Source organism: Streptomyces sp. NPDC008092 (assembly GCF_042957285.1).
Lineage (GTDB): Bacteria > Actinomycetota > Actinomycetes > Streptomycetales > Streptomycetaceae > Streptomyces.
Window position 1 is genome coordinate 114,379 of the sequence record NZ_JBIBHY010000014.1, and the last position, 112,779, is coordinate 227,157.

At 71.2% G+C, this 112,779-nt stretch carries 99 protein-coding genes and 3 pseudogenes (2 of these 102 cut by a window edge); 48 read left to right on the plus strand and 54 right to left on the minus strand.

Annotation, left to right across the window (positions count from 1 at the left end; all coding sequences use genetic code 11):
* Both ACFZB3_RS37315 and ACFZB3_RS37320 read right to left on the minus strand, forming a co-directional pair.
* Positions 1-193, minus strand: partial view of a CBS domain-containing protein gene (locus ACFZB3_RS37315; protein ID WP_391384116.1) — the 5' portion only. 509 nt of this gene lie to the left of the window's left edge; the window shows 193 of its 702 coding nt (coding positions 1-193); its start codon is at positions 191-193; its stop codon lies beyond the left edge, outside the window.
* 400 nt (positions 194-593) lie between these two features.
* Positions 594-1,661, minus strand: coding sequence for a zinc-binding dehydrogenase (locus ACFZB3_RS37320; protein ID WP_391384605.1), 1,068 nt, complete (start codon positions 1,659-1,661; stop codon positions 594-596).
* Positions 1,662-1,936: 275 nt separating this feature from the next.
* On the opposite strand from ACFZB3_RS37320, the gene ACFZB3_RS37325 reads away from it, so the two are divergent.
* Together ACFZB3_RS37325 and ACFZB3_RS37330 are read left to right on the plus strand one after the other, a co-directional pair.
* Entirely contained in the window at positions 1,937-2,350 is a 414-nt protein-coding gene (locus ACFZB3_RS37325; protein WP_391384118.1) for an anti-sigma factor antagonist, read from the plus strand.
* 127 nt (positions 2,351-2,477) lie between these two features.
* Complete coding sequence (locus ACFZB3_RS37330; protein WP_391384121.1) at positions 2,478-3,059, plus strand: hypothetical protein; 582 nt, start codon at positions 2,478-2,480, stop codon at positions 3,057-3,059.
* Positions 3,060-3,271: 212 nt separating this feature from the next.
* Here ACFZB3_RS37330 and ACFZB3_RS37335 read toward each other — a convergent pair whose 3' ends face one another.
* The 4 genes from ACFZB3_RS37335 to ACFZB3_RS37350 all read right to left on the minus strand — a co-directional run bounded on the left by ACFZB3_RS37335 (position 3,272) and on the right by ACFZB3_RS37350 (position 8,362).
* Positions 3,272-4,177, minus strand: coding sequence for a universal stress protein (locus ACFZB3_RS37335; protein ID WP_391384126.1), 906 nt, complete (start codon positions 4,175-4,177; stop codon positions 3,272-3,274).
* Between the two features lie 232 nt (positions 4,178-4,409).
* Positions 4,410-4,904, minus strand: a complete 495-nt coding sequence (locus tag ACFZB3_RS37340) for a flavodoxin domain-containing protein (RefSeq protein WP_391384129.1) — start codon at positions 4,902-4,904, stop codon at positions 4,410-4,412.
* Between the two features lie 16 nt (positions 4,905-4,920).
* Entirely contained in the window at positions 4,921-5,649 is a 729-nt protein-coding gene (locus tag ACFZB3_RS37345) for a CBS domain-containing protein (protein WP_391384132.1), read from the minus strand.
* A 19-nt stretch (positions 5,650-5,668) separates the two neighbouring features.
* A complete protein-coding gene (locus ACFZB3_RS37350; RefSeq protein WP_391384134.1) occupies positions 5,669-8,362 on the minus strand; it encodes a GNAT family N-acetyltransferase in 2,694 nt (897 codons plus the stop codon).
* Between the two features lie 299 nt (positions 8,363-8,661).
* On the opposite strand from ACFZB3_RS37350, the gene ACFZB3_RS37355 reads away from it, so the two are divergent.
* Positions 8,662-10,233 carry an oleate hydratase gene (locus ACFZB3_RS37355; protein WP_391384136.1) on the plus strand — a complete coding sequence of 524 codons (1,572 nt, stop codon included), beginning with the start codon at positions 8,662-8,664 and terminating at the stop codon, positions 10,231-10,233.
* Positions 10,234-10,302: 69 nt separating this feature from the next.
* Here the strand turns inward: ACFZB3_RS37355 and ACFZB3_RS37360 are convergent, their stop codons facing one another.
* On the minus strand, positions 10,303-10,953 hold the full coding sequence (locus ACFZB3_RS37360) for a CBS domain-containing protein (protein ID WP_391384138.1): 651 nt from the start codon (positions 10,951-10,953) through the stop codon (positions 10,303-10,305).
* A gap of 215 nt (positions 10,954-11,168) precedes the next feature.
* Between ACFZB3_RS37360 and ACFZB3_RS37365 the strand changes: the two genes are divergently transcribed.
* Both ACFZB3_RS37365 and ACFZB3_RS37370 read left to right on the plus strand, forming a co-directional pair.
* Entirely contained in the window at positions 11,169-12,071 is a 903-nt protein-coding gene (locus ACFZB3_RS37365) for a universal stress protein (protein WP_391384140.1), read from the plus strand.
* A 306-nt stretch (positions 12,072-12,377) separates the two neighbouring features.
* Positions 12,378-13,067: a CBS domain-containing protein gene (locus ACFZB3_RS37370; RefSeq protein WP_391384143.1), complete on the plus strand. Its 690-nt coding sequence runs from the start codon at positions 12,378-12,380 to the stop codon at positions 13,065-13,067.
* A 36-nt stretch (positions 13,068-13,103) separates the two neighbouring features.
* On the opposite strand, the gene ACFZB3_RS37375 is transcribed toward ACFZB3_RS37370, so the two are convergent.
* The 4 genes from ACFZB3_RS37375 to ACFZB3_RS37390 all read right to left on the minus strand — a co-directional run bounded on the left by ACFZB3_RS37375 (position 13,104) and on the right by ACFZB3_RS37390 (position 16,034).
* The gene (locus tag ACFZB3_RS37375; protein WP_391384608.1) at positions 13,104-13,757 is read right to left on the minus strand and encodes a CBS domain-containing protein; all 654 of its coding nucleotides are present in this window, start codon (positions 13,755-13,757) and stop codon (positions 13,104-13,106) included.
* Between the two features lie 375 nt (positions 13,758-14,132).
* Positions 14,133-14,555, minus strand: a complete 423-nt coding sequence (locus ACFZB3_RS37380) for an Hsp20 family protein (protein WP_391384146.1) — start codon at positions 14,553-14,555, stop codon at positions 14,133-14,135.
* Positions 14,556-14,684: 129 nt separating this feature from the next.
* Positions 14,685-15,599: a universal stress protein gene (locus tag ACFZB3_RS37385; protein ID WP_391384150.1), complete on the minus strand. Its 915-nt coding sequence runs from the start codon at positions 15,597-15,599 to the stop codon at positions 14,685-14,687.
* 228 nt (positions 15,600-15,827) lie between these two features.
* A complete protein-coding gene (locus ACFZB3_RS37390) occupies positions 15,828-16,034 on the minus strand; it encodes a hypothetical protein (RefSeq protein ID WP_391384153.1) in 207 nt (68 codons plus the stop codon).
* A 351-nt stretch (positions 16,035-16,385) separates the two neighbouring features.
* Between ACFZB3_RS37390 and ppdK the strand changes: the two genes are divergently transcribed.
* From ppdK to ACFZB3_RS37415, 5 genes are all read left to right on the plus strand, one after another.
* A complete protein-coding gene (ppdK, locus tag ACFZB3_RS37395) occupies positions 16,386-19,070 on the plus strand; it encodes a pyruvate, phosphate dikinase (protein ID WP_391384156.1) in 2,685 nt (894 codons plus the stop codon).
* A 253-nt stretch (positions 19,071-19,323) separates the two neighbouring features.
* Entirely contained in the window at positions 19,324-20,043 is a 720-nt protein-coding gene (locus ACFZB3_RS37400; protein ID WP_391384161.1) for a CBS domain-containing protein, read from the plus strand.
* 120 nt (positions 20,044-20,163) lie between these two features.
* Complete coding sequence (adhE, locus tag ACFZB3_RS37405) at positions 20,164-22,872, plus strand: bifunctional acetaldehyde-CoA/alcohol dehydrogenase (protein ID WP_391384163.1); 2,709 nt, start codon at positions 20,164-20,166, stop codon at positions 22,870-22,872.
* A gap of 270 nt (positions 22,873-23,142) precedes the next feature.
* On the plus strand, positions 23,143-24,357 hold the full coding sequence (locus ACFZB3_RS37410; protein ID WP_391384167.1) for a globin domain-containing protein: 1,215 nt from the start codon (positions 23,143-23,145) through the stop codon (positions 24,355-24,357).
* A 55-nt stretch (positions 24,358-24,412) separates the two neighbouring features.
* Entirely contained in the window at positions 24,413-24,835 is a 423-nt protein-coding gene (locus ACFZB3_RS37415; protein WP_391384170.1) for a hypothetical protein, read from the plus strand.
* Between the two features lie 480 nt (positions 24,836-25,315).
* Here the strand turns inward: ACFZB3_RS37415 and ACFZB3_RS37420 are convergent, their stop codons facing one another.
* Together ACFZB3_RS37420 and ACFZB3_RS37425 are read right to left on the minus strand one after the other, a co-directional pair.
* On the minus strand, positions 25,316-25,990 hold the full coding sequence (locus tag ACFZB3_RS37420; RefSeq protein WP_391384173.1) for a pyridoxamine 5'-phosphate oxidase family protein: 675 nt from the start codon (positions 25,988-25,990) through the stop codon (positions 25,316-25,318).
* Positions 25,991-26,008: 18 nt separating this feature from the next.
* The gene (locus tag ACFZB3_RS37425; protein ID WP_391384177.1) at positions 26,009-26,326 is read right to left on the minus strand and encodes a hypothetical protein; all 318 of its coding nucleotides are present in this window, start codon (positions 26,324-26,326) and stop codon (positions 26,009-26,011) included.
* A 563-nt stretch (positions 26,327-26,889) separates the two neighbouring features.
* Between ACFZB3_RS37425 and ACFZB3_RS37430 the strand changes: the two genes are divergently transcribed.
* The gene (locus ACFZB3_RS37430) at positions 26,890-27,468 is read left to right on the plus strand and encodes a hypothetical protein (RefSeq protein ID WP_391384180.1); all 579 of its coding nucleotides are present in this window, start codon (positions 26,890-26,892) and stop codon (positions 27,466-27,468) included.
* A gap of 219 nt (positions 27,469-27,687) precedes the next feature.
* Here ACFZB3_RS37430 and ACFZB3_RS37435 read toward each other — a convergent pair whose 3' ends face one another.
* The 15 genes from ACFZB3_RS37435 to ACFZB3_RS37505 all read right to left on the minus strand — a co-directional run bounded on the left by ACFZB3_RS37435 (position 27,688) and on the right by ACFZB3_RS37505 (position 44,868).
* The gene (locus ACFZB3_RS37435) at positions 27,688-27,960 is read right to left on the minus strand and encodes a PadR family transcriptional regulator (protein ID WP_391384184.1); all 273 of its coding nucleotides are present in this window, start codon (positions 27,958-27,960) and stop codon (positions 27,688-27,690) included.
* Complete coding sequence (locus tag ACFZB3_RS37440) at positions 27,929-28,189, minus strand: hypothetical protein (protein WP_391384186.1); 261 nt, start codon at positions 28,187-28,189, stop codon at positions 27,929-27,931. The genes ACFZB3_RS37435 and ACFZB3_RS37440 overlap by 32 nt, the downstream gene beginning before the upstream one ends.
* Positions 28,186-29,319 (minus strand): PIN domain-containing protein, encoded by a 1,134-nt coding sequence (locus tag ACFZB3_RS37445; RefSeq protein WP_391384189.1) that lies wholly within the window; start codon positions 29,317-29,319, stop codon positions 28,186-28,188. Before ACFZB3_RS37445 ends, ACFZB3_RS37440 begins: the two co-directional genes overlap by 4 nt.
* 301 nt (positions 29,320-29,620) lie before the next feature.
* Positions 29,621-30,634: a type I glyceraldehyde-3-phosphate dehydrogenase gene (gene gap / locus ACFZB3_RS37450; protein WP_391384192.1), complete on the minus strand. Its 1,014-nt coding sequence runs from the start codon at positions 30,632-30,634 to the stop codon at positions 29,621-29,623.
* Positions 30,635-30,665: 31 nt separating this feature from the next.
* A complete protein-coding gene (locus ACFZB3_RS37455) occupies positions 30,666-33,050 on the minus strand; it encodes a phosphoketolase (protein WP_391384195.1) in 2,385 nt (794 codons plus the stop codon).
* A gap of 129 nt (positions 33,051-33,179) precedes the next feature.
* Positions 33,180-34,052, minus strand: a complete 873-nt coding sequence (locus ACFZB3_RS37460; protein WP_391384198.1) for a universal stress protein — start codon at positions 34,050-34,052, stop codon at positions 33,180-33,182.
* Positions 34,053-34,057: 5 nt separating this feature from the next.
* The gene (adhP, locus tag ACFZB3_RS37465) at positions 34,058-35,080 is read right to left on the minus strand and encodes an alcohol dehydrogenase AdhP (protein ID WP_391384201.1); all 1,023 of its coding nucleotides are present in this window, start codon (positions 35,078-35,080) and stop codon (positions 34,058-34,060) included.
* A 29-nt stretch (positions 35,081-35,109) separates the two neighbouring features.
* Positions 35,110-36,015: a universal stress protein gene (locus tag ACFZB3_RS37470; protein ID WP_391384204.1), complete on the minus strand. Its 906-nt coding sequence runs from the start codon at positions 36,013-36,015 to the stop codon at positions 35,110-35,112.
* A gap of 148 nt (positions 36,016-36,163) precedes the next feature.
* A complete protein-coding gene (locus ACFZB3_RS37475; RefSeq protein ID WP_391384206.1) occupies positions 36,164-36,793 on the minus strand; it encodes a hypothetical protein in 630 nt (209 codons plus the stop codon).
* A 142-nt stretch (positions 36,794-36,935) separates the two neighbouring features.
* Positions 36,936-37,673 carry a pyruvate formate-lyase-activating protein gene (pflA, locus tag ACFZB3_RS37480; RefSeq protein WP_391384208.1) on the minus strand — a complete coding sequence of 246 codons (738 nt, stop codon included), beginning with the start codon at positions 37,671-37,673 and terminating at the stop codon, positions 36,936-36,938.
* Positions 37,670-39,928 (minus strand): formate C-acetyltransferase, encoded by a 2,259-nt coding sequence (gene pflB / locus ACFZB3_RS37485; RefSeq protein WP_391384210.1) that lies wholly within the window; start codon positions 39,926-39,928, stop codon positions 37,670-37,672. The genes pflA and pflB overlap by 4 nt, the downstream gene beginning before the upstream one ends.
* A gap of 149 nt (positions 39,929-40,077) precedes the next feature.
* Complete coding sequence (locus ACFZB3_RS37490) at positions 40,078-41,001, minus strand: carbamate kinase (protein WP_391384213.1); 924 nt, start codon at positions 40,999-41,001, stop codon at positions 40,078-40,080.
* Between the two features lie 3 nt (positions 41,002-41,004).
* Positions 41,005-42,006: an ornithine carbamoyltransferase gene (argF, locus tag ACFZB3_RS37495; RefSeq protein WP_391384216.1), complete on the minus strand. Its 1,002-nt coding sequence runs from the start codon at positions 42,004-42,006 to the stop codon at positions 41,005-41,007.
* A 20-nt stretch (positions 42,007-42,026) separates the two neighbouring features.
* Positions 42,027-43,241: an arginine deiminase gene (locus tag ACFZB3_RS37500; RefSeq protein WP_391384219.1), complete on the minus strand. Its 1,215-nt coding sequence runs from the start codon at positions 43,239-43,241 to the stop codon at positions 42,027-42,029.
* A 130-nt stretch (positions 43,242-43,371) separates the two neighbouring features.
* Positions 43,372-44,868: an amino acid permease gene (locus tag ACFZB3_RS37505; RefSeq protein ID WP_391384222.1), complete on the minus strand. Its 1,497-nt coding sequence runs from the start codon at positions 44,866-44,868 to the stop codon at positions 43,372-43,374.
* Positions 44,869-45,310: 442 nt separating this feature from the next.
* Here ACFZB3_RS37505 and ACFZB3_RS37510 point away from each other — a divergent pair, with 442 nt between their 5' ends.
* The 9 genes from ACFZB3_RS37510 to ACFZB3_RS37550 all read left to right on the plus strand — a co-directional run bounded on the left by ACFZB3_RS37510 (position 45,311) and on the right by ACFZB3_RS37550 (position 54,072).
* A complete protein-coding gene (locus ACFZB3_RS37510; protein WP_391384224.1) occupies positions 45,311-45,775 on the plus strand; it encodes a cyclic nucleotide-binding domain-containing protein in 465 nt (154 codons plus the stop codon).
* 31 nt (positions 45,776-45,806) lie between these two features.
* Positions 45,807-46,511: a CBS domain-containing protein gene (locus ACFZB3_RS37515; protein WP_391384225.1), complete on the plus strand. Its 705-nt coding sequence runs from the start codon at positions 45,807-45,809 to the stop codon at positions 46,509-46,511.
* 122 nt (positions 46,512-46,633) lie between these two features.
* Complete coding sequence (locus ACFZB3_RS37520; protein ID WP_391384228.1) at positions 46,634-47,335, plus strand: response regulator; 702 nt, start codon at positions 46,634-46,636, stop codon at positions 47,333-47,335.
* A gap of 253 nt (positions 47,336-47,588) precedes the next feature.
* Positions 47,589-50,417: an HAD-IC family P-type ATPase gene (locus ACFZB3_RS37525; RefSeq protein WP_391384231.1), complete on the plus strand. Its 2,829-nt coding sequence runs from the start codon at positions 47,589-47,591 to the stop codon at positions 50,415-50,417.
* Positions 50,414-51,073, plus strand: a complete 660-nt coding sequence (locus tag ACFZB3_RS37530) for a TrkA family potassium uptake protein (protein WP_351497432.1) — start codon at positions 50,414-50,416, stop codon at positions 51,071-51,073. The genes ACFZB3_RS37525 and ACFZB3_RS37530 overlap by 4 nt, the downstream gene beginning before the upstream one ends.
* Entirely contained in the window at positions 51,070-51,726 is a 657-nt protein-coding gene (locus ACFZB3_RS37535; RefSeq protein ID WP_391384235.1) for an NAD-binding protein, read from the plus strand. The genes ACFZB3_RS37530 and ACFZB3_RS37535 overlap by 4 nt, the downstream gene beginning before the upstream one ends.
* 208 nt (positions 51,727-51,934) lie before the next feature.
* A complete protein-coding gene (locus tag ACFZB3_RS37540) occupies positions 51,935-52,387 on the plus strand; it encodes an OsmC family protein (RefSeq protein WP_391384238.1) in 453 nt (150 codons plus the stop codon).
* 260 nt (positions 52,388-52,647) lie between these two features.
* On the plus strand, positions 52,648-52,929 hold the full coding sequence (locus tag ACFZB3_RS37545) for an SHOCT domain-containing protein (protein WP_391384611.1): 282 nt from the start codon (positions 52,648-52,650) through the stop codon (positions 52,927-52,929).
* A 231-nt stretch (positions 52,930-53,160) separates the two neighbouring features.
* The gene (locus ACFZB3_RS37550) at positions 53,161-54,072 is read left to right on the plus strand and encodes an Acg family FMN-binding oxidoreductase (RefSeq protein WP_391384242.1); all 912 of its coding nucleotides are present in this window, start codon (positions 53,161-53,163) and stop codon (positions 54,070-54,072) included.
* Positions 54,073-54,319: 247 nt separating this feature from the next.
* Here the strand turns inward: ACFZB3_RS37550 and ACFZB3_RS37555 are convergent, their stop codons facing one another.
* Both ACFZB3_RS37555 and ACFZB3_RS37560 read right to left on the minus strand, forming a co-directional pair.
* A complete protein-coding gene (locus ACFZB3_RS37555; protein ID WP_391384245.1) occupies positions 54,320-55,873 on the minus strand; it encodes an acetolactate synthase large subunit in 1,554 nt (517 codons plus the stop codon).
* Between the two features lie 16 nt (positions 55,874-55,889).
* Positions 55,890-57,269 (minus strand): annotated as a pseudogene (locus ACFZB3_RS37560) (FAD-binding oxidoreductase).
* Between the two features lie 321 nt (positions 57,270-57,590).
* Here ACFZB3_RS37560 and ACFZB3_RS37565 point away from each other — a divergent pair.
* Positions 57,591-57,776, plus strand: coding sequence for a hypothetical protein (locus ACFZB3_RS37565; RefSeq protein WP_391384248.1), 186 nt, complete (start codon positions 57,591-57,593; stop codon positions 57,774-57,776).
* Positions 57,777-57,830: 54 nt separating this feature from the next.
* On the opposite strand, the gene ACFZB3_RS37570 is transcribed toward ACFZB3_RS37565, so the two are convergent.
* Positions 57,831-58,985, minus strand: coding sequence for a tyrosine-type recombinase/integrase (locus ACFZB3_RS37570; protein WP_391384251.1), 1,155 nt, complete (start codon positions 58,983-58,985; stop codon positions 57,831-57,833).
* Positions 58,986-59,080: 95 nt separating this feature from the next.
* On the opposite strand from ACFZB3_RS37570, the pseudogene ACFZB3_RS37575 reads away from it, so the two are divergent.
* Positions 59,081-59,245, plus strand: a pseudogene (locus tag ACFZB3_RS37575) (pirin family protein); the annotation flags it as partial.
* 280 nt (positions 59,246-59,525) lie between these two features.
* On the opposite strand, the gene ACFZB3_RS37580 reads toward ACFZB3_RS37575, so the two are convergent.
* Both ACFZB3_RS37580 and ACFZB3_RS37585 read right to left on the minus strand, forming a co-directional pair.
* A complete protein-coding gene (locus tag ACFZB3_RS37580) occupies positions 59,526-60,440 on the minus strand; it encodes a hypothetical protein (protein ID WP_391384254.1) in 915 nt (304 codons plus the stop codon).
* 179 nt (positions 60,441-60,619) lie between these two features.
* Positions 60,620-60,772: a hypothetical protein gene (locus ACFZB3_RS37585; protein WP_391384257.1), complete on the minus strand. Its 153-nt coding sequence runs from the start codon at positions 60,770-60,772 to the stop codon at positions 60,620-60,622.
* A 168-nt stretch (positions 60,773-60,940) separates the two neighbouring features.
* Here ACFZB3_RS37585 and ACFZB3_RS37590 point away from each other — a divergent pair, with 168 nt between their 5' ends.
* Positions 60,941-61,351 carry a hypothetical protein gene (locus ACFZB3_RS37590; RefSeq protein WP_391384259.1) on the plus strand — a complete coding sequence of 137 codons (411 nt, stop codon included), beginning with the start codon at positions 60,941-60,943 and terminating at the stop codon, positions 61,349-61,351.
* Between the two features lie 832 nt (positions 61,352-62,183).
* On the opposite strand, the gene ACFZB3_RS37595 is transcribed toward ACFZB3_RS37590, so the two are convergent.
* Complete coding sequence (locus ACFZB3_RS37595; protein WP_391384262.1) at positions 62,184-62,570, minus strand: winged helix-turn-helix transcriptional regulator; 387 nt, start codon at positions 62,568-62,570, stop codon at positions 62,184-62,186.
* Positions 62,571-62,664: 94 nt separating this feature from the next.
* Between ACFZB3_RS37595 and ACFZB3_RS37600 the strand changes: the two genes are divergently transcribed.
* The 9 genes from ACFZB3_RS37600 (at position 62,665) to ACFZB3_RS37640 (ending at position 73,826) form a co-directional block, all read left to right on the plus strand.
* On the plus strand, positions 62,665-63,594 hold the full coding sequence (locus tag ACFZB3_RS37600; protein ID WP_391384265.1) for a zinc-binding dehydrogenase: 930 nt from the start codon (positions 62,665-62,667) through the stop codon (positions 63,592-63,594).
* A gap of 637 nt (positions 63,595-64,231) precedes the next feature.
* Entirely contained in the window at positions 64,232-65,440 is a 1,209-nt protein-coding gene (locus tag ACFZB3_RS37605; RefSeq protein WP_391384268.1) for an ROK family protein, read from the plus strand.
* Between the two features lie 126 nt (positions 65,441-65,566).
* Positions 65,567-66,928: an extracellular solute-binding protein gene (locus ACFZB3_RS37610; protein WP_391384270.1), complete on the plus strand. Its 1,362-nt coding sequence runs from the start codon at positions 65,567-65,569 to the stop codon at positions 66,926-66,928.
* A gap of 2 nt (positions 66,929-66,930) precedes the next feature.
* Positions 66,931-67,929, plus strand: a complete 999-nt coding sequence (locus tag ACFZB3_RS37615) for an ABC transporter permease subunit (RefSeq protein ID WP_391384273.1) — start codon at positions 66,931-66,933, stop codon at positions 67,927-67,929.
* Positions 67,926-68,783, plus strand: coding sequence for an ABC transporter permease subunit (locus tag ACFZB3_RS37620; RefSeq protein ID WP_391384278.1), 858 nt, complete (start codon positions 67,926-67,928; stop codon positions 68,781-68,783). The genes ACFZB3_RS37615 and ACFZB3_RS37620 overlap by 4 nt, the downstream gene beginning before the upstream one ends.
* Positions 68,784-68,842: 59 nt before the next feature.
* Positions 68,843-70,126 carry a 6-phospho-beta-glucosidase gene (locus tag ACFZB3_RS37625; protein ID WP_391384281.1) on the plus strand — a complete coding sequence of 428 codons (1,284 nt, stop codon included), beginning with the start codon at positions 68,843-68,845 and terminating at the stop codon, positions 70,124-70,126.
* Entirely contained in the window at positions 70,119-71,120 is a 1,002-nt protein-coding gene (locus ACFZB3_RS37630; protein ID WP_391384284.1) for a BadF/BadG/BcrA/BcrD ATPase family protein, read from the plus strand. The genes ACFZB3_RS37625 and ACFZB3_RS37630 overlap by 8 nt, the downstream gene beginning before the upstream one ends.
* 419 nt (positions 71,121-71,539) lie before the next feature.
* Positions 71,540-72,268, plus strand: a complete 729-nt coding sequence (locus ACFZB3_RS37635; protein ID WP_391384287.1) for a TetR family transcriptional regulator — start codon at positions 71,540-71,542, stop codon at positions 72,266-72,268.
* Between the two features lie 190 nt (positions 72,269-72,458).
* Positions 72,459-73,826: an MFS transporter gene (locus ACFZB3_RS37640; protein WP_391384290.1), complete on the plus strand. Its 1,368-nt coding sequence runs from the start codon at positions 72,459-72,461 to the stop codon at positions 73,824-73,826.
* Between the two features lie 119 nt (positions 73,827-73,945).
* Here the strand turns inward: ACFZB3_RS37640 and ACFZB3_RS37645 are convergent, their stop codons facing one another.
* Both ACFZB3_RS37645 and ACFZB3_RS37650 read right to left on the minus strand, forming a co-directional pair.
* Entirely contained in the window at positions 73,946-74,563 is a 618-nt protein-coding gene (locus tag ACFZB3_RS37645) for a hypothetical protein (RefSeq protein WP_391384292.1), read from the minus strand.
* Positions 74,560-75,135, minus strand: a complete 576-nt coding sequence (locus ACFZB3_RS37650; protein WP_391384613.1) for a sigma-70 family RNA polymerase sigma factor — start codon at positions 75,133-75,135, stop codon at positions 74,560-74,562. Before ACFZB3_RS37650 ends, ACFZB3_RS37645 begins: the two co-directional genes overlap by 4 nt.
* Before the next feature lie 399 nt (positions 75,136-75,534).
* Here ACFZB3_RS37650 and ACFZB3_RS37655 point away from each other — a divergent pair.
* Positions 75,535-76,095 (plus strand): annotated as a pseudogene (locus ACFZB3_RS37655) (ABC transporter substrate-binding protein); the annotation flags it as partial.
* Positions 76,096-76,171: 76 nt separating this feature from the next.
* Positions 76,172-77,152 carry a pyridoxal-phosphate dependent enzyme gene (locus tag ACFZB3_RS37660; RefSeq protein WP_391384616.1) on the plus strand — a complete coding sequence of 327 codons (981 nt, stop codon included), beginning with the start codon at positions 76,172-76,174 and terminating at the stop codon, positions 77,150-77,152.
* Between the two features lie 69 nt (positions 77,153-77,221).
* Here ACFZB3_RS37660 and ACFZB3_RS37665 read toward each other — a convergent pair whose 3' ends face one another.
* Entirely contained in the window at positions 77,222-78,895 is a 1,674-nt protein-coding gene (locus ACFZB3_RS37665) for an esterase-like activity of phytase family protein (RefSeq protein ID WP_391384295.1), read from the minus strand.
* A 235-nt stretch (positions 78,896-79,130) separates the two neighbouring features.
* Here ACFZB3_RS37665 and ACFZB3_RS37670 point away from each other — a divergent pair, with 235 nt between their 5' ends.
* Positions 79,131-79,952: a lectin gene (locus ACFZB3_RS37670; RefSeq protein WP_391384299.1), complete on the plus strand. Its 822-nt coding sequence runs from the start codon at positions 79,131-79,133 to the stop codon at positions 79,950-79,952.
* 86 nt (positions 79,953-80,038) lie between these two features.
* Positions 80,039-81,166 carry a glycoside hydrolase family 19 protein gene (locus ACFZB3_RS37675; protein WP_391384619.1) on the plus strand — a complete coding sequence of 376 codons (1,128 nt, stop codon included), beginning with the start codon at positions 80,039-80,041 and terminating at the stop codon, positions 81,164-81,166.
* A 91-nt stretch (positions 81,167-81,257) separates the two neighbouring features.
* On the opposite strand, the gene ACFZB3_RS37680 is transcribed toward ACFZB3_RS37675, so the two are convergent.
* Positions 81,258-84,014, minus strand: a complete 2,757-nt coding sequence (locus ACFZB3_RS37680) for a lectin (RefSeq protein WP_391384304.1) — start codon at positions 84,012-84,014, stop codon at positions 81,258-81,260.
* 377 nt (positions 84,015-84,391) lie between these two features.
* Here ACFZB3_RS37680 and ACFZB3_RS37685 point away from each other — a divergent pair, with 377 nt between their 5' ends.
* Complete coding sequence (locus tag ACFZB3_RS37685; RefSeq protein WP_391384308.1) at positions 84,392-85,879, plus strand: FGGY family carbohydrate kinase; 1,488 nt, start codon at positions 84,392-84,394, stop codon at positions 85,877-85,879.
* A gap of 46 nt (positions 85,880-85,925) precedes the next feature.
* A complete protein-coding gene (locus ACFZB3_RS37690) occupies positions 85,926-86,354 on the plus strand; it encodes a VOC family protein (protein WP_391384311.1) in 429 nt (142 codons plus the stop codon).
* Positions 86,355-86,486: 132 nt separating this feature from the next.
* On the opposite strand, the gene ACFZB3_RS37695 is transcribed toward ACFZB3_RS37690, so the two are convergent.
* The gene (locus ACFZB3_RS37695; RefSeq protein WP_391384622.1) at positions 86,487-87,497 is read right to left on the minus strand and encodes a zinc-binding alcohol dehydrogenase family protein; all 1,011 of its coding nucleotides are present in this window, start codon (positions 87,495-87,497) and stop codon (positions 86,487-86,489) included.
* Positions 87,498-87,726: 229 nt separating this feature from the next.
* Here ACFZB3_RS37695 and ACFZB3_RS37700 point away from each other — a divergent pair, with 229 nt between their 5' ends.
* Positions 87,727-88,089, plus strand: a complete 363-nt coding sequence (locus tag ACFZB3_RS37700) for a winged helix-turn-helix transcriptional regulator (RefSeq protein WP_391384314.1) — start codon at positions 87,727-87,729, stop codon at positions 88,087-88,089.
* A gap of 75 nt (positions 88,090-88,164) precedes the next feature.
* Here ACFZB3_RS37700 and ACFZB3_RS37705 read toward each other — a convergent pair whose 3' ends face one another.
* On the minus strand, positions 88,165-89,154 hold the full coding sequence (locus ACFZB3_RS37705; RefSeq protein WP_391384319.1) for a WYL domain-containing protein: 990 nt from the start codon (positions 89,152-89,154) through the stop codon (positions 88,165-88,167).
* A 92-nt stretch (positions 89,155-89,246) separates the two neighbouring features.
* Between ACFZB3_RS37705 and ACFZB3_RS37710 the strand changes: the two genes are divergently transcribed.
* The 3 genes from ACFZB3_RS37710 (at position 89,247) to ACFZB3_RS37720 (ending at position 92,130) form a co-directional block, all read left to right on the plus strand.
* On the plus strand, positions 89,247-89,645 hold the full coding sequence (locus ACFZB3_RS37710; protein WP_391384322.1) for a VOC family protein: 399 nt from the start codon (positions 89,247-89,249) through the stop codon (positions 89,643-89,645).
* Between the two features lie 473 nt (positions 89,646-90,118).
* A complete protein-coding gene (locus ACFZB3_RS37715) occupies positions 90,119-90,886 on the plus strand; it encodes a hypothetical protein (RefSeq protein ID WP_391384324.1) in 768 nt (255 codons plus the stop codon).
* Positions 90,887-90,924: 38 nt separating this feature from the next.
* Positions 90,925-92,130, plus strand: coding sequence for a cytochrome P450 (locus ACFZB3_RS37720; RefSeq protein WP_391384327.1), 1,206 nt, complete (start codon positions 90,925-90,927; stop codon positions 92,128-92,130).
* Between the two features lie 82 nt (positions 92,131-92,212).
* On the opposite strand, the gene sbnA is transcribed toward ACFZB3_RS37720, so the two are convergent.
* The 7 genes from sbnA to ACFZB3_RS37755 all read right to left on the minus strand — a co-directional run bounded on the left by sbnA (position 92,213) and on the right by ACFZB3_RS37755 (position 102,478).
* On the minus strand, positions 92,213-93,331 hold the full coding sequence (sbnA, locus tag ACFZB3_RS37725) for a 2,3-diaminopropionate biosynthesis protein SbnA (protein WP_391384332.1): 1,119 nt from the start codon (positions 93,329-93,331) through the stop codon (positions 92,213-92,215).
* Between the two features lie 36 nt (positions 93,332-93,367).
* Positions 93,368-94,438, minus strand: coding sequence for a 2,3-diaminopropionate biosynthesis protein SbnB (gene sbnB, locus ACFZB3_RS37730; protein WP_391384335.1), 1,071 nt, complete (start codon positions 94,436-94,438; stop codon positions 93,368-93,370).
* The gene (locus ACFZB3_RS37735) at positions 94,435-95,439 is read right to left on the minus strand and encodes a TauD/TfdA family dioxygenase (RefSeq protein ID WP_391384339.1); all 1,005 of its coding nucleotides are present in this window, start codon (positions 95,437-95,439) and stop codon (positions 94,435-94,437) included. Before ACFZB3_RS37735 ends, sbnB begins: the two co-directional genes overlap by 4 nt.
* 39 nt (positions 95,440-95,478) lie before the next feature.
* Positions 95,479-98,751: an amino acid adenylation domain-containing protein gene (locus tag ACFZB3_RS37740; protein WP_391384343.1), complete on the minus strand. Its 3,273-nt coding sequence runs from the start codon at positions 98,749-98,751 to the stop codon at positions 95,479-95,481.
* 13 nt (positions 98,752-98,764) lie between these two features.
* Positions 98,765-101,344: a Pls/PosA family non-ribosomal peptide synthetase gene (locus ACFZB3_RS37745; RefSeq protein WP_391384348.1), complete on the minus strand. Its 2,580-nt coding sequence runs from the start codon at positions 101,342-101,344 to the stop codon at positions 98,765-98,767.
* 322 nt (positions 101,345-101,666) lie between these two features.
* A complete protein-coding gene (locus ACFZB3_RS37750; RefSeq protein WP_391384351.1) occupies positions 101,667-101,960 on the minus strand; it encodes a hypothetical protein in 294 nt (97 codons plus the stop codon).
* A 77-nt stretch (positions 101,961-102,037) separates the two neighbouring features.
* On the minus strand, positions 102,038-102,478 hold the full coding sequence (locus tag ACFZB3_RS37755) for an ATP-binding protein (RefSeq protein WP_391384354.1): 441 nt from the start codon (positions 102,476-102,478) through the stop codon (positions 102,038-102,040).
* Between the two features lie 277 nt (positions 102,479-102,755).
* On the opposite strand from ACFZB3_RS37755, the gene ACFZB3_RS37760 reads away from it, so the two are divergent.
* The 3 genes from ACFZB3_RS37760 to ACFZB3_RS37770 are packed head-to-tail and all read left to right on the plus strand — an operon-like array spanning position 102,756 to position 104,731.
* Positions 102,756-103,631 (plus strand): Scr1 family TA system antitoxin-like transcriptional regulator, encoded by an 876-nt coding sequence (locus tag ACFZB3_RS37760; protein WP_391384357.1) that lies wholly within the window; start codon positions 102,756-102,758, stop codon positions 103,629-103,631.
* Positions 103,628-103,888 (plus strand): DUF397 domain-containing protein, encoded by a 261-nt coding sequence (locus ACFZB3_RS37765; protein WP_391384360.1) that lies wholly within the window; start codon positions 103,628-103,630, stop codon positions 103,886-103,888. Before ACFZB3_RS37760 ends, ACFZB3_RS37765 begins: the two co-directional genes overlap by 4 nt.
* A gap of 36 nt (positions 103,889-103,924) precedes the next feature.
* The gene (locus tag ACFZB3_RS37770) at positions 103,925-104,731 is read left to right on the plus strand and encodes an SAM-dependent methyltransferase (RefSeq protein WP_391384363.1); all 807 of its coding nucleotides are present in this window, start codon (positions 103,925-103,927) and stop codon (positions 104,729-104,731) included.
* A 73-nt stretch (positions 104,732-104,804) separates the two neighbouring features.
* On the opposite strand, the gene ACFZB3_RS37775 is transcribed toward ACFZB3_RS37770, so the two are convergent.
* From ACFZB3_RS37775 to ACFZB3_RS37785, 3 genes are all read right to left on the minus strand, one after another.
* On the minus strand, positions 104,805-105,662 hold the full coding sequence (locus ACFZB3_RS37775; RefSeq protein ID WP_391384368.1) for a chitosanase: 858 nt from the start codon (positions 105,660-105,662) through the stop codon (positions 104,805-104,807).
* A 140-nt stretch (positions 105,663-105,802) separates the two neighbouring features.
* A complete protein-coding gene (locus tag ACFZB3_RS37780; RefSeq protein ID WP_293995971.1) occupies positions 105,803-106,018 on the minus strand; it encodes a hypothetical protein in 216 nt (71 codons plus the stop codon).
* Between the two features lie 135 nt (positions 106,019-106,153).
* Positions 106,154-106,726, minus strand: a complete 573-nt coding sequence (locus ACFZB3_RS37785; RefSeq protein ID WP_391384373.1) for a dihydrofolate reductase family protein — start codon at positions 106,724-106,726, stop codon at positions 106,154-106,156.
* A gap of 167 nt (positions 106,727-106,893) precedes the next feature.
* On the opposite strand from ACFZB3_RS37785, the gene ACFZB3_RS37790 reads away from it, so the two are divergent.
* Entirely contained in the window at positions 106,894-107,253 is a 360-nt protein-coding gene (locus tag ACFZB3_RS37790) for a tetratricopeptide repeat protein (RefSeq protein WP_391384376.1), read from the plus strand.
* Between the two features lie 67 nt (positions 107,254-107,320).
* Here ACFZB3_RS37790 and ACFZB3_RS37795 read toward each other — a convergent pair whose 3' ends face one another.
* The 3 genes from ACFZB3_RS37795 to ACFZB3_RS37805 form a co-directional block, all read right to left on the minus strand.
* Positions 107,321-108,241, minus strand: a complete 921-nt coding sequence (locus tag ACFZB3_RS37795) for a M48 family metalloprotease (RefSeq protein ID WP_391384379.1) — start codon at positions 108,239-108,241, stop codon at positions 107,321-107,323.
* A 6-nt stretch (positions 108,242-108,247) separates the two neighbouring features.
* Positions 108,248-108,664, minus strand: coding sequence for a BlaI/MecI/CopY family transcriptional regulator (locus ACFZB3_RS37800; protein ID WP_391384625.1), 417 nt, complete (start codon positions 108,662-108,664; stop codon positions 108,248-108,250).
* A gap of 130 nt (positions 108,665-108,794) precedes the next feature.
* The gene (locus ACFZB3_RS37805; RefSeq protein ID WP_391384382.1) at positions 108,795-110,210 is read right to left on the minus strand and encodes a PepSY domain-containing protein; all 1,416 of its coding nucleotides are present in this window, start codon (positions 110,208-110,210) and stop codon (positions 108,795-108,797) included.
* A gap of 123 nt (positions 110,211-110,333) precedes the next feature.
* Here ACFZB3_RS37805 and ACFZB3_RS37810 point away from each other — a divergent pair, with 123 nt between their 5' ends.
* On the plus strand, positions 110,334-110,978 hold the full coding sequence (locus tag ACFZB3_RS37810) for a peptide deformylase (RefSeq protein ID WP_391384385.1): 645 nt from the start codon (positions 110,334-110,336) through the stop codon (positions 110,976-110,978).
* A gap of 71 nt (positions 110,979-111,049) precedes the next feature.
* Here the strand turns inward: ACFZB3_RS37810 and ACFZB3_RS37815 are convergent, their stop codons facing one another.
* A complete protein-coding gene (locus ACFZB3_RS37815) occupies positions 111,050-112,477 on the minus strand; it encodes an FAD-dependent oxidoreductase (RefSeq protein WP_391384388.1) in 1,428 nt (475 codons plus the stop codon).
* 135 nt (positions 112,478-112,612) lie between these two features.
* Here ACFZB3_RS37815 and trxA point away from each other — a divergent pair, with 135 nt between their 5' ends.
* Positions 112,613-112,779: the beginning of a thioredoxin gene (trxA, locus tag ACFZB3_RS37820; RefSeq protein WP_217545252.1), read on the plus strand. Its footprint extends 214 nt past the window's final position; the window shows 167 of its 381 coding nt (coding positions 1-167); its start codon is at positions 112,613-112,615; the stop codon falls past the right edge of the window.

The following is a 112,779-nucleotide window of genomic DNA, read 5'->3' on the forward strand; positions in this document are numbered from 1 at the left end:
AGGTCTCCTCCTTGCGCAGCAGGTCCGCTTCGGAGACGACGCCGACCACACGTCCGTCGTCGTCCAGGACGGGCGCCGCGCTCACCTGCCACTGCTGCAGGGCCGTCACGATCTCCTTGAAGGCGGCGCCGTGGTGCAGGGCGAGGACGGTGTGGGTCATCACGTCGCTCACGACGAGCGGAGTGCCGGTCATGGCGACCTCCAGGGCTCGGCTGTCAGGGTCCGACACCCTCAGACTCCGCCACGCGTCCGCGCGGGGCTTGGGCCGAACGGTCCTGTTCCGGGCCCCGGTCTTCCCCGATCCCGTCGGCTTGTACACGGGCAGCTGACATCGGCGCCATCGTGCTCGCGCGCGGGGAGTGCGCAACGGCACGTGGACTCGCGGACCGGCTGTAGGACCGGTTGCGCCCCCGGGAGCGTAAGGGCCGGTCGGCCCCGCGCACGTGACCATCGGCACCTGTACGGGTCCGTAGCCCGCGAGAGACTGGCCTCAGGAGCGGCACCGATCCCCCGCGGTGCCGCTCCGTCCGTACCCACGGCGCCTTTCCGGGCGGCCTCGAACAGGCCCGTGATACGACGCCCGGATCCCGTCGTCAGCCCGCGCGGACCGCGACCTCGTGCTGCTCCCCGCCGAGCACGACCTTGAGGGCACCGGTGTCGGCGGCCCGGGCGAAGACGTCGTACGCCTCCTCCATGTGGTCCAGCGGGAAGGTGTGGGTCACCAGTTGGGCGGTTGGCAGCCGGCCGGCCGCCGTCATCCGCAGCAGGGTGGGCGTGGAGTGGGTGTCCACCAGACCCGTGGTGATGGTGACGTTCTTGATCCACAGGTCTTCGAGGTGCAGCGTGGCCGGCTTTCCGTGGACGCCGATGTTGGCGACGTGACCACCGGGCCGTACCAGACGGGTGCACAGCTCGAAGGTCTCGGGCACGCCCACGGCCTCCATGACGACGTCCGCGCCGAGCCCGTCGGTAAGGTCCGCGACCAGTTGTTCCGGCGCCTCCCGGGCGTCGACGACGGCGTCGGCCCCGAGCCGCTTGGCCGCCTCCAGCCGGGCGGGGGCCAGATCCACCACGACGATCCGCTCAGGACCGAACAGCCGCGCGGTGGTGATCGCCGCGAGACCGATGGGGCCCGCGCCGACAATGGCGACGGTGTCGCCGGGGCGCACCCGGCCGTTGAGGACGCCCACCTCGTAGGAGGTCGGGAAAATGTCCGCGAGGAGCACCGCGTCCTTGCTGGCGACCGTGCCCGGCAGCGCGTGGACGGACAGGTCCGCGAAGGGGACGCGCACGTACTCGGCCTGGGTGCCGTCGATCAGGTGGCCGAGGATCCAGCCCCCGCCGCCCCGGCACTGGCCGTACATCCGCTCCCTGCAGTAGGAGCAGCGCCCGCAGGACGTGATGCACGAGACCAGCACGCGGTCTCCGGGCCGTACGGTCCGCACGTCACCGCCGACCTCGACGATCTCGCCCACGGCCTCATGGCCCAGCACCGTGCCGGGCTGCACCTCGGGCACATCGCCCTTGAGGATGTGCAGGTCCGTCCCGCAGATCGTCACGGCGTCCACGCGCACGATCGCGTCGGTGGGTTCCTTGATGCCGGGGTCCGGGACCTCTTCCCAGGCGGACTGCCCGGGGCCGTGGAAGACGAAGGCCTTCATGATGTCGCTCACCCTCCTTGGTCCGGCGCGGGGCCGAAGACCCGGCGGGCGCCGACGGCGGGTGCCGGGACGCCTGACAACACCGGTTCCACCCCGCAGATCCAGCCTGCCCCTTCCTGACGGGGTCCGCTTGGGCCGTCCGGCCCCCAGCCGCCTGCCGCACGGGCACCGTGGGCGGGGGCGCCGGAACCCGGGCCGTCCGGGCCCGACCGCCGAGATCCGAGGGGACCGAACGGCCCTTCCGGACACCTCGCCGACTCGACTTGTCTGAGTCCATGACCGACAACCACACCAGGTCCGCGACGTACCACACGGCGCTCACCGACGACGGCACCACCGTCGTCACCCTGCACGGAGAACTCGACCTCCTGGCGGTTCCGGTCCTCTCCGCGGCGCTTGACGCACTGACGGCCGGTGCGGAGCCCGATCTGGTGCTCGACCTGAGTCCCGTCTCCTTCATCGACTGCTCCGGCCTCGGCGTCCTGTGCCGGGCACGCAACCGGGTCCGCTCACGGATCGGCAGACTGCGGCTCGTACCGCCCGGCGGCGATTTCCCACGACTGCTGCGCGGTACGGGCCTCAGCGGCGTCTTCGAGCTGTATCCGGGAGTTCCCGAGGCCATTGCCGGCAAGGCCGCACCGGGACCGGCCTCCGCCGCGTTCGCGCGGCCCGTCCCCGACAGGGGCTGAACGTCCCTTGCCGACGGCGGAGTTGGCCTGAACGGCCCCGCGCCTGCCCCTGGTCGGCCCATGCCCTGGCCCACGGTCGGCTGCCACTTTCGGAAGTGTCATCACGACCAGGAGGAGGTGCGCACCGATGCGCAGGACCAGGCACATGAAGAAGCTGCTGTGGCGGTGGCGGAGCAACCCGTTGCGGCGACGCGACGACATCATCGAGGCCTGGATCGTCCTGGCCGTATGGACGCTCGTCGCGGTGGGCGGGACCGTCACCGGACTGGTGACCGCCCGGGCCGCGGACGACGTCTTCGCGCAACAGCGGACGGAGCGGGAGTCCGTACGGGCCGTGCTCCTCTTCGACGTCCCGAAGAGCGTCAGCGGGATCGGCACGACGGGCGAGCGGACTACCACCACGGTGGTCTGGACCGCACCCGACGGCACCACGCACACCGGCCGGACCCTCGTGGACACCGGCAGCCGGGCCGGCTCCACGGTCACGGTCTGGGAGGACCGCGAAGGCCGGCTGACCAGCCGGCCGCCCAGCCCCACGGCGGCCGCGGTCGAGGCCGGCGTCCTGGGGACGGCGGCCGGCACCGCACTGGCCGGAGTGGTCGTGGGGGCGGGTGCGATCGCCCGCTGGCGACTGGAGCAGCGGCGGCTGGCCATGTGGAGCCGCGAGTGGACGTCCGTCGGACCGCGCTGGGGTCACAAGACCGGCTGACCCATGGCGAAACGCGTGAAGGGCGCGCCCGTTGCGGAGGCTCGGGAGGGTGTCGGTGACCGTGCGCGGCGTGAGCCGGCTGTACGGCACCGCGCCCTTTCCGGGCCGCTCCCAGCTCGGCGCGCTCGTCCGCGTCGCGTCCGACGGCGTCACCCGGGGCGTCTGCGCCGGCGAAACCCGGGCCGCCCCGCCAGTCCACTGCCGACACGAGGTCAGCTGTGGGCCACGACAGCGACGGGCGCGGCGACATGATGCAGAGCCGCATGGGCGACATGACCGATGTGGGCGCCGATCGAACCGGTGCGGATACGACGGCCGACCACGGCCAGCGAGGCATCGCGGGCGGCACCGACGAGGACCTGTGGGGCGCTCCCGCACCGGCTCGCCTCGATCACTTCAACGCCCGGGAACTTCTGCCGCCAAGGACGCAGTGCCTCGGTCAGAGCGGCGGCATTCTGGCGTTCCAGCTCGTCGTGGAGTTCGGCGTCGCCGGGGAAGCGGTAGTAGGAGATGGACGTCTCGGGCCAGGCGTGGACGGCCCGCAAAGGTGCCTCGCGGCGCGCCGCGGCGTCGAAGGCGAACTCCAGCAGCGTGTCGTCCGGGTGCCTGGTGTCCAGGCCGAGCACGACGGGCCGGAACGGCGTGGCGGCGGACGGGACGCCCGCCGGATCCATCCCATGCTCGTCGGCGGCCTGCTCCCCCGCGCGTACGAGGACCACGGGGCGTCTCGTGCGGGCTACGACGGCAAGGCTCACCGAGCCGACCATGAACCCGCCGATGCCTCCGAAGCCCCGCGAGCCCAGCGCCAGCAGGTCGGCGCGGGCGGCCGCCTCGCACAGTGCGTCGGCGACCGTCCCTGTCAGCTGTTCCGTGAGCACGTCGACACCGGGGTGCCGCAGCCGGATGCCCTCCGCGAACTCGTGCGGCATCTGCTCGGTCCACCGCTGGTGTGTCTCGGGCCCCACCAGCGGAGCCTGTGCCAGGGGCTCGGGAGCCGGCTCCCTGACGTGCACGATGTTCAGAGGCAGTCCGCGCAGCTGTGCCTCGCGTGCCGCCCACTCGGCGGCGGCCCGGCTCTCGGGCGATCCGTCGAGTCCTACGGTGACGGTTCGAACCATGATCTTCACCTCGACCTGCCCGCTCTCCACGGGGCGAGCGACTGGCACAACGGAGACGTCGTGCCCGGTCGGGAGCCCGCCGGGAATCCGGAGTCGGGTACAGCACCATTCTGGGGAACGGGCGGCGATCGTGCGAACTCACCTCGCGTCACCCCGTAAAATGAGCGGGCCTCACCGGCACGTCCTGGTGAGGCCCGCTGCTGCTGTCGTGCGCCCGACCTGTCGAGCACCGTCAGTGTTTCAGCTCCCCGGCGATCCCGGCCGCCCACGCCTCGACGGCCTCGAAGTCCCGGAAGTCGCCGCCCTTTCCGGAGTGCAGGATCCTCCGGGCCAGCCAGCCGTCCGCGTCCTCTTCGAGGCAGCCGCCGAAGGTGGCGTGGCCCCGGGCGTGCAGGTCCTGCATCGCGCGGCGCACCGCGCGCACGGGCGGGATGACCCGCTCGGAGGCGGAGGCGTCGAGCGGACCGCTGCTGAAGAACCACACGGGCCGCTCGGCGAGATCCTTGCGGTGACGGCGGACGAACGTCCGGGCGTCCTTGTGCCAGCGGCCGGCGTACAGCCCGCCGCCGACCACGACCGCGTCGTACCGGTCCACGAAGGGCACGGACGCGGCCCGCATCGTCTCGACGGTCAGCCCTTTGTCACGCAAGGTGTCGGCGATCGACTCGGCGATGTGCGCCGTGGATCCGTTCCTGGTGCCATAGGTGACCAACACGGTGCCAGTCATGGGGATGATCCTCCTCTCACAGTCCGCGCAGCCAGTCGTCGGCCGCGCCGTGCAATGCCTGCTCCTCGCGGATTCGGGAGTCGTCCAGGCGGTAGGTGAGCTTGTCGATGACGTCGACCACGCCGTCGATCCGGCGGGTCATGGAGACGGCGATCTCTGTCTCGGTCCGGTGTTCCATGTGGCCGGTAAGCGTGACCAGGCCCTCCGCCACGGCCACGTCGACGCTGCGGGGTGGCAGCCACAGGGCGCGGATCAGGACCTCCTTGATCACTTCGTCGCGGATCTCGTCGTCGGGGCGCAGGAACACCTGGAGCAGGTCGCTCCGGGTGACGATGCCGACCAGCCGGTCCTCCTCGTCGAGGACGGGGAGCCGCTGCACACGGTGTGCGGCCATGGTCCGGGCGGCCTCGACGATCGTGTCGTCGGCGTGCACGGTGACCGGCGGGTCCGACATCAGTTCTCCGGCCGTGTGGGCCTGCGCCTTGGCCGCCTGCTTCCTGGCGCTGCGCGTCAGTTGCCCGAGTGGTGCGCGACGCTTCACCCCATAGGGTCCGGGGGTGGCGGTCTGGTGCACCATCAGGTCCGTCTCGGAGACGACCCCGATGACCTTGTCGTCGCCGTCGATCACCGGGAGTCCGCTGATGCGATGGTCGGCGAGGAGCCGTGCCACCTCCTTGAACGGTGTGTCGTACCCGGCATGGACGACGTCCGTGGTCATCACGGAGCCGACCTTGTTGTGCCTCATATCGGTTCCCTCCCCGGGTTCAGCGGAGCCGGCGCAGGTAGGGGTCCTGGGGGCGGCGCGGCAGCAGTCGTACCCGTGCGTCGAGCACGGTGGTGCCGCCCGGCGCGGCCAGGACCGGGTTGAAGTCGGCCTCGGCGAGCTGCGGCAGGTCCGCGGCCATCCGGGACAGCCGCAGCAGCAGTTGTTCCAGGGCTTCGAGGTCGACAGGCCCGTTGCCGCGCGTGCCGAGGAGCAGGGGCGCGCAGCGCGGGGACGTGATCAGGTCGTGCACGTCGTGGTCGGTGAGCGGGGCGAGCCGGGCCGCGTGGTCGGCGAGCACCTCGGTGGCCGTGCCGCCGAGCCCGAACAGCACCAGCGGGCCGAAGACCTCGTCCTGGACCACGCCGGCGAAGAGCTCGGTGCCGCGCTCGGCGAGCGGCTGGACGACCACGCCGGTCATCAGGCCGCTGAAGCGGGTCGCCAAGTCCCGGTACGCGTCACGCACTTGAGCCTCGCCGCGCAGGTCGAGACGGACCGCGTGCTCCTCGCTCTTGTGGACGAGTCCCGGCCAGTGGGCCTTGAGGACGACCCGGCCGTCGGCGCCGCGCAGCCACTCGGCGGCGTGAACGGCCTCGTCCTCGGTCTCGGCCCAGGCCCACGGGATCTGCGGGATGCCGTAGCAGGCGAGCAGGTCGGCGCAGGCGCGCGGGTCGAGCCAGCCGCCGTCCGGGTGCGCGGCCAGGTAGGTGTCGGCGATGGCGTGGGCCCGGTCGGTGTCGATGCCGTCGAGTTCCGGCACGGTTCCGGCAGGCCGGGCCAGCCAGGCCGCACGGTCGGCCGCGTGGGCCAACGCCCTTGCCGCCGCCTGCGGTTCGGCGTAGGCCGGGACGGTGCCGTCGTCCGCGGCGGGCAACAGCCTGACCGGCAGATCCTGTTCCAGGCGGACAGCGAGGACCGGCTTCGCACGCCGGCCGGGCGCCGAGGTGAGGGCCCGTACCAGGTCGTCTCCGGTGGCGGTGGCGACGGCGGTCGGGACCAGAGCGACGACGATCGCGTCGACGCCGTCGTACCGCATGAGCCGGTCGACGCAGTCCGTGAGCTGTGCCTCGCTCACGGCGGCGGTGGCGTCGACGGGGTTCCCGACGGCGGCGCCCTCGGGGAGTACGGCGAGCAGGTCGTCGATCAGCTGCGGGGTCGGCGTCGGCAGGCTCAGCCCGGCCTCGGCACAGGCATCGGCGGCGAGTACTCCGGCACCGCCGGCATTGGTCACGATCACGACGCGACCGCCTGTCGGCAGTGGCTGGGAGTGCAACAGCGCCGCCGCTTCGAGGAGTTCGCTGACCGAGCGGGTCGCGGTGATGCCTGCCTGGGTGAACAGCGCACCGCGGGTCATGGTCTGGGTGGCGGCTGCCGCGGTGTGCGAGGCGGCCGCCCGTCGGCCCGCGTCGGTGCGTCCGGCGTCCACGGTGAGCACCGGCATACGGCGGCTCACCCGCCGGGCGGTACGGGAGAAGGCCCGTGGGTTCCCGAACGACTCCAGGTGCAGCAGGGCCAGTTCGGTGCGGCCGTCACTCTCCCACCACTGGAGCATGTCGTTGCCGCTGACGTCGAACTTGTCGCCGAGCGAGACGAACGAGGAGACGCCGATACCGAGCCTGGACAGCCCGTCGAGCAGGGCGATGCCCACGCCCCCGGACTGCACGGCGACGCCCGCGGTGCCTGGGCGGGGGTGGTCGGCGGCGAAGGTGGCGTCCAGGCGGAGCGCCGGGTCCGTGTGGGAGATACCGAGGCAGTTGGGGCCGACCAGACGCATGCCGTGGGTACGGCATGCGGCCAGCAGCGCCTGTGCCTGCGCGGCGTCAAGGCCCGCGGTGACGACAAGGAGGGCGCGTACGCCCGCCCTGCCGCACTTCTCGGCGGCCTCCGGGACGGCGGCGGCAGGTACGACGACGACGACCAGGTCCGGGGTGACGGGCAGGGCCGCCACCGAGGGGTACGACGGCACGCCGAGGATCGAGTCCGCGGCGGGGTTCACGGCGAACAGGCGCCGGGTGTAGCCGCCGGAGTGCAGATGATGCAGGATCGCCCGGCCCACCGAGCCCGCCTTGCGGCCGGCGCCGACAACAGCCACCGACTCCGGGCACAACAGCGGCCGGAGGCTGGCCACATCGGCCGCCCGGCCCCGCTCCTCCACGGCCGAGAGGTAGGAGTCGTCCTCGTCCAGTTGGATGGTGCAGCGCATCTCGGGGCCCTCGAAGTGACGGGCGGTCCGCAGGCCGAGGTCGGCGAAGAGCCGCAGTATCTCGCGGTTCTCGCTCAGCGCGTCGGCCGCGAAGACGGTGATGCCGTCCGCGCGGGCGGCGGAGACCAGGTGCTCGACGAGCAGGGTCCCCACACCCCGGTGGTGCACCCCGTCGGCAACCGCGACGGAGATCTCCGCGGTGTGCTGCTTCCCGACCGTCTCGTACTCGGCCAGGCCCAGCACGCGGCCCTGTGCCTCGGCCAGCAGAGCCCGGTAACCCGGGCGGGCCGGGCCACAGGCGCGGTCGGCCGCCATGACGGCGGAGCGCCGGCTCGCCCCGAAGAACCTCATCCGGAGGTTCTCCGGGGACATCGCGTCGTAGAAGTCCCTCAGCCGCCCGTGATCGCCGGACGTCACGGGCCGGATGCACACGGTGGTCCCGTCCGCGAGCAACGCGTGGGCCGGGGGTCGCACAAGCAGGTCGTCCGTCATCGCTCTCCTCCAAAACCGGTTGGCACTGCGAGCATCAGGCGTGGCGGGGCCGGGTCCCATGGGCTGTCCGGGGCGAGGTGGGGGGCCGACCGGCCCTGACTGGGACCCACGCTGCGTCCGCGCGTCGCCGTCCTCGCTCTGATCGGAGACGCTCGACCAACTGCTGGATCGACAACCGCGCTGGAGGGCCGCCCGGACCCGGCCGGTGACCAACGGCCCCATGACGGCGTCGCCCCCGCCAGGGAAGCCTGGGAGGTGCTGGTTCCCATCGACGGACGCAAGCGACGAGGAGTGGTGTCATGGCGAAGGCATATCTGGTGGGCAGCGGAATCGCGTCACTGGCCGCGGCGGCTTTCCTGATCCGCGACGGCGGGTTCGACGGTGCGGACATCCATCTCTTCGAGGAGCAGCTGGGCATCGGGGGCAGCCTGGACGCGGGCGGCACGGCGGAGGCCGGCTACACCATGCGTGGCGGCCGGATGTTCGAGGCCGAGTTCCGCTGCACGTACGACCTGCTGTCCGGCATCCCCTCGTTGGACGACCCTTCGGTGTCGGTGACCGAGGAGATCCTGGCCGGGCACGAGGAGTTCGCCTGGGACGACATCGCCCGGCTGGTCGACGGGGACGGAAAGATCGTCGACACCCGCTCGATGGGGTTCTCCGAGCGCGACCGGCTGGACCTGGTCCGGTGCCTGGCGGCCCCCGAAGGGCACCTGGACGACAAGCGGATCACGGACTGTTTCGGCGATCACTTCTTCACCACGAACTTCTGGTTCATGTGGTGCACCACGTTCGCCTTCCAGCCCTGGCACAGCGCGATCGAGTTCCGCCGCTACCTCCGGCGCTTCGTCCACCTCTTCCCCGAGTTCGCCTCCATGTCCGGCATCCACCGCACCCGCTACAACCAGTACGACTCCATCGTGCGGCCCCTGGCCGACTGGCTGCGCAGGCAGGGCGTGACCATCCACCCCGGGTGCAAGGTCACCGATCTCGACTTCGCCCCCGGAATCGGCAACGCCAGCGTGGAGGCCATCAGGATGATCCGGGCCGGCCGCGAGGACAGGATCGCCGTCGCCCCCGAGGACCTGGTCCTGGTGACCAACGGCTCCATGACCGACGCCTCCAGCAGGGGCACGCACACCTCACCCCCGCCTCCGCCCGCCTCCCGCTCGGACGCCTGGCTGCTCTGGCACCGGCTGGCCCGGGGACACGAGAACTTCGGGAACCCCGACGCCTTCGACAAGCATGTGAAGGAATCCCGCTGGGAGTCGTTCACGGTCACCGCCAAGGACCCCGCCTTCCTCGACGCGCTGGCCGCGTTCAGCGGCCGGGATACCGGCCGGGGCGGCCTGATGACATTCACCGAATCCAACTGGCTGCTCACCATCGTCGCCAACCGCCAGCCCGTCTACCGCGACCAGCCGGACGACGTCTCCGTCTGGTGGGGCTACGGCCTCTTCCCCGCCCGGGCCGGCAACCACACGCCCAAGCCGATGACCATGTGCTCCGGCCGGGAGATCCTCGAAGAGGTCCTGCACCACCTGCACTTCGACGACCGCACCAGCGCCCGCGTCCTGGAGACCTCCGTCGTCATCCCCTGTGTGATGCCCTACATCACCAGCCAGTTCCTGGCCCGCCGCCGAGACGACCGGCCGCAGGTGGTACCGGAGGGGTCGGTGAACCTCGCCTTCATCGGGCAGTTCGCCGAGGTTCCCGACGATGTCGTCTTCACCGTCGAGTACTCGGTACGAACGGCCTGGACGGCCGTGTCCCAGCTGCTGCACCTCGACACGCGGCCGCCGGCGGTCTACAAGGGCCACCACGATCCGCATGTCCTGGCCGCGGCCCTGGAGACCATGCACCACCGGTAGCCCGTGCAGCGAAGGGGAACAGGGGGCAGCCCTTGTCCTTGGACATGGACGCCGACGGAATTGCCGCCCCTACGGTGCCGTGCCCTCGCGCGGGATGTCGAACTCCACGTCCACCACCCCTTCGACGGTCCTGACCAGACGCGCTGCCACGGGGACCAGGGCCGTGTCATGGATGCGGCCCGCGAGCGTAACGACACCGTCGCTCACCTCCACCCGGACGGCCGGCGACGGGGCAAGGTACGACCCGATTTCGCGCCGCACCTCGTCGGCGATCTCCGCGTCGCCCCGCAGGAAGACCTTGAGCAGATCGCCGCGGCTGACGATCCCCGTGAGCAGACCGGCTTCGTCCACCACGGGCAGCCTCTTGACGCCTTCTCGCGCCATGGTGCCCGCGGCCTCGGAGAGGGTGGCGTCGGGCCTGACCGTGATGGCAGGGAGCGACATGAGGTCTCCCGCGGTGAGGGCGTCCGCCTTCGCCACGTCGACCGGCTGGCGCAGCTGGAGGTAGGCCGCGTCGGGGTCGTCCCGGAGTTCCTCGTTGGCCAGCAGGTCGGCCTCGGACACCACGCCGACCACCCGGCCCGCACCCTCGATCACCGGCAGGGCGCTGACCTGCCGGTCCCGCATGAGTCGCACGATCTCCTTGAAGGGGGCGCGGCGGCCGACGGCAGCGACCGTGCGGGTCATGACATCGCTGACGTGGTGTGGGGTGCCGGACATGGTGACTCCGTCGGACTCGGGGGACATATCGGGCTCTTTCCAGGGTGCGCCGGACGGACAGAACGAGCCAGGGGCTGCCTGGCTGTCCCACCGGCCGTTCGGCTTCCGTGCCGCATGGGCCGCTCGCGCCGCACTGGGGTCCTGTGGCCCTTGACCCCGGCCACCGTCTCGGCGTCACGCTGGTTGTCTCAGCCCTGCCTCGGGAGGTGGAGACCATGTCCGCTACCGTCACCGTAGGTCTCGACGGGTCGCCGGAGAGCCGGGCGGCAGCCGAGTGGGCGGCGCGGGAGGCGCTGCTTCGGGCACTGCCGCTGAAGATCGTGTGTGTCCGGGAGCCGGCACCCCGGTTTGTCGCCCAACCCCTGTTGTTCGACCCCGAGGCCTATCAGCAGTGGGTCGAGCGACTGGCGCACGAGTCCGCAGAGGGCATCCGGCTTCGTCACCCGGGCATCACGGTGATCACCGAGCAACCGACGGGGACCGTGGCCGACGTCCTGAACGAGGCGGCGGGCTTCGCCGAGCTACTGGTGCTCGGCTCCCAGGGACTCGGTGGGTTGGGCGGGTTCGTGGTCGGCTCGGTGAGTCTGGCCGTCGTGGCGCGCGCCGAACGCCCGGTGGTACTGGTTCGCGCGGCAGAGCAGGCCGCCGACGAACACCGGACGGCCCAGGCCGGCGTGCCGTCCGCCGAGGCGCCGTTCCGGCCGGTGGTACTCGGCCTCGACATCGATCACGCGGACGACACCCTGTTGGAGTTCGCCTTCGACGCGGCCGCGCGCCGGAAGGCCGCCCTACGGGTCGTCCATGCCTGGCCCGAGCCGCCGGCCTCCCGCGGCCGCCGCGGTGCGGCCGAGCTCCACGACTCGCTTGAGCGCGGACAGGCCGCTCTCCTGAGCAAGTCTCTGCGTCCCTGGCGGCAGAAGTTCCCGGACGTCGAGGTGATCGAGGCGAGCCGGTGCGGCAGCGCGTCGCAGGTCGTGGTCGACGACGCCCGTGACGCGTCGCTGGTGGTGGTCGGCCGACGTATTCGTACCGGATCGTTCGGTACGCACATCGGCCATGTCACCCATGCCGCCCTGCACCACATCGCGGTCCCCGTCGCAGTTGTCGCACACGGCTGACCTGCCACGCAGCGGAGGGCAAGCCACGGGCCCACCGGTGGTACGCCTTCGGTGAGCCCGTGAACCTCCCCATGGCCGCCGGTGTCGAGATGACGTCTGCGGCCCTTGCCGGCAGCACACAGGTCGCGCTGACGGCCGTCCCACAGGCGTCGGCCCTCGCGGGCCTGGCCTGGGCCGGTCGGGCTGCGTCGGCCAACCGTCCGGGCCGAAGGGGCTCCAATACGGGCCGCTCGGCCCATGCCCAGGGGCAGCTCGCGGCGCAGCCTGAAGGTGTCGCGGAACGGCACACAGCTCCTGGAGGACGCCATGAACGGCACTCCCATCGTCGTCGACGACGTGATGACTCACCGGGTCGTCGCCTTGCGCACCGGGGCGGCCTTCAAGGACATCGTGAAAACGATGCGCGAGTGGCGGATCAGCGCCCTCCCCGTCCTTGACGACGACGGACGTGTCGTGGGCGTGGTCTCCGAAGCGGATCTGCTCCCCAAGGAGGAGTACAGCGAAGGCGACCCGGGCCACTACGGACAGGTACGGGATCCCACCGAGGTCCGCAAGGCGGAAGCGGTGACCGCCGGCGAGCTCATGACCACGCCCGCCGTGACCGTGGGACCGCACCACACTCTCGCCCACGCGGCGCGCGTCATGGCCCGCACCAGGGTCAAACGGCTGCCGGTCGTCGGCCGCGACGGAACCCTGAAGGGCGTCGTCAGCCGATCGGACCTGCTGAAGGTCTTCCTGCGGGACGACGCGGACATCGCCGAGGAAGTCAGGCGCGAAGTCGTTGTACGGCTCTTCGGCACACACTCCGACGGGGTGCGGGTCGAGGTGCGCGACGGCGCCGTGATCTTTACCGGGCGGGTCCGGGAAACCGCTCTGGTCCCGCTCGCCGTCCTCCTCGCGCGGGCCGTGCCCGGCGTGGTGGACGTGTGCTACGAACTGTCGGGCCCGCACCGCCGTCCGGACGTGCCCGACCCACAGCGCGCGGCCCCCGCCTGACCCCGGCTCCCAGCGAGTCCGTCGCCGGATGGGGGTTCACGCGGCGTCGGGGGCGGTGAGCCGACAGTTGACGCCGATCACGCCTTCGACGCCCCGGACCAGACGTGCGGCCAGCGGAATCCGGGCGGCATCGCCGACACGTCCGGTCAGGGTCACGACGCCCTCGGTGACCACGACATGTACGGGCTCGATCGGGGCCGGGAAGAGGACGTCGACGACGTCGCGGCGGATCTCGTCGGCGAGATCGTTGTCCGGGCGCAGAAAGACCTTCAGCAGGTCGCCACGGCTGACCACGCCTTCGAGCGCGCCCTCGGCATTCACCACGGGGAGCCGTTTGACGTGCCGCAGAGCCATGATCCGTGCCGCCTCGGCCAGCGCGGCGTCGCTGTGAACGGTGACCGCCGGTGTGCTCATCAGCTCCTCGGCGCGTACCGCCCCGGCCTTGGCCAGGTCGGGCAGCCGGCGCAGCTGGGTGAACCGGTCCGGATCACTGTCCCGGAATTCCTCCTTGGGCAGCAGGTCGGCCTCGGAGACCACCCCGATCACCCGCCCGTCGCCCTCCAGTACGGGCATTGCGCTGACCTTGAACTGCTCCATGCGCTCGACGATGTCCTTGAACAGGGTCTCTCGACCCACGGCTACGACGGCGCGTGTCATCACGTCACCGACCTGGTGCGGGCTGCCGTGCATGGTCCTCGCCTCATGATGCCGGGTGGTCATGTCAGGCCTCCGCGTGTCTCGACAACGGCCGGGCAGCCGCGAAGGAGACCTCACGGGCGAGAGGCACGAGCCGTCCGCGGTGCACCGGTCACGAGCCGCGTTCATGGCCGGAGTCATCCCACCGGCTGCCCTTCCTGTGCTGATGAAACCAGCCTGCGCGCTCCCGGGCTCCGGCGCCACAGACCATCCGGTCTGGCAAGGACCCTTGCCAGACAGGGCAAGTAAATCCATGCTCCCGCCCGACGCACGTGATCCTAAGGGAGCGGCAGCACCCCGTTTCGACAGTGTGCGCGGCCGGCGAGCGACCGGCCGCGCACACCTGGTGCGACTACGGCGTGCCCTGTCTCAGCCGCGCCGCACCGGGATGGTCCTGGTTCCCGCCTTCTCCTCCGGGACCGGGACCGTGATGGTCAGCACACCGTCCTTGTACTGCGCGGTCGCCTCGTCGCCCTTCGCACCGGAGGGCAGACGGACCGAACGGGCGAAGGTGCCGTAACGGAACTCGGTGCGGTGCTTCTCCGTCTTCTCCTCGCTGCGTTCGGCGCGCAGGGTCAGCACGTTCTCCTCCACCGTGATCTCGACGTCCTTGTCGGGGTCGATGCCGGGGAGTTCGGCGCGGAGGACGTAGATCCCGTCCTTCAGGTGTTCCTCGATGCGGATGCCGTGGAGTCCCGCAGGCAAATGCGTCCCGGGGATCCCTCCCTCGACCCAGCCGAACAGCTCGGGCAGTGCCGGGAAACCGGGCAGGCGCTCCATCACGCTGTTCATGCTCTGCCTCCTCTCCTTCCTGGTCGCTTCCAGCGTCCCGCGATGCCGGCACGCAACGCGTGGGCCGCCCGGGCCCCTGCTGGACCCGGACGGCCCTCGCCTCCGCCGCCGTTCCGGCGTCGGCCCCGGTCAGTCGTGCGGCACCACCGCGACCGGCGCGGAGGCGTGTTGCAGCACCGCATGGGTCACCGGGCCGATGTGGCCGCCGACCGAGGCCTGGCGCCGCTTTCGTCCCACGACGACCAGCGCGGCGTCCCGTGACGCGTGTACGAGGTGGCGGCCGGCGCCGCCGACCACGGCCTGTGCGCTGACCTCCACGCCAGGGAACTTGTCCTGCCAGGGCCGCAGGACATCGCCCAGCCCCTGCCGTATCTCCTCCGCTAGTTCGAGGTTCAGCCCCGCGTCCAGGGCGGCGCCATAGCCGTAGGAGGCCGCCTGCGTCCAGCCGTGGACCACCCGCAGACGGGCCACTCGGCGACGGGCGGTCTCGAACGCGAACTCGATGACGGCGTCGTTCGGATTCTCGACGTCCAGGCCCAGGACGATGTCGCGGTAGGGGGTGGTGATCGACCCGGCGCCCGCGGCGTCCGGCAGATGCTCGTCCTCGGCGCGCTCACCGGCCCGTACGAGGACGACGGGCCGCTCGGCGCGCGCCACGAGGGCGAGAGCGACCGAGCCGACGATGAATCCGGGCACGATGCCGAGGCCCCGGGACCCGAGGACCAGCAGTTCCCCGTCCTCGGCGGCTGTCAACAGGGCGGGGACGGCCTGCTCCTGGACCTGCCGGCTCGTGATCCGGAGCCCGGGGTGGCGCCCGGCGAGCCGGGTCTCGGCCTCGCGCAACAGGTCGGCGGCCCATGTGCGCTGTACGTCGAGCACGTCCAGTGCCGGAAATCCCGCGTACGGGACGTACATGGGGCGCGGTGGGTCATCGGCATGTACGAGGCACAGGGGCACGTTGCGTTGTGCCGCCTCGCGAGCGGCCCAGTCTGCGGCGGCGAGGCTTTCGGGCGAGCCGTCGAGACCGACGGTGATGGCGGACATGTGCGGACCTCCTTGGGGGATGCACGCTCAGTCTCCGAGGCACGCGCACGTGGCAGGAGGGGCCCGAGGTCCCTCGCACGGGGCCCGATCGGCCCTCTGGGACGAGGGAGACGTGCGGCTCCACCGCGAGGTGACCGCCCGGCGTGATCGCCGCGCCGTCGGCGCGTCGACCGCAGTGGGCCGGGGACCATGTCCCCGGCCCACTCGGAACCTTGTCCGCCGCGCGCGTCAGGAGTGCACCGCCGTGCGGTGGTCCTTCCGGACCGCCCGGTGCCGGATCGGCTGGTGCGCCGGACGCCTCCGGTGCGCCCGACGGCTCTGCAGCCGGACCACGAGGTCGTCGAAGAACGCGGCCAGGACGCATGTGAGTCCCAACGCCAGCACGAGCAACACCGCGAACCTCTCCCAGAACTCCGGTGTGAGACTGGTACCCAATGTCCTCGCCCTCCCTGATCTGTGCCGTTCTCCCTGCTTCCAGCCAACTCCGGCTCAGGCCGGCGCGCATGAGCCGAGGGGGTCGGGCGGAGGTCCGACGGGGCCCTTGCGCGCGGGGCCGCATGGATCCTGGGGCCGTCGGTCCGGGAGGGCCTCTCGTTGCCACGGCAACCACGGCGACCACAGCGACCGTCGGCAGTAGGACACGGTGACGAACCATGCCGAGTTCTCCCGCTCCCGCCTGGGCCGGTCGGCCCAGTGGCGGGGACCGACAGCACCTGCCCCCGCGATCCCGGCGGCCCGACGCTGGAGCTGTACACCGCCCTGAGACCGACGGAGGAGACCGGCGTCATGATCCGTTACGTGTACGACTTCACAGAGGGCGGCCGTGACAAGGCCGACCTGCTCGGCGGCAAGGGGGCCAACCTGGCCGAGATGACCCGGCTGGGGCTGCCCGTCCCGCCGGGTTTCACCGTCACCACCGAGGCCTGCCGGACGTTTCTCGCCACCGGCGCCGAGCCGGACGGTCTGGCGGGCGAGATCACCGAGCACCTGACGGCCCTGGAGCGGGCGGCCGGACGGCGGCTGGGCCGGTCCGACGACCCGCTGCTGCTGTCCGTCCGCTCCGGGGCGCGGTTCTCGATGCCCGGCATGATGGAGACGATCCTCGACATCGGACTCAACGACGAGTCCGTCCTCGGCCTGGCGAAGGTGTCCGGGAACGAACGCTTCGCCTGGGACTCCTACCGTCGTCTCGTACAAATGTTCGGTAGCACCGTCATGGGGGTCAACGGCGCTCTCTTCGAGCACGCCATGGCCGACCTCAAACGGGACCGTGGCGCGGCGAACGACCTGGGCCTGGACGCGGCGGACCTGGCGGGGCTCGTCGGGACGTACAAGGACATCATCCGTCAGGAGACCGGAGAGGACTTCCCGCAGTCCCCGGACGAGCAGCTGCGCCGGGCCGTCCTCGCCGTCTTCGAGTCCTGGCAGGGCGAACGCGCCCGCGTCTACCGCCGCCGCGAGCACATCGCCGACGACCTGGGCACCGCGGTCAACGTGCAGACCATGGTCTTCGGCAACCTCGGCCCCGACTCCGGCAGCGGCGTCGCCTTCACCCGCGACCCGGCCACGGGACTGCCCGGCCTCTACGGGGACTATCTGGCGAACGCGCAGGGCGAGGACGTCGTCGCCGGCATCCGCAACACCGTCCCGCTGACCGCCCTGGAGGAACTGGACCCGGCCTCGTACACCCAACTGCTCGGCCACCTGCGGACGTTGGAGACCCACTACCGCGACCTGTGCGACATCGAGTTCACCATCGAGCGCGGCCGGCTGTGGATGCTGCAGACCCGGGTGGGCAAGCGCACCGCCGAAGCCGCGTTCGCCATCGGCGCCGAGCTGGTCGACGAGGGCCTGATCACCGCCGACGAGGGTCTGTCCCGCGTGAGCGGGGACGGCCTCGCCCGGCTGATGTTCCCCCGGTTCGACACCGCGGACGTCGGCGAGGCGCTGGCGCACGGTCTGCCGGCCTCGCCGGGTGCGGCCGTGGGCGCCGCCGTGTTCGACTCGGCCGAAGCCGTCCGCCGCGCCGCCGCGGGCGAGAAGGTCGTCCTCGTACGCCAGGAGACCACCCCCGACGACCTCCCCGGCATGATCGCCGCACAGGCAGTGCTGACCAGCCGGGGCGGCAAGACCAGCCACGCGGCCGTGGTCGCCCGCGGCATGGGCAGGGTGTGCGTGTGCGGCGCCGAGGAGCTCTCCGTGGACACCGCGGCGCGGCGCTTCACCGTGGGAGACACCGTCGTCGAGGAGGGCACCGTCGTCTCCGTCGACGGCTCCGGGGGCGCCGTGTACCTGGGTGCCGCGCCGCTGGTCGACTCCGAGGTGATGCGGTACTTCGAGACCGGTGAGCGGTCGGCGGGACTGGTCGACGCCGTGGCCCGGGCCATGGAGCGGGCCGACGGCGTGCGGCGTCTTGAGGTGCGGGCGAACGCCGATACGCCCGAGGACGCCGCCCGGGCCCGGCGGTTCGGCGCGCAGGGCGTCGGGTTGTGCCGAACCGAGCACATGTTCCTCGGCGAGCGCCGCAAGCTGGTCGAGGCGATGATCCTGGCCCGCGACGAGACCGAGCGCGCGACGGCTCTGGGCGCGCTGCTGCCACTCCAGCGCCAGGACTTCATCGGCATCCTGGAGGCGATGGACGGCCTGCCGGTCACCATCCGGCTCATCGACCCGCCCCTGCACGAGTTCCTGCCCGACCGGACCGACCTCGCCGTGCGCATCGCCACCGCCGAGGCTCGGGGCGCGGTGCCCGAGCCGCACGACACCGAGCTGCTCGACGCCGTCAACCGCATGCACGAGGAGAACCCGATGCTCGGCCTGCGCGGTGTACGCCTGGGCCTGGTCGTGCCGGGGCTGGTCGCCATGCAGGTGCGGGCGATCGCCGAGGCGGTCGTGGCGCGCACGAGGGCAGGGGGCTCCCCCGAGGCGGAGATCATGGTGCCGCTCGTCGGCGCGGTCGAGGAGCTGCGGATCGAACGCGAAGAGGTGGAACGCGTCCTTGCCGAGGTCTCCGAGGAGTCCGGCGTCCCGGTGCACTGCCCGGTCGGCACCATGATCGAGCTGCCCCGGGCCGCGCTCACGGCCGGCCGGATCGCCGAGGAGGCCGAGTTCTTCTCCTTCGGCACCAACGACCTCACCCAGACCACCTGGGGCTTCTCCCGCGACGACGTCGAGGCGGCGTTCTTCTCCGCCTACCTCGACAAGGGCATCTTCGCCGCCTCGCCGTTCGAGACGCTGGACGTCACGGGCGTGGGCCGGCTGGTGCGGATCGCCGTCGACGAGGGGCGCGCGCGGCGACCTGACCTGAAGATCGGCGTCTGCGGTGAACACGGCGGGGATCCGGACTCGGTCCACTTCTTCCATGCGGCCGGCCTCGACTACGTCTCCTGCTCGCCGTTCCGCGTCCCGGTCGCCCGCCTGGAGGCAGGACGGGCCGCGCTCCCCGGGACGGGGACGAGCGACAGCAGGTGACAAGGGTCGGGCTCCGTGGCGGAACGGCCCCGCACCGACGGCAGCGGGACCTTCTGCTCCCGGGTCCCGGAGACCCGCCCACCGAGCCGTGGGCGGGTCGGACCCTCCGCACAGGACACTCGGCCCTGCTCGGCACGAGGCGCGGGAGGGAGCCTTGAACCAGGTATCGGATCCGGCCGGCGACGGCCCGCCCCGCACGCAGATCCGGTGGACGACCCGACCTGGACACCGGATGAGGAAGGAAGTGGGTGCCATGGCCCGCATCGTCGGTGAGGTGATGACAGGCGACGTCGTCGAGGCGCACCGGGACACGTCGTTCAAGGATCTGGTGCGGTTGCTGGACCGGCATCGGATCAGCGGGCTGCCCGTCGTGGATCACGACGACAAGGTCGTGGGCGTCGTCTCCGAGACGGATCTGATCCGGCACCAGGCAACCAGGTCCGCATCCGGCCGGACGGGAAGGCTCCGCATCCCTCCGCTGAGGCGCGGGGCCCGTCGGGCGGCCGCGGTCACCCGCGCCGGGGCCGGCACCGCACAGGAACTGATGACGACGCCCGCGGTCACCGTGCATCCGGAACAGCAGATCGCGGACGCCGCGCGCGTGATGGAGCGTCACGGCGTCGAACGCCTCCCGGTCGTCGACGAGGAGGACCGGCTGATCGGCATCGCCACCCGCCGGGATCTGCTGCGTGTCTTCCTGCGCACCGACGACGAGATCCGCCAGGAGGTGTCCGACGAGGTGGTGACCCGTGCCCTGGGCCTGCCGGCCGAGACTGTGACCGTGTCGGTCCGGGACGGCATGGTCACGCTCGCCGGGGCCGTCAGCCAACGGGACGACATCCCGCTCGCGATCCGGCTGACGTATCGGGTGGACGGAGTGGTCGGCGTTGTCAACGGGCTGAACGTCCGCATCGATTCGGGACCGGTCAGCCCTCCGAAGGGACCGGCGGGACCTGGGGGCGGGCCGCGCTGAAGAGAGACGCTACTGGTGGGAGCGGTACCGATCCCCCGCGGTGCCGCTCCCACCCCGTGCTCTCACCCCGCGCCGCCGCCCCTGCGGCGGCGGTCTCTCGACGACGGAGGCTCGCCCACCATGACCCGCCACGACGACCGCAGCGAGACCACCGGACTCACCGAGGCGCCGTCCGACAGCGCCATCGCGGTGGACCGGCTTGTGGCGAACGGACTCAAGGCACTGGCCGACTACGAGGCGCTCGACCAGGAGCAGGTCGACCACATCGTGAAGAAGGCCTCGGTCGCCGCCCTGGACCAGCACACCGCGCTCGCGCGACTCGCCGTGGACGAGACCGGACGCGGAGTCTTCGAGGACAAGGCCGCCAAGAACATGTTCGCCTGTGAACACGTCACGCACAGCATGGGCCCGATGAAGACGGTCGGTGTCATCGCCCGCGACGACATCGACGACATGATCGAGGTCGCCGAGCCCGTCGGCGTCGTGTGCGCGGTCACACCGGTCACCAACCCGACCTCCACCACGATCTTCAAGGCGCTGATGGCGCTGAAGACCCGCAACCCGGTCGTGTTCGCCTTCCACCCCTCCGCCCAGCGCTGCAGCGCACAGGCGGCCCGTGTCGTGCGCGACGCGGCGGTCGCGGCGGGTGCGCCCGAGCACTGCGTGCAGTGGATCGAAACCCCCTCCGTCGAGGCGACCGGCGCCCTGATGCGGCACCCGGGTGTCTCGCTCATCCTCGCCACCGGCGGCAACGCCATGGTCAAGGCCGCCTACTCGGCCGGCAAGCCCGCCCTGGGCGTGGGCGCCGGCAACGTCCCCGCGTACGTGCACAAGAGCGCCGGGCTGCGCCGGGCCGTCAACGACCTGGTGCTGTCCAAGTCGTTCGACAACGGCATGATCTGCGCCTCCGAACAGGCCGTCATCCTGGACGAGGAGATCTACGACGCCGCCCTGGCCGAATTCCGCACGCTGCACGCCCACGTGGCGACCGCCGAGGAGAAGGCGAAGCTGGAGGCGTTCCTGTTCCCGGCCTCCCGGTCGGCCGGCGAGGCCACGGTGGCCGGCTGCGAGCCCAAGGTGAACTCCGCGGCCGTCGGCCAGAGCCCGGCGTGGATCGCCGAGCGGGCCGGGTTCACCGTACCGGCCGACACGTCCCTCATCCTGGTCGAGGCCGATCAGGTCGGCCCGCAGGAACCGCTCACCCGGGAGAAACTGTGCCCGGTCCTCGCCGTCCTGCGCGCCGACTCCGAGCAGCGGGGCTTCGACCTCGCCGCCGACATGGTCGACTTTCACGGGCAGGGCCACAGCGCCGTCATCCACACCGAGGACAGCGCCCTGGCCGAGGCGTACGGCCGACGCATGAAGACCGTACGGATCATCGTCAACTCACCCTCGTCGCAGGGCGCGATCGGCGGGATCTACAACAGCCTGCTCCCGTCACTGACACTGGGATGCGGCTCCTGGGGCAGTACCTCGGTCTCCAACAACGTCTCCGCGGCCCAGCTCCTGAACGTCAAGCGCGTCTCGGTGCGCCACAACAACCTCCAGTGGTTCAAGGTCCCACCGAAGATCTACTTCGAGCCGCAGTCCATCCGCTACCTGACCTCCATGCCGGACGTCCACCGCGTCACCGTCGTCACCGACGCGACGATGACCCGCCTCGGCCTCGTCGACCGGGTCGAGCGTGTGCTGCGACGGCGCCGGGAGCCGGTCACCATCCAGGTCATCGACAACGTCGAACCCGAGCCCAGCATCGACTCCGTGCGGCGTGGCGCCCGGCTGATGGGCGATTTCCGCCCCGACACCATCATCGCGCTGGGCGGCGGCTCCCCCATGGACGCGGCCAAGGTGATGTGGCTGCTGTACGAGCAGCAGGCCGAGGGCAAGGACGTCGACTTCGCCGACATGCGGCACAAGTTCTCCGACATCCGCAAGCGCGCCTTCCGCTTCCCGACACTGGGCGGGCTGGCCCGCCTGGTGTGCATCCCCACCACCTCCGGCACCGGTGCCGAGGTGACCCCGTTCGCCGTCATCTCGGATCCCGCCACCGGCAAGAAGTACCCGCTGGCCGACTACGCGCTCACCCCCAGCGTGGCCATCGTCGACCCGCTGCTCACGACCGGGCTGCCCCGGGCACTGGCCGCCGACAGCGGCTTCGACGCCCTCACCCACGCCATCGAGGCGTATGTGTCGGTCTACGCCAACGACTTCACCGACGGCCCGGCCCTGCACGCGATCCGACTGATCTTCGAGAACATCGAGGCCGCGGTGAACGACCGCGCGGCACAGCCCAGGGCCCGGGAGAAGATGCACAACGCCGGCACCATCGCGGGCATGGCCTTCGGCAACGCCTTCCTCGGCATCGTCCACGCGATGTCCCACACCCTCGGCGCCACCTTCCACATCGCGCACGGCCGCACCAACGCCGTGCTGCTGCCGCACGTCATCCGCTACAACGGCACCGTCCCCACGAAGCTCACCGGCTGGCCCAAGTACGAGAACTACCGTGCTCCGGAACGCTTCCAGGACATCGCCCGCACTCTCGGCCTGCCCGCCAGCACGCCCGCCGAGGGCGTCGAGTCGCTGGCGTCGGCGGTGGAGCGGCTCCGCGAGGCGGTGGGCATCGAGCCGACGTTCCAGGCCCTCGGCGTCGACGAGCGCGTGTTCCTCGACGCACTGCCCCAGCAGGCCCTCAACGCCTACGAGGACCAGTGCGCGCCCGCCAACCCGCGGATGCCAATGCTCGACGACATGCAGGAGCTCATGCGCCTCGCCTACTACGGCCGTACGCAGGACCGTCCCGCCCATGAGCAGGCGGCACGGCCGTAGCGCGCATCGGCGCCGCCGTCGCACCGGCGTCCGTTCAGGGCGCCGGTCGTGACAGGGGCCGACGGGCCGATACCGCAGAGCCGTCCGGCCCTGGTGGAAGGAACCCGGCGGGGCCGGTCCTCCCCAGGTGACGGGCCCTTCGGCCCCTCTTCGGACCACCGCCCTCGTACGGCGCCGAAACAGGGTCAGGCGCCTGCTACACAGAGATCGCCGCCCAGATCGATGCGGCTCCCTCTTCCCTTTCAAGTCGCCCTTTCCGGGAGGTCTTCCATGCTGTCCGCAGAATCCGCCGCCCTCGTCCGGGCCACCCTCCCCGCCGTGGCCGGAGCACTCGACGAGATCACCACCCGCTTCTACGCCACGATGTTCCACGACCGTCCGGAACTGCTCGACGGCATGTTCAACCGCGGCAACCAGGCCAGCGGTGCACAGCGCCAGGCCCTGGCCGGATCGATCGCCGCCTTCGCGACCGCGCTGCTCGACGAGCCGGACACCCGCCCGGACACACTCCTGGCCCGGATCGCCCACAAGCACGCCGCGGTCGGCGTCACGGACGACCAGTACACGATCGTGCACAAGTACCTGTTCGGTGCGATAGCCGAGGTTCTGGGCGAGGCGGTCACGCCGGAGGTGGCGGCCGCCTGGGACGAGGTCTACTGGCTGATGGCCGGCGCCCTGATCGCCCAGGAGGCCCGCCTCTACCAGGACGCGGGCGTCCGGCCGGGCGAGATCTGGCGTCCCTGGACGGTCGTCGAGCGTCGCACCGAGACCCCCGACGTGGTGTCCTTCCTGCTCCGCCCGGCGGACGGCGGACCGGCGCCGCGGGCCCGCGCGGGCCAGTACGTGAGCGTCCGTCTGCGCATGGCCGACGGGGTCCGCCAACTGCGCCAGTACAGCCTGTCCTCGGACCCGGGCGGAGATCTGCGGCGGATCACCGTGAAGCGGCTGGGAGGCGAGGCAGCCGGGCCGGACGGCGAGGTCTCCGCCCTGCTCCACGACCGCGTCCGCGAGGGGGACGAGCTGATGCTGTCCGCGCCGTTCGGAGACGTCTTCCTCGACGGCCCGGCCGACGCCACGACCCCGCTCGTGCTGGTCTCGGCGGGCATCGGCTGCACGCCCATGACCGGCATCCTGGCCCACCTGGCCGCCCTCGGCTCGACCCGTCCGCTGCTGGTCCTGCACGCCGACCGTTCCCCCGGCGACCACGCACTGCGCGCCGAGGCACACGACCTCGTCGGACGGCTTCCGGGTGCCCGCGCCGTCTTCTGGTACGAGCGCCCGGGAGCGGAGGAACCCGAGGCCCGCACCGGCCCGATGGACCTGGACGGCATCCAACTCCCTGACGGGGCAACGGTGTTCCTGTGCGGCCCGCTCCCCTTCATGCGCGCGGTGCGCGGACAGCTGCTCGCCGCCGGGGTGTCCGCACGGCGCATCCGCTACGAGGTCTTCGGCCCCGACCTGTGGCTCCCCGGCACCGCTGCCTGAATCACGCCGAACGTTCGAGTCCCCCAGCATTCCGATGTCCGATGGAGGAACACCCATGACCACCGACCACGCCCAGGCGACGCCCACCGTGCGGCTGCGTTCCGACGGCCCCGTGGACGAAGCGACTCTGGCGTACGCCCGTACGAAGATCGATGCCGTCGTGAGCAGGCCGGGACTGCCGGCCGTCACGGGAGTCGTGCGCATCGTGCGGGCGGGCGCTCGCCACGCCGACCACCCGTGGCTGGCAACGGCCGACCTGCACGTCGGCGGTCGCCAGGTGACCGCCCAGGCCGAGGAGGCCACGGGCACCGAGGCCGTCGACCGGCTCCAGGACAGGCTGCGCGGCCAGATCGACAGGGCCGCCCACTCCTGGGACGACGGCGACCGGAAGGCGGCCCCGCCGTGGCGCGGCGGAACCCGGCGGTCCCACCGCGAAGCCGACCCCGGCAGCGCGGGGGAGGGCTCCCGGACGGCCTGAATCCGCGGTGTGCACAGACCTGGTCGGCGACGACGCGCCGACCAGGCCGGCGACCGAGACAGACACCGACGCGACCCGCTACCAGACCGAACGGCCCCACCCCGTGACCAACAGCCCACAGACCCGGCCCCGGACCGCGGCAAGACCCAGGAAATGCGGTTCGTGATCGATCGGCGCGAACGAGGAACTGTGTGATGGCGAAGGCCTAGCTGGTGGGCAGCGGAATCGCGACGCCCCAGCCGCCTCCGTGACGATCCGTCCCCGCTCGCTGGTACATGAGCAGGCGGATGTTGCTCCCCCTCCGACAGCACACGGAGGAGCATCTCGTACAGCACAGCCTCCCGACCGGCCCGGTCGGCTGCATCCGTGCCGCTGACGACGGGACCCGACGAACTCTCCTGCACTCGTCAGTCCTGGAACGGTCCGGAGGCCTGCGGCCGGGGACCACCGGTCCCCGGCCACTCTGAGTCAGGCCCCTGATCAGACCGAGATCCGGCGTCCCGTGACCGCGAACGGATCGATACGCACCCACAGTTCGCGACGACCGCCCGCCCATGGGGTGCTGTGGGCCTGTTCCGCCAGTCGGAGCTGCTCGCCGAGGTCCGTCACCAGGTGTGCGTGTCCGCGTACCAGCACGCTCCAGCCCTGGCTGAACACGTCGTCGATACGGTCCACCTCGAAGGCGACCGGGCGGCCCGACGCCAGCGACGGGGTCGCGCCGCGGACCGTCCGGAAGGCGATCGTCCCGTCGACGACGCTGTAGTTGACCGGCACGATCACCGGCCCCAGGGCCGTGGACACGGCGAGCCGTCCCACCCCGTGAGTCGAGAGCAGGTCGCCGCACTCGGTCCTGCTGAGTTCGGTGAACTCGGGGGCGGGCGCCGCTTGTCCGGTACCCGGTGGAAGATCGACGTCGCCCCCGGTGAGCGCCGAGACCGTGGTCTCCAGCACAGCGGCCAGCTTGAGCAGCGCACCGCGGCTCGGCGCGGCACCGGGGTGCTGTTCAAGGTGCCGCAGATAGCCGGTGGCCATGTCGGCCCGGGCGGCGGCCTCTCCTCGGGACAGGCCGAGTTCGACGCGACGTGCGGCGAGTCGGCGGCCCAGGTCACCCGCGGGCGAGCCCCCCGTCAGCCTCGTCTGTGTCTGTTCGGTCATTGCCGTCACATCCTTTCGTCAGGCAGCCGCTCGGACGGGGACGTCGTCGTGCGGCTTCTCCTCGGCTACGGCCTTGAGCGCGCCGGTGTCGGCGGCCGGGTGAACACGTCGGTGAGGTTGGCGATCAGCTGCCCTGGGGGGGGTCCGGGCATCGGCCACGGTGTCGGAGGCGAGCCGCCCTGCGGCTTCCAGCCGGGACCCGGCCAGATCGACGGCGACGGTGCCGCCCGGGCACACGTGCCCGTCGGGCACTCCCACCTCGTTCGTGGTGGGGAAGGCGTCCGCCGATAGTGCGGGCGCGGACTGCCCAGGGCCATGGAAGACGTGATCCTTCATGACGCTCCTCACCTTCCGCCCGTCGAGTGCCAAGCGAGCGAGATCGCTCCACAGATCCCAGCTTGACCAGCGACAGTGCGCGCCGCTTGGGCCGGTCCGGACCCTGTCCCCCGCCAGACGGCCCCCTACCGTCGCCCGGTGCCGCAGCGGGCCCGCGAGTCCTGTCCGACCTGCCGAACGGGGACTTTTCGGGCCGTGGGCTCGGTGGGCCGCCCGGTGGCGAGCGACACGGGGTCCCAGGGGCCGTTCAGCAGGCGGGTGGCTGGTGACCATCCGAAACGGGTCAGTGCGACCTGCAGGTTGAACACCCAGGCTCCGGCGCCGGACCGCTCGCGCTCTGCCCCTGCAGTCATCGACACCCCCGCCCCGCCGCCGGCAGAAGCCGATGGATATGAGCGGGAGTCCGACGGATCTCGTCGCCTCCTGGGCTGAACGGCCCTGTCCGCTTGCGGAGTTGGTCCCGAGCGGCCTCTCTGCGGCACCTGGTCGGCCCATGTGGCGGCAGGGTCGCGGCTGTCATCTTCGGACGTGTCGCCCCGACGACGAGAAGGAGGTGCGGACCGATGCCCAGGACCGGGTACCCAAGGAAACTGCTGTGGCGGTGGCGGAACAATCCGCTGCGGCGGCGCCATGACATCGTCGAGGCGTGGATCGTGCTGGCCACGTGGACGGTCGTCGCTGTGGGCGGCACCGTCACCGGACTGGTCACGGCTTCTACCGCGGACGAGATGTTCGCGCGGCAGCGAACGGAACGGCATTCCGTCCGAGCCGAGCTCCTGAACGACGTCCCGCGCAGCACAGGCGCGCTCGGCGGAACCGATCGCCGGTCAGCGTCGGTGCGCTGGACGACACCCGACGGTTCGATCCGCACGGGCAGGACGCTTGTGAGCACGGGGCTCAAGGCCGGCGCCAAGGTCACGGTCTGGCAGGACGGCCAGGGCCAGCTCGCCCTCGCGCCGACGGGCTCCGCGGAGGCCACAATCGAGTCCGGGTTTTTGGGTACCACGGCCGCGCTCGCACTCGCCGGACTGGTGTTCGGCGCCGGTGCGGTGGCCCGGTGGCGGCTCGACTGCCGCCGCTTCGACGAATGGGACCGGGAATGGGATCTGGTGGGACCGCGATGGGGCCACAAGACCAGCTGAGTCAGTCACGGATCAGAGGCTCCGGGCCGAGGGACGGCCTGGGGCCTCGCCATGTGTCCGCAGCCCGGGTCTGTACCGAGTACCCGACCTCCGCGAGCGGTTCGACCTCTGCCGGTAGGCGACGGCACGCTCCCGGCTGAGCCGTGAAGGGACCTGTCCGCCGCACCGGAAAACGGACTGTCCGGCTGGTGGCGGGGCTGGTCGTCGGTGGGCAGGACCTCACGGGCCGGCGCCGCCTTCCCCGCCGCTCGGTGGCCCAGTAGACGCGGCGGGTACGGACGCCGACCACCCGTGCTCAGGGACCAGCAGGCCGTCCGACCAGTGCAGCGTGGGGTACAGCGCGCCGAGGCTGATCTGGCAGCCCTGGCCGGCCAGTTCCTCGACCATCCACGCACCATGGATCTTCTCCTGCACCGCGTGGTGCAGGATGTGCAGCCGCAGCGTGCCCCGCTGAAATCCCTCACCGGCGTCCACCGCCTCCCCGACTGCCACCACCGAAGATGACGAATCCGATACCGGGCCCCGATACGACGGGTGCTCGGTGACGGACCGCCCTACATGCCCGCAAGCCGACGGTCAGGCGGCCTGGCCAAGGCCCGCGGTTGATGCCCTCGGCCAGGTACGACGAGATGCTGGCCAGGCCGTCGGGACCGATCGTCCAGCGCTCTTCCAGCAGCCGCTGACCGATCTCGTCGATGGCCAGGGCGTTGCGGAAGATCACCGCTCGTCAATTTGCATCCTGACCAGCCTCAAGGGAGCGGATTCGGCATGCCGGACGAGTGCCCAGCCGATGCCCTGGTCACCTGGATCGACGAGCTGATGCGTGTCACTGACAGCCGGGGCCCCTGCAGAGACGACTTCGGCCGACCTGGCGCGAGCGTCTTGGACCTCCAGAAGAACAGTCGTTTCGAAGGCGAAGTTGACTTCCTCGGCCCAGACGGTCTCAGCGGATTGACCTTGGAGATGTTCAAAGATCTTGGCACCCTGCCAGTCCAGCTGTGCACTGACCCAGATACGGTCTTCGACTCGGTAGGTGCGGTGTTTCTTGAGACGCCTCAGTTTCAGAAGTATTCCGGACGACTTGAAGTATCCACCAGGGTCGTCGACGTCAGATGACAGAGCTGGCAGGAGGCGGAAGAACAGGGCACCGCCCATCAAGGCAATGTTGACTGCGTGGGCGACGACTGGGCCGTTGAGTAGTTCCTCAAGGTTCTCAGGAGCCTCGACGGGCTCGACCAGCTCACTGAGCAGCTGTTCGATACCTCCGGGCAGCAGCCGGAGCCTCGCGGCCTTCTCCCCGAGTTTCTGTTCGGCCTCTTCGCGGAGCAGAGGATGGAAGTCGCTCTTGCCGAAGTCACCGTCCATGCTGAGGAACCAGACGTCTTCGTCGTGCGCAGCCGCTGTTTCCAGAAGGGTGAGCCATATCGTGACATCGCGAGCCCCGGTGGCTTTGACCGGCTTGCCGTTGGCGCCCCAAACCTGGTTTGCGGGTGGCTGCCGATTCGCTTCCCGTTTGAGTGCCTCTTCCGCTGCTCCGGCAGGAGTTGGCAGGATGGTGAAGATCTCTTCCAGAGCACTGCGCCGTCGGTCTGCAGCCTCGTCAGCTGATAGGCCGCTCACGTGTGACGTCAGATCTTGGCCGTAGGTTTTGTCGAGCGTGGAGAGCGCTTTGCGTGCGTCGCGGATGGCCAACTCGACATCGTGCCGGTGATGGGCCGTGTGCTCAACGGCAACCATTTCGGGTATGACTAGAGACAGCTTGTGTATTTCTGCGATTTTGCGGAGCATTCCCAGAATCGCCCCGTGAGGGAACGCCGCTGCATCGAGCTGGTTGGTATCGAGAACGATCACAGGTGCCCCTGGCGCGGTATACAGGTGGTGCGTGCCACGACGTGTGCAACGGTCGGCATGCCGAGGTCAACAGCTTGCCCGCTGCGCGCGACTTGTGCCTCAGGTTGAGAGAGTTTCACCTCGGCGAGCAGCAGGTCGGTGTCCAACCGGGACAGCCGTAGCAGCAGTCGTTCCAGTTCTTCGAGGTCGACGGGGTGCTTCCGTTCGCGCCCGGCAACAGCGGGAGCGGACCGGGGCCGGTCGGCCCTCACGCCTGAGCCGACCGCCCCTTCCCCCGCTCCGCGGGGCCCGGCCGCACGGGTCAGTCGTCGGCCACCAGGGCCGTGAGATCCAGGAGCCGGTTGGTGTAGCCCCACTCGTTGTCGTACCAGCCGAAGACCTTGGCCAGGGTGCCGTTGGCCTGGGTGAGGGCCGGGTCGAAGACGCAGGAGGAGGGGTCGCCGATGACGTCACGGGAGACGATCGGGGCCTTGGACACTCGCAGGATGCCGTTCAGCGGTCCGTCCGCGGCCGCCTCGAACACGGCGTTGATCTCGTCCACGCTCGCATCCCGGCCGAGCACCACCGCCAGGTCGGTGAGCGAACCGTCCTCCACCGGTACTCGCACCGCGATCCCGTCCAGGGCCCCGGCGAGTTCCGGCACCACCAGGCCCACCGCGCGGGCGGCACCCGTGCTGGTCGGGATGATGCTCAGGGCGGCCGAGCGAGCCCGCCGCAGGTCCTTGTGCGGGCCGTCGAGGAGGGACTGATCGTTGGTGTAGCCGTGGATCGTGGTCATCACGCCGCGCTCGATACCGAAGGCGTCGTCGAGGACCTTCACCATCGGGGCGACACAGTTGGTGGTGCAGGACGCGGCGGAGACGATCCGGTGCTGATGCCCGTCGTAGGAGGCGTCGTTGACGCCCATCACGATGGTGGCGTCGACGTCCTTCCCCGGCGCCGACAGCAGCACGGTGTGGGCGCCCGCCTTCAGGTGCAGGGCGGCGGAGTCGCGGTCGCGGAAGCGGCCGGTGGACTCGACGACGATCCCGGCGCCGTAGTCCGACCAGTGCAGGGCGGCCGGGTCCCGCTCCGAGCTGACGGCGATGCGCCGGCCGTCCACCGTGATGGAGTTGTCGTCGTGCAGGACGTCGCGTCCGATGTGCCCGAACGTCGAGTCGTACTCCAGCAGATGGGCGAGCGTGGCGGGGGAGGTGACGTCGTTGATCGCGACCACCTCGACGTCCTGCGTGCCCGCCTCGGCACGGTCCAGGGCGGCGCGCAGGTAGGTACGGCCGATGCGGCCGAAGCCGTTGATGCCGACACGTACGGTCATGGCGGTGAACTCCTTACGGGGTCGGTGGTGCTCAGGCGTTCCAGGTCCAGTCGGCGACCTCGGGCAGGTCGGTGCCGTGCTCGCGGATCCACGCGTGGTGGCGGGTGCGCGCGTCGGCCATCTGCTGGCGTACGGCAGCGGCGCGGACGCCGAGACGGGGGACCCGGTCGATGACGTCCATGACCAGCCGGTAGCGGTCCAGGTCGTTGCGGACAACCATGTCGAACGGCGTGGTCGTGGTCCCCGACTCCTTGTAGCCGCGCACGTGCAGGTTCCGGTGGCCGGTGCGGCGGTAGGCGAGGCGGTGGATCAGCCAGGGGTAGCCGTGGTAGGCGAAGATCACCGGCTTGTCGGCGGTGAACAGGCCGTCGTACTCGAAGTCGGTCATGCCGTGCGGGTGTTCCTCGCGCGGCAGCAGCCGGGTCATGTCGACCACGTTGACCACGCGGACGGCGAGTTCCGGGAGGTGGCGGCGCAGCAGCTGGGCGGCGGCGAGGATCTCCTGGGTGGGCACGTCACCGGCGCAGGCGAGCACGACGTCGGGCTCGCGGGTGCCGTTCTCGGTGCCGGCCCACTCCCAGATCCCGGCACCGCGCGCGCAGTGCACACGGGCCTGGTCCATGGAGAGCCAGTCGAAGCAGGGCTGCTTGCCGGCCACGATGACGTTGACGTAGTCCCGGCTGCGCAGTGCGTGGTCGGCGACCGAGAGGAGGGTGTTGGCGTCCGGGGGCAGGTAGACGCGGACGACCTCGGGGCTCTTGTTGAGGACGTGGTCGACGAAGCCGGGGTCCTGGTGGGAGAAGCCGTTGTGGTCCTGACGCCAGACGTGCGAGGTCAGCAGGTAGTTGAGCGAAGCGATCGGGGCGCGCCACGGCAGCTCCCGCGATGTCTTCAGCCATTTGATGTGCTGGTTGACCATCGAGTCGACGATGTGCACGAACGCCTCGTAGCAGGAGAACAGTCCGTGCCGGCCGGTGAGGAGATAGCCTTCCAGCCAGCCCTGGCAGGTGTGTTCGGAGAGGATCTCCAGCACCCGGCCGTGGTGCTCCAGGTGTTCGTCCACCGGGAGGTACTGAGCCTGCCAGGCCTTACCGCTGACGTCGAAGACGGCCTGGAGCCGGTTGGAGGCGGTCTCGTCGGGCCCGACCAGCCGGAAGTCCCTTCGCTTGCCGGTGTCCTTCATGACCTGGGCGAGGAGGTCGCCAAGGACTCGGGTGGGTTCGTGCAGGGTGCTGCCCGGCTTGTCGACGGGGACGGCGAAGTCGTCGAGGTCGGCGATGGGCAGGTCGCGGACGAGCAGACCGCCGTTGGCGTACGGCGAGGCGCCGAGCCTCCGGGGGCCCTCGGGAATCAGGCCCAGGACGTCGGCAACGGGGCGTCCGTCCGGGCCGAAGAGTTCCTCGGGCCGGTAGGAGCGCAGCCAGGCCTCCAACTGCCGCAGGTGCTCGGGGTTCTCGCGGACGCCGGCGAGCGGAACTTGGTGGGCCCGCCAGGTGCCCTCGACGGGCACGCCGTCCACCTCGGCCGGACCCGTCCAGCCCTTCGGCGTACGCAGCACGATCACCGGCCAGTGCACCCGCTCGGTGACACCGCCCTCACGGGCGGTCTGTTGCATCACGGCGATCCGGTCCAGCGCGTCGTCCATCGCCGCCGCCATCGCCCGGTGCACCTTGATCGGGTCGTCGCCCGTGACATGGATCGGGTCGTGCCCGTATCCACGCAGCAGCGAGTCGAGTTCGGCCTCGGGGAGACGAGACAGCACGGTCGGGTTGGCGATCTTGTAGCCGTTGAGGTGCAGGATCGGCAGGACGGCGCCGTCGTGCGCCGGGTCGAGGAACTTGTTCGAGTGCCAGGAGGCGGCCAGCGGCCCGGTCTCCGCCTCGCCGTCGCCGATCACACAGGCGACCAGCAGGTCCGGGTTGTCGAAGGCGGCGCCGTAGGCGTGGGAGAGGGAGTAGCCGAGCTCGCCGCCCTCGTGGATGGAGCCGGGGGTCTCGGGGGCCACGTGGCTGGGCACCCCGCCGGGGAAGGAGAACTGCCGAAACAGCCGGCCCATGCCCTCCGCGTCGCGGGAGATGTCGGGGTAGGTCTCGCTGTAACTGCCCTCCAGCCACGAGTTGGCCAGCACCGACGGCCCGCCGTGGCCCGGCCCCCACACGCACAGCGCGTCGAGACCGCGCGCCCTGATCACCCGGTTGAGGTGGGTGTACACGAGGTTCAGGCCGGGCGAGGTACCCCAGTGGCCGAGCAGGCGGGGCTTGATGTGCTCCGGCCGCAGCGGCTCGGTGAGCAGCGGGTTGGACATCAGGTAGATCTGACCCGCCGCGAGGTAGTTGGCGGCCCGCCAGTGCGCGTCCAGGGTGCGCAGTTCGTCGTCGGACAGTGCGGTGGCGTCCTGGTTCTCGACCGTGGACATGGATGACACTCCGGAAGTCGTCGTTGTGATGGCCGCCAAGGGGCCTTGGCGGCCGAAGGGTTCAGCGGGTGGCCGAAGCGGCACGGTCGGCGAGAAGGCGGCCGGTCGCTGAGCAACCGGCCATCGCGCTCACGCCTGTTCGGGTACGACGGCCACCGGGCAGGCGGAGTGGTGCAGCACCGCATGTGCGACGCGCCCCAGTTGGAGTCCGAGGTGCTCCGGGTTGCGCCGGGCGCCGACCACCAGGAGGTCGGCCTCGTGAGAGGCGGCCAGGAGCAGTCGACGGGCCGGGCCCTCGACCGTACGCGGACGCACCTTCACGCCGGCAGGTGCGTCCTTCAGCGCGTCCGCGAGGACCTCGGCGGCGTGCTGTTCGTGCAGCCGCGCGGGTTCACCGGCGAGCAGGGGATGGTCGGTGGTCTCGTGAGCCGGGCACCGCCAGGCCCGTACGGCGTCCAGGGTCGCGCCGCGCAGCCTCGCCTCCTGGACGGCGAAGCGCAGGGCGGCGGAATCCGTCCCGTGCTCACCGACGCCCAGAACGACGTGGCCGTGGTCTCCCGCACGGACCTGGTTGTCGTGACTGCCGCGCAGCACGATCACCGGGCAGGCCGCGTGGGCGGCGACGGCCAGGCTGACCGAGCCGAGCAGCATGTCGACGAACCCACTGCGGCCACGGGTGCCGAGCACCAGCGCGGAGGCGCTGCGGCTCTCATGCACCAGCGCGTACTCGGGTTCCTCTGGCAGCACCTCGGTTGAGATCTTGACACCGCTCTGGCGCAGGTGGGCCCGCTGTGCGGCGGTCCGGACGATGTCCTCGGCCATGACCTGCTCGGACGGCTTGCCCAGGTCCTTGGCCAGTGAGGAACCCTCGTACCGCTCCCAGAGAGAGGCGTACACCAGCCGGAGCGGTGCCCCGCGCAGGGCGGCCTCGTCGGCCGCCCAGTCGACGGCCCGGAGGCTGGGCTCGGAGCCGTCGACGCCGACGACGAGTGGGAGGTCCATCGTCGTCACCGCCCCGCGTTCATGTCGAAGACGATCCGGGCCTTGACCTCGCCGCGCAGCACCTCGTCGATGGACTCGTTCACGGAGGTCAGGGGGCGGGTCTCGCAGATCACCTGGGTCTGTCCGGCGGCGTGCAGCTGGAAGACCTCGGCGAGGTCCTGGCGGGTGCCGACGATCGAGCCGATGACGCTCGTGCCGTTCAGGACGGTGTCGAAGATCGGGACGCGGACCGTGCCGTGCGCGGGCAGCGCGACCATGACCAGCTTGCCGCCGCGCCGCAGGCCGGAGTTGACGGCCTCGAAGGCGGCGTCGTTCACCGCGAGCGCGATCGCGGCATGCGCTCCGCCGTGCCGCTTGAGGACCTCACCGACGTCGACCTTGCGGGCATTGATGACGAGGTCCGCGCCGAGCGCGGTGGCGAGTTCGAGCTTCTCGTCGGTGACGTCGATGGCCGCCACCGTGGCGCCGGCGATCTTCGCGTACTGCACAGCGAGATGGCCGAGCCCGCCGATCCCGGAGATCGCGACGAGCTGGGTCGGCCGCACGCCGGCGACCTTGAGCGCCTTGTACGTCGTCACGCCGGCGCAGGTCAGCGGGGCGGCGTCGACGGCGCTGACGCCGTCGGGCACGGGCTGGGCGAAGTCGGCCCAGGCGAGCATCTTCTCGGCGTACCCGCCGTCGCAGCCGTAACCGGTGTTGACCTGCTGCTCGCACAGGGTCTCCCAGCCGGACAGGCAGTGCTCGCACCGCCCGCAGGCCCTGCCCAGCCAGGGCACGGCGACCCGCTGCCCGACGACCAGGTGGGTGACGCCCTCGCCGAGCTTCTCGACGAGTCCGACGCCCTCGTGTCCGGGGACGAACGGCGGGGTCGGCTTGACGGGCCAGTCGCCGTGCGCGGCGTGGATGTCGGTGTGGCACAGGCCGGAGGCCTCGACACGGATCCGGACCTGCCCGGGGCCGGGCTCGGGGTCGGGGCGCTCCTCGATGACCAGGGGCTCGCCGAAGGCTCGTACGACCGCTGCCTTCATGGTGGTTCTCTCCTCGGAGTATCGGGGGGTCAGTCGTGGGGGACGACGGCGACGGGGGCGGTGGAATGGTGCAGCACGGCGTGCGTTCTGTGGCCGATGTGGGCGCCGAGGGGGTTGCGCCGGATGCGCCGGCCGACGACCACGAGGGACGCCGTCTGTGCCGCGTCGACGAGTAGCACGGCGGCGCTGCCGTAGTGGGACTCCTCCACGACCTCGACGTCCGGGTACTTCTGGCGCCAGGGGCGCAGCACCTCGGCGAGTGCCTCCTGCTCGCTCAGGGAGAGCGCTTCGTGCAGGGGTGGATTCACGGGCATCCCGTACGCGTAGTACGGCGGCGGGAACCAGCCGTGCACGACGCGCAGGGAAGTGGCGCGGAGCTTTGCGGCCTCGAATGCGAATTCGATCAGCGTGTCGTCGGGGTGGTCGGTGTCCAGGCCCAGGACGACGGGCCGGAAGGGCGCCGCGACGGAGGTGACTCCCGCCGGGTTCGTCTCATGCTCGTCGACGGCCTGCTCCCCGGCCCTGACCAGGACCACGGGGCGCCCGGTGTGGGCCACGGCGCTCAGTCCGACGGAGCCGATCATGAAGCCGCCGATGCCGCCCAGGCCGCGTGAGCCGAGAACGAGCAGTTCGGTGTCCTTCGCCGCCTCGGCGAGCACGTCACCGGGCGTGCCCGACAGTTGCTCGACGGTCACCCCGACGCCGGGGTGGCGCCGGCGGAGCCCGTCGGCGGTTTCGCGCGGTATTCGTTCGGTCCAGTGCTGCTGGGTCTCGGCCCCGACCAGCGGCGCCTGCGCCATCGGGTCGGGCACCGGTTCCCAGACATGGACGATCTTCAGGGCCAGGCCGCGCAGCTTCGCCTCACGGGCTGCCCATTCCGCGGCGGCCCGGCTCTCCGGTGATCCGTCGAGGCCGATCGTGATGGTTCCATCCATGGTCTCTGCCTCCTGGGGCGGGGGACGCGATTCCAGCGTCGTCTTCGGGTGTCTTTTCGGGCAGGGGCCACTGGTCCCCATTCGGGTCCGGCCGTCCCCTGCGCGGCACAGCGCGGTGGGCCGAGGGCGGCCCACCGCGTCTCGTCGGTCAGCGCAGCCAGCCGTGGTCGCGGACGACCGGCAGCTTGGCCCAGAGCCGGCCGAGGCCCAGGGCGTTGCCTGCAGCGACAGCAGCCAGGACGATCAGGGCGACGGCGTAGATGACGTGGTAGTCGACGAACGGGTTGGTGGACATGCTCGGCGAGCCGTCGGAGAGGTGCTTGGCGGGCGGCCATTCGGCGATCCACATCAGCGCCATCATCACGGTGCCCGCGACGGCGGCGAGCCGCAGCGCGACCCCCGCGACCAGAGCGAGGCCGATACCGAGCAGGCCCAGCATGAACAGCCAGTCGGCCCAGGTGTCGCCGGCCCAGGAGTGGAAGGTGGACTCCATCGGCCCGGCGGCGACGGAGCCGAGGAAGCCCTTGGTCGGCGAGCCGCCGTCGATCCAGCCCTTGCCGGACGGGGTGGCGTATCCGAAGCCGAAGGTCTTGTCGAGGAACGCCCACAGGAAGACGAACCCGGTCAGCAGGCGCAGGGACGCGAAGGCGTAGGCCTGCGCGGTGTGCGTGTCGGTGACCTCCGACACGGCCGGCTCGGATGCGGATGCGGTCCGGGCCCTGCGGAACGACGGCAGGTGGAAGCCGGAAGTCCGGTGCGGGTGCTCGTGCACGGCCATGATCGTGATTCCCTTCGGGGCGTTCGGGGGCGTTGCCTGACGTCACTTACTCTCGTGCCGCGCACCGGACACCGCCGGATGCCAAAGGTCTGTCGCCATGGGGCTGAACGGCCCTGTCCCCCAAGGCCTGTTGGACCGGCGGTCAGTAGGCGGCGACGCCGTGCTCCCAGAAGCGGGCGCGGACGTTCTCGGTCAGGTCGGAGTCGGGGACCGGATTGTCGCGCAGCGGGAAGGGGATCCCCAGGGCGTCGTACTTGGCGGCGCCGAGTTTGTGGAAGGGCAGGACGTCCACCCGCTCGGCCGTGCCGAGGCCCGCGACGAAACGGGCCAGGGCGTCCACGCGCGGCAGGTCGTCGGTCCAGCCGGGAACCAGGACGTAGCGGATCCACATCGGTACGCCGAGGTGGTCGAGGCGGGTGGCGAAGTTCAGGGTGGGGGTGAGTTCGCCGCCGGTGAGGGCGTGGTAGGTGGGTACGTCGAAGGACTTGATGTCCAGCAGGACCAGGTCGGTGTGGGAGAGGAGTTCGTCGGTGGCGCGGGCGCCGAGGAATCCGGAGGTGTCGAGGGCGGTGTGCAGGCCGGCCTCCTTGCAGCGGCGCAGGATCTCGCCGGTGAAGGCGGACTGGAGGAGCGGTTCGCCGCCAGTGAGGGTGACTCCGCCGCCGGCCGTGGTGATGAACGCGCGGTACTTCTCGATCTCCGTCATCACCTCATCGACGGTCGTCTCTTTGCCGTCGCGCATGTGCCAGGTGTCGGGGTTGGCGCAGTACAGGCAGCGCAGCGGGCAGCCGGAGACGAAGAGGACGAACCGGGTCCCGGGACCGTCCACGCCGGTGGACAGGTCCCAGGAGTGGATCCGGCCCCGCACCTCGGTGCTCACAGCGATCCGTGGAAGGTGCGACTGATCACGTCGAGCTGCTGCTCCCGGGTCAGGCGGACGAAGTTGACGGCGTATCCGGAGACCCGGATGGTCAGGTCCGGGTAGTTCTCCGGGTGTTCCATCGCGTCTTCCAGCGTCGCGCGGTCGAGGACGTTGACGTTCATGTGGAAGCCGCCGGCCGCCGTGTAGGCGTCGAGGATGCCCACCAGATTGCCCGCGCGTTCGGCCGGGTTGTGGCCCAGGCCCTCGGGCGTGATGGTCGTGGTCAGGGAGATGCCGTCGCGGGCCTGCTCGTAGGGGAGTTTGGCGACCGAGAGGGCGGAGGCGGCGACGCCGTGGCGGTCGCGGCCGTTCATCGGGTTGGCGCCGGGAGCGAAGGGCTGTCCGGCCTGGCGTCCGTCGGGGGTGTTGCCGGTGTGCTTGCCGTAGACGACGTTCGAGGTGATGGTGAGGACCGACTGGGTGTGCTCGGCGCCCCGGTAGGTGGGGTACTGGCGGACCTTCGCCATGAAGGACTCCACCAGGCCGACCGCGATGCCGTCGGCGCGGTCGTCGTTGTTGCCGTACGCCGGGAAGTCGCCCTCGGTGCGGAAGTCGACGGCCAGGCCGGTGGCGTCCCGGAACACCTTCACCCGCGCGTACCTGACGGCGGACAGGCTGTCGGTGGCGACCGAGAGGCCGGCGATGCCGCAGGCCATGAAGCGGTGCACGGGGTAGTCGTGCAGGGCCATCTCGATGCGTTCGTAGGCGTACTTGTCGTGCATGTAGTGGATGACGTTGAGCGCGTTGACGTACGTCCGGGCCAGCCAGTCCAGGACGTGGTCGTAGGCCGCGGCGAGTTCCTCGTAGTCGAGGTACGCCCCGGTCAGCGGGGGCGCGACGGGGGCGACCTGTTCGCCGGTCATCTCGTCGCGGCCGCCGTTGACCGCGTACAGCAGGGCCTTGGCGAGGTTGACGCGGGCGCCGAAGAACTGCATCTGGCGGCCGACCTGCATCGCGGACACGCAGCAGGCGATCGCGGTGTCGTCGCCGGTGCGCGGGCGCATCAGCTCGTCGGACTCGTACTGGACGGCGCTGGTGTCGATCGACACCCGGGCGCAGAACTCCTTGAATCCGGCGGGCAGTCGGGGCGACCACAGCACCGTCAGGTTGGGCTCGGGGGCGGGGCCGAGGTTGTACAGGGTCTGCAGGAACCGGAAGGAGGTACGGGTGACCAGGGTGCGGCCGTCCTCGCCCATGCCGCCGATGGACTCCGTCACCCAGGTGGGGTCGCCGGAGAACAGGGCGTCGTACTCGGGGGTGCGCAGGAACCGGACGATCCGCAGCTTGATCACGAAGTCGTCGATCAGCTCCTGGGCGCGCGTCTCGTCGAGAGCGCCGTCGGCCAAATCCCGCTGGAGGTAGACGTCCAGGAAGGTGGAGGCGCGCCCGAGCGACATCGCGGCGCCGTTCTGCTCCTTCACCGCGGCGAGGTAGCCGAGGTAGAGCCACTGCACGGCCTCGTGGGCGGTGGCGGCGGGACGGGAGACGTCACAGCCGTACGTCGCGGCCATCTGCGTCAGCTCGCCCAACGCCCGTATCTGCTCGGCGAGTTCCTCCCGGTCCCGGATCACCTCGGTGCCGGAGGCGCAGGCGTCGAGCTTGGCCCGCTCGGCCTTCTTGTCCTCGATCAGCCGGTCCGTGCCGTAGAGGGCCACGCGCCGGTAGTCGCCGATGATCCGGCCGCGGCCGTAGGCGTCCGGCAGTCCGGTGATGACGCCGGCCTTGCGGGCGGCGCGCATCTCGGGAGTGTAGGCGTCGAAGACGCCGTCGTTGTGGGTCTTGCGGTAGGTGCCGAAGACCGTGGTCACGAACGGGTCGGCCTCGTAGCCGTACGCCCGCAGCCCGTTCTCCACCATCCGCAGGCCGCCGTTCGGCATGATCGCGCGCTTGAGCGGGGCATCGGTCTGGAGACCGACGATCAGTTCCCGGTCGCGGTCGATGTAGCCGGGCGCGTGCGAGGTGATGGTGGACGGGGTGGCGGTGTCGACGTCGAGGATGCCCCGGCGCCGCTCCTCCGGGAACAGCGAGCTGACCTTCCCCCAGACCGCACGGGTCCGGTCGGTGGGGCCGGTCAGGAAGGACGCGTCGCCCTCGTAAGGGGTGTAGTTGGCCTGGATGAAGTCGCGCACGTCGATCCGGTCGCGCCAGGTGGTCCCGGCGAACCCTCGCCAGGCCTCGGTGACCTGGTCGCCGACTGTCACGGTTGTGGTCATCGCCGTCTCTCCTCGGTTCGCACATGTCCTGCAGTTCGATGCTTGTCGTCCGTGGTCGTCACGGGGAGTGCCGGGCAGTGCCCGTGGGCGGGCCGTCCGGCCCTGGTCCCGTGGGCCGGACGCCCCAGCCGCTCTCCCGCTCCGGTACGTCAGCCGGCCGCGAGATCGGGGCGGATCAAGGTGCCCGAGCGGGCGTGGACGATCTCGTACGCAGCGTCCAGGGCGCCGATGGCGGCCAGTCCCCCGGTCCGCTCCACGAAGCGGGCGGCCGCCTCCGCCTTGGGCCCCATGGATCCCTCGGGGAAGCCGGCGCCGCGCAGCTCGGCCGGAGTGGCGTCAAGCACCGGGCGCTGGTGCGGGGTGCCGTAGCCCTCGTACACGCAGGGCACGTCGGTGAGAATGAGCAGGAAGTCGGCCTTCAGCTCCTCGGCGAGCAGGGCCGCCGTGAGGTCCTTGTCGACGACCGCCTCGACACCGGTGAGGGCCCCGGAGTCCCGGTCGGCGGTGACGGGGATGCCTCCGCCGCCGGCGCAGATCACCAGCGTGCCGCTGTTGAGGAGGTCGTGGAGGGTCTCGGTCTCGACGATGCCCTGCGGGACCGGGGAGGGCACGACGCGGCGCCAGCCCTTGCCGTCCAGCCCCATGCGCCAGCCGCGGTGCCGTGCCAGGGCCTTGGCGACGTCCTGGCCGTAGACCTGGCCGACGAACTTGGTGGGCCGTGCGAAGGCCGGATCGTCGGCCCGGACCAGGGTGTGGGTGACCAGCGTGGCGATACGGCGGCCGGGCAGCGCGTTGTGCAGGGCGCGGGCCAGCAGAGCGCCGATCATGCCCTGGGTCTCGGCGCCCAGCATGTCGAGCGGGTAGGGGACGGTGAGCGCCGGATCGGCCGCGCTCTCCATGGCGAGCAGGCCGATCTGGGGGCCGTTGCCGTGGGTGATGACCAGTTCGTGGTCGTGGGCGAGCGCAGCCAGGGCGGTGACGACCCGGTCGACGTTCTCCTGCTGGACGGCCGCGTCGGGGCGGTCGCCGCGGCGCAGCAGGGCGTTGCCGCCGAGGGCGACGACGATACGCATGGCTCAGTCCTCCAGGGTGGCGACCAGTACGGCCTTGATGGTGTGCAGCCGGTTCTCCGCCTGGTCGAAGACGATCGACGCCGGGGACGAGAAGACCTCGTCGGTGACCTCCAGGCCGTCCAGGCCGTAGGTGTCGAAAAGGTCCCGGCCCAGGCGCGTGCCGCGGTCGTGCAAGGCCGGCAGGCAGTGCATGAACTTCACGTCCGGGTTGCCGGTGAGGGCAAGGGTCTTGTCGCTGACCTGGTACGGGAGCAGCAGTTCGATGCGCTCCCGCCAGGTGCCAGCGGGCTCGCCCATGGAGACCCACACGTCGGTGTGCAGGAAGTCGGCGCCCCGTACCGCGGTCTCGACGTCCTCGGTGAGGGCGATGCGGGCGCCGCTGTGCTCGGCGAGCTCACGGCACCGGGCGACCAGTTCGCCGTCCGGCCACAGCGCGCGCGGGGCGGCGATCCGGACGTCCATGCCGAGCAGCGCGCCCATGGACAACAGCGAGTTGCCCATGTTGTTGCGGGCATCGCCGAGGTAGCAGTAGGCGATGTCCTGCAGGGGCTTGCGGCTGTGTTCGTGCATGGCCAGGACGTCGCACAGGCTCTGGGTGGGGTGGGCGGTGTCGGTGAGGCCGTTGTAGACGGGGACGCCGGAGCGGTCGGCGAGTTCGGTGACGAGTGCCTGGTCGGAGCCGCGGTACTCGATGGCGTCGAACATCCGGCCCAGCACGCGGGCGGTGTCGGCGATGGACTCCTTGCCGCCGATGTGGGTGTCGCCGGGGCCGAGGTAGGTGGTGTGGGCGCCCTGGTCGGCGGCGGCCACCTCGAACGCGCAGCGGGTACGGGTCGAGGTCTTCTCGAAGATCAGCGCGAGGTTGCGTCCGGTGAGGCGGGGCCGCTCGGTGTGGGTGCGCTTCTCTGCCTTGAGGTGGGCGGCGAGGGTGAGGAGGTGGTGGATCTCGGCGGCGGTGAAGTCGAGTTCGCTCAGGTAGGAGCGGCCTCGGAGGTCGACAGTCATGGTGGTTTTCCCTTGCTGCGTCAGTTGGCCGGGTCGCGTTCTATGGGGCAGCTCATGCAGCGCGGTCCGCCGCGCCCGCGGCCGAGTTCGGCGCCGGCGATGGTGACGATCTCGATGCCCTGCTTGCGGAGGTAGGTGTTGGTGGTGACGTTGCGCTCGTAGCCGACGACGACCCCCGGGGCGGCGGCGAGGAAGTTGCTGCCGTCGTCCCACTGCTCACGCTCGGCCCCCCTGATGTCCTGCGGCGCGGAGAGCATCCGCACCTTGTCCACGTCCAGGGCCTCCGCCAGGGCGGTGGCCAGGTCGGAGTCGGCGGTGACGTCGAAGCCGGTCTCACGGGTGTCGCTGGGCAGCAGCGTCCAGGAGCGCAGCGAGTCGGCAAGTCCCGGGTAGATCGTGAAGGCGTCCCGGTCGACCATGGTCAGCACCGTGTCCAGGTGCATGAAGGCGCGGGTGGCGGGCAGTTGGACGGCGATCAGCCGGTTCGCCGTGCCGTCGGCGAACAGCCGGGCGGCGAGATTCTCCACGGCCTGCGCGGTAGTGCGCTCCCCCATGCCGACCATGACGGCGCCGTTGCCGAGGACGTGCACGTCACCGCCCTCCAGGGTGCCGACCGCACCGTCAAGGAGCGGTTCGGGGGCGACGCCCGCGAACATCGGGTGGAAGCGGTAGATGGCCTCGGCATGCAGGCTCTCCCGGCGGCGGGCCAGCTTGGCCATGGGGTTGACCGACAGCCGGTCGTAGATCCAGCACGAGTTGTCGCGCGGGAAGAGGTGGTTGGGCAGCGGGGTGAGCGCGAAGTCGTCCGCGTCGAGCGCGTTCCAGACCAGGCTGTGCGGGGGCGCGAGCGGCAGGTCGCTCTTGAGGATGCCGCCGATCAGGTAGCCGGCGAGCGTCTCCCCGTCGAGCTCGGCGCAGAGTTCACGCACGGGGTCGACGAGGGCGGGGCCGACGCCGGCCGGGGTGACGACCCGGTCCAGGAGCCAGTCGCGGGCCTCGGGGGTGTCGAGGGTCTCGGCGAGCAGGTCGGCGAAGTAGTGGACGCGCGCCCCATGGTCGCGCAGCACCTGCGCGAAGGCGTCGTGTTCCTCGCGGGCCCGCTTGGCCCACAGGATGTCGTCGAAAAGCAGGGCGTCGACGTTGCGCGGGGTGAGGCGGGCGAGTTCGAGGCCGGGGCGGTGCAGGATCACCTGGCGAAGGCGGCCGACCTCGGAGTCGACGTGAAACGTGTTCATGGCTTTGATTCCTCTGGCGTGGGGTGCGGGGCGGCCTTGGGCCGGGAGGCTCTGTCTGTCCAGGCGACTGCGGTCAGTCCCGGTAACGGCGCTCAGTCCTGGTGGCGGCGGTCAGTCCTGGTGGCGGTGGTCAGTCCTGGTGGCGGTGGGCGTTCCGCTTGCGTGGGCCGCCGATTCGGCTGGTGCCCAGCCCCCGGGAGATCCGCTTGACCGGCGCCGGGACCGCTGTCTCGGGGGCTCGCTCTTCGCGCGGGGCGCGGGCGGCGGGGATCGCCGCGTTCGCTTCGCCGTAGGTGCCCTGGCTCCGCTTCAGCCAGACGTAGACCGGCAGGCCCAGCAGCAGCACGAACAGACCGTAGTAGACGGTTTGGTAACCGCTGCCCTGGATCGACCAGTAGGAGAAGGCCATCGCGACGGCGGCGACGGTCACGTCCCGGGCCAGCCGACGCGGGCTGAGGCTCTCCCGCCCGCGCACCAGCAGCCAGTACAGCTGGGCGGCGGCGGAGAACAGGTACGGGATCACCGCGGTGAGCACACTCAGCAGCACGATCTTGGTGAAGACGTCCTCGAAGCGGGTGTAGCTGAACACGGTGATCAACGAGGCCAGCACGGTGGAGGTGACGACGCCGAAGGCCGGCACGCCGTTCTGCCCGCGGAGCTTGGCAAACGCGTCGGGGAAGAGACCGTCGCGGGCGGCGGCGTACGGCATCTCCGCGCACAACATGGTCCAGCCGTTGAGCGCGCCGATGCCGGAGACGATCGCGGCGACGGCGACGGCGTTCCCGGCCCAGGTGCCGCCGAAGATGTTGTTGGCGGCGTCGGTGAACGGCGCTGTGGAGGAACCGAGTTCGGCGTGCGAGACGGTGCCGAAGACGGCCAGGGTGCCCAGGATGTAGATGACGGCGCAGACGAGCGTGCCGTACACGGTGGCACGGGGCACGTTCCGCTCCGGGTCACGCACCCGGCCTGCGACCACCGAGGCGGCTTCCAGCCCGAGGTAGCTGAACAGGGCGATGGCCCCCGCCGCGGAGATCGCGCCCAGCGCCGACTGGCCGCTGGCGTTGAAGGAACCGAAGTTGTCGGGGTCGATGAAGAACAGCCCAATGCTGGCCATGAAAATCAACGGGATGAACTTCAGCACCGTGGTGATCACCTGGAACGCGCCGATGTTGCGGACTCCGGTGAGGTTGATCGCCGCGGGTATCCAGAGTCCGACCAGCGCGAGGGTCACGGAGATCCACGTCTTGTGGCCGGTGTTCACAAAGACCTCGACGTAGCCGACCCACGCCACGACGATCGCCGCGTTGCCGGCCCATGCGGTGATCCAGTAGGACCAGGCGTTCAGGAAGCCCGCGAACTCGCCGAAGGCCTCCCTGGCGTAGACGTACGGTCCGCCGCTCGCCGGGACCCGCTTCGACAGGGAACCGAAGGTCGACGCGAGCGCCAGCGCGCCCAGGGTCACGGCGACGAAGGCGACCAAGGAGATCGGCCCGTAGGAGGCGAGGGCCGAGGGCAGGGCGAAGACTCCGGTGCCGATGATGCTGCCGATCACGAGTGCGGACGCGGCGGGCAGCCCGAGAGCGGCCTTGGGCGCCGCTCGCTCGCCACTGGTCGTGGTCCTGGACATGGCTGTGCTCCTTGTGCAAGTCGCTGGAGATGCGGTGGATGCAGGTCGCTGCGAATGCCGCGGCCACGAACGATGCTTCTGCGCCATGCCGGATCGGGGCAGCGGCCATCCGGTCCCGCGCGGTTCCCGAAGGTCCCGGTCCTGAAGGCCCGTGCAGCCCAACCGGCCTTGGACGCGGGTCGTGTGAGCCGCTCTGAGGGGTCGTCAGCACCCGGGGCTTCGGCGGCCCGAGGTCCCACGGCCAGAAGACGATCAGCCGTCGCCCCCACCGCGGGGCCGGAAGACAGGCGCACCGCCCCTGGCGGCGCACGTCGGCGCCGTACCGAAATTCCCTCTGCGGTACCGAACAGACCGATCAGTGGACCGGGCGGCCCATGGCCCGCCCGGAGACCGTGGACACACGCTGACTCCGGAAGTTCACACATTCACCCGGAGGCAGGCCATGACCGCTTCGCCCACCCCCTCCATGGCGCTCTCGCTGTCCGTCGAACACCGCGAGCGGCTCATGCGTGTCGCCCGCGAGGTGTCCATCCCCCAGGGGACCCGCCTGTTCGAGGAAAGCGGACGCGCCGACCGCTTCTGGATCATCCGCACCGGCAGCATCGAACTCGACCTGCGGGTGCCCGGTCACCGCGCGGCCGTCGTCGAGAACCTCGGGCACAACGAACTGGTCGGCTGGTCCTGGCTCTTCGCCCCGCACTTCTGGCACCTGGGCGCCGAGACGGCCACACCCGTACAGGCCTACGAGTTCGACGGCACCGCCGTCCGGTCGATGTGCCAGGACGACCCGGCGCTGGGCAACGCCGTCAGCCAGTGGGTCGGTCAGATACTCGCTCACCGTCTCCGCGCGGCCAGGACGCGGCTCGTGGACCTGTACGCCCCGCACGGCGCCGGCAGCACCGTCTGACCCCGCCCCGGCACAGGACGAAGGAGTGACCATGCACGGCACGCCGCACATCGTGAGCGATGTCATGACCCACACGGTCGCCGCGGTCGGTCGCGAAGCGACCTTCAAGGAGATCGTGCGGCTGATGCAGGACTGGAAAGTCAGCGCCCTGCCCGTCGTCGAGGGCGAGAACCGCATCATCGGCGTCGTCTCCGAGGCCGACCTGCTGCACAAGGAGGAGTTCCGCGACAGCGACCCCGACAGGTACACGCAACTGCGTCGTCTCTCCGACCTGAAGAAGGCCGGCGCGGTGACCGCGGAGGAACTCATGACCTCACCTGCCCTCACCGTCCGCCCGGACACCACGCTCGCCCAGGCCGCCCGGACCATGGCCCGGGCGAAGGTCAAGCGGCTTCCCGTGGTCGACGCCGTGGGCATGCTCGAAGGCGTCGTCAGCCGTGCCGACCTTCTCAAGGTCTTCCTCCGCACCGACGAGGAGATTGCCGAAGAGGTACGGCGCGAGGTCGTCTCCTACCTGTTCCCCACGCCGGAGTCGAATGTGCGCGTGGACGTGTCGGACGGCCGCGTGACGCTCGTCGGCCGGGCCCGGGACACCTCACTGGTACCGGTGGCGGCACGGCTGGTCCGTGCCGTCGAGGGCGTCGTGGACGTGGACTTCGACCTCACGCGCCGCGGCGGTCCGGCCGAGCCGAAGGAGACTTCCTCGGACGGCGCCGGGACCGTCGGCTCCGAGTGAACCCGCGGGGACACTCCGGGCGGGTTGGGCCGGTCGGCCCTAGCACATTCGATACGGGCGCGTGATGATCGGCGACAAGGGCAGCCCGGAGTCTGTCCTCCATCGGGGAACGAGAGGTCACCATGCCGGAGCCACGCACTTTCAGCGAGCAGAACCCGATTCGCGTGTTTCTGCTCGACGACCACGAGGTCGTCCGCCGTGGCCTGGCCGACCTGCTCGACTCCGAGCCGGACATCTCGGTGGTCGGCGACGCCGGCACCGTCGACCACGCGCTCGCGCGAGGCCCGGCGCTGCGCCCCGACGTCGCCGTCCTGGACGTACGGCTGCCGGACGGCAACGGCATCACGGTCTGCCGGGAGCTGCGCGACCAGATGCCGGAGCTGGCCTGTCTCATGCTCACCTCGTTCGACGACGAGGAGGCCCTGCTCGACGCGATCATGGCCGGAGCGTCAGGCTATGTCCTCAAGCAGATCAAGGGCTCCGACCTGGTCTCCGCGGTGCGTACCGTCGCCTCGGGCCAGTCGATGCTGGATCCCGCCACCACGGCCCGCCTGATGCGCTCGCTGCGGGCGGAACCCGCGGACAGCCCCACCGTGCCGTCGGAGATCGCGGGCCTCTCACCTCGTGAAAGGGACATCCTCGCGCTGATCGGCGACGGGCTGACCAACCGCGAGATCGGCAAGCGGCTCTACCTGTCGGAGAAGACCGTCAAGAACCACATCTCCCGGCTGCTGGCCAAGCTGGGCGTACAGCGCCGGGTCCAGGCCGCCGTCCTCGCCTCCCACCTGGAGCAGCCGGAGACCGGCGAACGCCCGGCGAGGTGAGACGGGCCGGGCCGTCAGGAACGGCCCGGCCAGGGAGCAACGCCGAAGCGACGTGGCCACATTCCCGAACCCGGCGGACGGCCGTCTCGGCCGCCGGGGCACCGAGCATGCCCGGACGATCACGGCGTCCACCACAGGAGGTGTCGGTCATGAGTGGGTCCCGCTCCCCCCGGGCGGTTCGAGGACAGCGCCCGCGCTGGCGGCACGGTTCGTACAGTGGCCGACCCGCTCGGCCGTGGACACCGGAGTTCCCGTGGTGACGACCGCGACCGGGGGCGCGGAGCAGACGCTTCCGTCCCGGACACCCGGCCCCCCGGTACAGACGCTGGCCTCGCGGGAGGTGTTCACCGCACTGGACGCCTCCGCTCGGGGCCTCACTTCGGCGGACGCAGCGGCGCGCCAGGCCCGGTTCGGGCCCAACGAACTGCCGCCCGCGCGGCGCAGGAGCCTGTGGCGGGAGCTGGCCGGACAGTTCACCGACCTCTTCGCGGTCGTCCTGCTCGTCGCGTCAGCGATCACTTTCCTGGCCTACGGACTCCAGGAGCCCCGCGAGGTGGGCACCCTGCAACTGGCCGTGGCGATCGCGGGTGTGGTCGTACTGAACGCGGGAATCGGCTTCGCACAGGAGTACTCCGCAGAGCGAACGGCGGAGTCCCTGCAGGCGATGGTGCCGCACACCTGCCGGGTGCTGCGCGACGGGGAGCGACAGGAGCTGCCCGCGCGGGACCTCGTCCCCGGGGACGTCATCGTCCTGGAGGCCGGGGACGCGGTCCCCGCGGACTGCCGCCTCGTCGAGGCACACGAGGTCTCCGTCAACAACGCGGCGCTGACCGGGGAGAGCGACGCCGTCGCCCGTACCGCCGACCCCGTGCCCGCCGGGCCGGTGCTGGAGGCGCGCAACTGCCTGTTCATGGGCACCGACGTCGTGGCGGGCTCCGCGAAGGCCGTGGTGTTCGCCACCGGCGCGGCGACCGAGTTCGGCGGGATCTTCCGGCTCGCCTCCTCGGCGACGCGCCAGAAGACGCCGCTGCAGCTCCAGGTGGCCTCGATGGCCCGGCGGGTGGCGGGGGCTGCACTGGCGATCGGAGCAGCCCTGTTCGCGGTGCGGCTGCCTGCCGGGCAGCCGTTCGTCGAGACCTTCGTGTTCTCCCTGGGGGTGATGGTCGCCCTCGTGCCCGAAGGGCTGCCCGCGACGCTGTCGGTGTCGCTGGCGATCGGGGTACGACGCATGGCCCGTCGGCACGCGCTGGTCAAACAGCTGCTCGCCGTGGAGGCACTGGGCTCCACCACTGTCGTGTGCACGGACAAGACCGGAACGCTCACCCAGGCCGAGATGACCGTCGTACAGGCGTGGGCCGGCGGTGTGCGGCACCCGGTGTCCGGGGTGGGGTACGCGCCCGAGGGCGAAGTGGCCGACCCTCGACCAGTGGGGGACCTGCTGCGGGCGTCCGCGCTGTGCTCCAACGCCCGGCTGCTTCCACCCTCGGCCGACGACGGGACGTCCGCCCCGGCGGAGCACCGGGGCTGGCGGGTGCTCGGGGACACCACCGAAGGCGCGCTGCTCGTGGCGGCGGCCAAGGCGGGACTCGACCGGGCCGCGGAGGAGGCCGCCGCCCCGCGGGTGGCGGAGTACCCCTTCGACTCGGTCCGCAAGCTCATGAGCACGGTGCACGATGACGTCGGCCGCGGCTACCGCGCCTACGTCAAGGGCGCGCCGCAGGAGCTGCTCGCCCGCTGCACGACGATCGACTGGGGCGGAGAGCGGCGCCCGCTGAACGAGGAACTCCGCGCCGCCGTCATCGCCGCGAACGACGAGCTGGCGTCGCAGGGGCTCCGCGTGCTGGCCGCCGCGTGGCGTCCCGTGTCGGGCCCCCGCCCGGCCCAGGAGGAAGCGGAGTCGGAGCTGACGCTCCTGGGGCTCGTGGGCATGCTCGACCCGCCACGGCCCGAGGTCAGCGACGCTGTCGCAGCCTGCCGACGGGCCGGTATCCGTATCGTGATGGTCACCGGGGACCACCCGCTGACCGCGGAGGCCGTCGCCCGCCGGGTGGGTATCGTCACCGGACCCGCACCGACCGTGGTGACCGGTGACCGGCTCGACGCTCTGGACGACGACGCCCTGGACCGGCTGCTGGCCGTCCCCGGCGAGCTGCTGATGTGCCGGGTCAGCCCGGAACACAAGATGCGCGTGGTCAACGCGTTCCAGCGACGCGGTGAGGTCGTCGCCGTGACCGGCGACGGCGCCAACGACGCGCCCGCTCTCAAACACGCCGACATCGGTGTCGCGATGGGCGCCTCGGGCACCGATGTGGCCCGGGAGGCCGCGGTGATGGTACTGCTGGACGACTCGTTCGCCTCCATCGCCGCGGCGGTCAGGCTCGGCCGGTCCGTCTACCAGAACATCCGCAAGTTCCTGATCTACCTGTTCAGCCACAACATCGCCGAGCTCGTCCCCATCCTGGCCGCGACCTTCGCCGGGTTCCCCCTGGTGCCGATCAGCGCGGTGCAGATCCTCGCCATCGACCTCGGCTCCGACGTCCTGCCCGCGCTCGCGCTCGGCGCCGAGCCACCGGAATCCGACGTCATGGACCGCCCCCCGCGCTCCCGGCGCGAACGGCTCTTCTCGACCGCCGTGATGGGACGCATCCTCTTCCTCGGCGGCATCCAGGCCCTGGGCGTGACCGTCGTCTTCTTCTGGCACGTCCACGCCTCCGGAATCCCGTACTCGGACTTCACCAAGCACGACCTCGTCTACCGGGAAGCGATCACCATGGTCCAGGCGGGCATCGTGGTCAGCCAGTTCTTCAACGCGCTCGCGGTGCGCACCGACCGCCAGAGCGTGTTCCGGGTCGGGCTGCTGTCCAACCCGTGGCTGCTGGCTGCCGGCGGCTTCGGCATCGCCCTGATGGCGGCGATCAGCTACCTGCCCCCGCTCCAGTCGCTCTTCGGCACCGCTCCGCTGGCCGCGTCCGACTGGGCGGTCCTCGCGGCTTTCGGCGCGCTGCTGCTGGCCGCGGAGGAAGCCCGCAAGTGGTGGCTGCGGCGCCCCAGGGCGACCCGTCCGAAAGGAGAAGCACGATGAGAGTGATCATCGCGGGCTGCGGCCGGGTGGGCTCCACACTCGCGACCCGGCTCGTCGCCGAAGGCCATGACGTGCGGATCGTCGACCGGTCCGCCCGGACCCGCCGGCGCCTTCCCACCGGATTCCCGGGTCAGTTCCACGAGGGCAACGCATACAGCCGAACCGTGCTCGAAGCAGCCGGAATCGAGCACGCGGACGCGTTCGTCGCCGTCACCTCGGGCGACAACAGCAACATCGTCAGCGCGCGGACGGCCAAGGACTCGTACCGGGTGCCGATCGTCCTCGCCCGTATCTACGATCCGCGCCGCGCCGACATCTACCGTGACCTCGGCATCCCCACCGTCGCCAGTGTCCGCTGGACGGTGCACGAGATCCACCGGACGCTGCTGCACCGCCATCTCACGCCCGAACTCACCTTCGGCAACGGCGAGACGCTGCTGGTCCGTTCGCAGCTGCCCGACCATCTCACAGGGCGGCGCCTGACCGAATGCGACGTCGACGGAGAGATCCGTGTCGTGGAGGTCACGCGCGCGGGTCGCTCGCTCGTGCCCGGCCACGGCACCCCTGCTGAGCCGGGAGATCTGGTCACCTTTGCCGTCGCCGCCACCGCACTCGGGCGGTTGCGCGGCTTCCTGGACAGGGAGTTGGGGACATGAGGGCTCTCATCGCCGGCGCCGGGCGCCTGGGCACCCAGATCGCCCAGGTACTCGCCGCCGCCCGCAACGACGTCACCCTCGTCGACGTGGACGAGGACCGCGTCGCCGAACTCGACGGCCATCTCCCCGTGCGCCTGCTGGCCGGGGACGCCTGCGAACCGGCCTTCCTGGAGGAGGCCGGGGCACTCACCGCCGACCTTGTCGTCGCGGCCACCGGCGAGGACGAGGACAACCTCGTCATCAGCCTCCTGGCCAAGCGGCAGTTCACCGTTCCGCGCGTCGCGGCCCGTGTCAACGACGCGGAGAACACCTGGTTGTTCGACCAGAGCTGGGGAGTGGACACTGCGGTCCCCGCGGCCACTCCCCTGATCTCCCTCATCGAGGAGGCCACCGGCGCCACCGACACCGTCGCCCTGCTGCGGCTGAGCAAGGCGGGCGTCGACGTCATCGAGACCGCCATCACGCCGGAATCCAGCGCCGTGGGCCGTACGCTCGCCGGGATCCGCCTGCCCACGGGCGCCGTCATCGCAACCGTCATCCGCGACGGCCAGCCCACCGTCCCGGCCCCCGAGATGCGGCTCCAGCCCGGCGACGAACTCCTCATCGTCTCCCACGCCGCCACCGAACAGGAGATTCACGCCGCCTTCCAGTGACGACCGCGCTCCGGGCGCCCGCTCACGAACGCCTGACCAGAACGGACAGCCGACTGCCGCCGGTGCTTCCCCGGCGCGGTTCCGCGTCGTGCGGGTCACAAAAAGGGCCGACCGGCCCCGTACGCACCCGATCGGCCTCTCGATCCGCCCTTCCGTCCGCGCTGCACTGGAAATCGCCGGCAGGACCCGTCGTCGAGGGAGGCCCGCCATGACCAGCACAGCGCCGAGGACTCCGACTGTGCGCCCGGCGCCGGAGGGGGACGTGCACCGACTGGACGTCGCACACGTCAACGGTGACGCGTACGCGGTGGACATCCGAGGTCATCGCATCCTGGTCGACCAGCCCATGGACGCGGGCGGGACGGACACCGCGCCGACCCCTGTCGAGTTGTTCGCCGCGTCCCTCGCCACCTGCGTCGCCTTCTACGCGGGCCGCTACCTCCAGCGCCACGGACTGCCCCGCGCCGGACTGCAGGTCCGTACGGAGTTCACCATGGCCGCGGACCGCCCGGCCCGGGTCGCGTCCGTACGTCTGGTCATCGTCCCGCCGCCCGCACTGTCCGCCGAACGCCATGCAGCGATGCTCGCGGTCGCCGCGCACTGCACCGTCCACAACACGCTGCACGAGCCACCCGTGATCGACATCGGGCTGGAGGCATGAGTACGCCGGGCACCCGCTCCGAGCTCCGGCCGCACCCGCACCGCGGACGAGACGACCGCGGCCGGTCCGGGGGCGCTGCTCCCCTCCATGGTGCGGGACGGCCCTGGGCGCCGAGGACCAACGTCCTGGGACGGAAGGGCCCCTCCGGCCCATGACGGACAGGCGGACGGGGCCCACCCTGGAGGGGAGACACAAGGACCGCGGGGAACCACGGACGAGAAGACCCTCGTCCTGTAGCCGCGAGGAAGTGAGTGACCGTGATGCTCTGGTACGGGCATGACCCCGGTGGATGGAGCTGGATGGCCATGTCGGTCGGCATGATCCTCTTCTGGGCCGCACTGGTCGCCGTCGGCGTCCTGCTGTTCCGGGCACTGTCCCGGTCGGCCAGCAGCGGGTCGCCCGCCACCGCTCCGCCGACCGGGCCGACACCCGAGCGACTCCTCGCCGAACGCTTCGCCCGCGGGGAGATCGACGAGGACGAATACCGACGCCGCCTGGCAGTCCTGCGCACCGATGGCGGCCCCCGTCTCAGCAAGAGCTGACCACGTCCGGGTGCACCCCGCCCAGGAAGCCCCTCGCAGGGGCGCAACAGCTCATCCTCGGACCTCCTCGGCTGGGCACACCCGGTCCTCCGTGAAATCGTGGAGGAGACGGGAGTCGCCTTCCCGTGAACGCCCGGTCGGCCTGGGAGAGAGGCAGATCCAGTGTTCGTACACACACTCGATACGCGGACCGTGACGGCCCTGGTCGAAGACGCCGCAGCCGCTCCGTCCATGCACAACGCGCAACCGTGGAAATTCAGCTTCCGCCGCGGCGACAGCACCTTCCGGTTGCACTCGGATCTGGAACGCGCCATGCCGCATGCCGACCCGACCACCCGCGCCCTTCACCTGGGCTGCGCCGCCGCCCTGTTCAACCTGCGCGTCGCCGCCGCGCACGCCGGCTGGGAGCCGGCGGTCGACCTGCTGCCGGATCCGGCCGATCCGCGCCTCCTCGCGGTGGTACGCCTGACAGACCCGGCGCCTTCCGACAACGACCTCGCACCGCTGTACCCGGCGATCCACCGCCGCCACACCAGCCGTCACCCGTTCACCGAGGAGGAAATACCGCAGGCGATCAAGGACTCCCTGAGTGCGGCCGCCCTGCTCGAAGGTGCACGGCTGTCCTTCCCCGAGCTCTGGCATGTGCGGACGCTGCTGGACCTCGTCCACGACGCCGAGGGGCGCGATGCCACGGACCCCGCCGCCGCGGACGAACTGGAACAGTGGACCCGTACCACCGCGGAGGCGGGGAGAGACGGCGTACCGGAGTACGCCTTCGGCCCGCGCAGGCGTGCCGGCGAGGCTCCCGTACGTGACTTCGCCGGCAGGATCCCCGTGCCCGGCCGCGAGGCGGCAACCTTCGAGAACACGCCTCAGCTCGCCCTGCTGGGCACCACCGGCGACCGGCCGAGAGACTGGCTGGTCGCAGGCCAGGCGATGGAGCGGGTCCTGCTCCAGGCCACCCTCGACGGGCTGGCCACCTCACTCACCTCCCAGGCCCTCGAACGGCCCGAACTCCGCTGGACCGTGCGCGATCCCCAGTCGGCGATGGGATACGTCCATATGGTCCTCCGCCTCGGATACGGCCCTGCGGGGCCAGGGACACCGCGACGCCCCGTGAACGAGGTTCTCGACATCGGATGAGCGCGCCCATGGATCCCGGCAGGACCGCGCGGACGGCTTACTCGCTGTGCCGACGTGGCTTCTGGCAGCAGCTCGTGTGCGACAACCACCACGGCGCCGGTGTCGCTTTGACGAACTTCCCCACCCTGCGGCAACCCGGCGAGGGACCCGCGCCGGCCGAGCAGCGTCATCCCGGAAGCGCCGTCGGCTCGCGTGCAGAGGCATCATGCCGTACCTGCACGGGCGCCGGACCGACGGGCCGTTGTGATCAGAAGAGCGCAGGCACCACGGCCTCGATGAGGTGCGGTCCCGGCTCCGTGAACGCCTTCTGGAGCTGGGCGGTGAGATCTTCGGCGGTGGTGGCACGCGATGCCGGTACGCCCATGCCGCGGGCGAGAGAGACGAAGTCGAGGGCGGGCCGGGACAGGTCGAGCAGGTCGCGGCGTGCGTGGCCCTCGGCGGGTGTGCCGAGGCGCTGGGCCTCCATGGTGAGGACGGCGTACGAGTGGTTGGCGAAGAGCACGGTGGTGACGTCGAGCCCTTCACGTGCCTGTGTCCACAGCGCGGAGATGGTGTACATGGCGCTTCCGTCGGCCTCCAGGCACAGCACCGGGCGGTCCGGGAAGGCCACTGCCGCGCCGACGGCCAGCGGAAGTCCCTGCCCGATGGCGCCGCCGGTCAGAGTCAGCCAGTCGTGGCGCGGCCCACCCGCGGTGGCCGCGGGAAGCCAGAGACCGGAGGTGTTGGCCTCGTCCACCACGATCGCGCCCTCGGGCAGCAGCGCGCCTACGGCCGCCGCGGCGGTCTCGGCGGTCAGCGCGCCCGTCGGCAGCACGGGACGGCCGGCGGCCTGGAGCACCGCCGGTCTGTCCACGGCGAGCATGTCGGCCAGGTGGTCGAGGGCTGTGGCCACGTCGTCGGCGGCCGTGGCGAGGGTGTGGATCAGGCAGTCGTCGGGCGCGAGCGGACCGCGCAGGCCGGGGTGGGCGAAGAAGGACACGGGGGCACGGGTGCCCGCCAGCACCAGGTGTCGTACGCCGTCGAGTTGCGCCATCGCGCCCTCGGCGAGGTAGCCGAGCCGCTCCACGGCGGGCAGGCCCGCGCCGCGTTCCAGCCGGGCCGGGAAGGTCTCGCACAGCAGCCGGGCGCCGGTGGTGGCGGCGATCCGGGCGGCCGCGCGGAGCGCGGATTCGCGGGTGGCGGGGCCGCCGAGGAGGATCGCGGACGGTTCGCCGGTCCGCAGGGCGGCGGCCACCGACGCGACGGTCCGTTCGGGCACGACGGCCGGCGGCTGGGCCGCGACCGGTGGCGCGGGCCGCCCGCCGTCCGACCAGGACACGTCGGCGGGCAGGATCACCGTGGCCACCTTGCCCGGGGCACCGGTGGCGGCCGCCACCGCCTCAGCCACGTCGTTGCCGGCCGTTGCGGCGTCATCGCACCGGCGGACCCACCCGGAGACGGTACGGGCCATCGCGTCGATGTCCGACTCCAGTGGGGCATCGTACTGCTTGTGGAAGGTCGCGTGGTCGCCGACCAGGTTCACCACCCGCGTGGCAGCGCGACGGGCGTTGTGGAGGTTGGCCAGGCCGTTGCCGAGCCCTGGGCCCAGATGCAGGAGGGTGGCGGCGGGACGGCTGGTCATCCGGCCGTAGCCGTCGGCGGCGCCGGTGGCCACGCCCTCGAACAGGCAGGGTACGGCCCGCAGTCCGGGCTCGTTGTCGAGGGCGGCGACGAAGTGCAGTTCGGAGGTGCCAGGGTTGGCGAAGCACACCTCGACCCCGGATGCCAGCAGAGTGCGGGCAACGGCATGTGCACCGTTCACGATGGTTCCGCCTTTCTCACGCGTGGCCGAGCAGGACGTCGGGGTTGAGGATGCCGTCGGGGTCGAAGGCGTGCTTCAGCCGTCGCATGAGCCGGATCTTGGCAGGGTCCTCCAGGTCCAGGAAGTACGGCTTCTTCGCCCTGCCGACTCAGTGCTCGCCGGAGATCGCGCCGCCCAGTGCGGCGCCGGACCGGAACAGCCTCCGGAGCACCGCGTCACGCCGGTCGTGGTCGGGCTGGAAGACCGCCAGGTGCACGTTGCCGTCGCCCGCGTGGCCGCAGCCCGTGACGACCGACCCGCTGTCCCGGGCGATGGCGTCGGCCTCGGCAAGCAGCGCCGGCAACGCCGCCCGGGGCACGACGATGTCCACGACCTCATCGGCGCCGGCCGCCTTCGCCGTCCAGAAGGCGTGCTCCCGGGCATGGATCAGACGGCGCGCGGCCGCGGGCGGCAGTACGTAGACATCGGCCGCTCCGAGGCTCAGCAGCTGCTCACCGGCCGCTTCCACATCTGCTTCGAGGCGGTCGGCGGAGTGCTCTTCCAGGACCACGACGAGGTAGCCGAGCGCGGTGTCGCGTACCGGCTCGGGGATGCCCAGGCCGAACTCGTAGTCGGCGGTCAGCGCGGCCATCGTGAGCATGTCCACGTACTCCAGTGCCAACGGGTCCAGGCCGCCCGCCAGCAGCAGGGGCACCGCACGCGCGATGTCCTCGGGTGCCGTGAAGGGAGCCAGCACGGTCGAGCCGTGCCCGGCGCGCGGTGTCAGCCGGAGTACGGCCTCGGTGACCAGGGCGAGGGTCCCCTCGGAACCGACGAGCAGCTGGGTCAGGTCGTAGCCGGTGCTGGTCTTGACGTACCTGCCGCCGCTGCGCACGATCTCGCCGGAGGCGAGGACGGCCTCGACGCCGAGCACGTGGTGCCGGGTGACGCCGTGGCGGACTGCGTACATGCCACCGGCGTTGGTGGCGATCGTGCCGCCGACGGTCGCGCTCCGCTCACCCGGGCGCACCGGGTAGCACAGCCCGACCTCGGCGGACCGCCGGTCGAGGTCGCCCAGGGTGACTCCCGGCTGGACCACGGCCACATGGTTCGCGGTGTCGATCTCCAGGATCCGGTCCATCCTCTCGAACGACACGACGATCCCTTCTGCTCGGGGCACGCAGGCGCCTGACATGCCTGTTCCCGAGCCCCGGGCCGTCACGGGGATCCGCTCTGCTGCGGCGACCCTCAGGACGGCGGACACCTCGGCCGTCGTCGTCGGGCGCACCACGTACTCCGGTGCCCGTGCAGGGACGGTGAGCGACTCGTCGTGGCCGTACTCCGCCGGGACGCGGTCCCCGGTCAGGACATGCTCGGGGCCCACCGCCTCGGCCAGGAGCGATCCGATGTCCGCCATGATCGGGGTCTCCTCATCGACGGGTGCGCCACCCGCGTCTGCGTTCGGGGCGGCGCTGGCCCGGCCATGGTGCCGCTGTCACGCTGGGCAGGGGACCGACCCAACAGGCCCTATGGACAGGCCAGTTGGGTACAAGTTTCGGAGTCGGCCGTCTGGTATCCGTACTCCGGCACGCGGCGTCCCTCGGGCCAGGGCTCAGATGCCAGCACTCGGAGATCACGAGGAAGCCTTCCGCTACCACTCATCCACCGCCCCGGCAAACCGTGGTCTGCAGCTGAGACTCAGGGGCCTTGTCAGCCCAAGCTCGCCTGAGGATCCTGCATGCCTACCCAGTTCATGAACGCCAAGCAGACCGCTGAGTATCTGAACATGTCGATCACTTGGGTGTACCGAGACGCTCCCAAGCTCGGACTTGTCCCGTACAAGTTCGGGAGCGGCCGTAGCGCAAAGCTGCAGTTCAAGATCGCAGATGTACAGGCTTGGGCTCGCCAGCAGAAGCTCGGCTGAGCTGCTCCACTCTGGATTCCCGGCCGCCTACGCAGCCGGGAATCGCCCTTCGCATCAGGCCGCGAGTGCCATGTTCAGGACCTGCGCCGCCTTGCCGATCGATCCCGGCAGCAGATGCCGGTAGATCTTGAACGTGACATCCACGCTCTTGTGCCCCATCCACTCAGCGACATCCGTGATAGGGATGCCGTGGCTCAGGCAGTTCGACGCGTAGAAGTGGCGGTTCCCGTACAGGACCATTCCTTCCGGGATATCCACCTGGCCCGATGCCCTGATCCGACGCCACTGGTTGTCCATTCCCCAGTGTGGATACGGCTTGCGGGGGTCGGTCTCCTGCCGCAGCAGGTAGCCGTCGACCGTGCCGTATTTCTCGGCGTACCACTGGATCGTCTCCCTGATCCGAGCGGGTAGGGGGACGTCGCGGTACTCCCCCGCCTTGCGGTGCTTGAGCGGCCCGTACCGGCGGGTGGACAGCACCACCTGTTCGGTGATCCGATACACGTCATCGGCCACGATGTTGTTCAGGTTCACCGCGAACGCCTCGCCGTTCCGCAGACCGCAGCCGCTCATAAGGTCGACGACCAGCGTGAAGGCGTCGTCGCCTGCGGTCCGTATCGCTCGCAGCTGTTCGAGTGACGGGATCACCGCCCGGGCCGGGTCGTACTGCGGCGGCTTGACGCCGTCCAACGGGTTGTCGGTGAAGAGGCCGAGCCGCTGCCCGTCGAGGAGGACCGCGCGCAGTTTGTCGAACGCGTTGGACTGGGTGGCCAGACCCACACCGTTGCGTTCCATGGTGCGGATGAAGCCGTCGACCACCTTGTGGTCGAAGGAGTTCATCCGCCGACTGCCGAGCGCCGGGTAGAGGTGGTGCTCCAGGAGCGAGTCGAGGTGCCGTACAGATGAGGCAGCCAAGTGGCGTTGGCCGGCCTTCCACTCCTCGGCGTACTCCTCGAACCGCATCTTCCCGTACTTCTGGATGCGTTCCGCCTTCGACTGGGACTGCGGCGCTGCCTTCTTCTGGTTGTAGACCTCCGTCAAACGCGCGATCGCCTTGTCCTGAGTCCCGAAGCCCGACTCCTCCGTCTGCTTGCCCGCCGGGCTGCGGTACCGGATCTTGTACTCGTGCGGGCACTTCGACCAGCGGGACTCAGGGTGCTCGCAGTCCTTGAAGAAGGTGCCCATGCCGCGGGCGAGCGCGCGTGCTGCCATGTGGTGCTGTCTCCTCGGCGTCCGATGCTGACCTTTTGCTGACGCCCGAGGGTCTTCGATACCCCTGACCTGGGAAGAACCGCCGAATCCGTGGTATGTGGTGGAACTTCGTCGGGCGTACCCAGCAGGACGTCGAACAGGCCCGTGAGGACTGGATGAACGGGACGCGATTCGGGGAAGTGAAGGGTTACGACGGAGCGCCTCTGCCTGCCCCCGAGCTGCCGCCGGTGCCGCTGAAACCGCGAGGAAGAGTGCGCTGAACTTACGCTTCACTCCCCGCACACACATCACGGGCGAGGTGGCACGCACCCCGCCGGGTTCACTCAGACAGCTGTCTGCGTGGGCAGTGCCTGGAAATATGCCGAAGCCGGCAGCGAGCCGGGCACGGACGTCCCGGATCACTTTGGCAGCCCCACGCGGACGCCGGGCGGGCGCGACGTCTCCGCAGGAACGCATGGCACGCCTCGCCGACCGAGGACGGCTCCGGGCCGGAACCGTCCTGGTCTTGTCACGGCGTGACGGCCACGCCTCCTCCCCTCGTCAGGAGCGGCGCGCGCGGCCTGCCGCGTACACCGCTCCGGCGCCGACCGCGACCACGAGGGCCGCGGCACCCGCGATCAGCCCGACCGGTGCGCTGGAACCGGTCTCGGCCAGCGGTGGCGTGCTGCCGCTGGGCGACGGCTTCGGGGTGGCCGGCGGGGTCGACTGGAGCGGCGGCACGTGCGAGGTCGTGGGAGGTGTCGAGGAGGGCTTGGGCGTCGTCGGGGTGGCGGGCGGGGTCGTCCCGGCCGGAGGCGTGCTGTGCGCGGGGGCCGTGGGCGTCGCGGGGGTGGTCGGGGTCGGCTGCGACGGGGTGGGCGAGCCGGGGGTGCACGACTTCTCACCGCCGTTCCAGGCGGCTATCAGGTGGTAGGGGGTGACGACGTTGCCCGGCTCGTAGGGCGCCGGGCCATGGCCATCGCCGGTGCCGCCGTCGTACGTGACGTCGTCGCCGTAGAGGTCGATCTGGCCGAAGCAGTCGGGGGACTTGACGGACAGCTTCTGCCAGGTGCGCCTGGCGTCGTCCGCGCCGGCGATGTCGGCGGCGGTGAGGTAGACGGTGGCCTTGTCGACCAGGGCCTGGCGGCCCGAGGTGTACCAGTCGGGGCCCTCCGTGGTGTACTCGGCCAGGGAGACGGGGTACGTGCAGCCGTCCCCGACCGACTGGCCGGGAGCGAGCCGGACCTCGACGGTTCCGGGAGCGGTCTTCCAGAGGTAGAGCCCGCCCTGCGAGGTCCAGTCCGCGCCGACGACGTTCCCGTCGGCGCCGACGATGCGGTATTGGACAGTGGCGGACTGGCACCCGCCGGCCGGTGTGGCGCTTGCCGTGCCGGCCGCGAGCAGAGGAAGGGCGGCAGCGGCGAAAGCGGTTGCCGCAAGCGCGGCAAAGGTTCTTGGTTCTTGCGAACGCGACAAGATGAGCCTCTACGAAGGTGAAGGTGTGGGAGGTGGCAGAGCGCGAGCGGCGGACGCACGAAGGAAGAGGGGTTGTGGCATGCGCGACCGCACCGCTCACGTCACTTCGCTCAGCGTGTGCACAGCCGAGCGACTGAATTCTTGTCACCTTTCACAACTCCCGTCAATTCTTCACTGGTTCACCACGCGCGACTCCGGGTCACCAGCAACGCAATGCCGCACATCTCCGCCCCGAATCCCATCCCGGCAACCAGCCGCAGCACCTCGGCGACCTTGCCCAGGTGCTTCACGAGGTAGGCGCCGCTCTCCTGCAACGCACCGTTGTCAGGCATGAAATGTCCGTGAGAGGTACCGCGTTGGGCCCGCAAGGCCGTCGTCCACCCGGACGGAGGAACCTGGCCGATCGGACCGGAAGCATGGCCGGTCGACCGACGGCGAGCCGGAGATCGCGGGCTAGCGTCCTTCTCCGCAGGTACCACCGCGGAGAGGAAGACAGCCCGATGGACCAGCGAACGCCCGACCGCGACGCCGGCGTGACCACCGAGTTCGAGAGGGACGTCGTCAAGCTCTTGCTGGAGGCGATGCGCGCGGTGGACAAGCAGGAACGCAAGGACGTGGGTACGGAAGACGTGCTGTATGCGCTCGTGTCGGGTGGCTCGGCCGCGGGTTCGGCGATCGCATCCGGGATGAGGGCCTCCGGCTCGCTCGGCGGTTCGATCGGGTGCCGGGGGACATCTTTGTGGGTCAGTGAGGACGCGGGTGACGGCACGGTGGGAAGCCCGGACGACGAGCGGGAGATCGACGCCTTCTTGCGGGAGGTCCGGCTGGAGGAGGCCAGGAGGCTGCGCCGGAAGAATCGGAGAGGCAGAAGGAGGGACAGGGGCAGGAAAGCCTTGAACTCCCGCCGATGACCGGTGCGTTGCGGACCTGTCTGCGCAAGGCGTTGGAGGCCGCGCGGGAGGGGGGCACCGTTTCCGTGCGCGTCCGGCATGTGGCGCGCGCACTGGTCGGGCTGCCCGGTACGCGTGCCCGTGAGGCCATGGTTCTGGAGAAGGTGGACGTCCTGGCTGCCTTGACGGCGCTCGACGCTTTACGGGGGAGCGACGAAGTACCCGAGCGCGGCTCGGTGTTGATGCTGCGCACTGCGGGGACGTTCGGGAGGAGCGGTAATCCGCTGACCCTGAAGTTCACAGCCTGGATACTCGGGGGCGGCGCCGGGTTCGGTTCCGCAGTCGTGGGTGCGGTGCGCGCGGAGGCACCACGAGGGGCGGTGCGGCGCGGGGCGTCGGAGATGGAACCCGTCGACGTACTGCTGGGTATCCCAGCACCGGCTCGCCCGCGAGATCGCCGCCGATTGCCTGGTCCTGCTGAAGAACGAGAACGAGGCCGCACGCCGCGGAACCCCGTGCGGACGCTCGTCTCGTCGACGACGGTGCCGTCCGGTGCGAGGAGCCTCACCGTGACGTCCTCGATGAGTGCGCCACACGCAAGGGACGCGTCTACGGCACCGGGCTGGTGGACGTCGGCCAGTGACCTGCAGCCTGGCCCGGAGGCGCCCGGCCTGGCCGAGTGGCCGGCGAAGCGACCGGGTATCGCTGCACTCGCCCGACCAAGCCGTTTGCCGGGGATGGGCTCACCGATTGAGATGACCTGTAAGGGCTCGCAGCAGAACAACGAACGCACGCAGCGCGCTGACCTGCGACGTCAAGCCTCAGAGCCCAGAAGCGAATTCTCCGCGGGTCCCTAGCGGGTGCCCGAGTCGTCATGGGCGACCGGATCGGTGTCGAGCGCGTCGAGCACTGCATCGCCGTTCGTCCTTGCCCACTCGGTCAGCATGTGGATCGGATCGATCAGCGTCGCCCCGAGCGGGGTGAGTTCGTACTCGACGCGGGGCGGTGCCTCGGCGTAGACGTGGCGGTGGATGAGTCCGTGCGCCTGGAGCCGCCGGAGCGTCTGGGTGAGCATCTTGCGGGAGATGCCACCGATCAGGTCGATCAGCTCGCCATGGCGCACCGGGCCCTTGCTGAGGCCGTAGAGAACGACCACCGTCCACTTGTCGGCGATGAGCTCGACCGCCAGCCGCGCCGGACAGTCGGCGAGAAAGAGACCACCTGGGCCGAAACCGCTCATGGCGCCAACGGTACCTGCACCTGAGGCACCTGCTGGTTCCTGTCGGAAACCTAGCCTGGGTGCTCTCCCCCTGCCCTTCCGAACCAGGAGAGTCATGCGCGTCATCACCCAGCACTCGCTCGGCGGTCCCGAGGTGCTCACCATCGCGGCGGCACCCGAGCCCCGGCCCCTCCCGACCGAGGTCCTCGTCCGCGTCAGGGCGATCGGGCTGAACCCGCTGGAAGCACGCCTGCGCGCCGGCGAGTTCCCGCTGCTCGGCCGGCCACCGTTCGTCCTCGGCTGGGACATCAGCGGCGTGGTCGAGGAGGCATCGCAGACGTGGCGGCTTCGGCCCGGCGACGAGGTGTTCGGGATGCCGCGGTTCCCGCAGGCGGCGAACGCGTACGCCGAAGTCGTGTCGGCGCCGGCGTTGCACCTGGTGCGCAAGCCGGCGTCGCTCTCGCATGTCGAGGCGGCGGCGCTGCCGATCGTCGGGCTGACGGCGTGGCAGGGACTCGTCGACCTCGGCGGCGTGAGCGAGGGCGACCGCGTCCTGGTCCACGGCGGTGGTGGCGGCGTCGGCCATGTCGCGATCCAGATCGCGAAAGCGCTCGGTGCGTACGTGATCACGACAGCCAGCGGGAGCAAGCGGAAGTTCGTCGAAGGGTTCGGAGCCGACGAGGTGATCGACTACACGGCGGTCGACTTCACCGAGGCGGTCCGCGACATCGACGTCGTGCTCGACACCATCGGCGGCGACACCGTCGAACGGTCACTCGACGTGCTCCGCCCGGGCGGTCACCTGGTGACGGCGGTCGCCGAGGAGGATTCGGACCTCATCGCCAGGTACGAGGCGGCTGGCATGCGCTTCAGCGGCATCGCGGTCGACCCCGATCCGTTCGCCCTGCGAGGTCTCGTCGAACTCGTCGAGCAGGGCAGGCTCCGGGTCCACGTGCAGGAGACCTTCCCGTTCGAGCGCATCGCCGACGCACACCGACTGCTCGACGACGGCCACCTTCAGGGCAAGCTGGTCCTCACCGTCTGATCCAGTCCTGGGCGTCGCGTGACCGAGGCCCAAGACGAACAGCTTCCTTGCACACACACCGCCGGGCGAGGTGAAACGCACCTCGCCCGGTTCACCAAGATTGCGTGAGCGATATCGCGCTGCACCACTCGATCCATCGCACCTCGAAGTGCAGGATTCGCCAGCCGTGGTCAGCGCTGATCGGACTGATGCCGACTCAATGCTGACCACAGCCCCGGCACGGGGAGCAGGCCATCGCGAACGCCGGCGCCGCCCAGTATCCGCGGATGGCGGGGAGCGGACTCGATGACGACCGCGTGCCGGGATCCCCCTTCTCACGCCCGCAGGGTGTTCTACAGCCGCCTCCCCGCGGATCCAAGACCGGGCTCACCTGCCTCGCCTGCGGGGATGTCGCCTCCTTGAGTCCGGTGGATCCGTTGATCGCGACGCGCGTGACGGTCTCCGACGTGCAGATGTTTGATTTTTCAAACTTTCACCCAAAGTACGCCATCGCACCGGCAGCCACGCACGCCCGCCCCGGCGATCGCACCCCAAGGCTTGATTCCGGCCAAGTCCGCGCGTATAAATAAGCAACTTTCTTTCTTACAGACGCTTGCGGGCCTCACTCACAGGCCGGCGATGGCGAGATGAGGGCACCGTGACCCGCCGTTACCCAGCAGGTCCGCAGCGGTTGCTGCGTTCGCTCAACGGCCGTGCCGTCCTGGAGGCGATCGACGAGGCGGGCCCCGTCACGACCACCGATCTGGCCGGCAGGATCCCGCTCTCCCGGCCGACGGTCGCCGCCGCGGTCGGCCTGCTGCTGGAGCGCGGGGTCATCACCGAGGTGGGCCCGGCGACCGGCCGCAAGGGTCCGGCGCCGGCTCAGTACGGAGTGAACGCCGACTGCGCCTTCGCGATCGGTGTGGACGTCGGGCACCGGAAGATCCGTGCCGCGATCGCCGACGTCACGGGCCGGGTGCGGGCACGTGCCGAGTCCGAGCAGCACGGGGAGCGGGGCGCCGAGGCGTTCGTCCGCCAGATCCTGGACATGTGCGTGGAACTGGCCGGGCAGGTCGGCCGGGAGCTCGGGGAGATCACCCAGGTCGTCGCCGGACTGCCGGCCGCGGTCGGCCCCGACGGACGTCAGCTGTCGTACACCACCGGGCTGCCCGACGCGGGGAGCGGACTGGGCGAGGCGCTGGGCCGGGCGATCCCCGTGCCGCTGGTCCTGGAGAACGACGTGAATCTCGCCGCGCTGGCCGAGCGCACCCATGGTCTCGGCACCGAGACCGACGACTTCGTCCTGGTCAGCCTGGGCGTCGGGCTGGGTCTCGGGCTGGTGGTGGACGGGAAGGTCCGGCGGGGCGCCACGGGTGTCGCGGGCGAGGCCGGCTATCTGCCGAGCGACCGCATGATCGCGCCGGTGGGCCGGCGCCGGGATCCGGTGCAGGAACACCTGGGCGCCCGCTACATCAGCACCGAGGCCCGGCGGCTGGGACTGCCGGGCGACGGCAGCCCGCTCACCGTCTTCGAACTCGCCCGCGCCGGCGACCCCGGCGCGCTGGAGATCGTGGACGACACCGCCCGCAGCGTCGCCTACGTGGTGGCCTGTGTCGTACCCCTGATCGACCCGGCGCTGATCGTGCTGGGCGGCGCCATCGGCGCCAACGGCGATCTGCTGCTCGAACCCGTCACCCGCCACCTGGCCGATTTCAGTACGTTCCGGCCGCCCATCGTCGCCTCCGGGCTCGGCCAGGACGCCGTGCTCACCGGAGCGACCACCATGTCGGCGGAGCTGGCCCGCGAGGCCGCCTTCGCCGCCGCCACCACCCCTGTCCCCCAGGCCGAGCCCTCGGCCCGGTCCTGAGAGACACCGCGGCGACGCCGTCTTGCCGGACAGCGCCGCCGCTTCAGGTCGGCGGGCATTGCCGTGCCCGCCGACCGACGACCGATCCGTCACCCAGGGAATCCCGTCTCCGAGGAAGGACGATCAGTGTTCAAACCTATCACCGGGCCTGTCACCGGGGTCGTGTCCGTCACGGCCGCCGGAGTGCTGCTGCTGGCCGGCTGCACGTCCACCGGGGCCTCGTCGTCAGAACCCGACACCGCCATCTCGGCGGGCGCCTCGCACCAGCCCACCACCGTCACCGTCTGGACCTTCAACCACCTCCCCAACGAGGTGGCCGCGTTCAAGGCGACCTTGAACCGGCTGCACACCAAGTACCCGTGGCTGACCGTGAAGTTCGTGCCGAACAAGGACGACGCGGCCTACGCCAAGGCGGTCGCCGCGGGCGATCCCCCCGACGTCTTCATCAGCTCCGCGCCCGACAACGTGGCCAAGTTCTGTTACAACGGCACCGTCGCCGACCTGGGCCCCTACCTTTCCTCCGCCAAGATCGACACGGCCGAGACCTTCCCGGCCGCGACCCTCGCCTACACCCGCTACCAGGGCAAGCAGTGCGCGCTGCCGCTGCTGACCGACGCCTTCGCGCTCTACTACAACAAGCAGATGTTCAAGGCGGCCGGTATCACCAAGGCGCCCACCACCCTCGCCGAACTCACCGCCGACGCCAAGAAGCTGACCGTCAAGAACGCGGACGGCTCCATCAAGACGTACGGCTTCGTGCCCCGCTCCGACTACGACGTCAACCGGTTCCTGTTCACCGGGGCGCACAGCGGGACCGAGTTCTACGGCAAGGACGGGAAGACCACCTTTGCCTCCGACGCCAAGTGGCAGCAACTGCTGGCATGGGACAAGGAGTTGATCGGCTACTACGGCGAGGCGAACGTCCAGAAGTTCGTGGGCCGTTACCAGCCGCATGCCGACGACGCGGGCAACCCGCTGCTGACCGGGGCCGCGGCCATGGAGTACGACGGCGAGTGGCACGTCGGCGAGATCGCCTCGGAGAAGAAGGACTTCGACTACGGCGTGGTGCCGATGCCGGTCCTGGACGGGTCGTCGGGCACGTACGGCGCGGGCAGCACGCTGGGCACGGTCGCCTATCTCTCCGCCGGCTCGCAGCACAAGCAGGAGGCGTTCTTCGCGCTCCAGCAGCTCACCACCGACACGACGTTCCTGAACACCCTCGCGGACACGGTCTACAACATCCCGACCACGTTCGCCGCGCTCAAGGCCTGGGACAAGCGGAACGACCCGCACTGGAAGCCGTTCGTCGACGTCTTCGAGAACAAGAACTCCACCTACAAGACGCTCACCCCGGCCGGCATCGAGGACATGGACACCTGGCGGGCGTTCCTCCTCGACTACGAGCAGGGCAAGGTGAGCAGCGCCGCGAGCGGTCTCGCCGGGGTCGGGAAGAAGATCGACGACCTCAACTCCGAGAGCGGGCAGTAGAGATGACGACCACTCTCGCCCCCGTCGGCGAGGCCCCGGGCAGCGCGCGCACGCGCGCCGCCCGGGGCGGGCGGCGGCGCGCGAGCGGGGCCCGCTGGTGGGTCGTGCTCGCCTTCCTGTCCCCGTTCGTCATCGGGTTCTGCGTCTTCGTGCTCTATCCGGTGGCCGCCACGCTCTACTACTCGCTCACCGACTTCCAGGCCGGCTCCTACCGCCCGGTCCAGTTCGTCGGACTGCGCAACTACCGGGCCCTGTTCACCCAGTCAGACACCTTCTGGGTGGCCGTGCGCAACACCCTCTGGATGGTCGTCGTCATGGTGCCGCTGCGCACCGCCTGGGCCATGTTCACCGCCTGGGTGATCATCCGGGTCAAGCGCGGCCGGGCCGTCTACCGCACGCTGTTCTTCCTGCCGTCGATGGTGCCCGTGGTGGCCGCCGCCCTGTCGTTCATCGTGCTGCTCAACCCGGTCGGCCCGCTCAACCGGATGCTGGGCTGGGTGGGCGTCGACGGCCCGGGCTGGTTCTCCGACCCCGCCTGGTCCAAGCCCAGCCTCGTCCTGATGGCGCTGTGGGCGAGCGGCAACGTCATGGTGATCTTCTCCGCCGCCATGCTCGACGTACCGCGTGAACTGTACGAGGCGGCCGAACTCGACGGCGCGGGCACGCTGCAGAAGTTCCGCAGCGTCACCCTTCCGGCGATCTCTCCGGTGATCTTCTTCGCGCTGCTCACCGGGATGATCTACACCTTCCAGTACTTCACCGAGGCGTTCGTCGCCTCCAGTTCCGCGAACGCCACCTCGTCCAGCAACGACCTGATCGGCTACCCCGCCAACTCGCTGCTGTTCTACTCGACCGAGCTGTACCGGCAGGGCTTCGCCTACTTCAAGACCGGCTACGCCTCGGCGATGGCCTGGCTGCTGTTCCTCGTCATCTTCGCGGCGACCGTGGTCTTCATCCGCGCCTCGCGCCGTTTCGTGCACTACTCGGGCGGTGGCCGATGAGCACAGTTCCCCTGACCAGGCCGCGTGCCGGGCGCCGCGCGCTGTACCTGCTCGCCGAGCACGCACCCGCCGTCGCCGTCGCGCTCTGCTTCCTCCTCCCGCTGACGATCGGCGTGCTCACCGCGTTCATGACCCAGCACCAGGCCGGCACCGGCTCGCTGTGGCCCTCGCCCTGGGAGTTCGGCAACTTCGGCGAGGTCTTCAAGGCCATGCCGTTCGGCCGCGACCTGCTCAACACCATGCTCTACGCCGGGCTGTCCACGATCGGCGTGATCGTCTCCTCGGTGCCGGTGGCCTACGCGCTGGCCCGGCTGAAGTGGCGCGGCCGGGAGGCGGTCTTCCTGGTCGTCCTCGCCGCGATGATGATCCCGGCCCAGGTCACCAGCCTGCCGCTGTACGTCATGTACGCGCACGCCGGCTGGATCGGCACGCTCAAGCCGCTCATCGTGCCGTCGTTCTTCGGCGACGCGTTCAGCATCTTCCTGCTGCGCCAGTTCTTCCTCACGATCCCGGACGAGTTCACCGAGGCGGCCCGGGTGGACGGCGCGGGCGAACTGCGCATCCTGTGGCGGGTGCTGATCCCGATGGCCCGCCCGGCGATCGCCGCGGTCGGCCTGTTCGCCTTCCTCTACGCCTGGAACGACTTCTACAACCCCCTGCTCTACACGGGCAACAGCGACACCGGCCAGACCCTCGCGGTGGCCCTCAGCCAGCTCGCCAAGAACGGGCACCAGAACGCCTACCAGCTCCAGATGGCGGCCTCGCTGATGTTCCTGCTGCCGGTCCTGGTGCTGTTCTTCCTGGCGCAGAAGGTCTTCGTCGAGGGCATCGCGCTGACCGGCGTCAAGGGCTGAGCCCTCCGGGGCCGACCTCCCGGGGCCGAGCCGCCCCCACATCTCCCACAGGAGTACGAGTGAAGATCACCGTTGTCGGCGGTGGCAGTACCTACACGCCCGAACTCATCGAGGGCTTCGCCCGGCGCGCCGACGTGCTGCCGGTCGACGAACTCGTCCTGCACGACATCGACGCCGCACGCCTCACCGTCATCGGCGGCCTGGCCCGCCGTATCCTCGCCCGCCAGGGCTTCCCCGGCCGGCTGACCACCACGACCGACCTCACCGAGGCGGTGGACGGGGCCGCCGCGGTCCTCGTCCAGCTGCGGGTGGGCGGCCAGGCCGCCCGGCTGGTCGACGAGACCCTCCCGAACCGCTTCGGCCTGCTCGGCCAGGAGACCACCGGCCCCGGCGGCTTCGCCAAGGCCCTGCGCACGGTGCCGGTGGTACTCGACATCGCGGAGGAGGTACGCCGCCGGGCACTGCCCGGCGCCTGGATCGTCGACTTCACCAACCCGGTCGGCATCGTCACCCGGGCCCTGCTCGACGCGGGCCATCGCGCGGTCGGCCTGTGCAACGTGGCGATCAAGTTCCAGCGACGGCTGGCCGCCCGGCTGGGCACCGACCCCGGCCGGATCAGGCTCGGCCACGCGGGTCTCAACCACCTGTCCTGGATCCGCTCGGTCACCGTCGACGGCGTGGACCGCCTGCCGGAACTGCTGAGCGGGCCCGCCCTCGACGAACTCGCCGCAGAGATCCGCGTCCCCGCCGGGGCACTGCGCGACCTCGGCGCCATCCCCTCCTACTACCTCCACTACTTCTACTGCACGGAACAGGAGGTGAGCGCCCAGCGGGCGGGCGGCCACCGGGCCGAGCGGGTCCTCGCCATCGAGAAGGAACTGCTCAGCCTCTACGCCGACCCCGCCCTCGACCACAAGCCCGACCTGCTGGAGCAGCGCGGCGGGGCCTACTACAGCGAGGCCGCGGCCGCCCTGGTCACCAGCCTCCTCACCGGCGACGGCGCGCACCACTACGTCAACGTCCGCAACGACGGGCTGCTGGCCGGGCTGCCCGACGAGGCCGTGGTCGAAGTGGCCGCCGACGTCGACACCGACGGGCCGCACCCGGTGCCCGTGCCGCCGTTGCCGCCCGAGATGCTCGGGCTGGTCCAGGCGGTCACCGCGTACGAGACCCTCGCGATCGAGGCCGCCCTGACCGGGGACCGTACGATCGCCCGGCGGGCACTGGTGGCCAACCCGCTGGTACGCGAATGGGAGCTCGCCGCCGAACTCCTCGACGCACTGCTCGACGCCAACCGCGCCCACCTGCCCCGGTTCTTCGCGAGCGAGGCCGCCGATGCCTGAGCTGGTGGTGGGCGTCGACGGCGGGAACTCCAAGACCGACCTCGTCCTCGCCGACACCGAGGGCCGGCTGCTGTCCTGGGTGCGCGGCGCGGGCACCCGCCCGCACACCGAAGGCATGGAGACCACCACCGAACGGCTCGCCCGCCTCGGCAGGCACGCGCTCGCACAGGCGGGCCTGCCCGCCACAACCCCGGTCCCGGTCGGCGCGTACTTCCTCGCGAACGTCGACCGCCGGGCCCAGGAGCGGCTGGCGCTACGGCAGTTGACCGCGCTGGGCGTGGCCCATCAGGTCCTGGTCCGCAACGACACCCTGGCCGTCCTGCGGGCCGGCGCGCCGGACGGCTGGGGAGTGGCGGTCGTGTCCGGCGCAGGCATCAACGCGGCCGCCGTCCATCCGGGCGGCCGCTCGGCCCGCTTCCTCTCCCTCGGCGACATCACCGGGGACTGGGGCGGCGGGCTCGCGGTGGCCCGGGCAGGCCTGGGCGCCGCGGTGCGCGCGGGCGACGGACGGGGGCCGGCCACCCGGCTGCGCCAGGAGCTGCCGGCGCCCTTCGGCCTGGACAGCGTCGAGGCCGTCGCGCTGGCCGTGAGCGCCGGAGAGATCCCGGTGACCGCACTGCACGGCCTGGCACCCCTGGTCTTCGCGACCGCCGAGAGCGGCGACGCGGTGGCGCGCGGCATCGTGGAACGCCTCGGCGACGAGATCGTCGCCATGGTCACGGCGTTGCTCCGCCGCCTGCGACTGCTGCGCACCCCGACCCCGGTGGTGCTGGGCGGCGGCACCCTGCAGAACGATCAGCTGCTGCTCCGGGACCACATCGGCGCCCGCCTGGCCGTCGAGGCACCGCTGGCCCGCCCCCGGGTCCTCGACGTGGCGCCGGTCGCGGGCGCGGTGGCGGAGGCGCTGGTGACCGCGGATGCTCCCACCGACGCGCAGGACCGCCTCCGCAAGACCATCGCCGCCCGAAGACCACCGGCCGTCGGCGTCGACTGACCGCCCGAAGTCCCGGCGTTCCCGAGCTGGACACCGGCATGCGGAGGCCGACGCCGAGGCGGACGCGGTGGACGGTCCGGCCGCGGAGGCGATGACTCCGCGGCCGGCCACACCGGCGCATGTCATGACGGCGACCAGCCCGGAGTGCCGAGGCCGTCGCCACCGCTCCCCCTCGCCGTGGCCTGCGACCGCATCGTGTCCACGCATCGCGTCTGCTCCTGCCGTGTCGAACGGGGAATCATCCGGAGATCTAATCTCCGCTTTACCGTGCCGCCACCGTAACACGAAACGGAGATTCAGCCTCCACTCCGGGGAAGATGCGCACCGACGACCGCCTGCCCGTGCGGCCGGACCTGCGGACGGCGCGGTCGTACGATGTGCCGGGACGATCACGCGCCACCCGAAAGCGAGACCTCTGCATGGCTGCACCCTCCGCGTCCGGCGAGGCCGGAGAGTCCGGCGGCTCCGGCGCGGCGCGTACGCCCCGGCCGCGGCGCGACCGCGAGCTGAACCGCCGCAAGCTCCTCGCCGCCGCTCGCGAGGTGTTCCGCGATCATGGCCTGAAGGCGACCCTGGACGACGTCGCCCGCCACGCCGGGCTCGGGGTGGGGACGGCCTATCGCCACTTCCCCAACAAGCAGGTCCTGATCGACGAGTTGGTCGACGACATGTTCGCGCGCGTCGAGGAGGCCACCCGGGAAGGGGCGGAGGACGCCGACGCCTGGCGCGGGCTGACGGTCAGCCTGGAGCGGGTGGCCGAACTGCAGGCGCTCGACCGCGGTCTGCGCGAGGTCGTGCTGCACAGCGAGCGCGCGGTGCCGGCGGGGCTGCGGCACCGGGAGCAGATCAGGCGGAACGTCGACCTCGTGGTCGAGCGGGCCAAGGAGCAGGGCGTTCTCCGTCCCGACGCCGAGCCCTGGGACCTGGTCGTGATCCAGCAGATGCTGGCCGCGGTGACCGAGCGGAGCGGGCAGCCGGATCTGTGGCGGCGCTATCTGAGGCTGCTGCTGGACGGCTTGCGAACCGGGCCGGAGGGCACGGAACCGCTGCCGGGCAAGGACTACGGCAAGCAGTTTGACGTGCAGGAACCGAACTGGACCGGCCCGCCGCCGACGGGCACGGACGCCCCGGGCCCGCCGCAGGACTGACGGAGAATCCCCGGGTTCGGCTCTTGACGGCGCTCGTTCGGCCCCCACACACTCAGGGCCGCAGTCGATGAAGAATTCTTCACTCGACGAACCTTCGTGCCGGCAGCCGTGGGCCAGTCCGCCCGCGCGCTGCGTCCGAGCCGCACGCGAACCCCCTTCTGGAGCGCCCATGCCCCCCTACGGCACAGCCATGTCTCCGCCCGACACCCCTCCCCGCACCCTCCGCACCGTCGCCCCGGTACTGGCCCTGTGCTGGCTCGCGGTCTTCTTCGACGGGATGGACGTCAACATCTACGGCGCGGTCCTGCCGCATTTGCTGGAGGACAACAGTCTCGGTCTCGGCAAAGCCACCGCCGGAACCATCGGCAGCTGGACCACCCTCGGCATGCTCATCGGCGCGCTCACCGCCGGCAACCTCACCGACTGGGTGGGGCGCCGGCCCCTGCTCGTGGGCAGCGTGAGTCTCTTCTCCGCCGGCTCGGCCGTGTGCGCCCTGGCCGCGAATCCCACGGTCTTCGGTACCGGCCGGTTCCTCGCCGGACTCGGGCTCGGCGGGCTGATGCCGCTGTGCCTGGCGATCGTCATGGAATTCGCCCCACCACGCCGGATCGCGCTGACGACCGGCCTGTTGATGACCAGTTACCACGTGGGCGGAATGGCCGCCACCGGACTCGGCCTCACAGTCGCCCCGACGGCGGGCTGGCGCTGGGTGTTCTGGGCCGGTGTGGTCCCGGCCGCGATCGCCGTGCCGCTCCTGCTGAGGCTGATGCCCGAGTCACCGGGCGTCCTGCTCGCCAAGGGGCGAGGAGCACAGGCCGACGCGATCACCGACCGGTACGGACTGCCGCGCGCCGTACCGGCGGCAGCTCCGGTTGCGGGTGCGAAGGGGCGGCTCCAGGCGGTGCGGGTCCTGTTCGCCCCCGAGTCCCGGTTCGCCACACCGCTCCTGTGGCTCGCGTCGTTCTGCGGTCTGCTCCTGGTCTACGGCGTGAGCACCTGGCTGCCGCAGATGATGCTGGCCTCCGGATACGGCATGACGTCCTCGGTCAGCTTCCTGCTCGTGATCAACGCGGGCGGTATCGTCGGCATGCTGGTCGCCGGTCGCACCGCCGACCGCTACGGCGCGGTCCGTGTCTCGGCGATCTGGTTCGTCCTGACGGCGGCGGGCGCCCTGCTGCTCCAAGCGCACCTGCCGCTGGCCGCCACCTACGCCGTGGTCGCCGTGACCGGCATCTGGCTCTTCAGCGCGCAGGTCATGGTCTACGCCGCCACCAGCACCGTCTACCCCGACAGCGCACGGGCGACAGGGCTCGGCTGGGTGACCGGGGTCGGCCGCAGCGGTGCGGTACTCGGCCCCTGGCTCGTCGGCGCACTGGCCGACAACGGTCACGACGACTGGGGCTTCACCGCCTTCGCGCTGGCCGGAGTCCTCGGCGCGATCGCCGTCGCCCTCGTACCGCTCGCCCGGCGCCCGGCGCCCGGGGCCGCCCTCGGCTCCCGTCCGCCGGCCACGGGTTCCGTGAGTCGGCGGGTACCGGAGACCGACGGCCGGGGCTAGCACCGGCCCGAGTGTGCCGGCACCCACTCGTCCCCGAGCACCACGGCCAACTCGTCGTGGTGCTCGGGAACGCCGTGGTCACTCCGGCTCAGGAACCGGCCGAAACCGCGGAGTCAACGTCAGAATGCCTGGCGGAACTGCTGCCAGGTCTCGTCCGAGACCCAGTTCGCGCCGCAGACGGGAATCGTGCCGTTCTTGTCGGCGGCCACGATGTAGTGCTGCCCGACCGTGAAGGTCAGCTGCTCCGGAAGGTCGGGGTCGCTGTTCACCACGACCGTGTCCGAGCCGCCGCCACGCAGCCAGTGATCGACGTGGAAGGTGGTCAAGGGTCCCTTCACGGAGGCGGCCGTCCCGTAGAAGAGCGTCGGGTACCCCGCCAGCTGGTCGGGAACCGGTTCCTGGCACTTGCCGAGGGCGCTGCTGGAGAGGGCCAGACTCAGCGGGGCGGCGGCCTCGGCCGGGTGGCCGTTTCCGTTGTTCGCGGCAATTCCCGCGGTGATTCCCCCGCCGAGAAGCAGAGCGGCAGCAGCCGCGAGCCCGAAGAGTCGCCGGCGCCCCTTTCCTGCGGTGGCCTTTTCCGGATGCGTGACGGTGGCGGTGGCGGTGTTTTCCGGTTCGAGCACGAATTCGGTGTTCAAGGCATCCTCCACAAGACGATCGATGTCGGGCAGCGGAGCTCGTGGGGTCAGTGCCGGGTCCGCGGCCCTCAGCAGGGTCAGCAGCTCGTCGTCATTCACTGACTGCTCCTTCCTTCACTCATCTTGTGTCCGGGGCCTTCTGCGTTCTTTCGCACCGGCTGCAGTTTTTCGGCAAGCCTCTTTTTCGCCCGGTGCAGCCGCATGCTCACCGCATTCGACGTCAGTCCGGTGACTTCCGCGATCTGACGTGGCGCCAGCCCCTCCCACGCCCACAGTCGCACCACCTCGCGGTCCAGCTCCCCGAGTGCGGCGAGCGCGGCGTGCAGCTCGCTGTGATCGGTGTCGGCGGTCACCGGGGCCTGCTGGGTGTGCATCAGCCGCTCGACCAGGCGGAGCCTGCGCCCGTCCGCCCGGCGGGCGTTGGCCAGGCACCCCCGTGCCACCCCGTAGCACCAGGGGAGCACGTCGTCGCGGTCGGGCGGGGAACCGGTTCCGAGCCCGGGCACGAGATCGATACGGCGCCACAGCACCAGCATGGTCTCGGACAGGACGTCCTCGACCATGTCAGGGGCCGTCCGTCGCAGCAGATACCGGTGCAGGGGCTCCGCCACCACGTGCGCCAGGCTTTCGAAGCGCGCGCGCCGCTGCCGGCGCGTCTCCTGTTCCGTCATGGATTCCACGACCCGTCCGTGTCCGGCACCGGTCCGTTCCTTTCATCTCATCAGCACCGTGTCGGCCCGGAGTCGACCGGCGCCGCCATCCTGGCAGGCGGGGTCCGCCCTGCCGTCCGCCAGGAGTGACCGTGCCTGCCGGGTGATGGTGGCGACGCCCCTGGAAGTGCCCTTTCCGGTGGCGGCCGGTACGGCTGTACCCGTATCCCTTCCGCGCCGTACGGCAACTGCCGTACGCACCAGTGACGGTGCCCGGGGGATGTGCGGGTGGGCCCCGGACGACACCTTTGGCACGTCGAACTCGACGCCTTGTCCCACCTCTTCGACTTTCTCCCTACCACATCCCAATGCGCGCGGACCGGCCGGAACATTTCGGATGCGGCCGCGGGAGGACAGAAAATGCAGCGCCTGTTCGTCGGCATCGCCGCCGTCTCGCTCGTACTCGGGGCCACCGCCTGTGGTTCGTCCGGCAATTCCGTCGGTTCCGCGTCGGCCGGTGGCGGCATCACCCGCGTCGAGGTCGGAGTCATTCCGATCGTCGACGTGGCCCCCCTCTATCTCGGCCGGAAGAAGGGGATCTACAAGAAATACGGTCTCGACGTCTCGACGACCACGGCGCAGGGCGGCTCGGCCTTCCCCTCGGTGTGGACCGGCGACCGCCTGCGTACCGACCTGCTGCCCAGCGTGGTGCGCCTGACATGCGGCTGCACGCTCGCGGGCGTCGTGGGCGTCGGCCTGGGCACCGTCATCGGCTCGTACCGCGGGGGCGGGCCTTCTGCGAGCCTGTGCTGGAGTGCCTGCGTGCCGTGCCGCCCCCCGGTGCTCGTCCCCGTGATCATGCTGTTCGCGGGCATCGGCGACGCGATGAAGACCGTGGTGATCACGAGTGGCTGTGTCTGGCCGATCCTGCTCAACATGGTCGAGGGCGTGCGTGCGGTCGACCCCGTCATGGTGCGGTCGCCGTCGCCGCCGGTGGCGCACGTCGGCCGGGGACGGCACGCGGGCACGGAGACGAAGGGGTTGCCGCATGGGCACGATGCACGAGGAGCACCACAAGGTCACCCTGGCCTCCTGGCCGACACCGCTGGAACCCGCCCCTCGGCTCGCGCGGGCCCTGGGCCTCCGGCCGGACGACCTGTGGATCAAGCGGGACGACCTCATCGGGCTCGGCGGCGGAGGCAACAAGGTCCGCAAGCTCGAATGGACCTGCGGTCAGGCCCTCGCCGAGGGCGCGCGCACCCTCGTCACCAGCGGGGCGCCGCAGAGCAACCACGCCCGCCTCACCGCGGCGGCCGGCGCCCGGCTCGGCCTGGACGTCGTACTCGTCCTCGCGGGCGAGCCCACCGGCACGGCCACAGGCAACCTCGCGCTCGACGGCCTCCTCGGGGCGGGGATCGTGTGGGCCGGCGCGGTCGACGAGGCCGCGCTCGCCACCGAACTCGACCGGGTCGTCACGGGACTGCGCGGGCGGAACGCGGCTCCGGCGCTCATTCCCTTCGGTGGATCGAGTCCCGTCGGCGCCCTCGGCTACGTCGACGGCGGGCGGGAACTCCTCGCGCAGGCTCCCGACCTGGCCACCGCCGTGGTCGCGCTGGGCAGCGGCGGCACGATGGCCGGGCTGGTGCGTGCCCTGGGCGAGGACCGCGTCCTGGGCGTGCACTGCGGAGCCGTCGCGGATCCGGCCCGCACCCTCGACCTGCTGCTGACCGACCTGTACGCGCCCGCCGCCGCGCCACGGCGGCCACGGCTGCGCCTCGACCAGGTCGGCGCCGGATACTCCCGGCTCACCGAACCGGTGGCGCGGGCGATCCTCCTGGCCGCCCGGACCGAGGGACTCGTGCTGGATCCCGTCTACACCGGGCGGGCCATGGCCGGTCTCGTCGCGGCCGTGCGCGAGGGGGAGATCCGCCCGGGTGAGCGGACCGTCTTCGTCCACACCGGAGGACTGCCCGGGCTCTTCGGGCACCAGGAGGCGCTGCTACGGGCCGGGGAGGTTCTCACGGACCGCAGCGTGTGACCGGAGACCGTCTCCGCGTCCCGGGCGCGTCCAGCGGGTGGACGCGCCCGGGGCGGGACGGTGGGTGCGTCAGTTCACGCGGATCGTCACCGTGACGGTCTTGAGGACGGCCGGCAGCTTGGTGGTGTCGACCTTCAGGATCTCGCCGTTGTCGGCCTGGCCCGTGGCCGGCAGCACCTTCTGGTGGACGGTCCACTTCCCGTCGGGGTCGACGACGATGGAGTCGATGCCGAAGTCGTCGTCGTTGGACAGGTACAGCGTCCTGCCGGCGTCCGTGGTGGCGACGCCCTCGACCTTGTCGTGCCCGAAGAACTTCCCGCTGGGGTCGAGCTGGCTCACCAGCGTCCCGAGGTCGAGGTACGGCTGCTTCTGCGCGACCTGGACACCGGCGCCGGTGAGCGCGGTGAGAGCGGCGTTGGTGCCGACCTTGCCGACGAACGCCTCGGGCGACTTGCCGCCGATCGTCAGCCCGCTGACGTCGGTCGCGCCGTTGATGTCGACCTCGTAGAGGGACTTCCGGGCGAACGGCTCGAAGTTGCCGTCCCGTTCGTCGATGACGAACTTCGTGTCGGACAGCGCCGTGATCTCGCTGTTGGCGTCACCCGTGGTGGCCGGGTCGTCCAGCAGGTACAGGTACTGCTTGGTCTTGAACGTGCGCAGGTCGATGGTGACGATGCGGGTGGGCGCGAGGTTGGACGCCTTGGTGCTGCCGAGATCCGGCTGCTGCAGCGCGGCCTGCATGACGCCCACCAGGGTCGAGCCGTCCGGCGTGACGGTCAGGCCCTCCATGCCCTTGTTCTTCAGGCGGTTGGCCAGCTCGGCCGGCAAGTAGCCGACGATCTTGTGGTACTGGTTGTCCTGGCTGTCCTTGTACGGGGTCAGCCGGCCCAGTTCGTAGCCGTTCGCGTCGAAGTGCGTGAGGTACGGACCGTACTCGTCCGAGACCCAGAACGTGCCGTCGGGCAGCGCCACCAGGCCCTCGGAGTCGTAGCCGTACGGGTCCCGGGCGACCGGCGTGGGAGTGCCGCCGTTGGCGTTCGTCGCGACGACGTCGTCGATCACCTCGCTCGTGTCGTGCGGCGGACGGCCGCTGTACGCCACGCCGCCGAGGCTCTTCGGCCCCTTCAGGGTGACCGTCCCGACCAGTTCGGCCCGGCCCTTGACGAGCTTGAACTTGCCGATCTGGGGCGTGAAGTCGGTGAGCATCTCGGACTTGTTGCCGTCCGGGGCGTCGGCGTTGGGGCCGCGGTCGGTCAGGCCGTAGAAGTAGCCCGACTTCCCCGGCACCGGGGCGAGCGAGGAGCCGTAGCCCTCACCGGAGATCTTGGTGGTGGTCCCGCCCGGTCCGGCGACCGTCGCGAGGGAGGGCAGCGGGTCGCCGTTGCGCCGGGTGTCCTTGAACAGCTGTACGGCGTCGGTCGCCGTGTACGTGAAGGTGTCCGTGCCCTTGAAGCCGGAGTTCGGCGTGTACGTGAACGTGCCGTCCGCGTCGACCGTCGCCGTGCCGTGGGACGGGTCGGTGTGCCGCACGACCGCGGTCGCGCCCGAGTCGTTGCGCAGGACGTCACCCGTCACCTCGTGGTGGCCGGAGTAGGAGTCGGCGGCGACGTCGAAGTCGTGCGTCGGCGCCGACAGCCAGCCCTGGGCCTGGGCCACGACGGTGCCAGTGCCCGCCACGGCGACGGTGACAGCGATCGCTGTGCCGATCCGGGTGCGCTTGCGCAAGCGAGGTCTTGAGGTCATGGCCATGAACTTGTATGCCACTGATGAACTCTGAGTCGCCATTGGGTGAACCAGCAGTTCAACAGTGGCCTGATTTCGTTCTTCGGGTCACCACACACCGACACATCTGTCATGTTCACATCTTGACGGCCTTGGTATAGACCTTTTACCTTCCCGATGTCAGGTCGTCCCGACGTGCGTCCTGTCGGTGTCCGCCACACCCGCGCGCCACCTCGGAAAGGCTTCCCCACCCCCCATGGCTGCTCGAACTCCCTTCCGCACCGCCCTGTTACGCGGTACCCCCCTCATAGCCGTGCTCGCCCTGTCGCTCAGCCCGCTGACCGCGACACCGGCGGCCGCGGCGACCGGCACGGTCACGGGACTGGCCGGCAAGTGCCTCGACGTCGCCGGCGCCGGCACGGCCGACGGCACCCCGGTGCAGCTCTACGACTGCAACGGCACCGGCGCCCAGCAGTGGACCACCGGCGCCGACAACACCCTGCGCGCCCTCGGCAAGTGCCTCGACGTCACCGGCAACTCCACGGCCGACGGCGCCAAGGTCCAGCTGTGGACCTGCACCGGCGGCGCCAACCAGCAGTGGACCGTCACCGCCGCCCACGACATCGTCAACCCCGCGGCGAACAAGTGCCTCGACGTCACCGACCGCTCCTCCGCGAACGGTGCGCGGATCCAGATCTGGACCTGCACCGGCGCCGACAACCAGAAGTGGAACGCCCCCGCGCAGCAGCAGACCGGCGAACAGTGCTGGGCCACGCACTACGGCCCCCAGCCGCCCGGCGCCCTGACCGCCAGCGGCGAGGTGTTCGACAACAACGCCGACACGGCCGCCACCTCCCTCTCCCGCCAGCCCCAACTGCCCTTCGGTACGCGCGTCCAGGTCACCAACGTCGCCAACGGCCGCTCCCTGACGGTGCGGGTCAACGACCGCGGCACGTTCGCCCAGACCCCGCAGGAACCCAAGTGCCTCGACCTGACCGACGGCGCGTTCAGCCGCCTCGGCGGTGTCCTCGACCCCGACGCCGGACACATCGTCGTGACCCAGCAGGTCCTCGGCTGAGACGTCTGCCCCCGCAGGCCAGGTCACGCACCCCCACCCCCCTCGTCTCCCGTCAGGAGCAGTTCTCCATGCGCCCATCTCCCGTCATGTCCCGCCTCCGCGGGCGCGGTGTCCTCGGCCGGCTCACGCTGGGCTTCGTCCTCGCCGCCGTCCTGTCCGCCCTGTTCACCGTCGCCCCGGCCCAGGCGGCCACCGGCCAGATCACCGGCCTGGCCGGCAAGTGCGTCGACGTGGCCGGCGCGAACAGCGCCAACGGCACCGCCGTCCAGCTCTACGACTGCAACGGCACCGGCGCCCAGAGCTGGTCGAACAGCGGCGACGGCACCCTGCGCGCCCTCGGCAAGTGTCTCGACGTGGTCGACCGCGGCACCGCCGACGGGGCCGCGGTCCAGCTCTGGGACTGTTCCGGCGGAGCCAACCAGCAGTGGGTCGTCACCGCCGCCCACGACATCGTCAACCCCGCCGCGAACAAGTGCCTCGACGTGCGCGACAACAGCAGCGCCAACGGCGCCCGCCTGCAGATATGGACCTGCACCGGCGGTGCGAACCAGAAGTGGAACGCCCCGGCCGGTGACGGCGGAGGCGGCAACCCGTCCGGGTTCGTCGTCAGCGAGGCGCAGTTCAACCAGATGTTCCCGAACCGGAACGGCTTCTACACCTACCAGGGCCTGACCGCCGCCCTCGGCGCCTACCCCGGCTTCGCCACCACCGGCAGCGACACCACCAGGAAGCAGGAGGCGGCCGCCTTCCTCGCCAACGTCAGCCACGAGACCGGCGGACTGGTGTACGTCGTCGAGCAGAACACCGCCAACTACCCGACGTACTGCGACTGGAGCCAGTCCTACGGCTGCCCGGCCGGCCAGGCCGCCTACTACGGGCGCGGCCCCATCCAGCTGAGCTGGAACTTCAACTACAAGGCGGCCGGCGACGCGCTCGGCATCGACCTGCTCGACAACCCCTGGCTGGTGCAGAACGACGCGGCCGTCGCCTGGAAGACCGGCCTGTGGTACTGGAACACCCAGAGCGGCCCCGGCACGATGACCCCGCACAACGCCATGGTCAACGGCGCCGGCTTCGGCCAGACCATCCGCTCCATCAACGGCTCCCTGGAGTGCGACGGCCGGAACCCGGCACAGGTCCAGAGCCGCGTCGACGCCTACAACCGCTTCACCTCGATCCTGGGCGTCTCCCCCGGCGCCAACCTGTACTGCTGACCGCCTCCGCGTGACCGATGAGCCGGCCGGGCGTCCGATCGCCCGGCCGGCTCCGCACGGTTGCGGGGATGCCGGCTCCCCCGCCGACGGCTCAGCTCGGCAGTCTCCAGTTCTGGGCCGCCGTGCCGTTGCAGGTGTACAGCTGAAGCTGGGTACCGTTCGACGTCGAGGAGTTGGGGTCGTCCAGGCACAGCTTCGACTCGGGGTTGACCAGCGACCCGTTGCTGCCGGCGGTCCACTGCTGGGCGCCGGTGCCGTTGCAGGTCCACAGCTGGATCAGCGTGCCGTTGGTGGTCCCGCTGTGATCGGCGTCCAGACACTTGCCGAGGGCCCGGACCGTTCCGTCGCCGGCGACGATCCAGTCCTGGGCGTAGGTGTTGTCGCAGCCCCAGATCTGGACGTGGGTGCCGTCGGCGGTGCCGGAGGACGCGTCGTCCACGCACAGGTTCGAGGCCACCGCGGAGGTGAGCGTGCCGATCCGCGGCGAGGCCGGCGCCGAGGTGTCCCCCGCGTACGAGGGCGGTGCCGCGGTGGCCGCCGTCGCCCAGGAGGTGTTGGCCACCGTGCCCAGCGTGAAGTCCAGGGTGCCGCCGCCCGTGATCGCCGTGGTGGGGGCGTAGGCGTTGTTCCACGCCGTGCCGTTCCACGCCGCGGACTGGACGTAGGGGGCGTTGTCGGCGGCTCCGTTGCCGTTGACCGTGAGCGTCCTGCCCGAGGGAAGGGTGACCACGGCCTGCGTGAACAGCGGCGAGCCGAGGGCGAGATCGGAGGTGCCGGGTGTCTCGGGGAACATGCCGAGCGCCGACCACACGTACCAGGCACTCATCGCGCCGAGGTCGTCGTTGCCGTCGGCCAGGCCGCCGGGGGTGTTCGACCAGATCTGGTCCTGGATCGCCCGCACCGTGCCCTGCGTCGTGTAGGGCTGCCCCGTGTAGTCGTACTCCCACGGAAGTTCGATGCTCGGCTCGTTGCCGACCCAGGCATAGCCGTTGGCGCCCGTGTAGCTGCGCAGCACGGTGTCCAGGTAGTGGTTCATCGCCGTGTTGCCGCCCTTGGCGCGGGCCAGGCCGCCGATGTTGAACGGCACCATCCCGGTGTAGATCCAGGAGTCGGCCTCGACCATGTCGGTGCCGCTGGTGGGGTCGAAGCCACCGGTCCACGAGCCGCTCGCGTTCCGGGGTTCCACGAAGCCGGAGGCGGGGTTGAGCACGTTGCGCCAGTCCTGCGCGCGGTTGGCGTACGTCTTCTGGTCGGCGGTGTCGCCGAGCGCCCCGGCCATCGCGGAGATCGCGAAGTCGGCCGTGTCGTACTCCAGGGTGGTGGCCACCGGGCCGTAGAAGTTGCAGCAGCCGTAACTGCCGTCGTGCGGCAGGTATCCCGGCGAGTTCAGGTAACCGAGGCCGGGCCGGTCGTTGTTGGTGGTGCTCGCCTGTTTGACCATGTCGGCCAGGGCGGTCGCGGTGTCGAAGTTCCGGGCGCCGAAGGCGTAGTAGTCGGCGATGACGGCGTCGGCCGGGTCTCCGACCATGACGTACGACTCGCCGTTGTTCTCCGACCACTTGGGGAAGATCCCGGTCTGCGCGTAGTCGTCGACCATCGACTGCGCGGTGTCCGAGGCGGCCTGGGGAGCCACCAGGGCTTCGAGCTGGGCCTGCGACCGGTAGATGTCCCAGCCGGAGTAGTTCGCGTACACCGCGCTGTGGCCGGTGTCCACGGTGTGCGTCTTCCCGTCGAAGCCGTAGTACTGGCCGTTGCTGTCGCTGATCACGTTCGGGTGCAGCAGCGAGTGGTAGAGCGCGGTGTAGAAGGTCTGCTGCTGGGCGGCCGTGCCGCCGGCGATCTGCACCTTGCCGAGCGTGCTGTTCCACGCGTTCTGCGCGGCGGTGCGGGTCGCGTCGAAGTCCCAGCCGGTGTTCTCCGCGGCCCGGTTGGCGACGGCGTTGGCCACCGACACGTAGGAGATGCCGACCTTGGCCTGCACGACCGGGTTGCTCGTGGTGTTGAAGGTGACGTAGCCGTTCGAGGCGGCGGCGTCCGGTGCGGCGCTGCCCGTGCTGGGGCTCCTGCCGTGCAGTACCGGCCGGTTGGGCTGCTCGGCGGCGTTCTTCGACGCCTCGGCCCGCGCCGGGGACGTGGTGGCCGCGGCCTTGGCGACCGAACTGCCCTGCGAGGCGAAGGGCTGGTCGAAGACCATGTCGAAGTACACGGTGTACGTGTTCCCCGCACCGCAGAAGTGGCCGCTGGTGACCTGTCCGCTGACCTCGGTGTTCGACACCTTGGTGAACTGGGCCGAGGAGCCGCCGTTCTGACTGCCGGTCAGCTTGAAGACCAGGTTGGCCTGGCTGGTCGAGGGGAACGTGAAGCGGGCCATGCCGCTGCGGGTCGTGGTGGTCAGCTCGGTGGTCACCTGGTTGTCGAGCGCGACCTTGTACGACCCGGCGGAGGCCGACTCGTTGGCGTGCGAGAACGCGTCCGTGGCAGCGGTGTTCACGGCTCCCACCGTGGGCAGCACCGGTATGTCACCGGCCGCGCCGCAGCCGGGGCCGGCGATGTGGGTCAGGCTGAAACCGGTGATCGACGAGTCGTTGTACTCGTAGCCCCCGCCGTCGGGACGCGAGGGCGTGTCCGGGCTCCACTGCACCATGCCGAACGGGACGTCGGCGCCCGGGAAGTCGTCGGCCTGGTTGGACGTTCCGATGAACGGATTGACGAGGGCCGCCGGCGCGGTGACGAGCGCGGCCTTCCCGGCCGCCCACGCCGGTGTGCACAGCCCGGCGGCGGCCAGCGCCGCGGCCGCGAGGAGACCGGCCGCCATGGTTCCGGGAGGTCTCGACAGTCGTGTGATCACGGGGTTTGCTCCTCTACTCGGGAGTGGAGGTCCGACAACGTTGTCTGCGCGCCGAGAGCGCGGCCCCGGGTGACGAGCGGCGTGCGGGGATGTCTTGATCGCCAAAGGCTGACAACGTTGTCCAACCGTGGAGACGAGGTGCCTGGGATGGTGCCTGGGATACGGACGCTTCGACGGGTCCTGGGCCGCGGGAGCCCCAGGAGCACAGCGGGAACTCCTCGTGAAGCTAGCCACAAGGCAGGGACATGTCAACGACTGCCGCAGGGTGCGCCGCGGTACGCATCTGACGACACGGCAGCCGCCCTGCCGCACCACGGCCGTTCGCCGGTCCGGGCGACAGGCTACGGTGGCGCACCCGGCACCAAGGGAGGCAGCGCATGATCGACGTCGTCCTCGGCGTGGACGTCGGCACGTCGAGCACCAAGGGCGTGGTGGTGGACACCGCCGGCCGCGTCCTGGGCGAGGCCGTACGCGGTCACGTGGTCGACCGTCCCCGGCCGGGGCACGTGGAGATGGACGCACAGGTGTGGTGGGACGAGTTCGTCTCGCTCGCGGCCGAGCTGCTGGACCGCGACGACGTCACCGTCCGGGCCGTCGGAGTCAGCGGCATGGGCCCGTGCACCCTTCTGGTCGACGACGCGGGAGACCCGGTGCGTCCGGCGGTGCTGTACGGCGTGGACACCCGCGCCGAGGAGCAGATCACGCGGCTGAACCGGGAGTTGGGGCCGGACACGGTCTTCCGCAGGTGCGGCTCGGCGCTGTCGTCCCAGGCCGTCGGGCCGAAACTCGCCTGGATCCGCGAGCGGGAGCCCGAGGCGTGGGCACGCGCCCGCCGCCTCCTCATGCCCGCGTCGTGGCTCGCGCACCGGCTGACCGGCGCCTACGTGCTGGACCTGCATTCCGCCAGCCAGTGCACCCCGCTGTTCGACATCCACGAGCAGCGCTGGATCCCCGAGTGGGCCGAGCACATCGCACCCGGCCTCGAACTCCCGCCGTTGCGCTGGCCGGGCGACGAGGCCGGCCGGGTGAGCACGCGCGTCGCGGGCATCCCGGCCGGGACGCCGGTCGTCGTGGGGACGATCGACGCGTGGAGCGAGGCCATCAGCGTGGACGGTCACGGCGTCGGTGACCTGATGCTGATGTACGGCACCACGATGTTCCTGGTGAACACGGTCGACCGGCTCGTGACCAGCCCGTCGATGTGGTCCACGGTCGGTGCCCTGCCCGGCACCCGCTGCCTGGCGGGCGGCATGGCCACCTCGGGAGCCGTCACCGACTGGCTGGGGCACCTCTTCGGCGACGTCTCCCCCGGCGTGCTGTTCGCCGAGGCGGCCGCCTCGCCCCCGGGCGCGAACGGCCTGCTGATGCTGCCGTACTTCGCCGGGGAGCGCACCCCCGTCATGGACCCCGACGCCCGGGGGGTGATCGCGGGCCTGACGCTGTCCCACACCCGGGGCGACCTGATGCGGGCGGCGCTGGAGGCCACCGCCTACGGTGTCCGGCACAACGTCGAGACGATGCTCGCGGCCGGCGCCGACATCCGGCGGACCGTCGCGGTCGGCGGCGGTACCCGGGGCGGGCTGTGGCCCCGGATCGTCAGCGACGTCACCGGTCTCGAACAGACCGTGGCCCGCACGACCGTCGGTGCCTGCTACGGTGCCGCCTTCCTCGCCGCCGGGCTGGTCGGCCGGCCGGACATCACGGCCTGGAACCCGCCGGAATCGGTGGTCCGGCCCGATCCCGCCACCGCGGATGTCCACGACCGCCGGTTCGCCCGGTACCGGGAGCTGTACGAAAGCACCTCCGCGATCACCCACGCCCTGGCCCGCGACCAGAACACCGGCCCCGGGAAGGAGAGTTCGTGAGGTCGCGGGGCGGCTGGGGGCGGACTCCGCCTGCTATCGTGCGCCGATGCCAGCGATCAAGAAGTTCCAGGTCACCTTCGACTGCGCGGAACCCGAGCGTCTTGCCCGCTTCTGGTGCGAGGTGCTGGGGTACGTCGTACCACCGCCGCCGGCCGGGTTCTCCACCTGGGACGAGTTCAGGCTCGCGCAGCCGCCCGAGGAGCGGGACGCCTGGTTCGCCTGCACGGATCCCTCAGGGGTCGGCCCGCGTCTCTACTTCCAGCGCGTCCCCGAGGGAAAGGCCGTCAAGAACCGCGTCCATCTGGACGTGCGGGTCGGCACCGGCCTCGTGGGTGAGGAGCGCCTCGCCGCGCTGGAGGCCGAATGCGCGCGGCTGATCCCGCTCGGCGCGGTGCACGTGCGGACGCTGTACGACGGCAATGACGCGTGCATCCCCATGCTGGACATCGAGGGCAACGAGTTCTGCATCGACTGAGCCTTCGCCGGGGCGGCACGGCGGCCGGCGGGTCACGGGGGCGATCGTCGAGCCGCTCCTCATGGAGGTTCACGACACGGTGTGCCCGAGGGGTTCACCCGCGGATGCGGCGGGGCGGGGTGCGTCGGCCGGTCAGAATCCGGTGAGTGTGGTCTTGCCGATGGCGGTGCCGCTCTCCTGGACGCGGTGGGCGGCACGGAGGTTGGCTGCGTTGACCGGGCCCAGGTCGCGGGTGGCCGTCGTGGTGAGAATGCCGGCGTCGACCAGCCGGGCGACCTGGGTGAGGATGTGGTGCTGCATGCTCAGGTCGGCCGTGCGGAACATCGACCGCGTGTACATGAACTCCCAGTGGAAGGAGATGCTCTTCGCCTTGAGCACTCCGAGGGGCAGCGAGTCGAAGTCGTCGATGGCGACGATCTGGCCGAAGGGGTTGAGGGTCTCGGCGTAGGCGGCCAGGTTGTGCTCGGTCCCCGTCGTGCTGAACACGAAGTCGATGCCTTCCGGCGCCGCTTCGGCCAGCTGCGCGGTCAGCGGCCTGCGGTGGTCGACGACGTGGTGGACCCCCATCCGGCGCGCGAAGTCGACGCTCTCGGGGCGCGACGCCGTACCGATGACGGTGAGGCTGGTCAGGGCGCGGGCCAGCTGCGCGGTGATCGAGCCCACCCCGCCGGCGGCCGCGGTGACCAGCAGGGCACCGGTCTGCTCCAGGGCACCCGTGCGCAGGCCGAGCCGCTCGAACAGCCCCTCCCACGCCGTGAGCGAGGTCAGCGGCAGCGCGGCGGCCTCGGTGAAGGAGAGGGTGGCCGGCTTGCGGGCGACGATGCGCTCGTCGACCACGTGGTAGCGGGAGTTGGCGCCCGGACGGTCCAGCGCACCGGCGTAGTACACCTCGTCGCCCACCGAGAGGAGCTCCACCTCGCCGCCGACGGCGACGACGGTCCCGGCGGCGTCCCAGCCGAGCACCTTCGCCTCCCCGCCCGGGTCGACGTTCTGCCGGATCTTGTAGTCCACCGGGTTGACGGCGATCGCCTCCACCCGCACCAGCACGTCCCGGGGTCCGGGCTCAGGGGTGGGCAGCGTGACGTCGACCAGGCTCTCGGCATCGTCGACAGGCAGCGACGTGCGGTAGGCGACCGCGGGCATCGTCGCGGGGATGTCGTACGTGTCGTTCATGGTGGTCCGGCCTTTCCATGGGTGCGTGGTCCGGGAGCCGCGGACGACGCCGCTCCGTCTCGGGTACATCGGCAGAACGCGGCCGCACCGACAGCACCCGCGAGCGGGCGGTCCATGTCCTCGGCCACGTCGGCGACAGTACGAAACGGACCGTGGTTACCCGCAAGGGCTCATGGTTCCCATTGGGTACCATCGCAGCATGACGACCACGGCACACCTGTGCGACGACCCGAAGAGCGTCTACCTCGCCGCCTGCCCCTGCCGCGACATGCTGGACCTGCTCGCCAACAAGTGGAGCGCCCTCGCCCTGGGCGCCCTGGAGGACGGGCCGCAGCGGTTCGGGGCCCTGCGCGCGCGTCTGCAGGGGGTGAGCCCCAAGGTCCTGACGCAGACACTGCGCCGCCTGGAGGATCACGGCCTGGTCCACCGCGAGATCTACCCGGAGGTCCCGCCCCGCGTCGAGTACAGCCTGACCCCGCTCGGCGAGGACGCCTGCCGTCCCCTGGCCCACCTGCGCAGCTGGGTGGAGGACAACATCGAACGGTTCCCGGCGTCCCGCTGACGCCGCGTGCGGGACGGCGGCGCGCGACGCGGATCCCGGCGGCTCCGTGACGGCTCCGGGCCCGTTCGTCCGCGGTCACACCTGGCGGGCGTAGGACGCCAGGCGGTCGGCGAACGCGGCGACGAGGCCGCGCAGTTCGTCGGGGCGCTCGACGACGAACGGCCGGTCGAGCGCGGCGAGTACCGGGGGCAGCCAGTCGAGCCGCTCCGCCCGCAGCTCGACGCGCCGCCAGCGCTCGGCCGTCCGGTCCCGGCCCGCGGGATCCTCCTGCTCCTCCAGGGTCGCGACGCCGGCGGGCAGACGGGCCCGGATCTGCTCGACCGTGCCGTGGATCCGCAAGGTCACCTCGTGCCGGTACTCGGCCGTGGCGAACCCCGACAGCACGCGCTCCGCGGGACCGGGACCCACGGGCGCCTCGAAGGTGCCGGGCAGGGTCCTCGCGTCCGCGATCCGGTCGAGCCGGAAGGTCCGGTCGGCGTCCGCCGAGGCGTCCCGGCCCGTGACGTACCACCGGCCCGCGTGCGCGACGATCCCGTACGCGTGCAGCGTGCGTTCGCTGCGTCGTCCGTCGCGGTCGGTGTAGCGGATCGAGACCGGCCGGCGGTGGCGTACCGCGTCGGCGACGGTGAGCAGGATCCCGGCGTCCGGCGCGTCGGACTCGCCCGGCTGCTCGGTGAAGGCGAGTGCCTCCAGGAGGGTGTCGAGCCGGCGGGCGACGTGCCCGGGCAGCACCCGCCGGATCTTCGCCGACGCCGTCTCGTTCGCCGTGCGCTCCGCCGTCGTCAGCCCCGCCCGGCGGCCGGCGACCAGGCCCAGCAGCACGGCCAGCGCCTCGTCGTCGCCGAGCATGAGCGGCGGCAGCCGGTAGCCGGGGGCGAGCCGGTACCCGCCGTAGCGGCCGCGCACCGACTCCACGGGCACGTCCAGGTCGATCAGCTGCTCCACGTAGCGGCGCACGGTGCGCCCTTCGACGCCGAGCCGGTCGGCGAGTTCGGCCACGGTCCGGGTGCCGCCCGACTGGAGCAGTTCCAGGAGGGTCAGCACGCGGCCGGCGGGTCGGGACATGTGCACAACCTAGCGCGGATACCGGACCGATTCTGTCCGCTATTTCTCCTAGCCTGCGCTGTGCACGCCTTCAGCACAGCCAAGGAGATCCCATGGACTTCGTCTCGATCCGCATCATCACCGGCGACGTGGCGCGCCTCGTCGAGTTCTACGAGCGCGCCACGGGGGCGCGGGCGGCGTGGGCCACCGAGGACTTCGCCGAACTCCGGACGGCCGGCGCGACCCTCGCGATCGCCGGTACCCGCACCGTCCCGCTGTTCGCCCCGGGTTCCGCCCGCCCGGCGGAGAACCACAGCGTGATCACCGAGTTCCTCGTCGACGACGTGGACCGCGTCCACCAGAACCTGAAGGACTTCGTCGGCGACTTCGTCACCGAGCCCACCACGATGCCCTGGGGCAACCGGTCGCTGCTGTTCCGCGACCCGGACGGCAACCTCGTCAACTTCTTCACCCCCGTCACCCCGGCGGCCCTGGCGAAGTTCGGGCGCTGACGCACCGGCCGGCGCCTCGGCGGGCCGCCGGCCGGGCCGCCGTGTCGTCGGGGTGCGCGAAGCGGTGGGGGCGAAGCGGTGGGTGCGGAGCGGGGCGAAGCGGGGATCGCCGGCCCGGCGCCCGATCTCGCGGCCCCGGGCGCCGTGCCGGGACCGGGCCCACCAGGCCGGGTGTTCCCGGCTCAGCCACCCCGACCACGTCTCCCTGCTGCCGCCGAAGAGCGCCTCGCGGGTGACGGTGCGCCGCACCGACCGGCGCAGCACACGGGGCATGACGACGCGCCGTGGACAGTCCAGCCAGATCACGGTGGGCACCCGCCACCAGGATCCGCTCCACCGGTGCACCCTGTTCCGCGGCCCTCACCTGCTGTCTCCCGAGCGCTCCTCTGAGTACCGCTACTCATGCCACCCCGCGCCGGGGCGGGGACGATGGCCCGTGTCGGCGTGCGGACGGGAGACGGGGGACACGGGCCATGGGCAGATTTCTCGGGGCGGTGGCGGCGGTCGTGGCGGCGGCCACGGCGTTGGTCGTCGCGTACGTGGCGGGAGCGCCGGCCGCCGTGGTCTTCTCCGTGGGCGCGGGGGTGCTGAGTCTGCTGTGGCTGCTGCTCCTGCTCACCCTGCCCTGGAACCTGTACTTCCGGGCGCACGCGGTACTCGCCGAGATCGCGGTCAGCCGGGAGAAGGGCATACAGGTCCCGGCGGCCCGGGACGCCGAGGCCACGCGCATCGCCCGCGCGATGCTCCGGGCCGCGGTCGCGGGACACGTCCTGACGGCCGCGGTCGTCGTCGCGGTCGCCTGGGCGACGGGCGAGTTCACGGGGTACTGGTTCGCCGCGTTCTTCCTGCTGAGCACCTTCTTCCGGCCGGCCGGCGCGTACTTCGGCCAGCTCCGCAGGCGCCTGGGCAGCCTCCTCAAAGACGTCACGTATCCGCGGGACGACGTCGTCGAGCTCCAGTCGCGGCTGAAGCGCGCCGAGGCCGGGACGCGGGTCCTGGAGGAGAAGGCGGAGGAACAGTACCGGGCCCTCGCCGAACTGCGGCGGACCGTCGACGCGTTGGCCCTGAGCTCGGAGGACCGGGCCGCGGCGGCCGACCGCCGGATCGTGGCACTGGGCAGGCAGTTCGAGTCCACGGTGAACCGGCTCACCGACAACCAGGAACTCATCGCGGGCGTCAAGGCGTTCCTGCGGCTGCTGCACTCCACCGACGCCGCCGACGCCGCCCCGGCCTCCGGGTGACCGGCCGCCGGCCGCCCCGCACTGTCTAGGGTTGGGGCATGGACGCCAGTACAACACCCCCCGACCCGGCCGTCGTTGACCCCGCGGAGCTGCTCGCCGACCCGTACGCCGGATACGCCCGGCTACGGGAGGCCGGGCCCGTGCACCGGGTCGCCGGCACCGACGGGCTGCCGGCCTGGCTGGTGACGCGGTACGAGGACGTGCGGCAGGCCCTGGCCGACCCGCGGCTCTCCCTCGACAAGGCCAACGCCACGCCCGGCGGTTACCACGGGTTCGCGCTGCCGCCCGCGCTCGACGCCAACCTGCTGAACATGGACCCGCCGGACCACACCCGCGTCCGGCGCCTGGTGTCCCGGGCGTTCACGCCCGGCCGGATCGCCCTGCTGCGCCAGCCGGTCCGGCGGACCGCCGGTGCCCTGCTCGACGCGATGGCGCCCCTCGGCCGTACCGATCTGATCGCCGCCTATGCGGCGCCGCTGCCCATCACCGTGATCTGCGAACTGCTGGGCGTGACCGAGGGCGACCGCCCGGACTTCCGGGCCTGGACGGACGCGCTCGTCGTCCCGGACCCCACCCGGCCCGGGCGGGCGAAGGAGGCCGTCGGGGCGCTGCTGGCGTACTTCGCCGGGCTGCTCGCCCGCAAGCGCGCCGAGCCCGCCGACGACCTGCTCTCCGCCATGATCGCCGTACGGGACGAGGAGGACCGGCTCAGCGAGGACGAGTTGATGTCGCTGGCCTTCCTCATCCTGTTCGCGGGGTACGAGAACACCGTCCATCTGATCGGCAACGCGACGCTGGCCCTGCTGCAGAACCCCGACCAGCTGGCCGCGCTGCGCGCGGATCCGGAGCTGCTCGGCCCGGCCGTGGCGGAGCTGGCCCGCTACGACGGGCCCGCGCCGCTCGCCATCCGGCGGTTCCCGACCGAGGACGTCACCATCGGCGGGGTCACCGTCCCGGCGGGCGAGACGGTGCTGCTGTCCCTGGCGGCCGCCCACCGCGACCCGCGCCGCTTCCCCGAGCCCGACCGGCTCGACCTGGGCCGCGACACCACTGGGCACCTGGCCCTCGGCCACGGCATCCACTACTGCCTCGGCGCACCGCTGGCCCGCCTGGAGACCGAGATCGCCCTCGGCGCGCTCCTGGAACGCTTCCCCCGCCTCGAACTCGACGTGCCGGTCGGCCGGTTGGACTGGCGTCCGTCGATGCGCACCCGCGGGCTGCGCGCCCTGCCGGTCCGCTACTGAGCAGGCCGGCGGGCAGGCCGCGGCCCCCCGGGTGCCGCCGCGTGGGCGTCTCCGGGGGGCCGCGTTCCGGCGGGAGCCGCCGTCAGGTGCTGGTGCGCCGGCGGGCCGGCGCGCGGGAGGCGGACTTGGGCTCCCGGGGCAGCGGCTCGGGCGGTGCGGTGTCCCTGGCGTCGAGCACCTGGTCGCCGTCCCCGGTGCCGGGCACCCGGTCGCCGTCCCCGGTGGCGAGCACCCGGTCACCGTCCCCGACGGCGAGCACCTGGTCGCCGTACAGGTCCTGCAGCCAGTTGGTCTGGTAGATGGTGTCGAGGTAGCGCTCGCCGAGGTCCGGTGCGATGGCGACCGCGGTGAGATCGCGGGCGTCGTGCCGGGTCAGCCAGTCCGCCGCGCCGCTGACCACGGTCCCGGTGGAGCCTCCGAAGAGGAAGCCGTGCCGGGCCATGCGGTGGCACGTCCGGATGGTGTCCGGCTCCTCCACCCGGATCACCTCGTCGACGAAGGACTCGTCGAGCAGCGGCGGGCGCATGCTCATGCCGAGGCCGGGGATCATCCGGCGGCCCGGCTCGCCGCCGAACGCCACCGAGCCGGCCGCGTCCACCGCGACGATCCGCACCGGACGCTGCCACTCGCGGAAGTAGCGGGCGCAGCCCATCAGGGTTCCGGTGGTGCCCGCGCCGACGAACAGCACGTCGAGTTCGGGGAACCGGCGGGCGATCTCCGGGGCGGTCGTGCGGTAGTGCGCCATCCAGTTGCCCGCGTTGGTGTACTGGCTGAGCCACACGTACCGGTCGTCCGACTTGCACAGCGAGCGGACGTACTCGATCCGGGTGCCCAGGAACCCGCCATTGGAGTCCTGGTCGGCCACGATGTGCACCTCGCTGCCGAGCGCCTCCATCAGGAGCCTGGTCGACAGGTTGCAACGGGAGTCCGTCACACACAGGAACCGGTAACCCTTGCTCGCGGCGATCATGCTGAGCGCGACGCCGAGATTGCCGGAGGAGGACTCGACGAGAACGGAGTCCGCTTTCAGGATTCCGTCCCGCTCGGCGTTCTCCACCATCTCGTTGGCGGCCTTCAGTTTGATGGATCCGGCGAAGTTGAAGGCCTCGCACTTCAGGTAGAGCGGGTGTCCGCAGATCGACTCCAGGTCGACGTAGAGATCGCCCTCGTTGAAGGCGTAGGGAGCGGAGATGACAGGCACGGCGGGCCTCCTGGTGCCGGGCCGAGGACGACGGCCTCAGCCGTAGCGGCGCAGTTCGTGGAAGAAGTCATCGATGAGACAGAGGTCCCCGGCCCGGGACACCTCGTCGTAGACGTACTTGCCGACGGCGAGGTCGAGGACGCCGAGTCCGAAGGGCGAGAAGATCACCGGGCGGTCGGGCGGCGGGGCGGCCCGGCCGGCCATCACGTCGCCGAGGGTCCCGTTGAGGAAGTCACGGTTCCCGGTGAGCTGTTCGACCAGATGGGGTGACGTGTCGGCCTTGAGGCAGTGGTCGACGTCGTCGACGAAGTTGGCCGCGCCCATGAGGACCTCGGGGGCGAGGTCGCGCAGGGACACGTGCAGGACCAGCGGGTTGTGGGTGAACCAGGCCGGGTCCGTGACATGGGGCCGGCCGGCGATGGTGGCGAAGACCACCAGGTCGCTGCCGCGGACCAGGTCCTCGGCGCTCTCGTGGACGGTGATCCGCGCGCCGGTGCCGGTCTGTTCCAGGTAGCCGCGGAAGCCGCCGGCGCTGTCGGCGGACAGGTCGTGCACGCCGATCTCGTCGAAGTCCCAGCCGGTGCCGGACAGGAAGGTGTGGATGTAGCGGGCGATCAGGCCGGTGCCGAAGAACCCGACCCGGCGGGGACGGGTGCGGTTGCGGCTGAGCCAGTCGGCGGCCAGGGCGGCGGAGGCCGCGGTCCTGGTGGCGCTGATGATCGAGCTCTCCAGGCAGGCGAACGGGTAGCCGGTGTCGTGGTCGTTGAGGACGAGCACCGCGGAGGCCCGCGGGATCCCCGCGCTCACGTTCTCCGGGAAGCTGGAGACCCACTTGAGGCCGTCCACCTGGACCGTGCCGCCGAGCGAGGCCGGCAGCGCGATGATCCGCGAGGTCGGCCGGTCCTCGAAGCGCAGGAAGTACGACGGCGGGTTGACCGAGTCCCCGGCGTCGTGCAGCCGGTAGACGGTCTCGACCAGTTCCATGAGCTGCTTCTCGCGCCCGCTGAGGGCACCTTGCACCTGCGCGCCGGTGACCACCGCGAAGGTCGGCGCGGAGGCCCGCTCGGGCCCGGCCGACCGGGCGGCCGACGAAAGCACATCGGTCATCGCTCGCTCGCCTCCGGGGCCGGGCAGTCCTCGGCCGGCCGGACGGGTTCGCCCATGCCGACGAGCACCTGCCGTTCGCCGGTGAACGCCTCTCGGCTGTGCGCGGTGCGGATGTTGTCCACCAGCAGCAGGTCGCCCCGGTGCCAGGGTTCGCGCCGGGTGTGCGCCTCGTAGGTGCCGTTGATCAGCTGGACGACGTCCTCGCCGATCGGGGTGCCGTCGCCGTGGCGGGTGTTGAACGGCAGGCCGTCCGCGCCGTAGACGTCGACCAGGTACTCGCGCACCTCGGGTGCGAGGGTCCACTCGTTGAGGAAGGCGATCTGGTTGAACCAGCAGCGGCGGCCGGTGCGCGGGTGCCGGACGACGGCGTTGCGGCGCTGTTCGGTGCGCAGGCTGCCGTCGGGCTGCCAGGTGAAGTCGATGCCGTTGGCCCGGCAGTAGCGCTCGATCTCGGCGTGGTCGCCGGTGCCGAAGGACTCCGTGAGGCTGGCGCCGATCTCGTCGTTGTAGGAGCGGGTCAGGATCCAGCCTTCCCGCTCGAACCGTTCGACGAGCCCGGCGGGCAGCGCCCGCAGCACCTCCTCGGCGTCGGCCACCGCCGTCGCCCCGCCCTGTTCGGGTGCGGTGAGGCAGGCGAACAGCATCAGGCCGGGCGCCTGGAGCCGGTAACTCAGCTCGTGGTGCATGCACATGGGCTGGTTGGCCGGCCAGGGCGTGGACGCGTACACGCCGGGCCGGTGGGACTCGCGGGGGGCGAAGGCCTCCTGCTCCGTCATGAGGTCCCCGGCCAGCTGTCCGAAGACGGCACCGGCCTGGCCGGTGTCGCGGAGTCCGAGGCCGCGGACGACCAGTGCCCCGTGCTCGGTGACCTGGGCGCGCAGTGTCTCGCGGTGCTCGGCCGCCCACTTCGGGGGGTCGTCGGGGGGTTCCACGCGCAGCAGGGCCGGCTTGTCCGGGCGCAGCTCCACGTCGAGCGGTGATGCCAGGGAGGAGGACGGCATCTCGGGTTCCTTTCGGTCGACCGCCTGGGGTGTGACGGGTCAGGAGGAGGCGAGGGGGAGGACGGTGGTCAGGACGGCCTGCGCGGCCTCGGCGGGGCGGGTGCGCAGGAAGTGGTGGCCGCCGTCGGCGAGTTCGTGCAGCTCGACGCGGTCGGCCAGGAGCCGCCAGTCCCGGTGGTGCCGGGCGTGGCCGGCGGTGTGCGGGTCGTCGGCGGCGACGACCACCGAGACCGGGGCGGACAGCCTGGCGGGCGGCGGGGCTTCCAGAGCCGAGCCGAAGTAGCGGTGGGCCGCGACGCAGTCGTGCCGGTAGGCGGCGGCGATGTGGGCGGCGTGCCGCGGGTTCAGCTCGGCGAGTTCGGGGTGGCCGCCGTCCGCGGCCAGGAGCGCCGCGACCTCGGCGTCGCTCAGGTGCGCCAGTTCGGTGACGGCGGTGTGCCGTCCGGCGGCGGTGCCGAGGAGTTGCGCGCCGAGGAAGAGCCGCTCCACGTGCACGCCCCGTTGCTGGAGCCTCCTGGCCGTCTCGACGGCGGGGGCGGTTCCCGAGGAGTGGCCCCAGAGCATGACCCGGGTCAGTCCGCGTGCCGTGATCTCGGCGGCGACCTGCTCGGCCACCTCCTCGACGGACGCGAACGGCTCGGGGGGCGCGGCCAGGTTGTGGCCGGGCGGGTCCACGGCGAGGACGGTGAGGCCGCTGCCCGCCAGGGCGCTCGCCATCGGCTGGTAGTTGACCGCGTTCCCGCCCGCGTACGGGAAGCAGACCAGGGCGCCCGCGGCGGTGCCGGTCCCGTCCGCCAGGGTCAGCAGCAGTTCCGGGCGCTGCCGGGCCGGGCCGTCGAGGAGGGCGGCCAGGTCGGCGAGGACGGGGTGCCGGGTGATGTCCTTCAGGGACACCTCCCGGTCGAGGGCGAGGCTGAGCCTGACCGCGGTCAGGGAGGTGCCGCCCGAGTCGAAGAAGTGGTCGGTGCGGCCGACCTGTTCCTCGGGCATCCCCAGCAGTTCGGCCCAGGCCGCGGCCACTCGCCGCTCGGTCGCGCCGAGTCGGCCCGCGGCCGCCCGCCGCGGGCCGCCGGCCGCCCGGTGTGCCTCGCCGGCGGGGGCGGCTTCGGCCAGCTTGGTCAGGGCCTTCTTGTCGATCTTGCCGTTGGCGGTCAGCGGCAGGCTGTCCTGCCGGTGGAAGGCGGAGGGGACCATGTAGGCGGGCAGCGCCGCGCCGAGCGCCTCGCGCAGGGCCTCCGGCCGCTGCCGGGTGCCGGAGTAGAAGGCGATGAGCTGCTTGCCGCCGGCGGACCGCTCGGCGACGACCACCGCGCCGTCCCGTACGCCGGTCACCCGCAGCAGGCAGTTCTCGATCTCGCCGATCTCGATCCGGAACCCGCGGATCTTGACCTGGCTGTCCCGGCGGCCGAGGAACTCCAGCTTGCCGCCGGGGTGCCAGCGGCCCCAGTCGCCGCCCAGGTAGAGCCGTTCACCCGGCCGGTACGGGTCCTCGCGGTAGGCCTCCCGGGTGCGCTCGGGGTCGTTGACGTATCCACGGCCCACGCAGACCCCGGAGAAGGCGATCAGTCCCGGGGCGCCCAGCGGTACCGGCGACAGGTGCTCGTCGACGACGTGGACGCGGACGTTGTTGACGGCCCGGCCGAGCAGCACCCGCTCGGGCACCTCGCGGAGGAGTTCGTGGTTGGTGTCGTCGGACGTCTCGGTCAGTCCGTAGGCGTTGAGCAGGGCGATGCCCGGCTGGACCGCCAGCCAGCGCTGGACCAGCTCCCGCTTCAGCGCCTCGCCGGTCACCGACACGTACCGCAGGTCCGGCAGGGTGCGCGGGTGCTGCTCCAGGTAGGAGACCACGACCTCCAGGTACGACGGCACGAGCTGGGCCACGCCGACCCGGCCGCGTTCCAGGGTGTCGGTGAACCGTGCCACGTCCGTGATGACGTCCTGCTCGACCAGCAGCGTCCGTCCGCCGGCCAGCAGCGGGGCGACGAGCTGCCACAGGGAGATGTCGAAGCACTGCGGGGCGGTCTGTGCGACCACGGTCCCCGCGCCGATCTCCAGGTCGTCGATCTTGGCGTGGAGGTGGTTGAGCATGCCGGCGTGCTCGCACATCGCGCCCTTGGGCTCGCCGGTGGAGCCGGAGGTGAAGTAGATGTAGGCGAGCTGGCCGGCGTCGACGCGGATCCCGGGGTCGTCGTCCGCGTGGGGTTCGGCGTACGCCGTGTCGAACGGCAGCTTCGTGACGTCCGGCAGGGCGGCCAGCGCCGGGTCCAGGGTGTCCGTGCTGCCGGGTTCGGTCAGCGCCAGCCGGCAGCCGGCCCGGGACAGGGTGGCCTCGATGCGGCCGGCCGGGAAGTGCGGTTCGATCGGCAGGTACACGCCGCCCGCCTTGAACACCGCCAGCACCGCCGCCAGCCAGTCGAGGGTGCGCTCGGAGACGACGGCGACCACGTCCTCCCGGCCCAGTCCCCGGGCCAGCAGGGCACGTGCCAGCTTGTTGGCGCGCCGGTTGAGTTCGTCGTACGTCCACTCCCGCGTGCCGTGCACGGCCGCGACGGCCTGCGGATGCGCCCGCACCCGCTGCTCGAACAGTTCATGCGCGCGGGCGTCCGGCAGCGGGCGGTGCGGCCCGGCCAGGCCTTCCAGCTGCTCGTGCCGTTCCTCGGCCGACAGCAGGCTCTGCCGGGTGTGGTCGGCGCCGGGGTCCGCGGTCATCAGCCGCAGCGCGGTGAGGTGGTAGCCGCCGACGCGGGCGGCGGCCTCGGCGTCCAGGACGTCGGTGCGGTAGCGCACGTGCAGCGTCAGCCGGCCGTCCCGGTCGGACCAGCGCACGTCCAGGACGCATCCCTCGGCGTGCCTCGCCCGGGCTCCGAAAGGACCCCAGACGCTTTCGTACAGGGGCTCGGTCAGGCCGAGTTCGCGTCGCAGTTCCGCCACCGGGTGGTCCCGGTGCGCCGACACCTCCGCCGCCGCGTGCCCGGCGGCCGTGAGCAGCGCCGACCAGCTTCCCGGGGGTACGGAGACCCGGCAGGGCAGCGGCTCGCCGCCGGCGCCGGTGACGAGGCCGGTGACCACGTCCGGCTCGCCGGAGAGCACGGCCAGCACCTTGAGGTGGGCGGCCAGCAGCAGCACGTCGGCCGACAGGCCCTGCCGGCCGGCCGTCTGACGCACCGCCCGGGTCACGTCGTCCGGCACCGGTGTCCGGTGCCCGGCCGTTCCCGGCGCCGGTTCCCGGACCCAGCGGGGCACGGCGGTGGCGCCGCCGGCGGTCAGTGTCCGGGTCCAGAACTCCCGGTCCGTCTCCACGCGCGTTCCCATCGAATGGCCTTCCTCAACTCACGGTCGCCGTGGCGGCGTCGGCTGCTGTCGTGACCCCGGCGACGCCGGCGGACCGGCTGCCGCCGTCCGGCATGTCCACCGCGGGGTTGCCGCCCCACCGGGCGTTCGGGGGGACCTCCTCGCCCTTCATGAGGAAGGAGTCGGCTTCGAGCACCGCGCCGTCGCCCATGGTCACGCCGTAGTGCACATGGGCGCCGACGCCCAGCGTGCAGCCGGCGCCGAGTGTGGTGACGTCGGACTTGAAGGTGCCGTCCTCCTGCGAGTGGCACTGGATCTTGCTGCCGGCGTTGAGGGTGCAGTCGTCGCCGATGGTGGCGAGGGTGCGCTCGGTGAGGTAGCAGCCGTCGTCGAACACCCTGCGGCCGATGCGTACCCCCAGCAGCCGCCAGACCAGGCTCTTGAACGGGGTTCCGTTGAAGATGTCGAGGAAGTGGTCCGGCACCTTCCACAGCCGTTCGTGCCACCAGAAGTACGGGTCGTAGATGGAGCACAGCCGGGGGCGCAGCCTGCGGAAGCCGGCGAGGCAGCGCTCGACCAGGACGAAGTAGGCGGCGGAGAAGGCGAGGGTGAGCGCCAGGTAGCCGGCGATCACCGCCTGGCCGACCACTCCGTAGAGGTCCACGGAGGCGAGGCCGAACAGGGTGAGCGCGAAGGTGTGCAGCCACCGCACGAACAGCATGAGCGCCATGGAGCGGAGGTTGTAGCGGTTCTTCGCGGCCAGCCGGCGGCGGAACGTCTCGCCGGTCCGGAGGTGGTCGAAGCCGGCGTCGCGGTCCACCGAGCGGGGGATCTCGAAGCACGGTGAGCCTAGGAGCCCCACGCCCTCCCTGATCTCGCCGTCGAGGGGAACCATCACCTTCGTCGCGAGCAGGCAGTTCTCGCCGGTCCTGGCGCCCGCCGGGTAGGCGATGTTGTTGCCCAGGAAGTTGTGCGCCCCGATCGAGGCCCGGGACAGCCGGAAGGAGGTGCTGGAGAAGTCGGCGTTCAGGACGGAGAGGCCGTCGGCCACCATCGTCCCGCTGCCTACGCTGACCAGCAGCGGTGTCTCGTGCTGCACTTCGGTGCCGAAGTTCGACCCGGTCTGCTCGACCCGTGACAGGTCGTATCCGATGCCGCGGAGGTAGCCCACGATGTAGGAGCTGTCGCCGAAGAGCCAGGCGAAGAACTTGACGTTCGTCATGCGGGCCGTGGTCCGCTGCAGCGCGTAGTGGAATCCGTAGAGCGGGTAGACCTTGTCGGGCTTGACCAGGAGGCCCACCAGACGCGGCAGCGTGCACAGGGCCGCGAGTCCCAGGACGAGGAACCCGAAGAAGAGCACGGCGGAGAGCAGCAGTGCGTCGGGGAGCAGTTCCGACCAGCCGAGCACGACCGTGTTCGGGTCGAGTCGCTTGCCGATCAACGGGACTTCGGTGAACAGCATGTAGACGCCGCCGACGACCAGCGGGACGTACAGGAGGAGCAGCTGGAGCAGCGCGCCGAGGCCGAACCAGGCGCGGCGCAGGGTGCCGCAGTTCGCCGGGGCGACCCGGATGTAGTCGGTCCCGGCGGGCTCCGCGGGGGATCCGTGCCAGCGCTCGCCGTCCGGGACCGCCTGGCCGCGGTGCAGGGCGGAGGAGTGGCCGAGCTGGGCGCCGTGGCCGACGGAGGTGTCGATGTCCAGGACGGTCTTCTCGCCGACGAAGGCGTTCGTGCCGATGGTGATGCGGCCGGTCTGGATGTGTCCGGCGCCGGCCCGGTAGCCGAGGAAGAAGGAGTCCTTGCGGATCACCGTGCCCGCTCCCACGGTCAGCAGGTCGGTGCAGACGGGCACGGAGTGGGAGAGGATCGTGACGCCCTTGCCGATCCGGGCGCCGAGGGCCCGCAGGTACAGCACGTACAGCGGGGTCCCGGTGAGGAAGACCATCGGGTTCGCGTGCAGCAGCGCCTTGACGAGCCAGAACCGCAGATACGTCAGGCCCCAGACGGGGAACTCACGGGGTCGCCAGCGTCCGACGAGCAGCCATTTCGCGGCGACCGGGAAGGCGCACAGTGCCACGAACGCGCCGCCGCCGAAGAGCAGCGAGCGCAGATAGACGTCGGCCAGTCCCTTGCCGGTGGCGATCCACTCGTATCCCGCGGCGGTGACGAACCCGGAGACCAGGGAGTAGCCCAGGAAGATCAGCAACTGGAGGGTTCCGCAGACCACATGGTTCCAGCGGGCGGTGCGCGGGCCCGGTGCCGGCGGCGGCACGGGCGGCTGCGGGGCGGGCACCGGATCGGCGGGAGCGGGGGCGGTCGGGCCGAGTGCCGCCGCCAGGCTCTGGATCGTGGGGTGCCGGTAGATGTCCCGCATGGACGGCGACGGAAGGTCGTCGGCCTTGCGTATTCGTGCGCAGAACTGGGCCATGACCAGGGAGTTGGCGCCGAGGTCGGTGAAGAAGTGGCTGTCGACCGGGACGGTCTCGGCGTCGAGGAGGTCGGCCAGTGCCTGCGCGAGCCGCCGTTCGGTCTCCGCCCCCCTGGGGCCGGTGCCGATCAGGGCGACGGCAGATTCATCCGGCTCCGAAACGACCTCGGAGGACTGTTCCACCATGCGATCTCCTGGAGAACGTGGATGTTCCTGATCACGAACCGGCGGATTCAGTCTGTCCGGACAAGGGCGTTACCTGCCACTTGTCCCATGGGGGTGAGCGGGCGTCGGGTACGAGCCGTCAGGCCTGCATTCCCTTGGTTTCGCACCCGGAAGGAGAGCGGGCGAATCACCCGAACGGCCGCCGCCCGGCCGGCGGCGCCCGTCACGGGCACCGGCATCGGCCGGGGAACGGGGCCGTCGCGTGCGGTGGTCGTACATGGATCCGTGCCGCGCCTGCGGGAGTCCTCACCGGCGGCGCGTGGGCACGGATCCTCGGTTCACGTCAGTCGTCGGCACCGTCCGTCGCCGCGACGATCTCGTGCGCCGCGGTCTCGTGCGCCGCGATGCCGACGAAACGGCGTACGGCCTCCACGGGCATGTCGAGCCCCTCGGAGGCGGCGCGCTCGTCACCGAACACCTGTACCGCCTCGGCGACGGCCACCGCCAGTTCGGCTTCCGCCTTGCGGACCTTGACCTCGGCCTTGTCCACGGTGTCCACCACCGCCAGCTGGCGGCGCTGCTTCTCCTGGAGTCGCTGTTTGCGGGACAGCGTTCTGTCAGCGTTCTGCACAGTCACGACCAAGATCATATGCGGCCCGCGAACCCGCACGAAATCGCCGACTGCGGCCCCCCGAACCCCTGCTCACCCGCGCGTCAGGCCGTCAGCGTCGCCCACACCGCGTGGCCGCTGGTGAGCCGCGACCGGTCGACACCCCAGGAGTCGGCGAGCTGCTCGACGAGCAGCAGTCCCCGGCCGCCCTCGTCGTCGGGGCCGGGATCGCGCCGGGGCAGGCCGCGGCCGGAGTAGTCGTGGTCGTGGACCTCAAGCCGCAGGCATCCGTCGGCGACGAGCCCCATGCCGCACAGGATCCGCACGCTCAGCGTGTGGATGACGGCGTTGGTGGCCAGCTCGGACACCAGCAGCACCGCGTCCTCGCACAGCTCGCGGGAGAGACCCCACTCGGTGAGCCGGGCTCTCACGGAGCGACGGGCGACTCTGACGCTGGAGCGGTGCGAGGGCAGCTCGATCCAGTGCGCGCGGTCGGGCGCGTCTACGTCTAACAGGTCGCGGGGTGAGGTCGCGTGGGGGGACACGATGGCTGCCTTCCGTAAGGCGGGCGCGGCGGAGAGCGGGCAGAGCAGGCGGAACGGGCGGAGCGGAGCGGCGGAGCGGGCAGGACTGGGCAACGGCCGCACGGGGAGCGTGGCATCGCCCGTGATCGGGACCGCGGCTTACTCAAGTAATCATGCGCGCATGCAAGTTCAGGCTGCAACCGACTCCCTGATAATTTCAGCGTGCCGGTATCGGTCTGGCTGCTTCAGCAAGTGCCTGTCACACTCGACCGGGTGACAGTCCCTCAGGAGGTAGGGCGTGAGCGAAGGCCGTTCGAACGCGGGTAGCGCCAGTGCGCCCACCGTGCTGCGCATGATCCTGGGCCGCAGGCTCCAGGAGCGGCGGCAGGGAGCGGGCGTGTCACTGGACGACGCGGCGCGGGCGCTTCGGGTCACCCCCCTGACCATCCGCCGGCTGGAGAAGGCGGAGGTCACGCTCAAGCCCCTCTACGTGGAGAAACTCCTCGAGACCTACGGTGCCGACCGGCAGGAGCGGGACGAGTTCGTCGCCTTCGCCGAGCGGGCCAACGAGCCGGGCTGGTGGCACACCTACCGGGACGTGCTGCCCACCTGGTTCAGCGCCTATGTGAGCCTGGAGACCGGCGCGAAGACCCTGCGCACCTACGAGCCGCACTACGCCACGGGGCTGCTGCAGACCCGGGAGTACGCGCGTCACGTGCTCAGCGGCGGTTTCCCGAACGACAGCGACGAGGACCTGGAGCGGCGGGTGAACCTGCGGCTGCGCCGTCAGGTCCTGCTGGAGCGCTCCGACGCGCCGACGCTGTGGGTGGTGATGGAGGAGGCCGTCCTGCACCGGGTGGTCGGCGGGCCCGAGGTGATGCGAGAGCAGATCGAACGGCTGCTGGAGGCCTCGGAGCTGGCGCACGTCAGCGTCGACGTCGTCCCGTTCACCGCCGGCGCCCATGTGGGCGTGTGCGCCCCGTTCACCTACTTCCGCTTCGCGGAGCCCGAACTGCCGGACGTGGTCTACACCGAGGTCCTCTCCGGCGCGATGTACCTGGACCAGCGCTCCGACGTCGTCGCCCACCTGGAGGCGCACAACCGCATGTCCCTGCTGACCTCGGACGCGCAGAGCAGGGCGCTCCTGAACCGCATGCGCAAGGAGTACTCATGACCGCCTTCGACGGCAGTGTCCACGACGTGTACAACGGCATGCCCGCCTCGGACCTGGGGGAACAGGGCTGGGAGTCGCCCTGGAGCGGGCCCAACGGCGGTCAGTGCGTGCAGACGAAGCAGCTCGCCGACGGCCGGATCGCGCTGCGGCAGTCGACGGATCCGGCCGGCCCCGCGCTGATCTACACCCCGGAGGAGATCACCGCGTTCGTCGCGGGGGTCAAACGGGGCCTCGCCGACCATCTCACCAACGGCTGAACTCTCCCCCACGCTCCCCCTCTTGAAAGGTTCAGGATGACCAACTCGCACGCGGCGCGGGACATCGACACCAGCAGGCCCCACTCCGCCCGCATGTACGACTACTACCTCGGTGGGAAGGACCACTTCGAGGTGGACAAGCAGGCGGCCGAGAGCGTGGCGTCCGCCTACCCGAGTGTCTTCGTCGCCGCCCGGGAGAACCGCGCGTTCATGCACCGGGCCACCCGTGCCCTGGCCCGGGAGCACGGCATCCGCCAGTGGCTGGACATCGGCACCGGCATCCCCACCGAGCCGAACCTGCACCAGGTGGCCCAGTCCGTGGTCCCCGACGCGCGGGTCGTGTACGCCGACAACGACCCGCTGGTCCTCAAGTACGCCGAGCGTCTGATGCGCAGCAGCGCGGAGGGCCGCACCACGTACATCGAGGCGGACGTCAACGACCCGCAGGGGCTCATCGACGCCCCCGAACTGGCCGAGATACTGGACCTCGACCGGCCGGTGGCGCTGTCCCTCAACGCCCTGATGCACTTCGTGACGGACGCCCAGGACCCGTACGGCATCGTGACCCGGCTGCTGGCCGTGCTCCCCTCGGGCAGCGCCCTCGCCCTGACCCACGTCACGCCCGACTTCGACCCGGACTCCTGGGGCAAGGTCGCCGAGATCTACAACAACGCCGGGACCCCGGTGCAGTTCCGCTCGCGCGCCGAGGTGACGCGGTTCTTCGACGGGCTCGAACTGCTCGACCCGGGCGTCTCCCTGGCCCACCGCTGGCGCCCGGACAGCGCGCCGACCGCCACCGACGTGGAGGTCAGCCTATGGACCGGGGTGGCCATCAAGCCGTAGGACCACTGCGAGGGGGGAAGCGCCTCTGGGCTGTCGTACCGCATGGGGGTGCGGTACGACAGCCCGGGGGCCGTCAGCCGATGTGGTAGCTGTCGCCGTACACCTTCCAGTCCAGCGGGGTGTTCAGGCAGAGGTTGCCCTTGTTCAGGAAGACCCGCTGCTCGGTGTCGACCCGGGTGGTGTCGCTGTGCGCCTCCTCCTGCTTCATGGCCCACACCCGGGCGTCGAGGAAGGCGTTGAGGTACGTCGTCTCGTTGCCGCCCTGCGCCGGCGGCTTGGCCTTGCCGAGGGCGCGCTTGCGTATGTTGCGGAAGCTGGTGGCGTCGTCGCCGTCGCCGTGCATGACGATGGCGTCGTAATAGGTGAACTGCCCGAGCGTGCCCAGCCCGTCCGTCTTGCCCTGCTGGACGGCCGGGTTGAAGTAGACGCGGTCGCGCTCGTCGTTCTGCGCCTGCTGGAAGGCGGTGTCCTGGGCGGCCTTGCGCCAGTCCGCGGGGAAGTTCGGGTCGAGGCCGCTGTGCGAGTCGGTGCCGTTGACCCGGCGCAGGGCGGGCAGGTACTTGGCGAGCACGTTGGAGGGCTTGCGGTCGGTGTAGAGCTGGACGAGGTCGAGCATGTCGCCGGTGCCGGAGCAGAAGCCGATGATCCCGGCGGTGTAGCCGCGGCCGTCGCCGATGTCCTCGATGTACTTGTACTGCGCCTTCCAGTCGAGCGAGGAGTTCTCCGCGCTCGACACCAGCTTCATGGCGATCTCCTTCTTCGCCGGGTCGTCGAGGCCCGCACAGCTCGCCGCCGGGGCGGCTGCGGAGGCGTGCGCCGGGCGCAGCAGCACGGCTCCGGCACCGACCGCGGACGCGCCCAGCAGGGCGAGCAGGGTACGGCGGGAGGTCAGGACGGGGTTCGTGGTGGTGGTGTCGTTCGGATTCCGCACAGTGGCTCCAGTGGGGGGTCGAGATGGTTCACCGATAGGAAGGTTTCCTATCAGTTGAGCCCACTGATGTGTACCCGTCACGCAGAAAGTTCGTAGGGTCGAACAAGTCCGCCGGTGCGGTCCGGGGCGGCCGGTCCGGGTCAGCCGGTGGCGGTCCAGGCCTTCGGGCCGATGCCGCGCCACTCGATCAGCTCGGGGTCGTCGACCGTCGTACTGGCCTCGGGCAGGCCCGCACGGCGCAGGAACTCGACGATGTCGAGCAGGTGGTACGCGATGCCGACGTACTCTCCGCGGATGGTGACCCGCCGGCCGCCGTCGGGGCCCGGCGGCTGCACGATCACAGGCGCGCCTTCCATAGTGTCCGGATGCCCCCGAGCGGCACGGATCATGCGGCGGCACCGGTGCCGGACACCCTCAGGAGGCGAAGCCCCCGGGGGTGGGGCCGGAAAGCGGTGGTTCGCAAGCCCTGCCGACGGCTGCCCGGGGCCGGGTCAGCGGACCACGTCGAAGACGTTCTTCTGCACGCCGTTGGCGTAGACCTCGTGCTCGACCAGCTTCAGCTGCTGGGTGTCCTTGTCGGTGGCGCTGAACAGGCGCTTGCCGGCGCCGAGCAGCAGCGGGTAGACGAGCAGGTGGTACCGGTCGATCAGGCCCGCGTCGGACAGGGCATGGTTGAGCGAGGCGCTGCCGTGCACGATGACCGGGCCGCCCTCGGTCCCCTTGAGGGCGGCGACCTCGTCGAGCGAGCGCAGGATCGCGGTCTCGCCCCAGTTCGCCACCAGGTCGCCCTCGGTGAGGGTGGTGGAGACGACGTACTTCGGCAGCGTCCGGTAGCGCGCGAACTCCGCCATGTCCGGCCACACCGGGCTGAACGCCTCGTAGCTGGCCCGGCCCATCAGGACCGCGGCCGACTCCTTCTGCTCCCGCTCCTTGATCTCGAACACCTCGGGGAGGAACTCGACGTCCTTGAAGGTCCATCCGGAGTTCCGGTAGCCGGGCTCGCCGCCCGGGCCCTCGACGACACCGTCGAGAGAGATGAAGGCAGTGCTGATCAGGGTTCGCATCGGGGTTTCCTCGTCGTCTCGGGTCTGCCGCGGTTCGGCGCGCTCCCAGCATCTGACCGACAACAAAAATTGTCAAGAAAACTCAACTTGTCGGACGGGGACCCCGTCAGAGTTGGTGGAATTTTCAACCAACCCTGCCTGTTGTGGGGCATCGAAGGAGGTCACGAGTGGACACGACGTACGAACCGACGTACTACGACCAGGGAACGGCCGCGGAGCGCTGGGCCCGGGCCCAGCTGTTCTTCGACGCCAAGGACTACGCGGGCGCCGCGCAGGTGCTCGCCGGGCTGGTCGAGGAGGTGCCGGAGCAGACCGGACCCCGGCTGCTGCTGGCGCGCGCCTACTACCACTCGGCCCAACTGCGCCGCGCGGAGGCCGAGTTGCGCGAGATCATCGAGCGCGACCCGGTGGAGCACTACGCCCGGCTGATGCTGGGCCGTACGCTCCAGCGGCAGGCCCGGCACCAGGAGGCGGAGCCGCACCTGCGGATCGCCTCGGCACTGGCCGGGGACTTCCCGGAGCAGTGAGCGGCAACTGACGCGGAGGGGCCCCCGGCATCGCCGGGGGCCCCTTTCGCCGTCGTACGGGCGGCGGTCACAGCGGTGCGGCGGCGCGCAGGATCAGGAACAGGGTCACCGCCGAGTTCGCCGAGGACATCGCCGAGACGAGGGTGCCCGCGGCGGCGCCCCAGACGGCGAGGCCGGCCGCGGTGAACGCGGACGGCCAGCTGCGGGCCACCGGGGCGGGGCCGAGCAGCGCGGCGACCCGGCGCGGCACCGGACCGGTGGCGGCCACCGCGGCCAGCGTCGGCGCCGGGGTGCCCGCGGACAGCAGCGCCGCCTTGCCGATGGCCCGCGCGACCGTACGCCGGTCCCCCACCGAGCGGGCCGCCTCCTCGTCCGCCCAGCGCTCGGCCGTGTAGCGGACGGCGGTACGCAGGGGCCGCAGGAAGGGGTTGGCCCGCGCCGCCAGGTGGACGGCGAGCAGGTGCCGGTGGTGCCGGGCGGCGAGGTGGGCACGTTCATGGGCGAACAGGGCCCGGCGTTCGCCCGCGGCGAGGCCGTCCAGGAGCGCGGTGGTGACGACGATCCGGTCCGGGAGCGCGTAGGCGTAGGGGGTGCTGTCGGGTAGGACGGCGACCGCGCGGCCTGGCAGTGCGCCGAGTGCCCGGCGGGCCCGCCGGGTGACCCGGAGGTGCCGGTGGAGGGTGCGGCCGCACAGGACCGCGACCACGGCGAGCGCGGGGATGGCGGCGCGGCCCGCGATCTCGTCGTGCGGGACGGCGGCCCGTACCTCCGGGTCGGACCAGCCGTCCGGGAGGGGGTTGCCGGGGAGCTGGGCGGTGCCGACCACCATCAGCAGGGCGAGGCAGAGCGTGCTGCACGCGGCCATGACCACGGCCATCGCGGTGAGCAGCCGGGTGGCGGTGCGCGGGTGCAGCCGCCCCTCGGCCAGCCGGGCGACGGGCCAGGCGGTCAGCGGCAGGACCAGCGGCAGGAAGACGAAGACCCCCATGGGCGGTCAGTCTTCCGTACCGCCGTGGTCCGCGGGCGGGACGTTCCGAGTGTTCACCGGGCCCGGCCCGGCGGCCTCCAGCAGGGCCCTGAGCACCTGCTCGTCTCCCGGCGGCAGCGCGGTGACGAAGCTGGCGAGCACCGCCTCGCGGTCCCGTTCGCCGTCGAGGAGCCGGCGCATCCGCAGGGCGGCGAGCCGGGCCACGTCGGCGGTCGGCGTCCAGAGGAAGGAGCGGCCCTGCCGTTCCCGGGCGACGACGTCCTTGGCGAGCAGGCGGGTCAGGATGGTCACGACGGTGGTGTAGGCGAGGTCGCCGCCGAGCCGCTCCTGCACCCAGGCGGCGGTGACGGGACCGCCCGCCTCGCGCAGCGCAGCCAGCACCTGCCCCTCCAGCTCCCCCTGCCCCCGCCGGGCCCGCACCATGATCCCGTCTCCCCTTTCTCGGGCTCGGTTCGCCTCCGGGGCGCCGCAGTCGGTGCCGAGCGCCCCTACGGCCCGCTCGCCGCTCCGGCGCCGGCAGGTGGCGACACCCGCATCGGCGTGTCCGTCCACGCTACTTCACGCCGGCCCGGCCCCCGTACGTCCGCCGGCCGCGACGATGCGCGATCTCGCCGAGCACGATGTCCACGGCGAGGAAGGCGGCCAGCGGGATCCCGAGCAGCGGCACGAAGTAGCCGAGGACCGCGACCACCGCCATGGCCGGGACGAGGAGGTACGGCGGGACCTCCGCCCAGGCCCCGCGCGGGATCGGCCGGCCGAAGGCGGAGCCGCGGCCGCGCTGCCACCACATGCGGTAGCCCCACACGATCAGCAGGATCAGGGAGAGCGCGAGCAGCGCCAGGACGAGCTGGTTGACCAGGCCGAAGAGGATGCCGGTGTGCAGGTCGATGCCCCAGCGGGTGAGTTTGGCGAGAACCGGGTAGTCGGCGAAGCGCAGGACGTCGGTCACCTCGCCGGTGCTCGGGTCCACGGCGACGGAGTCCTGCTTCTCGGGCCAGCTGCGCTGGACCTGCCGCACCACGTAGGCGCTGTTCGCGTCGGCGGGCGGGACGATCTCGACCGGGTTCCCGAGTCCCTCGGCACGGGCGGCCGCGAGCACCTTGTCCAGGCCGACGCCGTGCTCGGCGTCCCCGCCGGTCCCGGCCGCCGTACCGTGTCCGGCGTGCTCGCCACCGCTCGCGGCCGCCGCCGAGACGGACGGGGTGGCCTGGCCCAGGGAGGTGCGCAGTTCGTCGATGTTGGCGCCGGCGTAGGTGGACCAGGTCAGGCCGGTCGCCGAGAGGAAGACGAAACCGGCGGCGGCCCAGACGCCGACGGTGCCGTGCAGGCCGAGGGTGCGCCGCCGCCCGCTGGTGCCGCGCACCTTGCGCAGCGCCCGCCGCCGGGCGAACCACAGCACCAGGCCGCCGCCCGCGATCACCCAGAGCCAGCTCGCCGCGAGCTCGCTGTAGAGCCGCCCGGTGTCGCCGAGGTGGAGGTCGCGGTGGAGTTCGTCGATCCAGGTGCGCAGCGGGAGCGCGCCCGTCGAGCCGTACTGTTCGAGCGCGCCGCGCACCTTGCCGGTGTACGGGTCGACGAACACCGCGAGGGTGTGGTCCGGGTCCACGCCCGCGACGCCCGACAGCAGCACCCTGGTGGTGGCGTCGGCCTCGGGCGACGGCCGTATCGCGGAGACCGTGCCCTCCGGGTGGGCCTTGCGGGCGGCGGCGACCTGCTCGGAGATCGGCAGCCTGGTCTCGCCGACCGGGACGGTCAGTTCGTGGGCGTACACCAGCTTCTCGGCCTGGAAGGAGAAGGCGTACAGCAGGCCGGTGGCGGCGGCGACGAGCAGGAAGGGGGCGACCAGGACGCCGGCGTAGAAGTGCAGGCGCAGGACGAGGGGGCGCAGCGGGGCCCAGCGGCTCGGGGAGGCGGCCGGGACGGTGGGTTGCGGGGCCTCGTCCGTGGCTGTCGAGGGGGCGGTGGACATCGGGGGCTTCTCCGGGGACTGGTTGCGGGGCGGGGACGGTCCAGTAGTCGGGCCGCGCCCGGCCGGAGTTCCCCACCATCGAAGTGACCTGGGTCACACGCGATGCCATGGCATGCTGGCCCGATGGCATCTCCCAGTGATCGCGCACCCCTTGCCGAGCGGATCGAGGAACTCCTCGCCCCCGGGGGCCCGTTGCCCATCGTCGCGGCCGGCGACCCGGTCCTGCGGCGCGGCACCGAGCCGTACGACGGACAGCTGGCCCCGGCCCTGCTGGCCCGCTTCGTCGAGGCACTGCGCGTCACCATGCACGCCGCGCCGGGCGTGGGCCTGGCCGCGCCCCAGGTCGGCGTCCCGCTGCGGATCGCGGTCATCGAGGATCCGGCACCGGTGCCGGAGGAGGTGGCGGCGGTACGGGGCCGGGTCCCGCAGCCGTTCCGGGTACTGGTCAACCCGGTCTACGAGCCCGTCGGCACCGCCCGCGCCGCGTTCTTCGAAGGCTGCCTGAGCGTGCCGGGCTGGCAGGCGGTGGTGGCCCGGCCCGCGGGCGTCCGGCTGACCGGCGCGGACGAGCACGGGCACGCTCTGGACGAGGTGTTCACGGGGTGGCCGGCCCGCATCGTCCAGCACGAGACCGACCACCTCGACGGCATGCTCTACCTGGACCGGGCGGAGCTGCGCTCGTTGTCCTCCAACGCGGCGATGGCGGAGCGCTGGACCCAGCCGACCCCGGCGACCGCCGCCGAGGCCCTGGGCTTCGAACTTCCGTGAGCTGACAGCGCTTCACGAGGCGCGGTGCTCGGCAGCGCCCCGAAAGGGGCGCTGGAGGTCCCCCTTCGGCCCTACCCCCTGTACGCCTCCAGCAGCCGCAGCCACACCTCGCTCAGCGTCGGATAAGACGGCACCGCATGCCACAGCCGGCTGATCGGCACCTCCCCCGCCACGGCGATCGTCGCCGAGTGGATCAGTTCGCCCACCCCCGGCCCCACGAAGGTGACCCCGCGCAGGATCTCCGCGTCCAGGTCCACCACCATCCGGGCCCGCCCCTTGTAGCCGTCGGCGTACAGCCCGGCCCCGGCGACGGAGGAGAACTCGACGTCGACGGCCCGCACCCGGTACCCGGCCTGCTCCGCCTCCGCGAGGGAGAGCCCGACGGCCGCCGCCTCCGGGTCGGTGAAGACGACCTGCGGTACGGCGTGGTGGTCGGCGGTGGCCGCGTGCGCACCCCACGGCGCGTCCAGGAGCGGGGCGTCCGCGACGCGCGCCGCGATCGCCGCGCCCGCGATCCGGGCCTGGTACTTGCCCTGGTGGGTGAGGAGCGCCCGGTGGTTCACGTCCCCCACGGCGTAGAGCCAGTCGGTGCCCTCGACCAGGAGGGTGTCGTCGACCGGCAGCCAGGAGCCCGGCTCCAGGTCGACCGTGTCGAGGCCGATGTCGTCGGTGTGCGGGACGCGTCCCGTGGCGAAGAGGATCTCGTCGGCCTCGATGCGGTCGCCGCTGTCGGTCACGGCCACGACCGTGCCGTTCTCCCGGGTGACCGACCGGACGGAGGTGCCGGTGCGGACGTCGACGCCGATCTCCTTGAGCGCGTCGGCGACGAGTTCGCCGGCGAACGGCTCCATCCGGTTGAGCAGGCCCTTGCCGCGGACCAGGAGGGTGACCCGGGAGCCGAGGGCCTGCCAGGCGGTCGCCATCTCGGTGGCGACGACACCGCCGCCGACGACGATCAGGCTGCCGGGCGCCTCCTGGGCGCTGGTGGCCTCGCGGCTGGTCCAGGGCTTCACCTCGGCGAGGCCGGGCAGGTCGGGCAGCTGGGCGCGGGTGCCGGTGGCGACGGCCACCGCGTGCCGGGCCGTGAGGGTGGTGAGGGTGCCGTCGGGGCCGGTCACGGTGACCGTGCGGGGGCCGGCGAGGCGGCCGTGGCCGCGGTACAGGTCGGCGCTGATGCCGTCCAGCCAGGCGACCTGGCCGTCGTCCTTCCAGTCCGAGGTGAAGTAGTTGCGGCGGGCGAGGACCGCGGCGGTGTCGAGGGGGCCCTGGACCGCCTGGGCGAGGCCGGGCAGGCGGCGGGCGTCGGCCTGGGCGATGACCGGGCGCAGCAGGGCCTTGCTGGGCATACAGGCCCAGTACGAGCATTCGCCGCCGACGAGTTCGCTCTCCACGACCGCGGTGGTGAGGCCGGCCGCACGGGTGCGGTCGGCGACGTTCTCCCCCACGGGCCCGGCCCCGAGCACCACGACGTCGTAAGCGATGGTTTCCGTTTCCGTCATGGGGCCAGTCTTGCGGGTGGTGTGCCCGGGGGCCACACGGGTAGGCAGGCGGAATACCTGCCCGGTCGGACATGTTGTCGCGAGCGGTTCCGCCCCGCCCGGGGCGCCCCCCACGTCAGGAAGAGGGAAGCACGCATGAGCAGCACCGTGGAGCTCACCAAGGAGAACTTCGACCAGACGGTCACCGAGAACGAGTTCGTCCTCATCGACTTCTGGGCTTCCTGGTGCGGCCCGTGCCGGATGTTCGCCCCGGTCTACGAGAAGGCCGCGCAGGACAACCCCGACCTCGTCTTCGGCAAGGT

Excerpts from the sequence above, each read along its gene's own strand:
- ACFZB3_RS37685 (WP_391384308.1), top strand. The coding sequence starts at position 84,392 with ATGATCGACGTCGTCCTCGGCGTGGACGTCGGCACGTCGAGCACCAAG.
- ACFZB3_RS37470 (WP_391384204.1), bottom strand. The coding sequence starts at position 36,015 with ATGGATGGAACCATCACGATCGGCCTCGACGGATCACCGGAGAGCCGG.
- ACFZB3_RS37600 (WP_391384265.1), top strand. The coding sequence starts at position 62,665 with ATGCGCGTCATCACCCAGCACTCGCTCGGCGGTCCCGAGGTGCTCACC.
- ACFZB3_RS37765 (WP_391384360.1), top strand. The coding sequence starts at position 103,628 with ATGACCGCCTTCGACGGCAGTGTCCACGACGTGTACAACGGCATGCCC.
- ACFZB3_RS37770 (WP_391384363.1), top strand. The coding sequence starts at position 103,925 with ATGACCAACTCGCACGCGGCGCGGGACATCGACACCAGCAGGCCCCAC.
- ACFZB3_RS37325 (WP_391384118.1), top strand. The coding sequence starts at position 1,937 with ATGACCGACAACCACACCAGGTCCGCGACGTACCACACGGCGCTCACC.
- ACFZB3_RS37615 (WP_391384273.1), top strand. The coding sequence starts at position 66,931 with ATGACGACCACTCTCGCCCCCGTCGGCGAGGCCCCGGGCAGCGCGCGC.
- ACFZB3_RS37335 (WP_391384126.1), bottom strand. The coding sequence starts at position 4,177 with ATGGTTCGAACCGTCACCGTAGGACTCGACGGATCGCCCGAGAGCCGG.
- ACFZB3_RS37705 (WP_391384319.1), bottom strand. The coding sequence starts at position 89,154 with ATGTCCCGACCCGCCGGCCGCGTGCTGACCCTCCTGGAACTGCTCCAG.
- ACFZB3_RS37370 (WP_391384143.1), top strand. The coding sequence starts at position 12,378 with ATGAACGGCACTCCCATCGTCGTCGACGACGTGATGACTCACCGGGTC.
- ACFZB3_RS37540 (WP_391384238.1), top strand. The coding sequence starts at position 51,935 with ATGACCAGCACAGCGCCGAGGACTCCGACTGTGCGCCCGGCGCCGGAG.
- ACFZB3_RS37400 (WP_391384161.1), top strand. The coding sequence starts at position 19,324 with ATGGCCCGCATCGTCGGTGAGGTGATGACAGGCGACGTCGTCGAGGCG.
- ACFZB3_RS37745 (WP_391384348.1), bottom strand. The coding sequence starts at position 101,344 with ATGGTGGAACAGTCCTCCGAGGTCGTTTCGGAGCCGGATGAATCTGCC.
- ACFZB3_RS37715 (WP_391384324.1), top strand. The coding sequence starts at position 90,119 with ATGGGCAGATTTCTCGGGGCGGTGGCGGCGGTCGTGGCGGCGGCCACG.
- ACFZB3_RS37365 (WP_391384140.1), top strand. The coding sequence starts at position 11,169 with ATGTCCGCTACCGTCACCGTAGGTCTCGACGGGTCGCCGGAGAGCCGG.
- ACFZB3_RS37380 (WP_391384146.1), bottom strand. The coding sequence starts at position 14,555 with ATGAACAGCGTGATGGAGCGCCTGCCCGGTTTCCCGGCACTGCCCGAG.
- ACFZB3_RS37505 (WP_391384222.1), bottom strand. The coding sequence starts at position 44,868 with ATGTCCAGGACCACGACCAGTGGCGAGCGAGCGGCGCCCAAGGCCGCT.
- ACFZB3_RS37410 (WP_391384167.1), top strand. The coding sequence starts at position 23,143 with ATGCTGTCCGCAGAATCCGCCGCCCTCGTCCGGGCCACCCTCCCCGCC.
- ACFZB3_RS37595 (WP_391384262.1), bottom strand. The coding sequence starts at position 62,570 with ATGAGCGGTTTCGGCCCAGGTGGTCTCTTTCTCGCCGACTGTCCGGCG.
- ACFZB3_RS37620 (WP_391384278.1), top strand. The coding sequence starts at position 67,926 with ATGAGCACAGTTCCCCTGACCAGGCCGCGTGCCGGGCGCCGCGCGCTG.
- ACFZB3_RS37510 (WP_391384224.1), top strand. The coding sequence starts at position 45,311 with ATGACCGCTTCGCCCACCCCCTCCATGGCGCTCTCGCTGTCCGTCGAA.
- pflB (WP_391384210.1), bottom strand. The coding sequence starts at position 39,928 with ATGACCACAACCGTGACAGTCGGCGACCAGGTCACCGAGGCCTGGCGA.
- ACFZB3_RS37355 (WP_391384136.1), top strand. The coding sequence starts at position 8,662 with ATGGCGAAGGCATATCTGGTGGGCAGCGGAATCGCGTCACTGGCCGCG.
- ACFZB3_RS37420 (WP_391384173.1), bottom strand. The coding sequence starts at position 25,990 with ATGACCGAACAGACACAGACGAGGCTGACGGGGGGCTCGCCCGCGGGT.
- ACFZB3_RS37795 (WP_391384379.1), bottom strand. The coding sequence starts at position 108,241 with ATGGGGGTCTTCGTCTTCCTGCCGCTGGTCCTGCCGCTGACCGCCTGG.
- ACFZB3_RS37535 (WP_391384235.1), top strand. The coding sequence starts at position 51,070 with ATGAGGGCTCTCATCGCCGGCGCCGGGCGCCTGGGCACCCAGATCGCC.
- ACFZB3_RS37350 (WP_391384134.1), bottom strand. The coding sequence starts at position 8,362 with ATGACGGACGACCTGCTTGTGCGACCCCCGGCCCACGCGTTGCTCGCG.
- ACFZB3_RS37500 (WP_391384219.1), bottom strand. The coding sequence starts at position 43,241 with ATGAACACGTTTCACGTCGACTCCGAGGTCGGCCGCCTTCGCCAGGTG.
- ACFZB3_RS37710 (WP_391384322.1), top strand. The coding sequence starts at position 89,247 with ATGGACTTCGTCTCGATCCGCATCATCACCGGCGACGTGGCGCGCCTC.
- ACFZB3_RS37515 (WP_391384225.1), top strand. The coding sequence starts at position 45,807 with ATGCACGGCACGCCGCACATCGTGAGCGATGTCATGACCCACACGGTC.
- ACFZB3_RS37675 (WP_391384619.1), top strand. The coding sequence starts at position 80,039 with ATGTCCCGCCTCCGCGGGCGCGGTGTCCTCGGCCGGCTCACGCTGGGC.
- ACFZB3_RS37330 (WP_391384121.1), top strand. The coding sequence starts at position 2,478 with ATGCGCAGGACCAGGCACATGAAGAAGCTGCTGTGGCGGTGGCGGAGC.
- ACFZB3_RS37345 (WP_391384132.1), bottom strand. The coding sequence starts at position 5,649 with ATGAGGCACAACAAGGTCGGCTCCGTGATGACCACGGACGTCGTCCAT.
- ACFZB3_RS37590 (WP_391384259.1), top strand. The coding sequence starts at position 60,941 with ATGGACCAGCGAACGCCCGACCGCGACGCCGGCGTGACCACCGAGTTC.
- ACFZB3_RS37570 (WP_391384251.1), bottom strand. The coding sequence starts at position 58,985 with ATGGCAGCACGCGCGCTCGCCCGCGGCATGGGCACCTTCTTCAAGGAC.
- ACFZB3_RS37660 (WP_391384616.1), top strand. The coding sequence starts at position 76,172 with ATGCACGAGGAGCACCACAAGGTCACCCTGGCCTCCTGGCCGACACCG.
- ACFZB3_RS37455 (WP_391384195.1), bottom strand. The coding sequence starts at position 33,050 with ATGTCCACGGTCGAGAACCAGGACGCCACCGCACTGTCCGACGACGAA.
- ACFZB3_RS37640 (WP_391384290.1), top strand. The coding sequence starts at position 72,459 with ATGTCTCCGCCCGACACCCCTCCCCGCACCCTCCGCACCGTCGCCCCG.
- ACFZB3_RS37545 (WP_391384611.1), top strand. The coding sequence starts at position 52,648 with ATGCTCTGGTACGGGCATGACCCCGGTGGATGGAGCTGGATGGCCATG.
- ACFZB3_RS37430 (WP_391384180.1), top strand. The coding sequence starts at position 26,890 with ATGCCCAGGACCGGGTACCCAAGGAAACTGCTGTGGCGGTGGCGGAAC.
- ACFZB3_RS37490 (WP_391384213.1), bottom strand. The coding sequence starts at position 41,001 with ATGCGTATCGTCGTCGCCCTCGGCGGCAACGCCCTGCTGCGCCGCGGC.
- ACFZB3_RS37360 (WP_391384138.1), bottom strand. The coding sequence starts at position 10,953 with ATGTCCGGCACCCCACACCACGTCAGCGATGTCATGACCCGCACGGTC.
- ACFZB3_RS37320 (WP_391384605.1), bottom strand. The coding sequence starts at position 1,661 with ATGAAGGCCTTCGTCTTCCACGGCCCCGGGCAGTCCGCCTGGGAAGAG.
- ACFZB3_RS37700 (WP_391384314.1), top strand. The coding sequence starts at position 87,727 with ATGACGACCACGGCACACCTGTGCGACGACCCGAAGAGCGTCTACCTC.
- ACFZB3_RS37585 (WP_391384257.1), bottom strand. The coding sequence starts at position 60,772 with ATGCCTGACAACGGTGCGTTGCAGGAGAGCGGCGCCTACCTCGTGAAG.
- argF (WP_391384216.1), bottom strand. The coding sequence starts at position 42,006 with ATGACTGTCGACCTCCGAGGCCGCTCCTACCTGAGCGAACTCGACTTC.
- ACFZB3_RS37630 (WP_391384284.1), top strand. The coding sequence starts at position 70,119 with ATGCCTGAGCTGGTGGTGGGCGTCGACGGCGGGAACTCCAAGACCGAC.
- ACFZB3_RS37800 (WP_391384625.1), bottom strand. The coding sequence starts at position 108,664 with ATGGTGCGGGCCCGGCGGGGGCAGGGGGAGCTGGAGGGGCAGGTGCTG.
- ACFZB3_RS37690 (WP_391384311.1), top strand. The coding sequence starts at position 85,926 with ATGCCAGCGATCAAGAAGTTCCAGGTCACCTTCGACTGCGCGGAACCC.
- ACFZB3_RS37665 (WP_391384295.1), bottom strand. The coding sequence starts at position 78,895 with ATGACCTCAAGACCTCGCTTGCGCAAGCGCACCCGGATCGGCACAGCG.
- ACFZB3_RS37530 (WP_351497432.1), top strand. The coding sequence starts at position 50,414 with ATGAGAGTGATCATCGCGGGCTGCGGCCGGGTGGGCTCCACACTCGCG.
- ACFZB3_RS37720 (WP_391384327.1), top strand. The coding sequence starts at position 90,925 with ATGGACGCCAGTACAACACCCCCCGACCCGGCCGTCGTTGACCCCGCG.
- ACFZB3_RS37635 (WP_391384287.1), top strand. The coding sequence starts at position 71,540 with ATGGCTGCACCCTCCGCGTCCGGCGAGGCCGGAGAGTCCGGCGGCTCC.
- ACFZB3_RS37650 (WP_391384613.1), bottom strand. The coding sequence starts at position 75,135 with ATGACGGAACAGGAGACGCGCCGGCAGCGGCGCGCGCGCTTCGAAAGC.
- ACFZB3_RS37425 (WP_391384177.1), bottom strand. The coding sequence starts at position 26,326 with ATGAAGGATCACGTCTTCCATGGCCCTGGGCAGTCCGCGCCCGCACTA.
- ACFZB3_RS37735 (WP_391384339.1), bottom strand. The coding sequence starts at position 95,439 with ATGCCGTCCTCCTCCCTGGCATCACCGCTCGACGTGGAGCTGCGCCCG.
- ACFZB3_RS37565 (WP_391384248.1), top strand. The coding sequence starts at position 57,591 with ATGCCTACCCAGTTCATGAACGCCAAGCAGACCGCTGAGTATCTGAAC.
- ACFZB3_RS37460 (WP_391384198.1), bottom strand. The coding sequence starts at position 34,052 with ATGGACCTCCCACTCGTCGTCGGCGTCGACGGCTCCGAGCCCAGCCTC.
- sbnB (WP_391384335.1), bottom strand. The coding sequence starts at position 94,438 with ATGACCGATGTGCTTTCGTCGGCCGCCCGGTCGGCCGGGCCCGAGCGG.
- ACFZB3_RS37385 (WP_391384150.1), bottom strand. The coding sequence starts at position 15,599 with ATGTCCGCCATCACCGTCGGTCTCGACGGCTCGCCCGAAAGCCTCGCC.
- ACFZB3_RS37375 (WP_391384608.1), bottom strand. The coding sequence starts at position 13,757 with ATGCACGGCAGCCCGCACCAGGTCGGTGACGTGATGACACGCGCCGTC.
- ACFZB3_RS37670 (WP_391384299.1), top strand. The coding sequence starts at position 79,131 with ATGGCTGCTCGAACTCCCTTCCGCACCGCCCTGTTACGCGGTACCCCC.
- ACFZB3_RS37415 (WP_391384170.1), top strand. The coding sequence starts at position 24,413 with ATGACCACCGACCACGCCCAGGCGACGCCCACCGTGCGGCTGCGTTCC.
- gap (WP_391384192.1), bottom strand. The coding sequence starts at position 30,634 with ATGACCGTACGTGTCGGCATCAACGGCTTCGGCCGCATCGGCCGTACC.
- ACFZB3_RS37340 (WP_391384129.1), bottom strand. The coding sequence starts at position 4,904 with ATGACTGGCACCGTGTTGGTCACCTATGGCACCAGGAACGGATCCACG.
- adhP (WP_391384201.1), bottom strand. The coding sequence starts at position 35,080 with ATGAAGGCAGCGGTCGTACGAGCCTTCGGCGAGCCCCTGGTCATCGAG.
- adhE (WP_391384163.1), top strand. The coding sequence starts at position 20,164 with ATGACCCGCCACGACGACCGCAGCGAGACCACCGGACTCACCGAGGCG.
- ACFZB3_RS37805 (WP_391384382.1), bottom strand. The coding sequence starts at position 110,210 with ATGTCCACCGCCCCCTCGACAGCCACGGACGAGGCCCCGCAACCCACC.
- ACFZB3_RS37785 (WP_391384373.1), bottom strand. The coding sequence starts at position 106,726 with ATGCGAACCCTGATCAGCACTGCCTTCATCTCTCTCGACGGTGTCGTC.
- ACFZB3_RS37815 (WP_391384388.1), bottom strand. The coding sequence starts at position 112,477 with ATGACGGAAACGGAAACCATCGCTTACGACGTCGTGGTGCTCGGGGCC.
- ACFZB3_RS37810 (WP_391384385.1), top strand. The coding sequence starts at position 110,334 with ATGGCATCTCCCAGTGATCGCGCACCCCTTGCCGAGCGGATCGAGGAA.
- ACFZB3_RS37550 (WP_391384242.1), top strand. The coding sequence starts at position 53,161 with ATGCACAACGCGCAACCGTGGAAATTCAGCTTCCGCCGCGGCGACAGC.
- ACFZB3_RS37520 (WP_391384228.1), top strand. The coding sequence starts at position 46,634 with ATGCCGGAGCCACGCACTTTCAGCGAGCAGAACCCGATTCGCGTGTTT.
- ACFZB3_RS37780 (WP_293995971.1), bottom strand. The coding sequence starts at position 106,018 with ATGGAAGGCGCGCCTGTGATCGTGCAGCCGCCGGGCCCCGACGGCGGC.
- ppdK (WP_391384156.1), top strand. The coding sequence starts at position 16,386 with ATGATCCGTTACGTGTACGACTTCACAGAGGGCGGCCGTGACAAGGCC.
- ACFZB3_RS37695 (WP_391384622.1), bottom strand. The coding sequence starts at position 87,497 with ATGCCCGCGGTCGCCTACCGCACGTCGCTGCCTGTCGACGATGCCGAG.
- ACFZB3_RS37475 (WP_391384206.1), bottom strand. The coding sequence starts at position 36,793 with ATGGCCGTGCACGAGCACCCGCACCGGACTTCCGGCTTCCACCTGCCG.
- ACFZB3_RS37740 (WP_391384343.1), bottom strand. The coding sequence starts at position 98,751 with ATGGGAACGCGCGTGGAGACGGACCGGGAGTTCTGGACCCGGACACTG.